A 115,343-nucleotide genomic window follows, 5' to 3' on the forward strand; every position below is an offset into this window, starting at 1 on the left:
ACGGCGCCCCGGAGCACCGCCCCGACGCTTACGCCATTTCGAGGGCGGCTTCGGGCTTCGTGGTCCGTGCCCGCACGATGGCCAGCAGCGACATCACGATGCCGATGACCGCCCAGGCCAGCAGCCCTCCGTAGGCGGCGGCCTGCCCGGTGGTGCCCGCGGCGATCGCTGCGAAGCCGTTCATCGACGGAGTCAGCGGCAGGATCGGCGCCACGAAGTCGAAGAACTGCGGCACCGCTCCGATCGTCCGACCCGCCACGGCCAGCACGACGGCGATGACCGAGAGGAACCTGCCCACTCCCCCGAACCACGCCACGAGGGCGAAGTTCAAGATCATGAACACGATCGCTGAGACGAACGTGAGCACCGCGATGTCGAAGCCTTGGATCGCGTCGATGTCCATCACGGTGACCGCGAGGATCGAGAGCACAAGCGCCTGCAGCACGCCGACGACGAGGCCGGGCAGCAGTCCGCGCGCCCAGACGGCGAACGAGGACTTCGTCGAGAGCAGAGCCCACGCCGGGATCGGCTTGAGCACCGTGTAGGTGACGAGTCCGCCGATCCACAGTGCGAGTATGATCAGCAGCGCGATCGTCGATCCCGCCAGCACATCCGTGACATTGTCCGTGTCAGGGGATTCGATATTCGCCGAGGCGACCTTGGCCAGGCGGTCACGCTCCGGAGTCGTGTAGGACGGCACTTCGTCCGCGCCGTCCTGGACACCGTCGGCGAACTTGCTCACGCCCTTCGCGTACTTGCCTGTGCCCTCATCGAGCTTGTCCAGGCCGGCCGCCAGTTCGGAGGTGCCGGTCGCGGCTTCGGAGACACCGTCGGTGTACTTGCCGACACCGATGCTGTATTCGTCCAGTCCATCACTGAGCTGCCCGGCACCGTCGGAGAGTTCGGAGGAGCCGTCTGCGACCTTGCCGATACCCTTGGACAGGGCCGGCATACCGTCGGCGAGCTGCTGGTTGCCGTCGGCGACTCCGGCGGCTCCGTCGCGCAGTCCCTTCGAGGCCTCGAGCAGCTTCGGAGCATTCTTCGAGATGTCCTCCATGCCCGTCATCAGGTCACCGAGGCCGTCTTCGAGTCCCTTGACGAACTTGGTCACACCGTCGGAAAGCTGCGATGCGCCCTTGGCGAGTTCATCGGAACCGCCGAGGAGGGACTTTCCGGTGTTCGGGTCCTTCTCGTCGAGCCCGTCGGCAGCCTGATTCAGACCGCCCGAGGTGCCGTTGAGCAGTCCCTGAGCGTAGGCCTGTTCAATACCCTTGCAGACCTCGTCCGGAGTGCCGGTCGGGCACATCTCGGCCCGTGCCTGCTCCGCCTCGGCGGCGGTCATGATGCCGGCAGCCACGAGCGCGTCGAGATCCGGCTTCGTCCCGGCCAGCTGATCGGCCTTGTCGGCGCCGTCTTTCAGTCCGTCCTGATACTGGTGCAGTCCATCGGAGAGACCGGACGCACCTGTGGACACGCCCTCGGCGCCCTTCTCGAGCTCCTTGCCTCCCTTCGTGATGTCACCGAGGCCGCCTTCACCCGAGTCACCGGATCCGGCGAAGCCCTTGATGATCTCGTCGATGGACTTCGTGTACTCGTTCACACCGTCGGAGAGCTCACCGGAACCGTCGGCCAACTTCTGCGTGCTCTCGGGCAGCTTCGATGTCTGCTTGTCGAGTTCGTTCAGGCCGCCGGACATCTGCGAGGCGCCCTTGGACAGTTCGCCGGCACCCTTCGACAGCTCCGTGGCTCCGGACTTGAGCTCACCGCCATTGTCGCCGAGCTGCTTCATGCCCTTCGACAGTTCGCCGGCGCCCTCAGCCGACTGGCTGGTGCCTTCCTTGAGGCCTTCGGCGCCCTTGTCGAGCTCCCCGGCAGCGTCGCCGAGGTCCTTCATCTGCTCGCCCATCTTGTTGAAGCCGACGTAGATGTTGTCGAGGTAGGTCTCGGTCATCTGTGTGTTGAAGGTCGTCCGAGCCACCTCGGCGACCGATCGGGAGATCTGCGTATCCAGCGCGGGCGCGGTCCCGGACACGTCGACGTCGAGCTGCGTCTGCGTCGCCGACTTCGCATCGTCGACCGAGGTCACAGCGCGGGAGAAGCCTTCGGGGATCGTCAGCTTCGCGGCGTACCTGCCGTCGGACAGCCCGTTCTGCGCATCCTCCTCGTCGGTGATGACCCAGTGGATGTTGCTCTCGTCTTCGCCGACCAGACCGCTGGTCAGCTGTCGCCCGATCGGCACGGTCTTGCCGTCGACCTTCGCTCCGTCGTCGTTGTTGACGATGGCGGCTTCGATGGTCTCGAGACGGTCGCCGCTCTTCCACGTGGCGAGGATGAATCCGGCCGCCACGATGATCGGGATGAGGACCAGCCCGAGGAGGGAGAGCCAATTCACCGGCTTCTTCGAGTTCGCACGTTCGAGTCTCACGACTGCACACCTTCCATGTTGGTGCTGTCGACGGCGTGGGTGTGTTCGCCGTCTGATTCGCTGTCGGTTCCGCCTCGCTCATCGGGTCGAGCCTCGTCGAGGTCGAGGTGGAAGTAGTTCGTTTCGGGGCTGAAGATCCCGGTCACATCCGCGTCGGGCATGCCGAGGATGACCGTCGTGCCGTCGGCGACGAGCTGCGGCAGGAGGTCGCGCAGGTCCCGTGCCGGTCCGGCCGAGTCCCGTGCTCCTGTCGCGAGCTTCTCCGCTCCGTCGATGACGAGCAGGTCCGGCGCCGAGGCGGCCATCCGAGAGATGTCACGTGGACTGATCGCCTGGTCGGCTTCACTCCGACTGAGGTCGAGATAGGGAACCTGGCGACGGACCCGTCCGGCGTGCTCGGGCAGGACCTGCTGGCCGATCTTCATCTCACCAGCCGTGAGTCCGACACGACCGGAGACGGCCAGCAGGAGGGCCCGACGGGCGGCACCGCTGGCGACGAGGATCTGGCCGGGCAGAAGGGAGATGTCGACGCGGGCGAAGCCGCGGTCGCCGGAGTACACGCCGATGCCGCGACCGTAGACGCGGTAGTCGGAGTTCGGTTCCGGCCAGTCGCGCAGGGCCACCTCGTGGGCGAGGCCCTCGCCTTCGACGTCGAGTCGCGGCAGGATCCTGTCGAGCCTCTTCGGCAGCCACCAGGCCTTGTCGCCGAGCAGCTGCATGATCGCCGGCACCAGCGACATGCGCACGAGGAAGGCGTCGACGAAGATGCCCGACGCCAGGGCGAGCGCGATCGATTTGATGATCGGTTCGCCGGCGGGCACGAAGGCCGCGAAGACGGAGAACATGATGATCGCCGCGGCCGAGACGACGCGGGCCGATGAGGCGAAGCCGGCTCTGATGGCCTCCTTGGCCGAGGCCCCGTGGACATAGGCTTCGCGCATGCCGGAGACAAGGAACACCTCGTAGTCCATGGCCAGGCCGAAGAGGATGCCCATGACGATGATCGGCAGGAAGCTGATGACCGGTCCCGTCCCGTCGATGCCCAAGGGCGCGGCGAAGAGTCCTTCGTGGAAGACGAGGACGACCGTGCCGAAGGAGGCGAATACGGACAGGAGGAAGCCGCCGGTGGCCTTGATCGGCACCGCGACGGATCGGAAGACCATCATGAGCAGGATGATGGAGAGTCCGACGACGAAGATGCCGAAGGGCAGCAGAGCCTTGCCGAGCTGGTCGGAGACGTCGATCTGGATCGCAGTGGCACCGGTGACGGCGGTGTCGAAGTCGAAGTCGTCCTCGATCTCCGTGCTCAGGTCCCGCAGCCGGTCAACCGTGTCGAGGGTCGCCGGGTCGTCGGAGGCGGTGGTCGGAATGATCTGGAAGAGCCCGACGGTGGCATCCCGGTTCGGGGTGGCCATGATGACCTGTTCGACGCCGTCGACCGTCTCGATGCGCTCCTCGATCTCCTCGACGTCACCGAGCGGATCATCGCTGGTCACGATCTGGCTGGTCATGACCAGAGGCCCGTTGTAGCCGGGTCCGAAGTGTTCGTCGATGAGGTCGTAGGTCGCCCGCGCCGGGGTGCCCTGCTCCTGGTCACCCGCGGTGGGCAGGGACAGCTGGAGCTGAGCGGCGGGGATCGCGAAGAGCGCGAGTCCGCCGACGATGACGACGATGGTCAGAAGCGGGATCTTCGTGACGACCTTCAGCCATCCGGCGAAGAACTTGTTCATGATCGTCGGCGGGCACGGATCGCCGCCCTCGGCGCGCGCCTCGTCGGCGATCTTCTCCCGCAGTGCCGGGTCGGTCACCTCGGCGGGGGTGGATGCGGAGCTCTCAACCGCCTCGGTGGAGGTCGATGATCCCGTCGCCGAGGCGGCCGTGCCCGCCGTCGCCCGCTGAGCGGCCGCGGCGTAGGCCTTCCGGTAGCGCTTCGTCGGCTTCGGGGTGATCTTGGACTTCACGAGTCCCAGCAGGGCGGGGACCATCGTCAGGGAGATCAGCACGGCCACGGCGACGGAGCCGGAGGCGCCGATCCCCATGATCGTGAGGAAGGGGATTCCGGCCAGGGAGAGCCCCAACAGGGCGATCATCACGGTCATGCCCGCGAACACGACGGCGGATCCGGCGGTCGCGACGGCGCGTCCGGTCGCCTCGATGGGGTCGTGGCCTTCGGCGAGGAGGTCGCGGGCGCGGGAGACGATGAAGAGCGCATAGTCGATGCCCACGGCGAGGCCGAGCATGAGCGCGAGCATGATCGACGAGGAGTTGATCGTCGCGAATGCGGTGCCGCCGACGATGAGCAGCACGGAGATGCCGACGCCGATGAGCGCGGTGATCAGCGGCATGCCCGCAGCGCGGAAGGACCCGAGGGTGAGCAGGAGGACGATGAAGGCGATGACGACGCCGATGCCTTCGACCCAGGAGATCTCGACACCGGTGATCTGGAAGAGTTCACCGCCGCCTTCGACCTCCGCTCCGGGCAGGGCATCGCGCAGCGGGTCGAGGGCCTCGATGAGGTTGTCGCCGGCGTCCTCTCCGACGTCCTGCTGAGTCCCGTCGTACTGGACGGAGATCATGGCCGCCGTCTCGTCCTTGCTGATGGCGCCTTCGACGAGGTCGGAGTACGGGGAGGTCACCGTGTCGACATGCGGAAGATCCTCGATGCGTTCGATCTCATCTTCGATCGCGTCCTTGTACTTCTCGTCCTCGACCGAATCGCCGTCGTCGGCGACGACGATCACCGAGGCGGAGACACCCGCGGCTTCGGGGAACGTCGACTTCATCGAGTCGAGAGCGGTCTGCGCCTCCGAGCCCGGGAGCGTGAAGTCGTTGTCGAAGTCCTTGGCGAAGGCGGCGACTCCGGCACCGACGAGGACGAAGATCAGCAGCCACGCGGCGATGAATCGCCACGGGGTCCGATACGCACGACGGCCCAGGGCGTAGAGGAAAGTTGACACGAAAACCTCGATACAAAAGTGTATTGGATACAGTATTGTATTGTTGTGCACTGCCCACCATCCATGCAAATGGATCCCAGGATTCGTGCAGATTCTCATAGGATGCTCAGCCGCCGACAGGACCACCGCCGCGAAATGACGATGAACACAGACGAACTCAGCCCACGCAGACGCCAGACCCGATCCACCCTCGTTCAGGCCGGCACCTCGGTCTTCGCCGTCCGCGGCATCGACGGCGCCTCGATCGAGGAGATCTGCGAGGCCGGAGGCCTGACCCCCGGGGCGTTCTATTCGAACTTCTCCAGCCGTGACGATCTGGTGCTCGCAATCATCGAGATGCGCATCTCGGAGAATCTCGATCGCCTCGACGACACGATCCAGCGGTGGTCTGAGCAGCTCATGGCCACTGCCGAGGTGCCGGAGATCAAGGCGCTGATGACACAATTCATCGACGATGTCTTCAATGAGAAGAAGCAGACCGTCGCCGAGACGATCACCGAGCAGGAGATCGAGCTCTACTGCCTGCGGGTGCCGCACCTCCACGCCCGCTATGTCGAGCTCAACGCCACTCAGCTGGACCGGCTGGCCGCCCTGGTGGCCACGGCCCTCGATGTGGCCGGGGCGACGACGAAGCAGCCGATCGGCGATTTCCTCACGGTCATCATCTCCGTGTTCAACCGGATCGCGCTGACTGCAGCGGCGGGGAAGAAGATGGACGACCACGTCGCCATCGATCCGACCCTCATCGTCGAGGCCCTCATGCACCTCATCGACTTCTGCCCCGACAGCGATGGCTGAACGAGTCTGCCCCTATCACGAGGCCTGAACGCGCTCGACGAATCGGTTCGAGGCACTAAGGTGGTGCCCGTGAACGAACTCCAGCGCGAATTCTCTGCTTTCATCAACAATATGGACGTCCGCCTCGGCGCGTTCGTCCTCGCCGACCTCCCCGAGACCTTCGAGAAGGAGGACGGGGAGACCGTGAAGTTCCCGAAGGACTTCGGGCCGAAATCACTGCCGATGCTCGAACTCTTCGTGCTCTCGAAGTTCCCGAACACCGAGGAGATCCTCAAACCGGAGCACCGCCGCTTCTTCGAAGGACTCATCCGCTACCTCGGCGAAACCTATCTGCGTGCGATCGGCGGGGCCTGGGACCACGACGAGTCGACGGGCAACGGGATGCCGTTCATCCGTCCCGACAATGCCGACGGTCCGGCCGCCGGTGAGCCGATCCCGCTGGTGGGCATCGTGCTCGCCGCCGTCGATCAGCGCAGTGCCGAGGTGTTCACCGCAGTGCTTGAGAAAGCCAGGGAGCTCCTCGGCGGGGACGGGCAGCCCAGGCGCAAGTGCACGGGACTCTCGCTCGGCGCGCTCAATGCCGAGAATTCCAGCGAAGAAGAAGTCGAATTCCTCTCCCGCTTCATCGGCACCGTTGAACCGGGCATCGCCGCCTGGACCCAAGAGCAGGCCGATCCGAGCTCATGGGGCTTCGACCGGGAGAGCCTCGCCCGCCTGGGCAAGCAGGTCGCAGTCCGCTATGACGGCCCCGACGACATGATCGCCGAGGACGAGACTCCCTTCACCGCCGGCGCCATGCGATTCATCGGCGAGACGGTGCGCCGCATCGCCTTCGGCCAGTGGCGCTACGGCGCCGGGCTCGAAGCCGATGATCCGCGCAGCAAGCAGCCGTTCATCCGCTTCGTCATCGGCGAGCAGAACCTCGACCTCGTGCCCTGGCGACTCATTCAGGCCGCACTGGAGGACGACGATGCGATCGCCTCCGCCCTCGATGCAGTCATCGAGATGCGTGAGCAGGAAGCCGCCGAGGCGGCCGAGAGCTCCGACTGACCCGACGCGTGGGACCGCCGCGGATTCAGAGTTGGAAGCTTCAGAGTTGGAAGCGGCGGTTTCCGTTCAAGCCTTCGGCCGGCGAGCCGGGAGCGAGGTCGATCTGTTTGCGCGCCGGATCGATGCGCACGCTCACCAGGGTCGCCGAACGATTCCCGTACGCGGCGTCGGGCGCCGGAGTGCAGCACACGGGTGCTTCTCCCGGCCCCGTCGTCAGCAGCTTCGTGAGATCCCCGATCGTCACGGGCGCGTTTCTCTCGCCGTCCGATGCGACTGCGCGTTCGGCTTCGAAGCGCACGACCGCCTCGGCGAGGTGACGATAACGCTCCTGCGAGGTCGAATCGGGGCGCAGTTCGAGCGCCCCGTCGAGCAGATCCGGGTGCAGGAAGTGGTTCGTGTGGAGGAGGAACCCGGACGTCCCCGTCTCCCCGCCGGCCGGGCACGTTGCCCGTGCCCGACGTTCGCGCTTGAGGGCACCGGCGATCTCCACCTGGACGGCCGCCTCGGCGGTGATGACGGTGATGATCGACGACGATGATGTCGGGGCCGAGCCGATGATCTCGAGCGCCTCGGCGAGGGTGCTGGCTTCGGCCAGGATTCGGGCGAGGATCATGTGGATGGGCACTCCCCCGGCCTCGTCACCGGCGTGCTTGAGGATGTTGAGCAGCACCCCGACGCCCGCCTCGTTGAGACCGATCTTGCCGAGCATTCCGAACTCGGCGATGCCCACGTGCCGGTGCTGCCCGGGCACGGAACCGACATCATTGAAGTGCCACAGGGTGGAGAAGTCCGCCGCCCAGTCCCAGTTCTGCGCAGCCACGGAGGCCCCCGGGCTGGTGTGGCTCACTGTCGAACATTCGGTCGGTGCGGTCGCCGCCTGAGTCATGATCTCGGTCCGGGCGACGATCTCCATGAGAACGGTGACGTCGATGCCGGCACCGGCGGCCACGGCTTCGACCTCCTCAGCCCCGGTCGGCCACCATTCCTGCAGCCGCTGCCAACTCGACGCTGCCGCGGACTCCACAGCCGCCTCGGTGATGGACAGGTGCGAGAAATAGCGCCGATACGCGTCCAGGGTCGAAGCGATTCCCGTGCGGAGTTCCTCGCCGCGACGATGACCACGCTCGTGGTGGTCGCTCGCACGGACGGCGAAGGTCGTGGGCCGCACCTCGGCGGCGGGGACGAATTCGGTGCTCATGGTGACTCCTTCTTCCGCCGGCGGCGGCTCAGTCCTTGCCGACGAGCGAGCCGACGCCGATGTCGATACCGAGATAATGCATGTGCGCGGCGGTTTCGGCAAGGGCGGCGAAGAGGTTGAAGTTGTGCAGACTCTCGAAGCCGCGGGACCAGTGCAGGCCCGCCGCGATCGAGTAGACGCTGTGGTCGTCGGTGGCCTCCATGCGGGCGCGGATCTCGCCGAGGCGCTCGTGATGGTGTTCGACGAGTTCGACCTTGCGATCATGGAGTCCGGTGAAGCGGAAGCCGTGGGCCGGCAGCACCGCCACATCCTCGTCGAGCTGTCCGATCTTCTCCAGCGAGCGCAGGTAGTCGCCAAGGCTGTGCGTGATCGCCCCGGAGTCGAGGCCGATGTTCGGGGTGATCGTCGGCAGCACATGGTCGCCGGAGAAGAACAGCTTGTCCTCGTCGCGGACGAATGCCGAGTGTCCGTAGGTGTGTCCTGGTGTCCACAGAGCCGTCACTCGACCCTCGTCGAGCGGGAGTTCGGTGCCGTCGTCGAGGACGTGGATGTTCTCGGGCAGCTGGCTCATCGCCTGTCGGTACAGGTTCATCGAGTCGCCCTTCGCCCCGCCCTTGCTCGATCCGACTTGGAGGCTTTCGACTTCGGCCCAGCGGTCCTCGGGGACTCCGTAGGCACGTGCGATGTTGAGGTTGGGGTCGACTCCGGTGCCGAGGTCGACGGCGTTGGTGTAGAAGCGTTTGATCGAGCGCAGATCCTCGCCGTGCATGGCGACCCAGGCGTCGGGGTTCTTCGCGAGCAGAGCGGGCACGAGCCCGATATGGTCGCGGTGATAGTGGGTGATCGCGATTCCGTGGATATCGGCGACCGTGAAGCCGAGGTCGTTAAGCGCCGAGGTGAGCGCCAGGTACTGGTCCTTGCCGTCCCAGCCCGGGTCGATGAGGACGACGCCGGAGCCGTCGACGAGGGTATAGCAGTAGGTGTAGACGAGAGGGTTGTTGGGGATCGGGACTGGGAGAGCCCAGACACCTTCGGCGACCTGTTCGACCGGCGGCAGGACTCGATCCTTCCATGCCGCCGACTGCTGGGAACTGAGCGTTTCGATCGCCATTCTGCTCTCACACCTCTCGTGGGGCCACATTGTCCGTTGACTGCAATCTACTCTGTTTCGCGTCGGCGCTGACGGTTCGTTCGATAACCGGGCACGGCACCACCCGACCTGACTACCGATATCGTTGCCGATATTGACGGTATTCATCGGAAAGGTCACGATTTCACACTGATACCCGTCCCGATCCTCGGCGATGGTTTCGTTTTCAGTACCTTGGGCGTTAAGATCATGACGCACATCACTTCCGGGCCGGTCATCGATGGCGACGTCGACGGCCCGGCGGGCGGCAAGACTCATTGGGGAGGATTGATATGGCTGCCTCTGGCTCACTGAAGCGCAACCTCGGACTGTGGTCCATCGTCGGACTCGGACTCGGCTATATGACGCCGACGGTCGTCTTCGACACATTCGGAATCGTCTCCGAACAGACGAACGGAGCAGTTCCGGCGGCGTACCTCGTGGCTCTCATCGTCATGATCTTCACGGCCTTCAGCTACGGCAAGATGGTCAGGGTCTTCCCGACCGCGGGGTCGGCCTACACCTATACGCGGGAGACGATGTCACCGGGGCTCGGCTTCCTCGTCGGGTGGACCTCCCTCCTGGACTATCTGCTGCTGCCGATGGTCAACTGCCTCATCATTCGGCTCTACATGGAGTCGATGGTCCCCGATGCGCCCCCGTGGGTGTGGGTCATCGTCTATACGATCGTCATGACCGGCATCGTCCTGTCCTCGATGCGGGGAACGGCGAACATCAACGGCATCCTCCTCGTCTTCGCGGTTGTGCTCGTCGCCACGTTCTGCGTGCTCGCCGTCATGCAGCTCAACGCCGGCGAAGGGGCCGGAGTCGTCTTCAGTCCGGAGCCGTTCATCCATGAGGGCGTCCACCTCGGCGCGGTTCTCACCGGTGCGACCGTCGTGTGCTTCTCGTTCATCGGCTTCGATGCGGTGACGATGTACACGAACGAGGCGAAGCACGTCAGCCTCATGCCGAAGGCGATCATGCTCACCGTTCTCGCCGGCGGTCTCATCTTCCTCGTCGCCGGCTATTTCGCGCAGCTGCTCTTCCCCGACAATTCGCAGTTCACCATCGTCGACGATCCGCTGCCGGAGATCGGCATGATCACCGGCGGCCACGTGTTCCAGCTGTTCTTCGTGGCTGCGGCATTCGCTGCGACCGCCGCCTCGGGGCTGGCTTCGCATGCGTCGGTGTCGCGGATGATGCTCGTAATGGGCCGCAACGGGGTGCTGCCGCGCAAGGCCTTCGGCTACATCAACCCGAAGACGCACACTCCGGTGTTCAATATCGTGCTCGTCGGTGCGGTGTGCCTGCTGGCGATGTCATTCAGCCTTGAGCTCATCTCGGCGCTCATCAACTTCGGTGCGCTCATCGCCTTCACCTTCGTCAACCTCACGGTCATTGCGCACTACGCCTTCCGGACCAAGCAGGTCAAGGACTTCAAGTCGGCGTTCAGCTACGTCGTGATGCCGGCCGTCGGCGCGATCCTCACAGGAGTCCTGTGGGTCAGCCTGCACGGGACCGCGCTCATCGGCGGACTCGTGTGGCTGGCGATCGGCATCATCTACCTGGCCGTGCTGACCCGCGGCTTCCGCCGGTCGGTGCGCAGCTTCGACGACCCCGAGGCTGACGCCGAGATGTCCGAGCCGGAGATGCCTGAGGCAGGCGAGGGTGCTGGGACGCCCGAGGCTCCTCGGACTCCGGGCCCGGAAGCGCCAGTGCGGGATTGAGACTGCGCGACTCGGTCTGAGGCAACGGCTCCACTCGGGCCGTCGTGCAAGCGCTGCATCGCGAGAATCCCGTCGTTCAAGGCGAAGCGCGGTTATCGGTAGGTCTGCCTGGCGAAAAGCGCGCTCAGCCTTGAACGGGCGTAAGCAGAGGCTTTGCCGCGAATGCTGACACGTCGTGCCGAGCGCACGAGAAAACCCCCGAACTCTTCGCTGCCGGCGATGAGTTCGGGGGCTTCACTGTTGAGCGGAAGCGGTGGGATTCGAACCCACGGTGCGGGGTTGCCGCACAACGGTTTTCAAGACCGTCTCCTTCGGCCGCTCGGACACGCTTCCCTTGGTTCGTCCACGCCTATGTCAGAGATGGAACGAACCCGGCCTGCTCGACACGAGGTCGAGCTACCATAGTTTCTCACAACCGCAACAGCATCTGCCAATTGGCCGCTCGGGACTTGGCGGGCGCGGCGACGCGACTCGCGATTGGTGCCGATGTCGTCCACCCTTCAGCGCGGCGCAAGCCGTTCAGCGGACGCAGTCAGTCCTTCTTGTGCTTCTTCATGCGGTTCCGCTTGCGTTCGGTCCCCAGGAGTTCGTCGAAGACGGAACCTTCCGCTGATTTCGAATCCTTGCCGGACTTGTCCGGCGATTCGTCAGGCCGTGCCGCGGCATCATCGCGCCCCTTGTTCGGCCGATCGGCGATCTGTTCGCCGAATGTACCGCGGTCATTGCCGGAATTCTGCGAGCGCTCGCTCCACGTATGCCCGAGCTTCGGTGCTTCCTTCGGCTCAGCCGGCTGCGGTTCGTGCCCGGTGCTGTCCGAGTCCTCCGAGGTAGCACCGCGAGCCGCGAAAGAGGCTGGCACCCGTCGGACCGGAGCTTCCGGCTCTTCCTCTTCGACGAACTCTTCGTCGTCGGCAGCTTGGGCTGGAGCCCGAGCCGTTTCGGGCTCGTCGTCCTGAGGCGGAACCACGGTTGAGTCCTCGACGTCGTCGATGTCGGGATCCGCGACCGCGTCGACGGTGTTCTCCGCGGTATCGGCGACCTCGACCTCATCGGCTTCGGGGGCAGCGGCTTCGGATTCGTCGGTCTCGGAGTCACCGGAGGCGGACTCCACCGCAGGAGCGGCGTCCGCCGCGCGCACTGTTCCGGGCGCTCCAGCCGCTTCGGGCTCTGCCGAGACAGCTTCATCTGCTCCGCTTGGTTCTGCAGGCTCTTCAACAGCTGGTCCCTTGGAACCCGCCTCTTCAGCGTCCGAGTCTTCGTTCGCCGAGGCTTCGGAGGCCTCGGAGTCAGAGTTCGCGATCGCAGCTGCGACGGCGCCGGAGGTTCCGCGGGGTGCGGCAGCGACCGATTCCGAATCGGCGGCAGTCGCTTCGTCGGCAACGGGCGCCACGGCGAACGAGTCGCTCGACCCGGCATCCACGTCCGAGCCCGCCGCATCGGCAACACCAGCTGCACCAGCCACACCGGCAGCATCGCCGGATGCGGGCGATCCCTCGGACGCTTCAGACCCAGCCTCGCTGGATTCGGCCCAGCTGGGACGGGGCTCGGCGGCCTCCTCGGTGCGGGACGGCTTGCCCTTGAGGACGAGGGTGAGCGTGGCCAGCGGAACGGACAGCCAGTTCGGGCGGTTGCGCAGCTCGGCGACGACCTCAACAAGGAGTCGGTCGACGAGCGCCGCACGCAGAACGGGATCGCTCAGCCCGATGCTGTCACCGCGAGCCCGCGAATATCCGGACAGCAGCGAGTTCTGCACCTGCGAAGCCCACAGGTATTCAGGCGAATCGAAGATCGCACGCAGCGCCCCCGGATCATTGCCGAAGCCGCTGACGACCAGCGAGCCGTCCTCGGAGTCCAGGGCATCGGTGCGCTGCAGACGAGCGAAGCCGGCGGCGTAGTCGATGCTGCGCAGCAGGGCCACGAGGTCGAAAGCCGCGGGCTTGGGATCCGAGTTCGTCGAGTCCGTGAACTTCACGACCGAATAGCCATCGGTCGACGAGCTGACCACATGGTCCAACGTCAGCTCGCCGTGGATCTTCTGCAGGGTGCCGATGGTCTGGAGTCCCTGCAGTCGAGCACGGTGACCGCGCAGCTCCGGAACCAGCGAATCCAAGGCAAGAGGTGCCCGACCCAGCGCCCAGTCGATGCGCTCGACCCACTTCTGCACGAGCTGCTTGGTCGGTTCGCCGGCACCTTCGACGACACCGAACTCGGCGGCCATGTCAGTGTGCAGCTCACCGATGCGCCGCCCCATCTCGGCGGCGTGGGCGTTGTAGGCACCGATCGAACCGGAGTCGACAGCGCACACCGTGTTCACGGCCTCCCGCCAGGCGGGCTCGGCGTCGACATCGACGTGGGAGAGCAGCGCCATGGGCGCCTCCATCTCCTGGACCTCGAACATGTCGTACCAGCGACCCGAACCCCAGCCGATGACCTCGGGCACGCTGCGCGACCCCGCCTCGGTGAGGAGGACGGGGATCGTCAGCGATGACGGCATTCCGTTCTCGAGAACGCGGAAGAACGAGAGCTCCATCGGCTCATATTCGTCGTGGATGATCACCGTCGACTTGTGCTGCCCGGAGTCCGAGACCTCGATCGGGCGGATCTCCACGGGCATGACGTCCTCCGCCCCCACCGTGAGGTCACCGATCGATGGCTTCGGCGGGACCGCCTCGGCGGCGGTGTTCGTCGATCCATTCGCCGAGGCGGCATCGCCGTTCGCAGTCACCGGGAACGGCATCGGCGCACGGTCCCGGGCGTCGGTCTTCTCCTGGCTGTGGCGCAGGGATTCGGTGGACAGCTGGCCGCCGTCGAAGATCTTGCGCTTCGTGATCGCATCGGCCATGAGGTTGACGAAGACGGGGTCGGCGGCGCCGTCGTAGACGTAGACGGTACCGAGCGCGAGGTCGTCGACGCGGCCGATGAGGGCGTGGCGGAGGTGCATGTCCTCGGCACCACGCAGGGTCAGGGGGATGTTGAGGCGACGCAGGGTGGGCCCGTCGCCGACGGAGATGACGGTCACGAGACCGGCGAAGCCGCCGAGCTCCTCGGCGGTGTAAGTGAACGCGCGGGCCACCGACATGGGGGTGATGTCGGGGTCGGTCCCGAAATCTGCTGCGTGCTTGGGGAACCACGGCTGTCGAGGTATCCAGCTGGCTAACAGTTGTTCGAGCTCACTGCTGATGGCCATGACGTCTCCTAGAAGGGATTACGGGCATCCTCCATCCAATCATGATATGGGGTATTCGCGGTTCAGGGCGCACCCGAAACCCCGAAGTCGGGAGCCGAATCACGGTGTTCCGGCGGGTGCGCAGCGTCCTCATGTCGATACGAGTTGCCAAATAGCAAGACAAAGGGAGCACAATAGTCTGGTGGTTGAAACAGACATGACTCCCCAGAAGCTCACACTCGCCGGCGAGGTCGAGGCGGCTGCGCTGCGAATTTCCGATTCCGTCATCCTGTCGCCACTTCAGATCTGCGAGCGGTTGACGACCGCAACCGGTTCCACGGTCTACCTCAAGCGCGAGGACCTGCAGATGGTGCGATCCTACAAGATCCGCGGAGCCTTCAACTTCATGCTCCAGCTCGATGCCGACGAACGCGCCCGCGGTGTCGTCTGCGCCTCGGCGGGCAACCACGCCCAGGGCTTCGCTCGCGCCTGCAAGGAACTGGGCATCCAGGGCACTATCTTCGTGCCGAAGACGACGCCGAAGCAGAAGATCGACCGCGTCCGCCACTTCGGCGGGGAGCAGGTGACGATCGAGATCGCCGGCTCCACCTACGACGACGCCTCGGCGCTGGCCTACCGGTTCGCCGAACGCAATGAAGCCCTCCTGGTTTCAGCCTTCGACGATATGCGCACGATCGCCGGTCAGGGCACCGTGGCAGCCGAGATCCACGCTCAACTCGAGACCGACCCGGACTACATCATCGTGCCCGTCGGCGGCGGCGGAGTGCTCGCCGGAGTCGCGGCCTATGTGGCCGAACGGATGCCGAACACGAAGGTCATCGGAGCCGAACCCGCCGGAGCCGCCTCGATGATCGCCGCCCTCAAGGCCGGCCACCCCGTGACCTTGGAGAACATCGACCGCTTCGCCGACGGCACCGCCGTGCGCCGGGCCGGCAACATCACCTACGACGTCATCGCCGAACTCGGCCTCGACATCCGCCCTGTCGCCGAAGGTGCGGTGGCCACCGAGATGCTGGATATGTACCAGGTCGACGGAATCATCGCCGAGCCCTCCGGGGCGCTGGCCTCGGCTGGGATCGGCGGACCGGACTCGGACAAGCCGATCACGATCGAACCCGGATCGACCGTCGTGTGCCTGGTCTCCGGCGGCAACAATGACATCTCCCGCTACCCGGAGATCCTCGAACGCTCGCTCGTCCACGAGGGACTCAAGCACTACTTCATCGTCGACTTCCCGCAGGAGCCCGGCGCCCTGCGCCGGTTCCTCAACGAGGTGCTCGGGCCCGAGGACGATATCGCGATGTTCGAGTACGTCAAACGCTCCGACCGGGAGACCGGACCGGCGTTCGTCGGCATCCAGCTCGGCTATGCCGAAGACCTGCCGAATCTGCTCGAGCGGATGGAAGCCTCATCGATCGAGGTCGAGCGCGTGCACCAGAACTCGCCGATGTTCCGTCTCTTCGCCTGAGGTTGGGTTGCGCAACTTGGCGGCTCGCCGCTGCTGAGTGGCGGATGATCGCCTGAGGAGCGGAAGCCCCTGCCCTCATGCCCACCCAGCTACTAGAGTGGTCGCATGCGCGCTATCACGATCTCCTCCCCCGGTGACCCCGAGGTCCTGCAGGTCACCGACGAACCGACCCCCGAGCTCGCCGCAGATGAGGTCCTCGTCCGCGTCCATGCCGCCGGAGTCAACCGGGCCGACCTGCTGCAGCGTCGCGGATTCTACGATCCCCCGCCCGGGGCCACCCTGATTCCCGGTCTCGAAGTCTCTGGCACGATCGAGAAGCTCGGCGCCGACGTCACCGGCTGGTCCGTCGGCGACCGGGTGGCGGCTCTGCTCTCCGGCGGCGGCTATGCCGAATCCGTACCCGTTCCCGCAGGTCAGCTGCTTCCCGTCCCCGATGACTTCGACCTCACCGAGGCGGCCGCCCTCCCCGAGGTGCTGTCGACCGTATGGTCGAACATCGTCGGCCGCGGACTGGTGAAGGCCGGCGAATGGCTGCTGGTCCACGGTGGCGGGTCCGGCATCGGCACGGCCGCCATCCAGGTTGCGCGCCGCCTCGGCGTGAAGATCGTCGTGACCGTCGGCTCCGAACGGAAAGCCGAATTCTGCCGTGAACTCGGCGCCGATGCCGTCATCAACTATCGCGAAGAGGACTTCGTCGAACGCGTCCGCGAAATCTGCACCCACGACGACGGGTCGACCGGCGCCGATGTCATCCTCGACATCATCGGCGCGAAGTACCTCGAGCGCAATATCAAGGCGCTGAGCACCGACGGCCGTCTCATCATCATCGGTATGCAGGGCGGAACGAAGACCGAGATCAACCTCGGTTGGCTCATGCAGCCGCGCAAGTCCGTATCCGCCACGACCCTGCGGGCGCGGCCGAAGGAACAGAAGATCGCCATAGTCGCCGAGGTAGCCGAGCAGCTGTGGCCGGCCGTGATCTCGGGAGACATCCGCCCCATCATCCACGAAACCATGCCGTTGACTGAGGCCGTCCGTGCCCATCAGACGCTCGAGGACGGGGCGAACATCGGCAAGGTTCTGCTCATCGTCGATGAGGAAGGTGCACAGCCATGACCGAGAACCCCGGCACGGGAGACGGTGTCGAGAACGACGCGACTCCGCCCACCGGCGCAGAGTCGCCGGCCAGTGAATCTGCTCGGGCCGACGGCTTGGCGCGGGCTCAGCAGGATCAGGCGGATGTCTCCTCACCGGCGAAGGTGATGCGCATCGGCACCATGGTCAAGCAGCTGCTCGAGGAGGTCCGCGGCACCGAGCTCGATGAGAAGGGACGCGAACGTCTCGCCGAGATCCACCGCCGCTCCATCGACGAACTCGAAGAAGGACTGTCGAAGGACCTCATCGAAGAGCTCGAACGCCTCGACCTGCCCTTCGATTCGACCGACGGTCCGCCGACGACTTCGGAGCTGCGGATCGCACAGGCTCAGCTCGTCGGCTGGCTCGAAGGTCTCTTCCACGGCATCCAGACGGCGATCATGGCACAGCAGGCTATGGCCCAGCAGATGGGCGGTCGCGGCCAGCTGCCTCCGGGAATGGTTCCACCCGGGATGACACCGGCGGAGGGACAACCCGATGAGAAGGAGTCGGACCGCGACGATCGCGGCACCGGCAACTATCTGTGAAGCGCTTCTTCTCCGGCTTGCGCAAGAAGGCGACGAAGACCGCGGTCAAGGACGATGACCGGTTCGGCACCGGTCTGTGGCGGCACAACCGCGACCGCTTCATCCGCGCCGTCGACCGGTACTACACCACTGCGGTGGCCCTCCACGAGGCACGGGACTCCAACGGCAGCGCCACGTCGGGAACCGCCTCGGCGAACGCGGACGACACATCCGACGGCAAGGCCACGGCCGCCTCGGCGAAGGATCCCGTCGACGTCATCGTCGACGGCACCCACCGGCCCAACGCACTCGTCGATGTCGTCGACGAGCTGACCGCGACCCTCCATGCCCGCTTTCCCGTCACCGGTCAGGTGGTGCCCGGGCCCGCGCGGCAGGCCGTCGGCGATGCACCGGAGCTGCTGACGAAGGCGTCGTCGAAGGTCGGTGAGGCGGTGCTTGCGGCATCGATGGCACGGTCGGAGGTGCCGACGGGACGGTCGATCGACTCGAGCGCCGAGGCCACGGTTCGGTTCATCTCGGACGCCGAGGAGCTGCTGGGGCGGGCGCGGGAGATTCTCGCTAAGGTAGAGGCACCATGAGACCTCCGATCAGCCCCGACATCCTGCCGCCCGATGATTTCGACCTCGGCCTCGTCGCCAGCGATATCGACGGCACTCTGCTGCTGAACTGGAAGCCGATCTCGACGGCCACGATCGATGCGATCCATCGTTGCCAGGATGCGGAGATCCCCTTCGTCCTCGTCACCGGGCGGCCCATGCGGTGGCTGGCGCCGATCGCCGAGCAGATCCCGGACCTCGGTCGCGTCGTGTGCCTCAACGGGGCGGTCGTCTATGACATCGCCTCGCAGTCCGTCGTCGATGCCCACAGCATCGACTCTCAGTCGCTGGCGGAGATCACCGCGGCGGTCCGCGTCGACCATCCCGAGGCCCGGTTCGCCTACGAGACGCTCAACGGCGGTTTCATCGACCGGGAGTTCGTCACCGCCCGACCGCGTGAGGCCCGGATCATCGACGATGTCTCCGAACTCGCCGGCGAAGACGTCGTCAAGGTGCTCGTGCGTCTTGAGACGAGCGACTCGCAGGCGATGCACGACCTCATCGATCCGCTCGTCGACGGCACCTGCCATGCTTCGTTCTCCGAACCAGACAACGGGCTCGTCGAACTCGCACCGTTCGGGATCACGAAGGCGAAGACGCTGGAGGGCTTGTGCGACCACCTCGGCGTGGCGCGGTCGCAGGTGATGGCGTTCGGAGATATGCCCAACGACATCGAGATGCTGTCCTGGGCCGGGCACGGAGTCGCGATGGGCAATGCGCTCGGGTCGGTCAAGGCCATCGCCGCCGCCGTGACCGAGGCCGTCGACGACGATGGAGTCGCCCGCTACCTCGAAGCCGTCTTAGACACCCGCCCCAACTGACCCCTATTGCTACCTGACGGCGGCCCAGCTACCTCGCGCGAGGTTGCTGGGCCGCCGTCAGGTAGTAATTAGGGGCGGGTGTTGGTGGTGCCCTCTGCTTCTAGGAGAGTCGTGTCGAGGTCGAAGTAGTCGACCAGAGCCACGGCGAGGCCGTCGTCGTCGATCGAGTCGGTGACCACGCTCGCGTGCACCTTGAGCTCGTCCTTCGACTGGCCCATGACGATTCCGTGCTCGACCCATTCGATCATCTCGATGTCGTTGAGTCCGTCGCCGGCGCCCACGGTGTGCGCATGTTCGACTCCGAGTTCCTCAGCCACGAGCTCCAGGCCGCTGGCCTTCGAGACCCCGTCCGGAGCGATGTCGAGCCAGTTGCTCCAGCCCACCGAATAGCTGACCTCATGGAGTCCGAGCGAGTCCACGGCGGCCGCGAACTCCTCAGCGGTGCCGTTGACCTCACGCATGACGATGCGGGTGGCCTGCTTCGTCAGCAGCTCTTCGAAATCCACGATGTCGAGCGTGTCTGATTCGGCGAGTTCGCCGACCGGGAACGCCCCGGACGCCCACCGGTGCAGGTCCGGATCCTCGACGAGGAACAGCGCCGTCGGCAGCGCCGCGTGCATCTGCTCGAGCGCATCCTTCGGGTCGAAGGACACCACATGGTGCATCTCCCACCCCAACGGCAGCTCCGGGTCGAGGCGGACGACGACGGACCCGTTCGAGCACACGACGAATCCGTGCTTGAGATCGAGCGCGTGGACGACCTCGAGCGCGCCAGGCAGGGCACGGCCGGTGGAGATCACAAGGTGGTGGCCCTCCTCGGCGAGCCGATCGAGCACCTGCTTCACCGACTCCGACAGGGATCCGTCGTATCCGACGATCGTGCCGTCGACATCGAGTGCGATGAGGTGCGGGGTCAATGTGTCTCCCAACGTATGCGTGATTTCTCTTGTCGTCGTTCCTACCGGCGCCGAGGCGACCGAACCCAACCGAGAAACGCCGGGTTCCGCCGAACGGTCAGTCCCCCGCGTCCCGGCACAGCCTCAGTAACGCGGTCCTTCCGGACCCTGTGCGGTCATCCCGCCGAGGTAGGGCCGCAGTGCCTCGGGCACCGTGACCGAGCCGTCCGCCTGCTGATGGTTCTCGAGGATCGGCACGAGCCAGCGGGTGTTGGCCATGGTTCCGTTGAGGGTGGCCACCGGCCGGGTCGATCCGTCGCGGCGTTCGCGGATCTGCAGGCGGCGGGCCTGGAAGGTCGTGCAGTTCGACGTCGAGGTCAGCTCGCGGTACGTGCCCTGGGTCGGCACCCAGGCTTCGCAGTCGAACTTGCGGGCGGCGGAATCGCCGAGGTCGCCGGCGGCGGTATCGATGACCCGGTAGGGCAGCTCGCACAGGCCGAGCATCTTCTCCTGCAGCGACAGCATCCGCTCGTGTTCGGCTTCGGCGTCCTCGACCGGAACGTAGGCGAACATCTCGACCTTCTGGAACTGGTGGACGCGGATGATTCCGCGGGTGTCCTTGCCGTAGGAGCCGGCCTCGCGGCGGTAGCAGGAGGAGATTCCGGCATAGCGCAGCGGTCCGTCGGTCAGGTCGATGATCTCGTCCATGTGGTATCCGGCCAGGGGCACCTCGGAGGTGCCGACAAGGAACAGGTCATCGGCTTCGAGACGGTAGACCTCATCGGCATGCTCACCGAGGAACCCGGTGCCGCGCATGACCTCGGGGCGGACGAGCGTCGGGGTGATGGTCGGGTTGAACCCGGCCTCCTCGGCGACGTCGCGGGCGAGGTTGAGCAGAGCCATTTCGAGCTTCGCACCGAAACCGGTGAGGTAGTGGAAGCGCGAACCGGAGACCTTTGTGCCGCGGGTGGTGTCGATGGCCTTGAGTTTCTCACCGATCTCGAGGTGATCGAGCGGTTCGAAGCCGTCCGGGGTGAAGTCGCGGGGCTCGCCCACGGTCTTGAGCGTCACGAAGTTCTCTTCGCCGCCGGCAGGGATGCCGTCGATGATGAGGTTCGGGACCTTCGATACGAGCTGGTCGAAGGCGAAGGTGGCTTCTTCGGACTCCGCCGACAGCGACTTCACGGCCTCGGACTTCGCCTTGCCTTCAGCGATGAGTGCCGGCTTGTCCTCCTTCGGCGCTTTTGCGATCTGGGAGGAGAAGGACTTCTGATCCGCACGTGCGTCTTCGAAGGCGGTGATGGCCGCACGACGAGCGGAATCGGCAGCGATGACATCGTCGATGAGCTCGACGGATGCCCCGCGAGCCTCCTGCGATGCCTTGAACAGGGCCGGGTTGTCTCTGAGAAGCGCTAGATCGATCACCCTCTCAGCTTAACGGGCCGGGCCTGTTTTCGATATTCGGCACTCAGCCTGCACACGACTTCGGCACTGTACATTTGGGCCATGATCATCGAGTTGGATCCCCTGATGACCTGGGTCATCGTCATCGGCGCTCTCGCGGTGCTCGTGGCCGCGTTCCTCATCGGCCGCCGCACCGGCGTTCGTCGCGCACTCAACACGATGCGACGCTCCGCCCACCCGGCGAACCTCTCCGACGAGGTGGTCGATGACGCCGCCCGGTACCGTGCCGCGCTCATCGTCAACCCGACGAAGACCGATGTCCACAACCTGGCCTCCACCGCCGAGGCGATCTGCCGTTTCGAGGGATGGAGCCGTCCGCTCGTGCTCGAGACCACCGTCGACGATCCGGGCGCGGGAGCTGCCGTCCGCGCCCTCGACGAGGGGGTCGACGTCGTCATCGCCGCCGGTGGTGATGGGACCATCCGCGCTGTCGCCTCGGCGCTGGCGGGAACATCGACCCCGATGGGGATCGTGCCGCTGGGAACGGGGAACCTGCTCGCCCGCAACATCGACCTCGTCCTCGACAAGACGGAGTGGGCGCTGCGGATCGCACTGTGGGGGCGCAACCGCGAGATCGACGTGGGGAAGGCGAAGACCGACCCGGACGGCGACACCCACGTCTTCACCGTGATGACCGGACTCGGCTTCGACGCCGCGGTCATGGCCGACACCAGCGACGATCTCAAGGCCCGCCTCGGATGGCTCGCCTATGTCGAAGCGGGATCACGGAAGCTCACCGGCAAACCCAGTCATGTGAAGGTCACGTTCGACGACGAATATCGGATCTCGGCGCGGGTGCGTTCGGTCCTCGGCGGCAATTGCGGGAAGCTGCAGGGCGGCATCCAACTGCTGCCGCAGGCGGTCATCGACGACGGCATGCTCGACGTGCTCATCGTCAGCCCGAAGAACCTCGGTCAGTGGCTCGGCGTGCTTGCATCGATCGCCGGCCGTCGGGCCTCGCGCGGGCTGCACACGAACATCCGGAAGTGCCGCAAGGTCGTCATCGAAGCCGGTGACGACGTTGATATTCAGCTCGACGGGGATCCGCTGGGACAGTCGTCGTACCTCGAAATGGAGGTCGACGCCTCGGCCCTGACCGTCCGTGTGCCCACCGTCGAACAGCGCAAGCAGATCCGCGCCGAGGCGTGGCCGGTCTAGAGGTCGGATCCGCTGGATCGGCGCGGCCGACGGCCCCCTTCGCCGAGGCGGCCCTTGCAGTCATTCTTTTACCGATGAGTAGGTCACGAAAGGGTTAAAGGAATTCACCTAAATGTTACCGCATCTAAATCTGAACAAAACGTACAGAAATAGTTTGGAAAACCCTTAGAACCTAGGATGAGTGCCGTATCACACCCCTCGCCACAGAGATTGAAGGCACACCAATGAAGAAGATCATCCTCGCGCCGGCAGTCGCGCTCGCGTTCACCGGGCTTGTCGCGAGCCCGGTCGCCGCCGCGGAATCGACGTCCGCCCAGTCGGCCTCCACGCAGACTGCCGAGCAGAAGAAGGCCGACGCCGAAAAGGCCGAAGCCAAGAAGAAGGAAGAGGCCAAGAAGGCCGCTGCTGAGAAGGCTGAAGCCGAGAAGAAGGCAGCGGCAGAGAAGGCAGCAGCCGAAAAGAAGGCCAAGGAAAAGGCCGAGGCTGCCAAGAAGGCCGCCGAGAAGAAGGCCGCCGAGGACAAGGCAGACAAGAAGGACGAGGCAAAGAAGCCTCCGAAGAAGGTCGACCCGAAGCCCGCTCCTGCCCCCAAGGACGAGGACAAGGACGACAAGGACGAAGACAAGTCCGAGGACAAGACCAACCCGATCAACGCCTCGGTGCAGGTGACCTCCGGTGAGGTCACTGCCGAGGAGCTTCACGAGGATGGCGTGACTGTCAAGGTCTCCGGTCTCGAGGAGGGCGACAAGGTCGCCGCCAAGTCCGGCCTCACCGGCCCCGCGGTCACTGCTCAGGGCTCGACCGCGACGATGAAGCTGCGTTCCTCCTCGGAGGTCACGCAGGAATCAGTCGCTTTCGCCCTCCAGGTGCAGCGGACCGGCACCACTGCCAAGACTGTCGCAGGAGCCGCCGAGGTCGACGTACAAGCAGTCGACCCCACGGTCTCGCTCAACACTGACGAGATCTCGGAAAGCGATTTCGACGAGAACGGAATCAAGGTCACCGGCGAGGGCTTCACCCCCGGCGGCACGGTCAACGTCGTCGGCGGCAACGAAACATCGCCGTTCGCGACCCAGGAAGTCGAAGCCAATTCGGACGGAGAGATCTCCGCAACCCTGAAGTTCGAGGGCGACGATGCGCTTCCAGCCGGCGACTACACCGTCTGGGGCGTCGACCAGGAGTCCAAGACCAACTCCCCGGCCCAGGACTTCACCATCACTGAAGACGATGCTGTCGATGCGATCGACGTCTCGCTCAAGGTAGATCCCAAGGAGATCACCGCCGAGGATCTCGCCAACAAGGACAAGGGCGTCAAGGTCACTGTCACCGGCGTGAAGAAGGGTGACAAGATCACCGATTCCCTCACCGGTGAGACTGAGACAGCAGAGGCCGACGGCGATTACGAGCTCCACCTCTGGTACGAGGGCGACCCCGCGAACCTCGAGGTCGGCAAGGTCCCGTTCACCGTCACCATCGACCGTGAAGGCACCGAGTCGGAAACCCTCAACGGAGACATCAACGTTGTCGCCGAAGACGGTGAGGACGACGGAAACGACGACGCAGACAACGGCAACGATGGCAGTGACGACGGCAATGACGACGGCGAAACCGAAGCTCCCGCCGAGGCGGCCTTCACGGTTTCCCCGAAGACGATCGAAGCCGCGGACTTCGCCAATGACAAGAAGGGCGTCACCCTCGCCGTCGAGAACTGCGAACCCGGCGCGGATGTCCACTTCGAAGTCAACCCGAAGGGCATCAACGTCACCGCATACGAGAACACCGTCACGGCTGACGACGAAGGCAATGCCTCCGTCAACGTCTTCGGCACCTCATCGGATGTCTCGGCCTACGTCGGCGCTTACACCGCGACAGCAACCTGCGGCGATGACACCATGAAGGACTCCTTCACGGTCACCGAAGGCGCAAACGGCGGCGGATCGGGCGGCGGCGACAACGGCAATGCCGGAAACGGCGGCGGAGACGACGGCAGCCAGCTGCCTCGCACCGGTGCCGACCTCGGCGGACTGACGACGGGAGCCCTGCTCCTCCTCGTCGGTGGTGCCGCGATCGCACTGACCGGCCGCAAGAACAAGTTCGGACAGACTCCGACGAGCTTCTGATCCGAGGCAGGCAGTCAGCCTGCATCGAGAAGGAGGGGCGGCCCAGCACACGCTGGGCCGCCCCTCCTTCTGTTCTTCAGCCGGTGACGAATCGACGATTCAGGGTGAATGGAGAATGAACTCTGCGACAGGGGTGAAGCCAGTGCTGAACAAAATGACCACAACTATGTGTGTGGTGAATGTTGCATTACTGTTACATTCGTAATACTTCACACCCAGCTGTAATTTTCTAAGGAAATACATGAAGAAGCTCGCCCTCGCCCCCGCGGTGGCCATCGCCATCACCGGCCTGGCCGCATCCCCAGTCATCGCTGCTCCGGAAGCTCCGGCCTCGACAACTCAGCAGCCCGCCGCGACTCCCGCTCAGCTCCAGAAGGGCGCTGCACAGGGAGTTAAGGCGCAGGCCGGTGAAATCGGAGTGTCTGCTGACAGCGTCACCGTTGACGAGTTCGCAGAGAACGGCGTCGGCATCGGCGGTGCTGGACTCGAAGCAGACACCGAATACAAGCTGACCGTTGAGCCAGCGAGCGGGCAGAACGTCAATGTTTACGAAACCTCTGTCACAACTGATGCAGAGGGCGCTTTCGATCACGCCGTCGCAGGCGTCGGCGAAGCAAACCCAGCATTCGTCGGTGACTACAAGGTCACAGTTACAAACGATTCTGACGAGAACGCCCCGTACAGCACGAGCTTCAAGGTCACTGAGGGCGAGGCAGACGAGCCCGAGGCTCCCGAGGTCGATCCGAAGGTCTCACTCAACACCGACGAGATCTCGGAAAGCGACTTCGACAAGAACGGCATCAAGGTCACCGGCGAGGGCTTCACCCCCGGCGGCACGGTCAATGTCGTCGGCGGCAACGAGACGTCGCCCTTCGCAACCAAGGAAGTCGAAGCCGACGAAGAAGGAAAGATCTCCGCAACCCTGAAGTTCGAGGGCGACGAAGCACTTCCGGCCGGCGACTACGCCGTCTGGGGCGTCGACCAGGAGTCCAAGACCAACTCCCCCGCCCAGGACTTCACCGTCACCGAAGACGAGACCGAAGAGCCCACCACTCCTGCCGAAGAGGCCAAGCTGACCGTCTCCCCCGAGTCGATCACTCCGGCTGACTTCGTCAAGGAAGACAAGGGCGTCACCCTCGCCGTCGAGAACTGCGAGCCCGGTGAAGACGTCCGCTTCCTCGTCACCCCCAAGGGCGAGTCGAGCGTCACCGCCTTCGACAAGACCGTCCAGGCTGACGACGAAGGCAAGGCCAACGTCAACGTCTACGGCACCAGCGCCTCCAACGCCTCGGCCTACGTCGGCGATTACGACGTCACCGTTACCTGTGGCGATGACGAGCTGACCGGTGACTTCTCTGTCGAGGAAGATGCGAACGCCGGTGGCGGCGACGGCGATGAAGACGGCAACGGCGGAAACGACGATGGCGACAACGGAGATGCCGGCAACGGCGGCGACCTGCCTCGCACCGGTACCGAGCTGACCGGCCTCGTCGGCGGCGCCGGCCTCCTCCTCATCGGTGGAGTCGCAGTCGCCCTGACCATGCGCCGCAAGAAGGTCGCCCAGGATCCCGCAGAGATCTGAGAGCGAATCAAGTGAGATCGTGCCAACTCGATTGAGCTGGGCCTGAGACGAAGGGCGCGAACCCAACCGGGTTCGCGCCCTTCTTCGTCTATCTGCAGCGAAGCAGAAGACGGCTCATTCCATGCGGTCGTACCTCGAGCGCAGGGCGAGGAAGACTCCGTAAAGGACCAGGCCGAGGCCCACGGCCAACAGCAGATACGGCCCGAACGGCTGATCTCGCATACCTTTGAGCGCTCCGTCGATGCCGGTGAATTCCTCCGGATCACCGGTCGCAGCGGACACCACGATGAGGATGCCCACCGACAGCAGCGTAACGCCCTTGCCCAGGTAGCCGACGACACCGGTGAATCCGATGAGGAAGCGGGTGATCGCGCTGCGCGGTCGACGCAGCTCCTCTTTCCACTTCCGTCGCAGACCATTGATACAGAACACGATTCCGATGATCGCAATCACGACGCCGACAGCCATGAGGATGTACAGTCCGCCCGGCGCCTTCGCCACACTTGTCGAGGCTTGAGAGCTCGACTGCCCCGAGTCGGCTCCCCCGCCGAAGACGAATTGGGAGAAGGTCGCGGCAACCACCACATAGGCGATGGCGGAACCGACCATGGTGAAGAAGTCGATCCACTGCTTCCGCCCCTGCTTCTTCTGCGGGTCCGTGGTCCCGGCATCACGCAGCGAAGCTGAGCCGAAGAACGCATTGACCAGACACCACAGCGCCATCAGTGCACAGCCGAGGAAGCAGACGACGATCAGCACCATGCCGAAGGGCTGCGACGCGATCTGCCCGACCGCTCCGGCCTGATCGGCTTCTCCGCCGCCCTGCCCCAATCCGACCGTCATCGCAGTTGCGCCGAGGATCGCGTGGACCAATCCGTTGGCGATGAACCCCGCACGGGCCACCCGCTCGAACCAGCGGCTGTCCGCGGCCTCCTGAGCCGCCGAATCGGCGCTGTCGGCGACCTGTCGAACCTTCTCTTTCTCGTTCACAGAGTCAGTGTCGCACAACACGTGTACTTTTCTGCGCCGCAATGAACTGGATTCGTCGAGCAACGCGAAAAGGCGGGGTGCGCACCGAAAGTTCGGTTCGCACTCCGCCTCGGCGCTGTTCTCAGCGTCCCAGTCGGGCCTCGTCAGGATCAGCTGCGGCGGTACCGGTTGTACAGCACCAGGGCTCCCGGTTCAGGGCGACCCTGTGGGCGTCGTCCCCTTGAGATCGAGACGACGTCTCCGCCCACGGTGCCGGCCGCGAAGACGCGCGCATCGCGTTCCTGTGCCGACCTGCGTGCCCGAACTTCGTCCTCGAGTTCTTCATTGCGGCTCCTGAGCGCATCGACCTGATTCTGCAGGTCGATGATCTTCTTGATCCCGACGAGGTTGACTCCCTCGTCCTGCGACAGCTGCTGGATCAGTCGCAGCTTGGCGATGTCCTTCCCGGAATAACGCCGGCCCCGGCCCGCAGTGCGTTCCGGAGAGACGAGACCCAGTCGGTCATACTGCCGCAGCGTCTGCGGGTGCATACCCGCCAGATCCGCGGCCACCGAGATGACATACACCGCCGCACTCGATGAAATGTGCATTGTGATTCACCACCTCAACTGGCCTTGGCTTTGTCCACCAAGCCGGCGCGTGGATCCTCACCTTCAGTGGCGGCCTTGAACGACTCGACCGCTTGCTTGGCTTCCTTGGACAGGTTCTTCGGCACCACGATCTCGACTGTCGCCAGCAGATCGCCGGTGCCCTTCTTCGTCTTCACACCTTTGCCCCGCACGCGCAGGGTCCGTCCCGACGGTGTACCCGGTGCGACCTTGACCTTGACGGGCATTCCACCCAGAGTCGGCACCTTGACCTCGGCGCCGAGGGCCGCCTCGTCGAAACTGATCGGCAGATCCATCCGCAGGTTGTCACCATCGCGGGTGAAGACCGGGTGCGGGCTCACGTGCACGGTGAGGATGACGTCACCGGGCTCGCCGCCGTTGGGGCTGGCCTTGCCCTTGCCGGCCAGGCGGATCTTCTGCCCGTCCTTGACCCCGATCGGCGTCCGCACGGTCAGCGGCTTCCCACCCGGCATGTTCAGTTTCACCGAGGCACCGTTGATCGCTTCGGTGAACGACAGCGTCGTACTCGACTTGATGTCGCCGCCCTTGACCGGAGGCTGGTAGCCGCCGTAACCGCCACCGCCGAACCCTCCGCCGAATCCGCCGAGCAGATCCGCCAGGTCCGGGGGAACGTCTCCCCCACCGCCGTAGGTCGTGCGGGTCCTGGTGCGTCCGCCGCCTCCGAAGAGGTCGGAGAACACATCGTCGAATCCGCCGCCGGCAGCCCCGCCGGGTCCACCGGAACCGGCGCTGAACCTGGCACCGCCGCCCATGGCGCGGACCTGATCGTACTGGGCCCGGGATTCCTTGTCGGAGAGCACCTGGTGGGCCTGGCCGATCTCCTTGAACTTCTCTTCGGCCTTCTCATCACCGGGGTTGGCGTCCGGGTGATACTTGCGCGCGAGCTTGCGATAAGCCTTCTTGATCTCGGTGTCGGAAGCATCCTTGGAGACGCCGAGGGTTTTGTAGAAGTCCTTATCGAACCAATCATTCTGAGGTCCGGTATTCACCTGGCACCTCCTTTCCTTCCAATCAATCCTGTCATCACGGTATTCACTTTTCCTCTCACAATCCGCAGCCCCGGGGCACTGCCCCGAAGATCCGGACCGCCGCCGAGGCGGTTCCCCGGCCCCGTACGTCGGTGAACCGGCGTAAGGGGCGGGCGGCCGCCTCGGCGATCATGGTCGTCGCTCAGTCCTCCGGCTGCTGGACACCGACACGGGCGGCGCGGATGATGCGCTCCCCGATCCGGTAGCCCGGCTGCATGACCAGGAAGAGCGTCGGATTCTCGACCTCATCCGAAGGCTGCTGCATGAGCGCCTCGTGGATGTTCGGGTCGAACTCGTCGCCGACCTCTCCGTACTGTTCGACGCCGATCTTGTTCAGCGATTCGACGAGCTTGTTCACGTGGGTCTCGAAGGGCCCGCTGACATCGCCGTTGTCGCGAGCGAGCTTGACCTCGTCGAGCACGGGGATCAGGGCCTCGACGACCTTGATCGTGCCGCCGAGCGCCGCACGCTCACGTTCGCGGTCGGCGCGCATCCGATACGCCGCATATTCGGCGTTGATGCGCTTGAGGTCGGCCAGGTACCCCGCTGCCTCCGAGCCCGGTTCGGGCTCGGCTTCCGGCTCGATGTCCTCGAGACCCGAGGCATCGGACGGGATGTCCACCCCGAGGTCGCTGGCATCGGCCGCGGCAGCCTGTTCGGCATTCGCGTCCGCGCTCGGCTCCTCGCCGGCCCCGGCCGAGGCCGACTGGGCGTCGGCCTCGGGACGGACCTCACCGCTGTTCGGATCGACCCGGCGCTTGTCGCTGAAGGTGAAGCCTGGCTCCTCGGACGACTTGTCGTTGCCCTCGGCAGTCATTACTTCTTCTCCTCATCCTCATCGTCGACAACTTCGGCGTCGACGACATCGTCGTCTGCGCCTGCATCGGCGGCACCTTCACCGGCAGCTTCGGCGCCTTCGGCACCGCCCTGCTGGCTGTAGATGGCTTCGCCGATCTTCTGCTGGTTCTCCACGAGTTTGTCGTAGGCGCTCTTCACGGCGTCGTCGTCTTCACCCTTGAGGGCTTCCTTGACGGCGTCGACATCGCCCTGCATCTCGGTCTTGAGCTCTTCAGGCAGCTTGTCGGCATTGTCGGTCAGCAGCTTCTCGGTCTGGTAGGCGAGGTTCTCCGCATTGTTGCGGACGTCAGCAGCCTCACGGCGCTTCTTGTCCTCTTCTGCGTGCTCCTCGGCCTCGCGGACCATGCGGTCGATGTCTTCCTTCGGCAGCGCGGAACCGCCGGTGATCGTCATCGACTGCTCGGTGCCGGTGCCCTTGTCGGTGGCAGACACATGGACGATGCCGTTGGCGTCGATGTCGAAGGCGACCTCGATCTGCGGCACACCGCGCGGAGCCGGAGCGATACCGGTCAGCTCGAAGGTGCCGAGGTTCTTGTTGTCGCGAGTGAACTCCCGCTCACCCTGGAAGACCTGGATCGACACGGAGGGCTGGTTGTCCTCTGCGGTGGTGAAGGTCTCCGAACGCTTGGTCGGGATCGGGGTGTTGCGCTCGATGAGCTTCGTCATCACGCCGCCCTTGGTCTCGAGTCCGAGCGAGAGCGGGGTGACGTCGATGAGCAGAACGTCCTTGCGCTCACCCACGAGGACACCGGCCTGCACGGCGGCGCCGATCGCGACGACCTCATCGGGGTTGACACCCTTGTTGGGCTCCTTGCCTCCGGTGAGTTCGGTGACGACCTGGGTCACGCTGGGCATGCGGGTCGATCCGCCGACGAGGACGACGTGGTCGATGTCCTTAACGGATACGCCAGCATCCTTCATCACAGCGTGGAACGGAGCCTTGGTGCGCTCGAGGAGATCCTTGGTCAGGTCCTCGAACTTCGCCCGGGTGAGGGTCTCATCCAGGTGGATGGGTCCGTTCTCACTCATCGACAGGTACTGCAGCGAGATGTTCGTGCTGGTAGCCGAGGACAGTTCCTTCTTGGCCTGCTCTGCGGCTTCCTTGAGGCGCTGCAGAGCGGTGGCATCCTTGGTCAGGTCCACGCCGTAGTTGTTCTTGACCTGCTCGACCAGCCAGTCGACGATGCGCTGATCCCAGTCGTCACCGCCGAGGCGGTTGTCACCGGAGGTCGCACGGACCTGAATGGTGGAGAAGTCGTCTTCGTCCTTGCCGACTTCCAGCAGGGAGACGTCGAAGGTACCGCCACCGAGGTCGAAGACGAGGATGAGCTCGTCTTCTTTGCCGCGCTCGAGGCCGTAGGCAAGAGCGGCAGCAGTAGGTTCGTTGATGATGCGCGAGACGTTGAGGCCGGCGATCTCACCGGCGTCCTTGGTTGCCTGGCGCTCAGCATCGTTGAAGTATGCGGGAACGGTGATCACCGCGTCGGTGACCTTCTCCTGCAGGTACTCTTCGGCGTCGTGCTTGAGCTTCTGGAGGATGCGGGCCGAAACCTCGGGAGCCGTCATCTTCTTGCCGCCGAGTTCGGTGGACCAGTCGGTGCCCATGTGGCGCTTGACCGATGCGACGGTGTTCTTGATGTTCGTGACGGCCTGGCGCTTGGCGATCTCGCCGACGAGTGAGTCGCCGTTCTTGTTGACTGCGACGACGGACGGGGTCGTGCGACCGCCTTCGGCGTTCGCGATGACCTTCGGCTCGCCGCCTTCGAGGACTGCAACGACGGAGTTCGTGGTTCCGAGGTCGATTCCAACTGCACGTGCCATAGTTTTCTCTCCTTACAGATCGTGAGTTCCTGCGACTCGAATGTGTGCGATCGGGCGGCTCCGGTTCTTGAGTCAGAACCACTCGACCGCACACATTGAGCCAACCGGACTCAAGTATTCTCTTCGAGGTTCCGACCGTCAAGTCGACCTCATCAAAGTTGCGTACACTAGGCTCAACTTTGGTGAGGCCGACTTTATTCCGGCGGGAGAGAAATTCTTTTCAGACGGCTGCTGTAGGTTCTCGCTTGAGTTGCCACTTTCTCACTTTCTTGGCCATGGCGTGTCAAATTCCTTACGCACCCGTCAACCGAGGACCATAAGGATATGGCCGTTCGCAACGCAGCGTTCCGATACTGCACCTTGAAGAAGTCGCCACGACGTGAGCACGTGCTCGCGCAGATCTCGTCGTCCAGGGCCACCCCGCACGAATTCCACCGACTTATCGCGAACAGAAGAACTACCCGGGACTATTCTGGTTCTCGACGAACCGCCGACAACTGATTGACGAAAGTATTCTCGAGCTGGATCGACTCTGGTTAGCCGACTTCGACACATCAGTGAATGTAATCTGCACACAACCGTTCCAACTCGCTGAACAATCAGACAATGCGCAGCGAACCCACGGCTCCGATATCTTGCTGACTCACGCCGATCAACGCGTCACTCTCGTCGACGTCAAGCCAAAGCATCTACTTGACGAACCGTCGGTGCGAAAGCAGGTTGAATGGACCAGAGTCCTCTGTGAAGAGAAGGGTTAGCATTACGAGATCTTCTCGGGCGGAGATTCCACAGTACTGAGAAACATCAAGATGACGTCCCTCGGTCGGCGACTAGAACGATTGCTGCCTGGTGTCGTATCGAAAGCCCGCGAGAAGCTGCGTGACCATCCACTTTCCCTGAGCGACATCTTGAACAGCCGGCCACGAAACCTCAACAAGGACGACTGGTATGTCGCTGTCCTTTGCCTAGTCTGGCGCTGCCGGAGTTCCCTCATCTGGTCTGGCGCTGCCGGAATCGATATGGATCGACGATTGAGCACAGAGTCGGTTCTTCAACCTTCGGAACAGGAACAGGTATGAGCACGACAGTTCTAGATGTCTCTGTCGGATCCCGACTCTGGTACCAAGGAACAGCATGGACAGTCGTTGAGCTTAATGGTTTTGCGGTGATACTGCGTTCTGCGGATCAGTCCAAAAGGGCCCGTGCTCCGGCGCTAGCCGCCGCGGACACCGGCGACGAAAGCAGAATGGATGAAAGCCGCTCCGAGTTGATCAAACCCTACAGGCAATACATCTACGTATGATTGGCGCGATCACCGTCTCCCGAGGCTTTCGAGCCTGCGGCGACGCTCACGTTCAGTTCGGTTGTAACATTGCTGAGATTCCGCACGCAGGCACCCACCGCTAACCTTGCATTATGTCGAATCATCCTAGGAATCCAGTACCGTTCCCGTACGAACGCGATCGCGTCGCGGTGGAGCCGAGCCTCGTTTCAACTGGAGACCTCCCTGCGCCGGCCATCGTCGAGAAGATGATGGAGAAGACCCACTCGATGTACGCAGGCCTCGAGGAGGGAAACGTTGCAAGTTACATTCCGAAGCTCGCAGAGGCAGACCCTCGATGGTTCGGCCTCACTTTGGCGTCAACAAATGGCAGCACCTTCAGCGCCGGTGATTCGAGACAAGAGTTCTCCATCCAGTCGATCGCAAAGGCGTTCGTCTATGCGCTCGTGTGCGACTCAGTCGGCCACGATGAGGCCCGTGAGCGGATCGGTGTAAATAACACGGGTCTGCCATTCAACTCCGTCATGGCGATCGAGCTGAATGCGGGCCATACCATGAACCCTATGGTCAATGCCGGGGCTTTGGCGACAACGTCGCTCGTGCCGGGGGAATCATGGGACCAGAAGTGGGAATTCATCCATGCGGGACTGTCCGCCTTCGCTGGGCGTGACCTGGTACTTGATGACGATGTGTATCAGTCGGAAATGGAGACGAATCTGCGCAACCTGAGCATCGCTCGACTGTTGCAGAGCTACGGCCACATCGCCGTGGACCCAGCCTGTGTCACTGAGCTGTACACGCGTCAGTGCTCACTTCGCGTAACGACCGAAGATCTTGCGATCATGGGAGCTACGCTGGCGAACGGTGGCGCCCATCCGGTGACCGGAGCATCAGTAGTCAGTCCCGCTGTCAGCCAAGACGTCCTCTCGGTGATGGCAACCACCGGAATGTACGAAGCGAGTGGGGACTGGCTCTACGAAATCGGCATGCCAGGAAAGAGCGGGGTCGCCGGCGGCATCGTCACAGTCGCACCGGGCAAAGGAAGCCTTGCCATATTCTCTCCGCCCCTCGACGCGGCCGGGAACAGTGTGCGCGGAATACACGCGACTGCCCATCTCTCCCGAAAGCTTGGTCTCAACCTCTTTTCCTCGACACCGCGATAGCGAGGCTGAACAAGGAGAGCCAGCGACGCCCTTGTCATCAGCGAACTCTCACGGCTGCTGACCAGGGCGCAGCCGACAGGAGGCATGTACGAGGTGGTGTCAAATGACACGACTACACAAGCACGAACATTCAGGAAACGATAGTTTCCGCTTCGGAAACGGGATGATGAGAGTCAGCATAGAGGCGAATTCTTCGCCGTCACTGCGAAGTCCCTCGGAGAATCACTCGCCGAGGTGGTCCTCCAGATCGTCGAGGATCTGACCGGCCCCGGTCGGACCGAGTCCGAGGAACCAGACATCGTCATTGACGCGGACGGCTTTGCCGTCCTTGACCGCGTCGAGGCCCTTCCATTGGCTCGATTCGAGTGCCTTCTTCTCCACAGTCGCCTCCGGATCGCCATAGCTGGTGTAGAAGACGTAGTCGCCGGCGGCCTGGTCGAGGTTCTCCGGGGAGATCTCGACGGCGAGTTCGTCGACGTCCTGATTCTTCGGGCGCTTGAACCCGGCATCGTGGAGGATGACGCCGATGAGCGACTGGTTCGCATACAGGCGCAGGCGCTCGGGCATGAAACGCACGAGCGAGATCGTCGGATCGCCGTCGACGGAGTCCTTGAGCTCACCAGCTTCGCGAGCGTACTCCTCAAGTTCCTTCGTCGCCTCGTCTTCCATTCCCATCGCCTCACCGACGAGGCGGAAGTTCTCCTTCCACGGGAAACCGGGACGGATGGAGAACACCGTCGGGGCAATCGAGTCGAGTTCGTCATAGAGCTTGTCGGCGCGCAGCTGGCTGCCGAGAATGAGGTCAGGCTCGAGCGAGGCGATCTTCTCGAGATCGAGCTCCTGAATGGTGCCGACCGTCTCGACTCCCTCGACCTGGTCCTCGAGATAGCTCGGGACCGCACTGGCACCCTCGGTCGTCACCATGCCAACAGGCTTGATGCCCAGCGACAGGACGTCATCGAGCTCACCGGTATCGAGGACGACGACGCGTTCGGGCTTCCTCTCGATCTCCGTGGTGCCATTGGCATGCTTGACCGTTCGCGGGAAGACCCCTGCCTCGTCATCGCTGCCGAGTTTCGCAGTCTCCTCATCAGCAGTGCCGAAGGCCTCGCCTCCAGTCGCAACATCTTTATTGCCGGCATTCCCGTCGGCACCCTTATCGTCCTCGGCGGCACAGCCGGCAGCGAGTAGGGCGATGGTCATTGCGGAGGCCGCCACGGCGACCGCCCGATTCTTCAGCGTCGATTTCACGAAGATGAGCCTACCCTAAGTGCACACTTCGCCGGCACAGCGCTCCGCTGAATCGCACCACGAATGCAGTTTCCCGGGCCTACTTAGGTTAGGCTCATCTTCGCAAGCGAACATTCTCGAAAGGTCCCCTATGTCCCGACGATCAAGGCTTCTTCACGCAGTGGAGCGACGTCGCGAAGGAGAAGGACGTCAAGGCCCTCTACCAGGGCGACCTCGATGTCGAGGCCGTACTCGCCGAGGAACCTGACCTCATCGTGGTCTCGAAGACCGGCCAGGACTCAGCGAACGCCATCTACGATGAGCTCAGCGATATCGCTCCGACCGTGGTCATCGACTACGGCGACAAGGACTGGCAGAAGGTCACCACCAAGCTCGGTGATAACATCGGCCACGAGGATGAGGCGAAGAAGGTCAACGACGAGTTCGATACACGGGCTCAGGAAGTCAGGGATTCGATCGATGCTCCCGCACAGCCGGTCACCGGGATGGTCTTCAATGAGAAGGCCAAGGGCGGAGGATCAGGCGCCAGCGCGAATATCTGGCCGCCGGAATCCGCGCAGGCCAAGCTGCTCGAAGAGGTCGGCTTCGACCTCGCCGAGGTGCCCGAAGGCACGGCAGGTCAGGTCGAGACGGGCAAGCGCGCCGACATCGTCGAAGTCACCGGTGAGAACCTGTCGAAGGCCGTCACGGGCGAATCGGTGTTCCTGTTCAACGCAAATGAGAAGACCGCCGAGTCGTATAAGAAGAATTCCTTGGTTGAGAGCACTCCTGCGGTGAAGAACGATGCAGTCTTCGCGATGGGCCTCGACTCCTTCCGCCTCGATTACTACTCCGCCACGAATGTCCTCGACCGCATCGAGGACGAATTCGGCAAGTGATCACCTGAACCCGAAACGGACGGCCGGCAACGACGATACCTCTCGCTGCCGGCCGTCCGTTCTCTGCCTATGGAGCCATCTGGGCGACCCCGGCGGGGCCGCCTCGGTGATCGGATCGACCTCCGCAGGGCCGCCTCGGCGAATCAGCCCCTGGCCGGGCGGGAGCCGATGATCTCCGCGCGATCGTCACGGTTGAACTGACGCAGCTGGGTCACATGCGTCGGGTTCAGCTCGGAGACGTCGGCGACCTGGAGCAGGCGCATGGTCCGCTCGACCTGCTCGCCGAGGATCTCGATCGTCCGATCCACACCTTCCCGACCGCCGGCCATGAGACCGAAGAGGTAGGCACGGCCGATGAGCGTGAAGTCCGCGCCGAGTGCCAGCGAGGCGACGATGTCGGCGCCGTTGCGGATTCCGGTGTCGATGATGATCTCCACGTCCTTGCCGATCTCACGAGCCACCTCGGGGAGGAGTTCGAAGGGGACGGGGGCACGGTCGAGCTGACGTCCGCCGTGGTTGGACAGGACGATCGAATCGACACCGAGGTCGGCGAGCTTTTTCGCATCCTCGAGCGTCTGCACGCCCTTGACGGAGAACTTGCCGGGCCACATTGCGCGGATTTCGGCGAGGTCGTCGAAGTTGATGGAGGGATCCATTGCCGAGTCGAGGAGCTCGCCGACGGTGCCGCCAGTCTCGGACAGGGAGGCGAACTCGAGCTTCGGAGTGGTCAGGAAGTCCCACCACCACCAGGGACGCGGGATCGCGTTGAGGATCGTCTGCGGGGTCAGCTGCGGTGGAATGGAGAAGCCGTTGCGCGTATCGCGCAGGCGGGCACCGGCGACGGGGGCGTCGACGGTGAAGAACAGGGTGTCGAATCCGGCGTTCTTCGCCCGCTCGACGAGACCGTAGGAGATGTCGCGCTGCTTCATCACGTAGAGCTGGAACCAGTTGCGCCCATGCGGGTTGACCTTCTTCACGTCCTCGATCGAGGTCGTCCCCAGCGTCGAGAGAGTGAACGGAATGCCTGCAGCACCGGCGGCTCCGGCGCCAGCGGTCTCGCCTTCGGTCTGCATGAGCCGAGTGAAGCCGGTGGGCGCGATGCCGAAGGGCATGGCCGAGCTGCCGCCCATGATCTGGGTCGAGGTATCGACGTTCGTGACGTCCTTGAGGATCGAGGGGTGGAACTCGATATCGCGGAAGGACTGGACCGAGCGCTCCATCGAGATCTCGCCCTCGGCGGCCCCATCCGTGTAGTCGAACGCCGCGGCCGGGGTCCGGCGCTTCGCGATCTTGCGCAGGTCCTCGATTGTCAGCGCATTCTCCAAGCGGCGCTTCTTCGGGTCGAGTTCGAACTTCTTGAACTTCATCAGCTCGAAGATCTCGGCCGGCTGAGGAATCTGCCTCTTGACCATGTAAATCGCTCCTTTGGTTAGGCGGGGTTGATGAGCAGTGGGTGGTGGTTGGTGCGGGTGGTGCGGGTGGTGTGACTGCGCGGCGCGGCCTCAGGAGCCGGGGACCATCCAGGACAGCACCGTCGACTGGAGTCCGACGAGCAGACACATGACGACGAGCATGCCCAGGGACCAGCCGATGACGCGGCGGAGGATCGAGGCCTCCCTGCCGAGCAGGCCGACGGCGGTGGCCGCAATGGTGAGGTTCTGCGGGCTGACCATCTTGCCGAGGACGCCGCCGGAGCTATTGGCACCGACGAGCAGCAGCGGGTTGAGCCCCGCCTCGTGTGCGGCGGTCTGCTGCAGGGTCGCGAACAGTGCGTTCGCCGAGGTGTCCGAACCGGTCACGGCAGTGCCCAGCCAGCCGAGGATCGGTGAGAGGAAGGCGAAGAAGGCTCCGGTGCCGGCGATCCAGGTGCCGATAGTGATCGTCTGGCCCGAGAGGTTCATGACATAGGCCAGCGCGAGAACGGAGCCGACGGTGAGGATCGAGAACTTCATCTTCACGACGTTGACGATGAACACATCGACCGCGTCCTTCGCCGACATCTTGTACACGATCGCCACGATGACGCCGGAGATGAGCAGCAGAGTGCCCGGTGAGGACAGCCATTGGAAGTTGTAGACCGTGCTTGTCGAGACTTCGCCGGCGGCGTTGAGGATGGTCCCGTGCAGTCCGGGCCACGGGATCTTCACATCGGTCGATGCCAGCCAGTCGTTCAGCGCCGGCACGAGTTTGGCCACGGAGAAGATGACGATCACGAGCAGGTACGGGAAGAGCGCGAGGAAGACTCGAGACCCGGTCAGCGGCGCGGTCTCCTTCTTCACATCGGTGGCCACGGCGGCGGAGGCACCGCCGGCATCAGGAGCATCGGCACCTTCATGTTCGCGCTCATCGGCCATGCGGTCGAGTGCGTCCTGGCCGCCCTTCGGCTTCCAGAAGCGCAGCATGATGACAACCGCGGCGAGGCCGACGAGGGAGGCGATGATGTCGGTGAGTTCGACGGAGAGGAACGTGGCGGAGACCCACTGGGCGAGGCCGAAGGCGATGCCCACGACGAGGGCCAACGGCCAGATCTGCTTCAGCCCGCGTCGCCCGTCGACGAGCAGAACGAGGAAGAGCGGCACGACCGCGGCGAGGAACGGGGTCTGGTGACCGACCATGGCGCCGATGTCCTGGTAGTCGATTCCCGTCAGAGTGCCGGCGGTGATGATCGGGATGGCGATGGCGCCGAAGGCCACGGGGGCGGTGTTGGCAACGAGGACGACGACGGCGGCACGCATGGCGGTGAAGCCGACGGCGACGAGCATGACACCGGTGATCGCCACCGGGGCGCCGAATCCGGCGAGCGCTTCGAGGAGGCCGCCGAAGCAGAAGGCGACGATGATGGCCTGGATGCGGGGGTCATCGGAGATGACGTTGATGACCAACCGCAGGTCCTCGAAGTGTCCCGAGCGCACGGTGAGTTCGTAGAGCCAGATCGCGGTGATGACGATCCACATGATCGGAAACAGTCCGAAGGCGAACCCCTGTGTCGCTGAGAGCGCGGCGAGTCCGACCGGCATTCCGTAGGCGGCGATCGCGACGATGAGAGCGACGCCGACGGCGGTCAGTCCGGCCCAGTGGGCCTTCCATTTGAGCGCGCCGAGGGTAACGAAGATCGTCAGCAGCGGCAGTATCGCCAGCAGGGACGACCACAGCAGGCTGTCGGCCACCGGTGCGATTTCAGGTGTGTACATGGTTTCTCCAAATCGGCCGGGCCTGCCCACATCGGGTCCGTTCCCCTGTGAACGCGCTCCGAACTCGAATGATCAAAATGTTCAGTATGGCCTTTGTGAGGTCAGACCATTAATCTGAGCATAGGTCGAGGGTGTGATCTGCGTCAAATGTTTTCCGGCGGCGGTTCCGGTCACATCCCCACGGGCAGGACGATGAGCAATGAGAGGCATGACATGATGGCGCGGTGGAGACGACCATGAATGATGATACGAACGAGGTCCGCCCGGATCAGGCAGGCGGCGCCGAGGCGACTGCTGGCCCCGAATGGAAACCCGTGAACCGTGCGAGCACCTATGAGCTCGTCATCGATGCCGTCGAAGAGCAGATCATGGCCGGTTCGCTGGGGGTCGGAGATCCCCTCCCGGCCGAACGCGACCTGGCGACGAAGCTCGGCGTCAGTCGCGCCAGTGTGCGCGAGGCGCTGCGCGTGCTCGACAGCCTCGGCGTCGTCCGGTCTTCGGGCGGGTCCGGCCGCGGTGCCGGCACGTTCATCGCTGCAATGCCCTCGGCAGCGCTCACACGTTTCCTCCGCCTTCACGTCGCGCTCACGAACTTCAGCATCGATGACGTGACGGAGACGCGCATCCAGCTCGAACGCTCCAGTGCGATGCTCGCGGCGACTCGTGCCGATAAGGATGCGCTGGCCGAGGTCAACGCGCAGCTGGCGATGATGGACACTCCCGGGATCAGCCTGGAGACCTTCAACGACGCGGACACCGCCTTCCACGTCGCCATCGCTGAGGCGGCGGGCAATCAGCTGTTCTCCGACCTCACCGGGGCCATCCGCACCTCTCTGCGGAAATCGATCTTCTCCTCATTCAGCCGGGTCGACGACCAGCAGGCGCTGATGGCGAAGCTGCAGTCCCAACACCACGGGATCATGGACGCCATCAGCGCCGGTCGCGCCGAGGAAGCCGCAGCCCTGACCGAGGAGCACATCCGCTTCGCCGCCTCACGCCTACCCGGCCTCTCAGACACCTGACCCTCCCCAATTACTACCTGACGGCGGCCCAGCAACCTCGCGCGAGGTTGCTGGGCCGCCGTCAGGTAGCAAGGGGTGGTCAGTGGCCGTCGGAACGTTGGGCCACCTCGGCGGTTTCCGCTTCGATCCGCGCTTGATTCTCCGCCCGCTTCTTGGCGCGCTTCTCTTCCTTGTGCTCCGCTCGGACCTCTTTGCGTCGTTCGACGAGGAGGTAGAGGGCGGGAACGAGGATCAATGTGAGCACCGTCGACGAGGTGAGCCCGCCGATGACGACGATCGCCAGTGGCTGCGAGATGAACACTCCCCCACCGGTCAGCCCCAGCGACATCGGCACGAGGGCGAAGATCGTCGCGGCCGCGGTCATGAGGATCGGGCGCAGGCGCAGTCGGGTGCCGTGGACGATCGCGTCCATGAGCTCGAGTCCATCCTCACGCAGCTTGTTGATGAGGTCGATGAGCACGATCGCGTTCGTCACGACGATGCCGATGAGCATGAGCAGACCGATGAGCGAGGGAATGCCCAATGGTGTGCCGGTCGCCAGCAGGAGCAGCACGGCTCCGGTCGCGGCGAACGGAATCGACACCAGCAGGATGAGCGGCTGGACGAAGCTGCGGAAGGTCGCGATCATGACGAGGAACACGAGCACGATCGCCACTGCCATCGCCATTCCGAGCTGACCGAATGACTCCGCCTGCTCCTGGCTGGCGCCGCCGACGTCGAAGCTGACTCCGTCGGGCAGATCCATGGTCTCGGTCAGGTCGGTGGCCGCAGCGGTGACCGTTTCGAGCTGGCCGCTGGACGGGGTCGCGAACACGGTGACCTTCCGTTCCCCGTCGGCGCGGTCGATCGTCGCCGGGGTCTCGGTCTTCTTCACCTCCGCGATCTCGTCGACGGTGATCGGCTCACCCTTGATGTCGGGAATGGCGGCCTGCTCATCGGCAAGAGCCTGTTCCTCCTCCTGGGTCTGCTCCTGTTCACGCTGACCGTCGATGAGGTCGTCGATGGCGTCGTTGGCTTCCTTCAGTCCCTTCTCGGCTTGCTCGACACCTTCGCGAGCCTGCTCCACTTGGTCGGCCGCCATATCGCCGGGGCTCGGTGCTGGCGGCGGATTCTCGGCATCGCGCAGGGCCTTGCGGGCCTCTTCGAGCTGGTCGGCGGCATCGTCACGGGCCTCGCGAGCGGATTCGAGCTGCTCGGCCGATTCGTCTGCGGCCTTGCGCTTGGCCTCCTCGGCGCGGGCGTCGGTCTTCTCCTCGACCCGGTCGGTCGCATCCTCCTGTGCGTTCTGCGTCTGCACCTCGGTGACGGGCAGTTCGAGAGCACGGATCTCGTCCGGGGTCGCATCCGGATGAGTCGGGGCGAGGGTGATGTCGCGCTCCTGGCCGTTGAGGGTGATGGTGCCGGCCTCGACGCCGTGGAGTGCGGCGGCGATGGCCTGCCCGACCTCGGCCTGGCTGAATCCAAAGTCGGCGGCTTTCTCCCGATCGACATCGACTTCGATGACCGGCTGGTCGGCGGCGAGGTCGTTGCGGGCGGACTGGACACCGTCGGTGTCCGCCATCTTCTTCGTCACCTCGTCGGCAGCTTTTCGCAGCGCACCGAGGTCGGTGCCCGAGAGGGTGACCTCGACGTCCTCGCTGACGGAGCCGCCGGCGTCCTGGACGTCGATCTCGCCCGCGCCCTTCCCGAGGTCGTCGAGTTGGGTGCGGATGCGGTTCGTCGCGACCTCGGCCTCGGAATCTTCGGCCAGGGTGACGTTGAACTGGTTCTCCGCTCCGGATTCCGGTCCGTTGACCGTCGTCGAGTAAGTGTCGACGTCCGGATCATCGCCGAGCACGGCTTCCACGCGCTTCGCGGCCTTGTCACCGGCTTCGAGAGAGGCGCCCGCCGGCAGGGTCTGGGTGATGTAGAGCGAGTTGGCTCCGGCGGAACCGAGCAGGTCGGTCTTGAGGAAGGTCGCGCCCATCATCGTGACGATGAAGATGACGACGGAGAAGGCGATGGTCCGCCAGGGGTGGTGCAGGGCGGAGAGAATCGCGGGCAGGCTGCGCTGCTGGAGACGGTCGACCCGCCCGGAGGCCTCTCCGTCGCCCGGTGCCGGTGAGACGACGGGTTCGACGGTCGCGTCCGGCAGCAGGTCCTTGCCCTTGGCGCCGCGTTTGGCGTTCTTCTTCTCGATCGTCTTCTGTCGGCGTTCGGCGCGCGCCACGGACCGCCGGTGCTGTTTGGCGGCCCAGAGTTCGAAGCTGCGGTCGGTTGCTGCCTGCCGTTTGGGTGAGAGTGGTTTGGGGCTGCGGCGCAGCACCCAGTAGCTGAAGACCGGGACGATCGTCAGCGCGACGACGAGGGAGGCGAGCAGTGCGAGCGAGACGGTGACGGAGAAGGGGCGGAAGAGCTGCCCGGCGATGCCGTCGACGAAGGCGATGGGCAGGAACACGGCGACAGTGGTCAGGGTCGAGGCGGTGATGGCACCGGCAACCTGTTTGACGCTTGCCACGATGTCCTCGACGCTCAGGTCGGTCGTGCCCTGGCGCCTCCTGATGTTCTCGATGACGACGATGGAGTCGTCGACGACGCGGCCGACGGCGATCGTCAGGGCACCCAAGGTGAGGATGTTGAGGGTGTAGTCGCCGATCTGGAGTCCGATCATCGCGATGAGCAGCGACATCGGGATCGAGATCGCGGCGACGATTGTCGAGCGGAAGGAGCCGAGGAAGGTGAGGATGACGAAGATCGCGAAGATCAGGCCGAGTCCGCCTTCGACGGAGAGGTCGTGGATGGACTTCTCGATCTCCGGGGCCTGGTCGAAGATCGTCGAGAATTCAGTGTCGTCTCCGAGTTTCGGGGCCACCCGGTCAAGGGTGTCTGCGACTTTGTGGGAGACGTCGACGACGTTGGCGTCCTGGTCCTTGGTCACCGATACGGTCACGGAGTCCTTGCCGTCGGCGCGGGACAGGGAGGTCTTCTCGATCGAGTCGAGGTCGACGTCGGCGACGTCACCGAGCAGCACCGTGCCGTCGGCGGTGCGCAGAGGGGTCTTCTCGATCTGGTCGACGGCGTCGACCTCGGTGCCGACCTCGACGGCCATCGAGATCTCTCCCTGGGCGCTGCGGCCGGCCGGGACGACCGCACCGGCGGCCTCGAGCTCTTCGGGGACGGAGGATTCTACGACGTTCTTCTCCGCGACGTCCTCGGGACGGAACGTGATGGTGACCCGCTGTTCGTCCTGGCCGGTGACCTCGACGTTCGAGACTCCGTCGAGGGCGCGGAGTTCGGGCACGAGGTCGGACTCGAGGCGGTCGCCGAGGGTGGTCGGATCCCCGCCGGAGACGGCGAACATCGACACCGGAACGTCATCCATCTGATAGGACAGGACCTCGACCTCGGCGTCATCGGGGCAGGTTCGCCTTCGCCCCGTCCACGGCGGAGCGGATCGAGTCGGTCATCTTCTCGGAGTCCTTGCCGAAGGGCCAGGTGACCTCGGCGGTCATCATTCCCGACGAGGTGGAGGTGGTCACCGATTCGAGTTCGCCGACACCGTCGAGCGCGGTCTCGAGAGGTTTGGTGACGGTCTCCTCGATCACCTCCGGGGAGGCTCCGGGGACGGTGGCCTGCACCGAGGTGCCGGGCAGGTCGACCGAGGGCATCGTCTCCTGGTTGAGTGAGGTGGTCGCGACAATGCCGAAGACGGCGATCACGAGGGTGAGCAATCCGACGATGAGGCGGTTCTTCAGACTCATCCGGGTGATCAGGTGCACGGGGTTCCTCCGGGCTCGGGGGCGTGAGCAGGGCGCTCCAGTCAGTCTTCCAAGCGCAGCGCCTCAGCGGATCGCCCGAAAGTAGTCAACGGTGTCCCCCAAAAGGATGATTCTCACTGCTGTTCCCGGCAGGTCGATCATGCCCGTTCGGCGGATCACGTTTCGACCCTAGAAGCGGTCACAGGTCCCCGGCGCGGGTGTTGACCTCCAGACCACCCTTAGGAAACACGGAGGGAAACCGGAGGATTACCACTCCCCGTACTACCTCACGGCGGCCCAGCAACCTCGCGCGAGGTTGCTGGGCCGCCGTGAGGTAGTAACTACGCGTGGAGGCGGACGTGGTTGAGGAGGCGTTCGGAGCGGTTGCTCCCCTGTGCATTGGCTGTGGCACCGCTGTTGAGGGCGGCGGTGAGCGTGGCTTCGGCTGCCTCAGTGTCGAAGTCCTCGCCGATGACGACGAGGACGCTGTCCGCATCCGGCCCCTCACCGTCTCCCACGTTCGAGGATGGAGCCTTCGGTGCGGGTCGGGTCGCCTCGGCGACGTAGACATTCGGGCCGACCGCCTGCACGACGAAGTCGCGCTGACCGGACCCCACGGCCACGCGCACGGTGCCCTTCACCCGGTACACCCCGGACGGGAGATCCTCGACGAAGTCCATCACCGCGTCCGGATCAGCGAGTCCTGTACCGGTGACGGTCACCGACTGGGCGTGGCGGTGGTGTGCGGATCCATCCTCAACCCCGTCGTCACCGAGCTCTCCGGCGGCCTCGGCGTAGGCCTGACGCAGCAGTTCTCGGATCGGCAGTTCGGGTTGGATGGGGTCCTCGCCTACGTCGAAGCCGCCTCGGCGGGGGTCTCGCTCTCCTTCGCCCGGGTCGAAGATGAGGGTGGGGTCGAGGCGGGCGTGGTGGGTGCCGATGACGAGGACGCGTGGATTGCGTTCATGAACGCGGGCGCGGACGGCGTCGACCGTGGCGTCACGGTCCGCGACAGGCACCTGATCGAGCTTGTTGACCAGCACCAACGTCGTCGCAGCGAAGCGCAGAGGCGGCAGAGAAGAGGTGTCGACGGTATCGAAGTACATGGTTGCGTCGACGACGTCGATGACCCCGCCGAGGTGGAACCGGTGGTGGCCCATGCGGGTGATCATGCGCGCCAGGGTCAGGGGCTCGGCGAATCCGCTGGCTTCGACGATGATCGCATCGAGGCGCAGACCAGGGTTCGTCATCGCCACGAGGGCGTCCTCGAGTTCGGAGTCATCGGTCAGGCAGCACACGCATCCGCCCGAGATCGACAGCGGTTCGTCGACTTGGCCGACGACGAGTCCGGCGTCGATGTTGAGGTCGCCGAAGTCGTTGACGATCACCCCGATGCGGGCGTCGGGGTGGCGCAGGAGGTGATTGAGGAGGCTCGTTTTTCCGGCGCCGAGGTAGCCGGTGAGCAGGATGACCGGGATCGCAGGTCTGCGTTTGGGTCCGCTCATGGTGCCTCCTCGGTGTTCGTGCCAGGCGGTTCGACGGCGCGGACCCTGCTATCAGCACGGGGCCCAGTGCAGCTGTGGGACGAACCGCCCGTTAATGGTAACGTGTTTCATTATTTCTCTCGCATATGCACGTTCATGCATATGCGCCTGCGACCGGGACGAGAAGTTCAACTGGGACGACAAGGGAGGACTCCCCATGGCAGCTCCGCAGAAGAAGACGCGCAGCACCGCGCAGAAGGCCCTCATCCGCTCTGCCCTGGAAACCGAGACCCGCTTCGTCTCTGCCAAGCAGCTCCACCGCCGCCTCGAAGACGAAGGCGCAAGCGTCGGCCTGGCCACCGTCTACCGACAGCTCAATGCGCTCGCACGCAGCGGCGACGCCGATACGATCACGATCGCTGAAACCCAGCTCTTCCGCGCCTGCTCGCAGACCGAGCACCATCATCACCTGGTCTGCGAGCGTTGCGGAACCGCTGTCGAGATCGACCCGCCGAGTGAGGACTGGATGCGTCAGATCGCGGCCTCGAACGGCTTCGAGATCACGCATCACGTCTTCGAGATCTTCGGCTTGTGCGCCGAATGCCGGGCGGCCGGCTGAGAGCCAGTTTCGGTTATCAGCCTGGTCAACCGGCACCAGCCTGGCACAGGAACCGAGCTGTTGCCGGTTCACCAAGCCGATGCTGCGCCATCGAGACGGCTCACCTCACCCTCGGTGCACGGAGTCCCACGCGGGGAACTCGTCGGGATACCCCAACCAGGCCATCGGACCTGCCAGCAGCTCGGCGTCGGTGAGGACGGCCCGGTCGAGCGCTTGGCACAGCCCCGCGTCGTCGAGGTCGAAGCCGATGAATGCGAGATCCTGTCCGAGCGCCAGGAGTTCCGCACCCCCGCCGGGAAGCGGATCGCCAGGTAGTGGATCGGCGGATAGCGGCGAGAGCGTGAGCAGAGTGCCCGCCTGGTCCCAGTGCGCTGTCACATACGGTCGGGAAGCGAGCTTCGCAAAACCCGCAGAACGAACAATGCGTCCCCAGCAGCCCTCGCCGATCGCGGCACCCAGCACTGCCTGCAGTCTCTGCGGATGAAAGGGGCGGGCCTGTTCGAAGCGGCAGGCGCGGACACTTCCCGTTCGGGCCGGGGGCCGAAATTCCGAGTTGAGAATCGCCGTCCACCCCGCAGCTGGTGGTCGGTGCCCAAACTGCCAACACACCGGCTCATGCACCGCGCCTTCGCACAACAGAAAGCGCCTGGCCTCGGGTGCCAGGTGCGCGATCAGCCCGATGGCCCCCTCGATCCCACTCGAGTCGGCAGTGCCCGGCGCCAGCAGAGCCAGGGTCGAGGCGAATTCGATCTGCGCGACGAGGGCTCCGGCGCGTGCCTCCGAGTCGAGATCGCTGTGCAGGCATGCCAGGTCAACCACGCAGACGAGGTCGGTGAGCACGGCTCTGGTGTCGGGAGCACTCAGGGCTCCGATGATCTCGGCGCAGTCTGCGCCGTCCCCGTATTCGAGGACGAACCCGTGCATCCCGGAAGTCATGCCGACCAGATCGACGAGGCGGTCGATCGCCTCGATGCCCTGCTCGGTCTGCTCGGCGGGCACGAAGACATAGCCACGGTCCTTGGCCAAGCTCATCGCGTAGCGTCTGCGCTCGACCGCACAGAGCCCGACGACGGCGATCGCTGCGATTTCGTCGATGACAGACTTCCGGCCGCGCTCGGCTGATTCCCGCATTCGCTTCCCTTCGATCGAGAACATAGTATTGGCCCTAATGATACTCATTCTCATTAAGGAGTCACGCTCATGAAAGTTCGTCGTTCTCTCCGGTCGCTGAAGTCCCAGCCCGGTTCGCAGGTGGTCCGCCGCCGCGGACGCGTCTACGTCATCAACAAGAAGAATCCGCGATTCAAGGCCCGCCAGGGCTGAGTCGGGCGCGAATCGCTTCGAGCTGGGCTGCGGTGTCGAAATCGCTCACCACGTCCGGGCCGACGGCGACCACGGCCGGGTCGAGACCGGCGAAGAGCAGCTTCACCGCCCCGTCCGTCGGGTCGCCGATGCCGGACAGACGGGCACGGAGCAGCTGGGTCGGCCAGGCCGCGCAGAGGAACTGCGTCTTCCCTCGATCGTCGGTGCCCGCGGCCGGACGTCCGGTGGCCCGACAGATGGAGATGAGATCACCGAGGTGGCTCGCCGTGATCATCGGCATGTCCCCAGCCACGACGAGAGTGACATCGGCCGACTCCGCCGGGAACGCCGCCGCTGCGGCCGCGATCCCGGCCAGCGGGCCCGCAAACTCAGGCTCTTCCCGGACGACGCGGACGCCTTCCTGCTCCGAGGAAGAGAGTCCGTCTGCGGGGCCGGCCACCCACACTGCGGCGTCGGCTGCCGCACCACGGATGCTCTCCAGAATCCGGGAGATCGTCGGCCGTCCGTCGACCTCGACACCGGGTTTGTGCTCGCCTCCGAAGCGCCGCGAACGACCGCCGGTGAGAATGATCGCGTTGACCGTCATGCCTCGATCGTACCCATCACGAACACCTCATTCGGCAGCCCGCGGACAACGAAATCCGTAGCCCATCCTCGGCGAATCGACGCTACTCTGGGCAGGAACACACCCACATCGCGCACGCACCGTCGAGTGCCCGGAGGAAGATCATGTCGAAATTCGATGTCGTCGAAGCGTCCATCGCCGATCTGCGAGCCGCACTCGACGACGGTCGCACCACCTCGGTGGAGCTCGTCGAGGCCTATCAGGATCGGATCGCCGCGTACGACGGCCCCGAGACCGACACGAAACTCAACTCGGTGATCGTGGCCAATCCGCAGGCCCTCGCCGAGGCGGCTGCCTCCGACGAACGGCGCGCAGCCGGTAAGACGCTCGGCCCCCTCGACGGGATTCCGTACACCGCGAAAGACAGTTATATGGTCGCGGGCCTCACCGTGGCCTCCGGATCACCGGCCTTCGCCGACCTCATCGCACAGAAGGATGCGTTCACGATCGAACGTCTGCGCGCCGGCGGCGCCATCTGCTTGGGGCTGACGAACATGCCGCCGATGGCCAACGGCGGCATGCAGCGCGGACTCTACGGTCGCGCCGAAAGCCCCTACAACGCCGACTGGCTGACCAGCGCCTTCGCCTCCGGTTCCTCGAACGGTTCGGGCACGGCCACGACGGCGAGCTTCGCAGCCTTCGGCCTCGGCGAGGAGACCTGGTCATCCGGTCGCGCCCCGGCCTCGCACAATGCGCTCATCGCCTACACACCCTCGCGCGGGGTCATCAGCGTGCGCGGAAATTGGCCGCTCGTGCCGACCATGGACGTCGTCGTCCCCCACACGCGCACGATGGCCGACCTCGCCGAGGTCCTCGACGTCATCGTCGCCGACGACGGACAGACCCGGGGAGATTTCTGGCGCGTCCAACCGTGGGTGGACGTCCCGAAAGCCAGCGCCGTGCGCCCGGACTCCTATTCCGCGCTGCTGCCCGGATCGAATGAGGCCGCACGGTCCGTGCTCGCCGGCAAGCGCCTCGGTGTGCCCAGGATGTACATCAACGCCGACGATGAGGCGGGCACGAATCCCGACGGCGGGATCGGCGGACCCACGGGGCAGCCGGTCGTTACCCGCGCCTCGGTGATGGAGGCCTGGGAAGCTGCCCGGGCCGACCTCGAAGCGGCCGGTGCCGAAGTGATCGAGACGGACTTCCCGGTGGTGAGCAACTACGAGAGCGACCGTCCCGGTGCGCCGACGATCGCAACGCGGGGGTTCGTCACCGCCTCCTACCTCGATCGGGAGATCAATGACCTCTCGTCGTGGGGATGGGATGATTTCCTCGCCGCGAACGGCGACCCCAATCTCAACACCCTCGCCGAGGTGGACGGAGCCTTGATCTTCCCCCACCCGCCCGGTGCGCTGCCGGATCGCTACGTCGGGTTCGACGATGACATCGCCACCTATCCTGAGCAGGTGCGCACGAATCGCTACGCCTCGGTCACGGAGATCCCGGAGCTCGAATCCGGTGTGCGTGGGCTCGAGGAGACCCGCCGAGTCGACCTCGAGGAGTGGATGGACGAGCAAGGCCTCGATGCGGTGATCTTCCCGGCGATGGCCGATGTGGGGCCGGCCGATATGGACGTCAACGAAGCGTCTGCCGATCTCGGTTGGCGCAACGGCACATGGGTGGCCAACGGCAACCTCGTGCCCAGACATCTGGGCATTCCCTCGGTGACGGTGCCGATGGGCACCATGTCCGACACCGGGATTCCCGTGGGCCTGACGATCGCCGGACGCGGCTGGGACGATTCCGCGCTGATCGAGATCGCCGCGGCGTTCGAAGCAACCGGTTCCCGCCGGCAGGTGCCGGCGCGGACTCCGAGGCTGTAGAGCTTCAACGCCCGGAGGCGAGTTCGCGTTTTCGCCTGGAGGCGTCGCGCAGCTGCATCCATCCGGCGAGGATGAACCAGATGAGGAACGGGTAGGACGCGGCTCTCTCGACGATGCCTACCGGCAGGTTCCAGATATCGGGAGCGGCCAGGAACAGTGCTCCGGCGAGACCGAAAGCGCCCAGTCCGAGCGTGAGTCCACCGAATGCGACGGGACCGATCCAACGTTTCTCGGGCCAACGGATCAAGGCGATGCCCGCCGCGAGCAGACCGAGATTCTGGATTGCGGATCCGCCGAAACCGAAGACAGCATGCAGAGTCGGATCGATATCGGCGGGGACCATCCCGGTTCCGGCCAACAGCATTCCGCCGGCGGCGAGCAGGAAGGACCCGCACCTGCCCCAGCGACTCGGGGCGATCCAGTCGTGCCAGATGAAGGCGATGATCGCGAGCATCGATCCGGCGATGATGGAGACGCCGTTGACGAAGGGATGAGCCGGTGAGCAGACCTCGATCGGGGTTCCGACGTCTCCCCAGTCCCCGCATCCGGTCATCCCCAGATGGCTGATGGGCTGCTGAGTGAACGAATAGCCGCCTTCGGACATCAGCGCCGCGGGAATCTCGATGAGGATCGTGGCAATGCCGGCAAGCACGGCGAGGAGTGCCCATACCCGCTCGGGTTTGGGCGAAACGCGGATGGTGCCCGAACCGGCCACCTCTGCTCCTCCGTACGGCGACATCGGATGTTGTTCACGCTATCACTGCGTCTGCCTGAAACCTTCTGGTGAACCAGTCCGACCCCTGGCGTGTCGAGGCACAACAGTGGAAAAGTATTGACCATGGTCGATTACACGGTTCTCGCCGAACGCGCTTTCACCCTTCTGCAGGGACATCACCAGGACGAACCTCTCGTGCTGCCGACCGTCTGGGATGCCTGGTCGGCTCGTGCGATGGTCGATGTCGGTTTCAACGCTCTGAGCATCGGATCGCACCCGCTCGCCGATTCGCTCGGCCACGGCGACGGTGAGCAGATGACGCTCGAGCAAGCGCTCGAGGGGATCTCACGGATCACCTCGGCGGTGGATGTTCCCGTCACCGCGGATCTCGAATCCGGATACGACACCCCCGCTCCCGAACTCATCGCCGGCCTCCTCGATGCCGGAGCGGTCGGTGTGAATATCGAGGACACGGTCCACAGTCGGGGCAGTATGCGCAGCCCAGAGGAGCACGCCGAATACATCTGGAGCCTGCGCCAAGCGGCCGAGGCTCAACGGGTCCACGTCGTCATCAACGCCCGCACCGACGTGTTCAAATATCCCGGCGACTTCGAAGACCCCACCGCCGAGGTGGTCCGACGTCTCCGTCTGTGCACCGATGCCGGCGCGGACTCCGTCTACCCCGTCCGTCTGCCCGATGTGGGCACACTCAAGTCGATCCTCGCGCAGATCACTCTGCCGCTCAATGTCACCGCGCATCCGATCAAGGGCGCGGTGCCCGAAGAACTCGACCTCGCCCAGCTCGCTGAGCTCGGGGTCGGGCGCGTGACCTTCGGTCCACTTCTGCAGGCGGCGCTGACCGACTGCTTCGCGGATTTCACGCGCGCCTGGCAGTAGGGTCGTCACCCTGCGGTCGGCAACGACAACTGCAACTCATCTCCACCCCACCAATTGAGGAGAAGCAATGCCTGTCAACCCCCGCGAGGGCCAGCCCATCTGGATCGACTATGTCTGTCAGGACTTCGAGGCCGCCCAGAACTTCTACAATCAGCTCTTCGGCTGGGAATTCACCGACATGGGTGAGGAATTCGGCCACTACCACATGATCACGAAGGACGGAGGCAACGTCGGCGGCGCCATGCGAGCCATGAACATGGACGGCACCCCGAGCCCGGAGATGCCCACGGCCTGGTCGACCTACCTGCACACCGGGGACATCGCCGGAGTCCACCAAGCGGCACTGGACGCCGGGGCCACCGATGTCGTCGGCCCCATGCCTGTCGGTCCGCTCGGACAGATGGCCGTCGTCGTCGATCCGACGGGATCGCCCATCGGCATGTGGCAGCCCGGTGAGTTCTCCGGCTTCGATACACCGCTCGCCCCGGGAACCCCCGTGTGGTTCGAACTCATGACAACGAACTATCAGGCGGCGAACGATTTCTACGGCAAGGTCTTCTCCTTCGACATCACCCCGATGGAGGGCTTCCCGTACTCAACCCATGGTGACGGTGACAACGCTGTGGCCGGAATCTGCGATGCCAGCGAATGGGCACAGAATTCCTACTGGCGCACCTACATCAACGTCGAAGACGCCGATGCCGCGGCCACGAAAGTGACCGAGCTCGGCGGCAAGGTGCTCGCCGGCCCCGAAGACTCCCCGTACGGGCGGATCGTCACGGTCACGGACCCGGAAGGGGCGACGTTCCAGCTGCAGCAGAACCCCTGAGTTGAACCGCCGCGGCGGCGGCGATTCCTCCGCCCAGGGCTCGGGCTCGAGGAATCGCTGCCGTGGTGGTTTTCGCTGTCGTGCTCCGCGATCTCAGGCCCGCAAGGCGAGCGCGTTCAGGCCCGCAGCGCAAGCGCGAATGGCAGCACCGAGGTGGCTCCTGCCCTACGCAGCAGTCGTGCACAGACCGTCATCGTCCACCGGGAGACGACCTCGTCATCGACGAGCAGCACTGACTTCCCGGCCACGACTTTTTCGACCTCAGGCGGGACGACGAAGGCCTCATAGAGGTCTTTGACGCGGAAGGCACTGTTGACGTCCGGCGTGCCATGGTCACCGACCTGAAGCAGCTCACCCCCATCGACAAGTCGGCCGGCCGTTGCGAGATTCGCGGCCAAGGATCGCACCGTCACGGGACGGCGATTGCTCGGGATCGACACGACCACCTCGGGCCGTGTTTTCCAATCCCACTGTGCCAAGACCTCGAGGCACCACTTGCCGATCTGTCCGGGCACCTCGGCATCCGGAGCATCTGGGGCGAGGAACGCCCGAAGGGTCTGCCCTTGTCCGAGGTCGGACAGACGCGCGATCGCACGCCCCTCCTCGGCGAGCTCTTCCGCCGGGATCCGACCCCTGAGCGGAACCCCGATGTTCGCGAGGCCGCTGGGCCAGGTGCTGCGCGGTTCGATCGGCAGGCCGATCTTGTGGAGGTTCCCGGCCGCGACCTGGCGCTGTTCGTCGGAGATCTCGGCGGAGAACCACACACCGGCGCAGTTGTCGCAGCGGCCGCACGGCTGCGGATCGGGATCGTCGAGCTGACGGATGAGGAACTCCATTCGGCACTGCCCGGTCGCCTCATAATCGAGCATGGCCTGGGCCTCTTCCGCTCGGACGGCCGCGACCTTCTCATATCGTTCCCGGTCATAGTTCCACCCGTGCCCGGTCGAGACGTACCCGCCCTTGACCTTCGACACCGCATCTTCGACTTCGAGAGTCTTGAGCAGCAGATTCAGTCGGGATCTCTTGGTTCCGACCAAGGTCTCCAAGCGGGCCACGGACAGGGGGCCGTCCGCCTCGGCGAGGGCCGCGAGCACGGCGTTCGCGTCGTCCTGGTTGGGCATCGACGCGGTCGCGAAGTACTCCCAGATCTGTTCGTCTTCGGCGCCGGGCAGCAGGAGCACATCGGCGGAGTCTGTGGCACGGCCGGCACGACCGACCTGCTGGTAGTAGGCCACGGCCGAGGACGGCGCGCCGATATGGACGACGAATCCGAGGTCGGGTTTGTCGAATCCCATTCCCAGCGCCGAGGTGGCCACGAGCGCCTTGAGGCGGTTGTCCTTGAGCTGCTGTTCGAGTTCGGCGCGTTCCTCGGCATCTGTCCGGCCCGTGTAGGCGCGGACCTCGTAGCCTTGTTCGCGCAGCATCCGGGTGATGTCTTCGGCTGCGGAGACGGTGAGCGTGTAGACGATGCCGGACCCTGTGAAGTCGTTGAGGTGCGAGGACAGCCAGGCGATGCGTGCGCTGGCGTCGAGTCCGCTCAGGACACCGAGGCGCAGGGAGTCGCGGGCGAGTTCACCGCGGACGACGGTGGTGTCGTCGCCGAGCTGTTCGGCGACGTCGGCAACGACGCGGGAGTTCGCTGTCGCGGTCGTCGCGAGCACCGGGGTGTTGCGCGGCAGTTCGGACAGGATGCGTCCGATGCGGCGGTAGTCGGGGCGGAAGTCGTGCCCCCAGTCGGAGATGCAGTGGGCTTCGTCGACGACGATGAGGCCGAGGAAGGCGAGCAGCTGCGGCAGCACTTCGTCGCGGAACTGCGGATTGTTCAGCCGCTCCGGGGAGACGAGGAGAACGTCGAGGTTGCCGGCCTTGAGGTCTTCGAGGACGGAGTCCCATTCGGTGACGTTGGAGGAGTTGAGGCTGGCGGCGCGGACTCCGGCGCGTTCGGCTGCGGCGATCTGGTCGCGCATGAGTGCCAGCAACGGAGAGATGATGAGGCTCGGACCAGTGCCGGAGGCCCGGAGCATGCGGGTGGCGACGAAGTACACGGCCGACTTGCCCCACCCAGTGCGCTGGACAACGAGGACGCGCTTCTTCGCCTGCACGAGGTCGCGGATGGACTCGAGCTGGCCGTCGCGGAACTGCGCATTCGGGCTCGCAGTGAGCTCGACGAGGATGCGCTGTGCCTCGATCGCGAAGTCGTCTGAATTGCTGTGCGAGCCGGCCGCGGGTGGGGATGTCGGGGTGGATTCCGTCATGGGGCCAGTCTAGGTGGAGGGTCTGACACGGCTGGACGGGCCGACGTACCCTCAGCGCAGCGCGAGTTCAATACCCAAGGTGGCGAGCACTCCGAAGAGGACGCCCCAGAGGATGATCGAGATGACCTGCCAGAAGGCCACGACATTGCGGTTCGCACCGAAGCCGACCATCGCGGACGAAGTGATCTGCGAGGGCAGGAGTGTTTGGCCGAGCAGCGAAACTCCCGGCACGCCGAACTTGTCGAACATGCGCTTGAGCCGCTGTCGCTTCGGCTTCTCCTCGACCTCCTTATTCTTCGTCGCCTTGTCGCGGATGGCACCGGCCCCATAGACGAAGGCGAGCATCGAGATGACGTTGCCGATGACGGCTACGAGGATGGCGACGACGGGGTGAAGTCCGATCGCGACGCCGATGACAGCGCCGAAATACGACTCGACGAAGGGGATGGCCGAGACGAGCAGAACGCCCGCCCATTGCAGCCAGTCGGGAAAGTTTCCGGCGAATTCCTGCAGACTGTCGATCATGAGGGCTCTCTCTTCTTCCGTTCGGGTCCTCTGGTCGGGTCAGCACACTGTTCCTGCCGCGCCTTAAACGCTTTGGCACACCGTACTAGTACAACGTACTATACACTGATCGAAAGCATCGTTGTCAATGAAGCGAGGAGCTCGGTTGTCGAAGCGAGACGAGATCATCGCCGCGGCGATTCGCCTGGCGGAGGGGTCGCAGCCGGGGCAGGCGAACCTCAGCGTGCGTGCTGTGGCCAAGGAGGCGGGAGTCGGGGCATCGACGCTGCGCCACTACTTCCCCACCCAGGCGGACCTCCACGAGGCGGTCGCGCTGCGCTCCATCGACACCGTCATCAATGACTTCTCCATCGCCGATTCGAGCCGTGCACCAGCCGATCGTCTCTATGAGTGCTGCGCCCAATTCCTGCCGACTCATGAGCATCGGGATGTGCAGCTCGAAACGTGGTTCTCCATGCACTTGCATGCGCTCGGAGCCGAGAAGCGCGCCGTGTCCCGTCGACTCCTCGAACATGGCCACCGGGTCACTTATGACAGCCTGCATCGGTGGCTGAATCTGCTCGCCGAGGAGGGGCACCTCGACCCCACCGAGGTGGCCCCGACCGCCACAGCGCTCTTCACCACCGTCGACGGCATCGCCCTGCATTCGATCATCTCGCCCGAGACGATGACCGTCGACGCCGCGCATGAGCAGGTGAAGTGGACGATCGACAAGCTCCTCAGCTCCTGGTCGCCCCACAGCACCTCTTAGGTGGTCTTTTTGGTCACGCTCTGCTCGAATTTCTGTGACCATTTCGCCCACCCAGTGCGCCGAGAAGCGGCTCAATAGAAGGCAACCGCACCTCTCGTCACCCGATCACCGCATCGCGGCGGCCGCGCGACGCAGCGCCTCGGTCAGTCGGGAGAGCTTGTCAGAGGCCAACGTCCAGTGGTGCCAGTACAGCGGGACGTCGATATGCGGTTCGGTGCCGATCTCGACAAGGTCGGCGTCGAGACCCTCGAACTGCATGAGCGGCACCATCCCCCAGCCGAGGCCCGCCTCCACTGCGGCCACGAACTCCGCCGATCCCGGCACGACCGACAGCGGCGGCCGCCCATCGACTCCGCACCGGCGGAGGAACTCGAACTGCAGGTCATCGTCCTGCCCGAAGTTCACCATCGGCAGCCTGGACAGATCCGCCTCGGTACCGGTGGAATGCCGATCGAACAGGGAGCGCTCGGCCACGGCGACGTAGCGCATCGTCCCGAGCTCGGCTACGGTCGTCCCGTATCCGCCAGTCGCCGTCGAGGTGATCGTGCCGAGCACCTCGCCCGACGCCAAGAGCGGCAGCGCCTTGTCCTGATCGACCATCTCGATGCGGAGGACGACGTCGTCCCAGCCGGCCGCCTCGGCGAAGATCGGGCGGAACCACGTCGCCATCGAATCGGCATTCACCCCCACCCGGAGCACGGTCGGCTCGCTCCGCCCAGCACCTGATCCGCCCGATCCAGGCGAATCGGCGTCGATTCCGTGCAGCCGGTCGAGCGCCTCGGACTCGAGCAGCTCGACCTGCCGGGCGTAGCGGAGAATCGCCTGCCCCGCCTCGGTGACGGTGATCGGGTTCGTTCGTCGGATGAGCACCTGCCCGACGCGGGACTCGAGTGTGCGGATGCGCTGGCTCGCCGCCGAGGCGGTGATGCCGAGAACGAAGGCCGCCCCCTCGACGGTGCCTTCGTCGACAGCGGCGGCGAGGGCTTTCACGTGATCGATGTTCATGAAGCAATTGTGCATCAGATGCATATTCTGTTGTTTTTCTTCTGACTTGTCGGTCTCTACTGTTGAGTCCGTGCTCACTCATCTCGTCACCGGACTCCTCACCGGCTGGTCGCTCATCATCGCCGTCGGCCCGCAGAACGCACTCCTGCTGCGGCAGGGGATTCGGCGCGAGCACCTCGGCGTCGTCGTCACCATCTGCATCGTCGCCGACGTCCTGCTCATCGGCGCGGGCACGGTGGGAATCGGGGCGATCGTGCTTCTGGCACCGTGGGCACTCGAGATCCTGCGCTGGCTGGGCGTGGCCTACCTCCTCTGGTTCGCGTGGACGAGCCTGAAATCAGCGCGCGAGGCCACCGGGCTGAAGGCGGACACTCATCAGCGGACCCTCAAATCCGTCATCCTCACCACTCTGGCGCTGACGTTCCTCAATCCGGGCGTCTACATCGACACCGTCGTCATGCTCGGCAACCTCGCGAACCAGCAGGGTCCGGGCGGAGTCTGGCCGTTCACGTTCGGGGCCATGCTCGGCTCGATCAGCTGGTTCCTCGTCATCGGCTACGGCGCCCGCGGACTCTCCCGCTACCTCGCTCGACCGCGCGTGTGGCAGGTCCTCGATGTCGTCATCGCGATCGTGCTCGTGGTGCTGGCCGCGCGGCTGGCGCTCGGATAACGGGCTGCGCCGAGGCGGCCGAGGCTCTACGGCCGTGCTCGAGCAGAGAGCTGCGACACGATTGCCCGCATCGCTGAACCCGTTTTCCTGGTCGATCCGCGTCGGTTAGGGCGCGGAAACCACTGCGGATCGACCAGACAATTCAACTTAACGACTGCTATAGGCCCCGCGCCCCGGCCTAGAGCTCCAGACTCGGGTGGAGCTGGGTGAGTGTGACCATGCGCTTGCGGCTGCAGACCATAATCGTGGCGACCAGACAGATCCCAGTCATCAGCAACAACACCACGGCCGCTTGCGCTGCGATGAACATGTCGCCACCGGCAACCAGGGTGCGCAGACCGTTGACCGCATGCGTCATCGGCAGGAACGGCGAGATGATCTGGAAGATCGTCGGCGCCGTCTGCACCGGATAGGTTCCGCCTGCCGAGGCGATCTGCAGCATGAGCAGCACCAGGGCGATCAGCCTGCCGACCCCTCCCAAGGCCGCGACACACAGTTGGTGCACGGAGTGGAAACAGGCCGCCACGAGTATCGAGAACAACAGCGTCCACACCCACGCTCCGGCCGAGAAGTCCAAGGCGAAGGTGAGGATCGCATAGAGGACTGCGACCTGGGCGATGCCGAAGAGCAGCCCCGGAACGTAGCCGGCCCAGGCGATCCGCGACGAGCTGGCCGATGAGAACAACGCCCGGCACGGGATAGCGTTGATCACCATGTAGGTGATCATTCCGCCGATCCACAGGGCCAAGGAGACGAAGAACGCGGACAGTCCCTCGCCATAGGCGTCGACGGCGTTGTCCTTGACCTTGTCCGCGTCAACGGGAACAGCTACGACATCCGAACGATTCTCCCGATCCTTCTTGTCGTAGGTCGGGATCTGCTCGAGTCCCTTCTCCAGACCGTCGGCGAGTTCTCCGGAGCCGTCGTCGAGTTTGCCAGCGCCCTTGTCGAGTTCCTTCGACCCGTCGACGAGCTGAGCCGATCCGTCCTTGAGATCACCGGCTCCGTCCTTGGCCTTCGCCGTGCCGTCCTTGAGCTGGACGGCTCCGTCGTGGAGGTCACCAGCACCCTTGGCAAGCTTTCCTGCACCGGCATCGAGTTTGATCAGCCCGGAGTGGAGGTCATCAGCACCGGTCGCGACCTTCTGAGCGCCGTCGTCGAGCTGACCGATCTTCTTATCGGCCGTGCGGATCTTGTCCATCACTCCGTCGACCGCGTCGGTCAGTTTGTCCTCGAGGCTCTTCGCCTCGTCCTTGGCATCGGAGGCGCGCTTATGCGCGGAATCGAGGTCCTCGCCAAGGCTGTCGGCATCCTCGGCGAGCTTCTTAACGTTCGGGTCGTCCGGATAGTCCTTCTGCAGCCGCTTGATCCGGTCGTCCATGTCCCCGCGCACGGTGGTGCGGGCATCGTCGAAGTCCCCTTCGGCGCGTTCGAGCTTGGGGCGCGCTCCGTCGACGACATCATCGGCCTTGCGTTTGACGTCCTCGGCCTTCTTCGTGGCCTCGTCTGCGGTATCGCGCAGTTCGGAGGTGCCGTCGGCGACCTGCCCGGCGCCGTCGGCGAGTTTCTTCGAGCCGCCCTTCGCCTCAGCTGTGCCCTTCTTCAGATCAGAGGCACCATCGGCCAGGTCGCCGCTGCCCTTCTTCAGCTCACCAGCACCTTTGTCGAGGTCGATGAGACCGGTCTGCAGCGTTCCGACGCCCTTGTCGAGCTTCGTCGTCCCGTCGACGAGCTCTCCGGTGCCGTCGTGGAGCTGACCTGCTCCGTCGTGCAGTTCGGACGCACCGTCCGCGGCCTTCTCCGTCTCAGAGTGGATGTCGTTGAATCCGAGATACACCTGGGTGACGTACTCGGCCGTGGTTGTCTCGCTCAGTCCCGACTTGATCTCGGAGAGGATGGTCCCGGCCAACTGTCCGACGATGAAGTTGTGGGCATCGTCGGTGCGCAGCCGCAGCCCTGCCTGCTCCGGATCGTCACCGCCTGTCGACACGAGCATTTCCGAGAAGTCCGAGGGGACTTCGAGGATCGCGAAGTACTTCCCCTCGGCAAGCCCCTTGTCAGCCTCCTCCTGGCTGGTCTCCTGCCAGTCGAATCCGCCTTCGCCCTTCGGCGTGATCTCGTCGACGAGGTCATCGCCGGCGTTGAGCCTCTCCCCGTCCGAATCGGGCTTCTCCGCGCCCGTATCCTCGTTGACGATGGCCGCCTGCAGTTTGTCGAGGTGGTCGGTCGGGTTCCAGTTCGAGGCCAGGTACAGGCCGCCGTAGATCGACGGGATGACGATGATGACGATCATCGCCAGTCGCGTGATCGTGTGGCGTTTGAACCGTGAGAGTTCTAACCAGGGCAGGGAGAACATTCGGGAATCTCCTCGGATTCGTGTACGTGGGGCAGGAAGTTCAGTGTTTGGACCCGCGATGAGCGGGAGGGTGGGGCGGCAGTTCGAGGTCGACAATCGACGGCTCCGCGCGGGAGCCGAGCGACCTGGTGGCGATGTCGAGTTCGCTCGAGTCTTCGCAGGAGACGATGACCGTGAGCAGGTCCTCGGGATCCCGTGATCTGCGCAGCTGCTGGTAGATGAGGATCCCGGCCCAAGCGCGGGCTCGGTCAGCGGATTCTCGCAGGTAGTCGATGTTGTCGATGACGACGACGGGTGGACGGCTGAGGCTCGCCAGTCCGAACTCGAGGAAGAATTTCTGCAGTTCGCTCAGTTCGGAGACGAATACCTCTCCGTTGTCGTCGATGAGGAAGTCCGCGCGCTGGGCGTCCTGTTTCGAAAAGGTCCCCGGCGGCAGATCATCGATGAGCTCCGTAGCCGTGGTGAAAGCATCCCGGAACAGGCCGATGACCTCGCGTAATGTCGACTTCGACGCCCACGGCTTATACCAGGGCTGCAGCATGATCTGCCGTTCGGCGACGTGCTGCGCGACCGTGAAATCGTCCTCAAGGTCCGTCAGTCCGCCGATGTGTCCGACCGCGACCTGTCCGCGTACCTTGCGGGCCTGTTTGCGGATATCAAGATCGCCGAGGCGGCCCTCCCCTGCCGAGACTTTCATCCTTCCAGCCAGGGACAGGAGGAAAGAGGTTTTGCCGCTGCCGGCAGGTCCGCGGACGACAGCGACGGCACCTGTCGGCACCTCGAGGTCGATATCGGTGAACACATCGCCCTGTTTTCCGGACAGAGACCAACCGCGCAGCGAGACCGCTGGCGCGTCGATGTCGGCGTCCTCGGCGAGAGTGTCCGTTGTGCTCTCCATAGCCATGGCTCCCAATCGTCTGTGCCCGCTTCGATCCGGTGCACGCCGGATATTTCTGCATCGCGCAGGTGACTGCAGAATACGCCACTACCTGCGCACGGGTGTATGGAGCGGGCGACTCCATTCGAAGTTACCCGATGGTAACACCAGTGAATTATCTCATGGATCTGCTGCGAGAGTCAGGTCCGAGTACCGAGATGTCAGGAAACGCACACCGGCCTTCTGGGGAGGGGCCGTCGGGTGGCCATTCGGGCGGGCTGGCCGAGGCCTTTCGGCCGACCTTTCGAGGGCGGCCTCTCGGTCGGCTCTCTAGGTCGGCCGGCCGAAGCCTCCGGGAGTGTATCCGGAGCGCGGATGCAGGGGGTGTAGTCGTAATATCGAAGACGTCGATGTCTCTCGACACACGACGACGAGAATGAGGAGCGGATGAGCGCGGCCGATCGCTGCCTCACCGGACTGCACAGAAGGTGGGGCCTGAGCCCTTCGACACTGGCTCCCGGGTGCTTCGCCTCGGTGATGGCGACCGGGATCGTGTCGATCGGTGCCGAGCTCAAGGGGCTGCATCTGCTGTCCGTCGCTCTGTTCTGGCTTGCCGTCGCACTCTACGTGTTCTTCATCGTGCTCACCGCGGTGCGGCTCGTCCGATATCGCGACGCCGTTCGCGACGACCTGCATGATCCGACCCGGGCGTTCGGCTTCTTCACCGCTGTGGCCGGGACGAATGTCCTGGCGACGGGACTCGTCGGATTCGGCATGATCCCGCTTGCCCTCGTCCTCTTCGGTCTCGGCGCCCTGCTGTGGTTGGTGCTCGGGTACGGGATCCCCTTCACCGCCATCCTCGGCTCAAGCACACGGCCGGTGTCTGCCGGCGTGAACGGCACATGGCTCGTGTGGGCCGTCGCTGCCCAATGCGTGGCCGTGACAGCCCCGAGGTGGTACTAAAGTTGAAATGAACGAAAGGGCAGATGGGGTCGAGGAGCGGATGAGTACAGCGGATCACGGTCGCATACAGCGGCACAGAGCTTGGGGGCTGAGTCCGTCGACTCTTGCGCCCGGGTGCTTCGCCTCGGTGATGGCCACCGGGATCGTTTCGATCGGCGCTCAGCTCAAGGGGCTGCATCTGCTCAACGACGTCCTGTTCTGGCTGGCCGTCGCCCTCTACCTGTTCTTCATCGCCCTGACTCTCATTCGGGCGGTCCGCTGGCGAGACGACGTGCGTGCCGATCTCCATGATCCGCGACGTGCCTTCGGCTTCTTCACCGCTGTCGCAGGCACGAATGTGCTGGCCACAGCACTGATCGGCCGCGGGATGGTGGGACCGGCGCTCGTCCTCTTCGCCATCGGCGCCCTGCTGTGGCTGGCACTCGGATACGGGATTCCCTTCACCGCTGTCCTCGGCTCGAGCGTCCACCCGGTTTCGAAGGCGGTCAACGGCACGTGGCTGGTCTGGGTCGTCGCAGCCCAATCCGTGGCGGTCGTCGCTTCGAGCCTCGCACTCGAGGCAGCGAGCACCGCGTCGGCCTCGGCGGGCTCCATCGTCTTCCTCACTCTGGCTGCTGTGCTCATGTGGGCCGTGGGGGTGGCTCTCTATGCCGTCTGCGCGATCGCGATCGGCGTGCGGGTGCTGCGGCATCGCGTCGGGCCCGACGACCTCGATGCACCGTACTGGGTGACGATGGGCGCCCTGGCGATCACGATCGTTGCGGGTTCGCGGATCCTCGAGCTGGAGAACTCTCCGGTCATCGATGCCACTCGCATCGTCGTCGGCGGATCGTCGACGCTGCTGTGGGCGATCGCCACCTGGCTCATCCCGGCCCTCGTCGCCGCGGGCGTGTGGCGACACTTCGTCCACCGCATCCCGATGGGGTACTCGGCGGGACTGTGGAGCATGGTCTTCCCCGTGGGCATGTACGCGGTGGCGAGCATCCTGCTGGGACGATCCGACGGCCTGCCGACGATCGAGTGGATCGGTCTGCACTGGTTCTGGGTCGGCCTGGTCGTGTGGGCGATCGTCTTCGTCGCGATGGCCTCGTCGTTCGCGCGGACCGTCCGGCGCTCCTGACCCTCCGCACCCCCTCGGTGAGGTGCGCAACGTCGAACCGCAGACACCACACCGCCCCGTTGGCTTCATTTCATACCGTTGCAACGGTGTGAGATGAAGCCAACGGGGCGTGATGGTCGTGCAGCTGTAGGAGCTGTCAGCAGTAGGGCGTGATGCTCCAGCCGTATTCAGGCACCGAACTCAGCGGTCGAAACGCTGCCCTTCGGGCTTCGGCTCCATGACCATCAGGACGATGAAGATGATCACGCCGAAGAAAGGAATCAGCAAGAGAAAATAGAAGGGTCCGGCGAGGTTCGCGTCGTGCAGACGTCGCCAACAGACAGCAATGTACGGAATGATCGTGGCCAAGAAAGTGACCAGCAACAGAATTCCGGCAGTGGCCATGAGGGCCGTCGCGCCGGCCGGAGGGGTTGAGTTGTAGGAGTCCCCCGATGCCGAGAGCGTGGCAATCGTCGACCCTGCGAACCCCAGAAGCATGGGAATGATTCCCACGAGGATCGTGAAGAGGTAAGCGAACCAGAACTCGCTGCGAGAAGCACGTCCTGAGAACTTCACGTAGTTCTTGAAGAAACGCTTGACGGCCTGACCGAAGGTCGCGCCGTAGAGGGGAAGCGAGAGGTCGTCGGGACTGGCGGCACCGCGGGGCGCTCCGCCATACTCGAGCCCGTCATAGCCTTGCCCGCCAGGCATTCCTGGGCCGGGCACGTCGGAGTCGGAGTTGTATGCTGCGTTCGCGTCGTAGGACATGGTGACTTTCATCGGTAGTGATTGCGTACAGAATGGTCGGCCAGCAGATCATCTCATCGGTGTCGATGAAGATGAAAAAGCTGGCCGACCATCAGCAATTCAAAGGCCGAGGAGTCAGACGTCGTAGCGCTGCCCTTCGGGCTTGGGCGGCATGAGGCACAGAATGAGGACGACGAGACCGCCGATACCGGTGAGCCACAGCAGGATGAACAGTGCTGAGAAATTGCCGTCATGGAGTCGACGGCAGATGATGGCGATGAACGGAATGATGGTGGCCAACGCGAAGATGCCCAACAGAATTCCGCCGATAGCCATCAGTGCGACAGCGCCTCCTGAAGGCGTAGCGTTGTAGGGGTCCACCGAGGCCATTGCGGCACCGATGATGGCCAGGATATAGGGAACGAATCCGGCAATCACGAGGAACAGGTAGGACCACCAGAACTCGCTGCGGGAGGCGCGGCCTGAGAACTTCACGTAGTTCTTGAAGAAGCGCTTGACGGCCTGGCCGAACTTCGCACCGTACAGCGGGAGCGAGAGGTCATCGGGGGTGGCGGCACCGCGAGGTGCGCCGCCGAAGCCCTGCCCGCCGTACCCCTGACCACCGGGCATTCCGGCGCCCGGTGCTCCTTGGCCGGGAGCCCCTGAACCTGAGTTGTATGCTGCGTTCGCGTCGTAGGACATGATGGCCTTCGTGATAGGGAGTGGTACAGAATGCTCACTGCTCGTCAGTGATCTCTCATCTGACTAACAGGATTCGCAAGAACAATTGTGCACCAGAATCCGCCCATGTCCCGTATTCTCGCGGTTCCAGATCTGCAACACACCCCCATCATTCACCTCTCCGTCATCGATCCGACACGAATAACGAGGCGTGAATCGACATAGACTCCGGTCACCATCGGCTCCCCCGGTCAGGCACCGCGGGGAACAGAAACGGTGCCCGAGGAACAGTTCCTCAGGCACCGATCCGACACTGCTCCGGTCAGCCGTATTCGCAGGTCAGGCATCCCGTCCCTGGTCAGGCGTCTCTCCCGGTCAAGCATCTCCCCTGATCAGGCATCGCCTCCGGTGAGGGCGTAGGCTTCATCGACAGGCGACTCGTCAATGTGCCCGTCGACCCTGCGAATGGCCTTCCAACCGATCGCGATGACGATGACGGCCAGGACGACGACACCCGCACCGAAGAAGTAGGGCGCACCCGCGCTAATCGACTCGGAAACCGATCCGGCAACGATCGGAGCAACGGCTCCGCCGATGAAACGGACACCCGAATACGTGCCCGAGGCGACTGGGCGGGGCAGATCGCTGACCTCCATGGCCGATTCGGTGAAGACGGTGTTGAGCACGCCGAGGATCATTCCGGCCACGACAATGCAGACGATGATGCCGACGAAGGATTCGACGAGGAAGGCCATCACGAACAGCAGAACGGCCAACGCGATGAGAGTGACGACGAGGCTGCGGCGGCGTCCCAGGCGCTTCGTCAGCAGCGGGGCGACGAAGACCGAGGTGATGGCGACGCAGAGTCCCCAGCCGAAGAAGACCCAGCCGAGTCCCATCGCTCCGAAGTCCTCGATACCCATCTTCGCTGCCGCGGCTTCGACCGGGAACGGACTGTAGGCCAGCAGGATGAAGAAGCCGAAGTTGTACAGCAGCGCGGCCACGCCGAGGACGAGGACACCGGGGCGCGCGAGTGCGCGGAAGGTTGCGCTGAGCCTGATCGGCTCGGGCGAAGTATGCAGTCCGCTGCCGGAGTTCTTCCCGGGCAGCAGAACGATGATGGCGATGAAGCCGATCGCCATGAGCACGGCGGTGCCGAAGAACGGCCCCCGCCACGAAATGCCGCCGAGCAGCCCGCCGAGCAGAGGCCCGGTGGCGATACCCACGCCCAGAGCCGCCTCGTAGAGGATGATCGCCTTCTCCGCGCCGCCGGAAGCAGCACCGACGATCGTCGACAGGGCGGTCGAGATGAAGAGCGCGTTGCCGAGTCCCCAACCAGCACGGAAGCCGATGATCTGGTCGACGGAACCGGAGAATCCGGCAAGAGCGGCGAACGCGACGATGAGGACGAGGCCGATGAGCAACGTGGTCTTCGCGCCGATGCGTGAGGACAGGAAGCTCGTGAAGAACATCATGCCGCCGGTGATGAACAGGTAGCTGGTGAACAGCAGCATCGACTGGGCGGGAGTGGCGTCGAGTTCAGCCGAGATCGCCGGCAGGATCGGGTCGACCAGGCCGATGCCCATGAAGGCGATGACGGCGGCGAAGGCGACTGCCCAGACGGCTCGCGGCTGATGGAGGATGGACGCTCCCGCCCCGGTGTCGCCGGGTGTTTCGTCCCCTGTGTTTTCGTTGTCTGCTGACGCTCGCATCTGCTGGTCGCGTCCCCTTTCGTGTGGTGCGTTCTGTTGTGAAATCTGGCCCGGCCTGACATCTGCTGACGACGCAGGTGAAGACCGCGGTGAGTTCGTCGGCTAGCTCGCAGGCGTGCCAGAGGCCGTATCCGGGCCCCCGGACTCGGCGGAAGGCCCATCCGCGGGCGCCTCGACCGACTCGTCCGCAGGCTCGTCGACACAATCGACCGGATGCCGATCCTTGAGGAAGTCCGAGACCAGCCCGAGCGCCCGATCGACGCTCTGGCGTTCCTCGACGCTCAGAGATTCGAAGTACGGCTGCATCTGGTCGATCATGATCGAACGGTTCTCGGCCAGGCGCGCCCGTCCGGCATCGGTGAGCGAGAACTGCGAGGCGCGCCCATCAGTGGGGCTCGCCTCACGGACGACGAGTCCGGCCTCTTCGAGTTTGGCGAGGAGCTTCGTCGCCGCAGGCTGCGAACTCAGATACCCTTGCGCGAAATGTCCGACCCGCACAGGCTGATACTGTTCGACGACCGCAAGCGCGCGCAGGGCCGCCAGAGAGTTCTCGTTGCCGATCACTCGCCGAAAGGCCCTGGTCAGTCGCGACGAGACGACGACAAGTCGCGATACGAGCTCACCTGAATCCACATCATCCATAACTTATTTATATACCCAGGTTATGCATTTCGACAAACCGGCCCCCTGCCCCGACTCCCCTGCCCCACCCGGTATGGGTCGCTCCGTGACGAACGCCACTCCCGCCTCGGCGAGGGTCATGCTAACCTGGCCTCACATGTTCCGGGGACGGTGAAATTCCGTACCGGCGGTTACAGTCCGCGACCCGCTCGCATTCGTGCAGGCGGTTGATTCGGTGAAATTCCGAAACCGACAGTCAGAGTCTGGATGGGAGGAGCATGGTGGCCTCGGCCGCTGTGTCATGGTGTACCCGCGTACACCGAGATCGGCATCCGACCGCCCTGATGGTTGCACCCGCAATATCCTCCCTCCCGGCTATGGCTCGGGAGGTTTTTTCATGGGCGCGCAGCTCACGGACCCAGCGGAGTTCACCGAACTCGAATCCGCGGCGATGACCGCCGCCCTCAACGCTGCCCGCGAAGGGTTCCGCGGAGCGAATCCGCTGGTGGGCGCCGCGATCCTGACCGACGACGGCACGACCGTCACCGGTCATCACGGCGGTGCCGGCACGCCCCACGCCGAGGTCGACGTCATCACCACCTCCCATGACCTCGGCATCGACCTGAGCACCGCGACCCTGCTGGTCACCCTCGAACCCTGCTCCCACCAGGGACGGACCGGGCCGTGCACCGAAGCCATCCGCGCCGCCGGAATCCCCTCCGTCATCTTCGCCTCCCCCGACCCGAATCCGCTGGCCTCCGGTGGGGGTGAGATCCTCGCCGAGTCGGGGCTCACCGTGCGCTCGGGACTGCACTTGGAGGACTCCCGCGACCTGAACGCCCGGTGGCTGCGCGCGATGAACGACGCCCGTCCTTTCGTCACGGTGAAGATCGCGCAGAGCCTCGACGGAGCCGTCGCCGCCGCCGATGGGACCAGCCAATGGATCACCTCGCAGGAGTCCCGGGCGCACGCGCATGAGATCCGCTCCCGCGTCGACGCCATCCTCGTCGGCACCGGCACGGCACTGTCCGACGATCCGCGGCTCAACGCCCGCGGGTCTGATGGGATGGAGCTTGAGCACCAGCCGCGCCCCGTCGTGCTCGGCACCACCGAGCTGCCAGCCGAATCGTTCCTCGCGCTCAATCCCGACACTCTGCACCTTCGCACCCATGACATCGGCGAGGCCGTGGACCGTCTGTACTCCGAGGGGGCCCGCCACCTCCTCGTCGAGGGCGGGCCACGGGTCCTCGCCGCCTTCTTCGCCGCCGGGTTCGTCGACGAGGTCTTCTGCTATCAGGCTCCGCTGCTCCTCGGGCAGGGCCGGAACAGCGTGGACGGACTCGACATCGGCACCTTGGCCGACGCACTGCGTCTGAGCCTCGACGACACCGAGGTTCCTGCCGTCTCCCGGCTCGGCCCCGACGTCCTGCTCCACTTCGTCACCGCGACCTAGCCGAACGCGCACCGCACGGCGGCCCACCTCGGGGGCATCGCTCAAACCCACACACTCAGCCATCACCGACTCAGCACCACCGACTCAGCACCAGCTGCTCAGCACTTTGGAGGCACATGTTCACCGGAATCATCGAAGGACTCGGCACCGTCGAGACCATCGACTACACGAACGATTCGGCCACGATCACCATCGACGCCGGGGCACTCGTCGCCGATCTCGAACTCGGCGGCTCTCTGGCCGTCAACGGAGTCTGCCTGACGTCCACGAGACGCCCCGCCGAGCAGGCGCCGGGACTCTTCACCGCTGAGGTGATGGGCGAGACTCTGCGCCTGACAGGTCTCGGCACCCTGGGCACCGGCGACCGGGTCAACCTGGAACGCTGCACTCCCGCCTCGGGGCGTTTCGACGGCCACGTCGTGCAAGGTCACGTCGACGGCCGCGGCGAACTCATCGACCGCACCGACAGGGCAGACTGGTCGACCCTGCGCATCGCGATTCCGGCCGACCTCGCTCCGCTGACTGCGGTGAAGGGGTCCATCGCGGTCAACGGGGTGTCGCTGACGCTGACCGCCGTCTCGGAGCCGACCGGTCCTGCCTCCTGGGTCGAGGTCGGACTCATCCCGGCCACCCTCTCGCACACGACCTTCGGCGAACTCGAGGTCGGCGCGGCGGTGAACATCGAGGTCGACGTGCTCGCGAAGTACACCGCCCGCCTCCTGTCCTTCTCACCATCTCAGACGCACAACAGCACTCAGCAAGGAGTCGATCATGACTGAATCAGTCGCTCACGAAAGCCGCCTCGATTCGATCGCGGACGCCATCGCCGCCGTCGTCGCCGCTGGCCGCCCCGTCCTCGTCGTCGACGACGAGGACCGGGAGAACGAAGGCGACCTCATCATGGCAGCCGAATACGCTGATGCCGCGACGATGGGCTTCTTCGTCCGACACACCTCGGGCGTGATCTGCGCGCCGATGACCGCCGAGCGTGCCGCGGCCCTCAAGCTGCCGCCGATGGTCACAGACAACGAAGACCCGAAGGGCACCGCCTACACGATCAGCTGCGATGCCGTGGGGGTGACCACGGGAATCAGTGCCGCCGAACGTGCTGAGACCGGCCGAGTCCTCGCCGCCGCCGACCCCGACCCAGCGGCGATCTCGCGACCCGGCCACGTCTTCCCGCTGATTGCGAAGGGCGGCGGAGTCCGCGAGCGCCCGGGCCACACCGAGGCGGGCGTCGAATTCGCGCAGCTGGCCGGGGCGCAGCCGGTGGCGATGATCGCCGAGGTGGTCCATGACGATGGTTCGATGATGCGTTTCGACGCAGTCCGTGACTTCGCGGACGCCCATGACCTCGTCATGGTCTCGATCGAACAGCTCATCGCTTACCTCGATGAACGGGATGCGGGCGAATCGTCAGTGCAGTCCACCGCGGAGGTGCCGCTGCCGACGGAGCACGGGAGTCTGCGGGCCCGCGCATTCACCATCGACGGGCACGACCACCTCGGCGTGTTCGCGGGGTCGATCGACGCTGCTGACGATGGTCCGGCTCCGCTCGTGCGGGTGCATTCCGAGTGCCTGACCGGGGATGTCTTCGGCTCGCACCGGTGTGACTGCGGGGAGCAGCTCGATCGGGCGCTCGACCTCATCGGCGAACAGGGCGGGGCGGTGCTCTACCTGACCGGGCACGAAGGGCGCGGGATCGGGCTGAGCAACAAGCTTCGCGCGTACGCGCTGCAGGATCAGGGGTGGGACACCGTGGATGCGAACCGGGAGCTCGGATTCACCGATGACGCACGCGACTATCGTGCCGCGGCGCTGATTCTGCGCTCGCTCGGGCTCACCCGCATCCGGCTGCTGACGAACAACCCGGCGAAGACCGCAGCGCTGGAGGAACTGGGCGTCACGGTCGAGTCCGTCGTGCCGCTCGAGATCGCCGCGCGTCCGGAGAACACTCACTACCTGGCCACGAAACGGCAGCGGATGCACCATGCACTCACTCTGCCCGAGGTCACCGGAACCGCTCACGACGGGGCTGGTTCCGCCGGGGCAGTCGCCAGCTGAACCGGCGGCTCCGGCCGCTGGCACCCCATCACAGCGTTCGCACCAGAATTCATTTCGGCTCTTCGGAGCCCTGACCAAAGGACATGCCCATGGCTCATTCCGGAGCACCTGAACTCACCGTCGACGCCGCCGAACTGCGCGTCGCGATCGTCGCCGCCTCGTGGCACACACAGATCATGGACGGCCTCGTCGACGGGGCCCAACGCGCCGCAGCCGAGGCCGGTGCCGAGGCGACACTCATCCGCGTGCCCGGCAGCTTCGAACTGCCGGTGGCCGCAGCCCGACTGGCCCCGCACTTCGATGCGGTCGTCGCGCTCGGCATCGTCATCCGCGGCGGCACACCTCACTTCGACTATGTCTGCCAGGCCGCCACCGACGGTCTGAACCGCGTGGCCATCGACTCCCGCAAACCTGTGGGCTTCGGCGTGCTCACCTGCGACACCGAACAGCAGGGGCTTGACCGCGCCGGGCTCGAGGGCTCGCAGGAGGACAAGGGACACGAGGCGATGACCGCAGCCCTGGTCACCGCCCAGGCGCTGGCGCCGTACCCGCTGGGCTGAGCGGGTCCCCAGCCGGAGAGGCACTCAGGCTTGTGCCCTTCCCAAGGCTGCGCAGCTCTGCGGACCGCGCTGAGCCCAGGCTGCGCAGCCGATCGTGCTCTTCTCCAGACAGTGGTCGCAAACGGACATCTGCACCAAAACATAGGTCGCTATCGGACATTTCTGCGCGGCAGAAATGTCCGATAGCGACCATTCTTTGGATCCTGATGCGCTCCCGACCTGGGAACCAGCTCAGAACAGCTGGCGGAGGTTCGTTCGCGCCAGGTCGATGAGTTCGTCGCCCTTGCCCGAGAGCACCGTGCGGATGGCGTAGAGCGCGAAGCCCTTCGCCTGCTCGACGGTGATCGACGGCGGCATCGACAGCTCCTGGCGTTCGGTGACGACGTCGAGGACCGCGGGCCCGTCGTAGGCCAGGAACTCCTTGACGACCTTCGGCAGGTCCTTGGACTTCTCGACGCGGAAGCCCTTGATCCCCAGCGCCTCGCCGATGGTGGAGAAGTTCGGATTCTCGAGCTCCGTGCCGAACGTGACGAATCCGGCCGCTTTCATCTCGAGCTCGACGAAGTTGAGCGACGAGTTGTTGTACACGACCGTCTTCACCGGCAGCTTGTTCTGGGTGAGCGTGATGAGCTCACCGAGCAGCATCGAGAGTCCGCCGTCGCCGGCGAGCGCGATGGTCTGCCGGTCTTCGAACGCCGACTGCACACCGACGCTCTGGGACAGGGCATTGGCCATCGATCCGTGGCTGAAGGAACCGATGAGGCGGCGCTTGCCATTCATCGTCAGGTAACGGGCCGCCCACACCACCGGTGATCCGACGTCGGGAACGAAGACCGCGTCGTCATCGGCCATCTCGTCGATGAGCCGGGTGAGGTACTGCGGATGGATCGTCCGCTTCGACGGTGTGGCCAGTTCATCGAGATCCTTGCGGGTCTTCTGATAGTGCTTGGTCAGGGACTTCAGATGCGTGCTGCTGCGGTTGGCCTTGATCTTCGGCAGCAGCGCCTCGATGGTGTCGGCGACCGTTCCGACCAGCGGAATGTCGACCTTCGTGCGTCGCCCGATCTGGGAGCCGCGCACATCGACCTGGATGACGGTCGCGTCTTCTGGGTAGAACTGCTGGTAGGGCAGGTCGGTGCCGAGCATGAGCAGGGAATCGCAGTCCTTCAGCGCCGCGTAGCCGGAGGAGAACCCGAGCAGACCGGTCATACCCACGTCATAGGGGTTGTCGTATTCGACGAACTCCTTGCCGCGCAGCGAATGGACGATCGGAGCCTGAAGCTTCTCGGCGATGGCGAGCAGCTCGTCGTGCGCACCTTCGGTGCCGGCACCGGCGAGGATCGTCGTCTTCTTGCCCTTGTTGAGTGCCTTGGCAGCAGCTTCGATCTGGGAAGCGGCGGGAATCGTGTGCGACGGGTAGGACCTGACCTCCTCGGCGGCGGCATCGATGTCGGCCAGGCCGACGTCGCCGGGAATGACGAGGACGGCCACGCCGCGCTTCTCGATGGCTTCGCGCATGGCGATGCGCAGCAGGCGGGGCATCTGTTCGGCCGAGGAGACGTTCTCAACGTAGACGCTGCAGTCGCGGAACAGCTCGGTCGGATGGGTCTCCTGGAAGTAGTTCGAGCCGATCTCGTCGCTGGGGATCTGTGCGGCGATGGCCAGCACGGGGACCCGCGAGCGCTGGGCGTCGAAGAGCCCGTTGATGAGGTGGAGGTTGCCGGGTCCGCAGCTGCCCGCGCAGACCGCGAGTTCACCGGTCAGGGCGGCCTCGCCGCTGGCGGCGAAGGAGGCGGCTTCCTCGTGGCGGACGTGAACCCATTCGAGTTGCGGGTTGACGCGCAGCGCATCGGTGAATCCGTTGAGCGAGTCACCCGGGATTCCGTAGACGCGCTTGACTCCGCTGGCTACGAGGGTATCGACGATGTTTCTGGCGACGGTGGGCATTGACTTCCTTCCGTTGAAACATGGCGCCGGGGCGCTGTCGCGAACCCCGGCAGGTCTGCCCCACAGGTGGGGCATTGACCGCGCTTTCAGTCTAGCCCCGGTCTCTCCCGGTGCCGCTGTCCGATTCCTCACCCTCTGTGACAGAGATTTCCTCGCCGAGGCGGCTCTGAGGGAATGCGCGAATGTGCAGACTCCCACGTCGAGGCGGCCCTGATACCTGCACCCCTCACGTCCGCGCGGACAGCACGGTCGCCAGGCTGAGCAGCCCGGCCATGGCCACTGCCATCATCGGATACCCGCCGAGCACCCCGGCCAAGGCGGGCCCGGCGACCGGTGCCAGTGCCGTGCCGGCGGTGACCGGGGCGACGAAGACCCCGTTGATCGCACCGAAGTTCTTCGTCCCCCACCGGTCGGAGACCGCTGTGGCCTGGAACAATGTCATGCAGCCGCGGACGCCGCCGGTGATCATGGCTATGCCGATGAGCAGCCAGAGCGGGCCCGGCACGAAGGCGAGCAGCCACAGACCGACCGCTCCTGATGCGAAGAGGATGACGGTGCGTGCCCGAGCCGTGGTGTGCCGTTCCAACCACGGATATCCGAACCGTCCGGCCACCTGACCGAAGCCGACGAGTCCGAGCGCGACCGCAGCCAGACTGTAGGCGGCACCGCGTTCGATGATGAGCGGGATGATGTTGATCGTCACCGCGAAGAGAGTGAATGTGGCGATCGCAACCGCGATCTGCAGGGTGATGAACCGCGGGTGGCGGGTGACCTCGCGCAGCTCGGCCCGGCTCGGTTTCACCGTGGACGCGGCCGCTTCGTCGGTCCATGTCCGGTTGAGGAAGAACAGGTGCATCGGCAGCGCCAAGACTGCGAGCAGGCCGGCGAGCACACCGTAGGTTCCCCGCCAGCCGAGTTCGTCGATGAGCCAGGCGATGATCGGCGCGAACACCGTCGAGGCGGGTCCGCCGACGAGGGTGATCGTCGTCAGCGGCTTCGTCCGCTCGGCCCCGTACCAGCGGGTGACGACGGCGAACGCCGGCGGGTAGAGGGTCGCGGCCTGAGCGAATCCGGCGAGGATCCATGCACCGAAGAACACCCACAGGTTCGGGGCGACCGCGACCAGCCCAAGAGCGACCACCCCGATGGCTGTGCCCGCGCCCATGATCAGCTTCGGTCCGCGGACGTCGAGCATCCGCCCGACGCTCGGCCCCATGAGCGCGGAGACGATAAGCCCGACCGTCAGCGCCGCCGTCACCGCCGTATGGCTCCACCCCATGTCCGCCGAGATCGGGGTGACAGCCACCGGCAGCGAGTAGTAGAGCAATCCCCAGCAGACGAGTTCGGCGACGCACAGGGCGACCAATCCCCCGCGCGGCTTATCGGTCGTCATCATCGCCCTCACCGAGGCGGCTCTGTCCTTCCGTGGAACGTGCGGTTCCTGCAACGGTTCCTTCGCCGAAGTGATCCTGCGGCACCTCCCCGACCGCGGTGCGCAGCCGGTTCAGTGCCGCATCCCAGGGGATGCGCTCCTGTTCGAGACGGACGTTTCCTTCAGCGCGGATCCGGTCGAGGACGCGCCTTTCAGTGCCCGCGAGGTGTGCGAAGGCACCGGTGCTCGGTTTCGGTTCGTCGACCCAGAGGTCGCGGTGCTTGAGCAGCGTCGTTTCGTCCATGAGCACGGATTCGACTTCCGGCAGGTGACTGCGCAGTCGGTTGAGGATCGCGAAACCATGCGAGTCGAGGTCGCCCCAATAGATCACGCGGGCATCCCGAACCCACTGCAGGCGTGCCACTCCGTCGACGGCGTATCCGGATCCGTGCACGGCGACAGCTCCGGTCCAAGAAGGCATGGCGAGAACGGATTCGAGGTTTTCGAAGACGAAGACGATCCTCGGCGCCAGGGGCAGGCCGCTGAGCTGAGAGATCGGTGCGGTGATGTCGTCGAGGGCGGGAACGCCGTTTAAAGCAGGAGCCCCAGCTGTTCCGGAATTCGCCGTGGAGATCAGTGCCGGGTCGAGGATGCGCAGGCGCAGGCGTGGTTCCGCGTCGAGCACACTCACGGCATCGGCGTGCCCGATTCCGCCGAGCAGAGCGGTGACGAGACTGCGGTGGGTTTCGAACCATTTCGAGTCGACTCCGCGAATCGGCAGCTGCCTGGGGCGCAGCGAACCGACCGGGTGCGTGCGCAGCCAGTCGACGACGTCGATGACGATAACGAAAGCATCGTCTGTCAGGGAGAGGACCCGATTCGCCTGGGATCGCACTGCCGCAGCAAGAGAGTCGCCGTCGGAACCGTTCGCATCGACGTCGCCGGTCGATGCCGATTCGCTCGCCACGGGCCCGAGCCGATCGCGGATCTGGCGGGCCCGATCGCGCAGCTTCCGCCAGTCACGTGCGGTGTCCCCGCCGACGAAGGCGGCCACCTCATCGGAGATGGTCAGGCGCAGTCGGATGGGCACCCGCTGGCGACCGACCCGAGCCCAGCTGCGATCTTCCCAGTCGATCTCCAGCCCCGAGGCGGCTCCTGCCCTGTCCTCGACGGCCCGCCAGTCACCGGCCCAGTCGACGGCGGCAGACTGATCCGTGAGCACCTGCTTCTCCGTCGGCGCGTGGAGTGCGATCTCGACACGCACCTCGTCAACGGACTCCGCCGCCCACACGGCCATGGACGAGGTGAGACGCTTGCGCGCCTTCACTCGGGCCTCGGCGACGGAGAGCATGGTCATCGGCCGTCGGACTCCCCAGCCTGCTCCGCCGCTCCACGATCTGCCTGTCCTCGGTCCGCCTCGGCGCTCGGCTCATCCCCGAATTCGAGCTCGACCTCCCCGGCGACCCATGTCGGCCGATCCGATTCGACTACGTCAGCCTCACGCTCGGCTCCGGCCTCACCTGACTCCATGTCGTCGGACCCGGCAGCGTCACCAGCACCGTCACTATCAACCGCACCGCTCCCGTCACCGGCACCGTCGGTTTCGTCCCACACCATCGTCGAGGTCAGGGTCTTCTGCCGGCTCGGATTCTCGATCGAGGTCGCCGCACCCACATAGGGTTCGATCGTCTGCAGCAGCTTCTGCGGTGTCGCCAGCACCATGTGGAACCCGAACTCGATGAAGATGTCCAGAGCCATTCGGGTATAGCGGGTGTCGGCCTTGTCGAAGGCCTCATCGAGGATGATCGTGCCGTACTTCGAGATCGCCTCGTCCGGATCTGCGAGCTGATAGCGCAGCGCTGCCGCCAGGCAGAAGATCACGAGCTTCTGCTGCTGACCACCGGACATCGCCGCACCCGAATCGTAGGTGGCATGTGCGCGACCGTGATCGTCGATCTCCTCGGCGAGGAAGCTCACGTGCAGTCGTGTGTCCAGACATTGGGTCTTCCAGACCTTGTCGACGTGCTCACTGGAGGCGAATCGGCGCATCACCTCGGCGAGAGTGTCGTACTTCTTCTCCGCAGTCTCCATATCGTCCTCACCCCAGCTGCCGCTCGCCACCAGGCGGAGATCGGCGATGAAGGCGTTGACGGTCTCGGACCGGCGGGTCTTGACCTTCAGCCGCAGGTACCGGTCTTCGTCGAACTGCGAGCGCAGCAAGGAGGAATTGATGGGCGCGACTCGATCCTCGATCTCACGCGGAGCGGCATGGATCTCGTTGAGGAGTTCGCCGATGAGGTCTCGGGACCGTTGCTGCAGCAGCTCCCGGAACCGGTTCTCATGATCGGGCAGTCCGTGCGCGAGGATCTCATCGAGCATCGACAAGTAGGCGCGACGATCATCGACTTCTGCTGTGAGCTGGGACGAAACCGACGGCCATGCGGCCTTGAACTCCGCGGCCAAGCGTGTCACGGACTGACCGGCACGGCTGGCATCCGCCTGCGCCCGGTCCTTCTCCTCCTGCAGGACCTGCGAGACCTGCTGGCCCACCTCGGCGAGGTTCTCCCGCTTGATGCTGCGTTGGATCTTCCGGAACCGATCATCCAACTCCTCGCCGAGGTGGTCCTCCACCTCCGCGATGCGACCGGCGTTGACGTCGTCCTCGATCCGGGTGATGTTCGAGCGCAACCCCGTCGATTCTTCGTTCGCACGGCGTAGAGCGTAGTCGGCGTCGTTCCTCGCCTTCTCGGCTTCGTCCTTGACCGCCTTGGCTTCGCGTTCGGCTCCGATCGCCTGCTGCAGGTCCCCGTCGGCGTCTTCGAGTTCGGCCAGCTGCCGCTCGAGAGTCGCGACCTTTTCGGCCGCGCCGTCTCGGTCGACGTCGCGCCAGGACTGTTCACGGATGCCGGCGAGGATGCCGCGGCGCCGGTGTGCGGCAGCGGTTTCGGCATCAGCAGCCGCGACCACCTGTTCGGCCGCGGCCAGTTCCGACTGAGCATCCTTGAGGGATTCGACGAGGGCTTCGAGTTTCGCGTCGCGGTCGCCGAGGACCCATTGGCTGCGATCGTCGATGGCCCGCCGGTCGTCCTTCTCGTACCGGGTGCGTGAGGTTTTGACCTGGCCCTTGACGGTGACGGCGCGCGGATGGTCGTCGAGTTCGTCCGGGTGGTCGACACAGGCGAAGTCGAAGCGTTCGGACAAGGTGGTCCGGACCCAGTCGCCGAAGCCGGTATCGCTGACATTCACCTTGTTGACCAGCGACTTCTCACTGCCCACGGGGCGGGGGCTCGGCACTGAGCGCGGGATCTCCTCGAAGACGAGCCGGCCGCGGATGCGGTGGGAATCCACCCAGGTGCGCACCGCCGAGAGGTTCTCAGAACGGACGAGGACGGTCAGCGCCATGGGCCGCAGCACCCTCTCGATGGCACCCGTCCACCGGGACTCGTCGGGGTCGACTTCGATGAGTTCGGCCGCGAACGGCAGCGCTTTCTCGCTCAGTCCGGTGCCGGCGGCGAGCTCGGACCTGATCGTCATGAGGTTGTTCGGCACGGTCGATCCGGACCGCCGCAGGGATTCGATCTCACCTTCGAGTTCGCGCACCTTTGCCCGCGCCTGGGAGAACCGGTCGTGGTCGGCGTGGCTGGGTCCGGCGACCTGCGTGTCGTCGTCGAGGCTGGAGGCGATCTGAGCCTGCAGTTCGGCGAACTCGGCGGCTGTGGTCGGGGCGTGCTCGATGCCGGCCTGCTCGAGCTGACGAGCCAGCCCAGACCAACGTTCGGCGATGGCGCGGCGTTCGGTCTCGGCGGTGTCGATGCGCTGCTGAAGGTGTTCGGCCTCGGAACCACCGAGCTCCAAAGTGGCCCGTCGGGCCCAGTCGTATTCGTCGACTGCGGCGTCGAAGTCACGCCCCACACGGTCGGCGGTGACTTCGAGTTCGACGATCTGCCTGGTCAGCGCCGAAAGGTCGGCGCGGAGGATATCGAGCTCGCGCCGCTTCTGGTACGGCAGCAGAGCTTCGCTGAGCGCGATCGACTTCGCGGCGATGTCGTTGGCGGTCTCGAAACGGGAGGCGGCTTCGCGCAGCTGCAGCAGATGATCGCGCTGTTTGCGCAGTTCGACGACATGGTCATGAGCGTCCTTGAGGTCACCGAACTGGGCGACGGCGGTCTCGGCGAGGTCGAAGGTCACCGGGCTTTCGAGCATATGTTCTCGGAAGAGCCGGTCGAGGCTGTCCAGGCTCTTCGCCGACTGTGTCTTGTGCAGAAGTTGGAGCGCGGACTCGTCGGCCATGCCGAAGGTCTTGCGCAGCCGTGCATAGAACTTCCCGTGGTGGCCGTTCGAGGTGACCACGGCATCAGGATGGTCGGCCTTGAGTTTGCGGGTTTCGAGTCCGGACCGGGCGTAGTGCTGCAGGTCGGAGAGGTCGAGATCGGCACGCTCGAGGACACAGGCGTCGGAGAGATCCGTCGTTTTCGTGCCCGAACCCTTGATGAAGAAGAGTCGGGCCAACGACAGGGGCTTGTCGCTGCCGTTGTCGTAGCGGAGGATGATTCCGCTCCAGGTGGCGCGCGGACGCAGATATTTGCTGACGACCCGGTCCTCTTCGGAATCCGCGGTGCGAGTCCAGGCCCCGCGGACGTAGCTGACGAGGCTGCGCTGGTCGAGGCGAGCGCCCGCGGTCTGAGCGGCGACGTTGAAGCGCAGCCACTTGTCCGGGGTGAGCACGGCGGCGATTCCGTCGAGGAGGGAGGACTTGCCCGAACCGGAGGGCCCGGTGATGAGGTGGCCTTTGTGGGAGACGGGGATGCGATGGATGTCGGCGTCGAAGGTACCCCAGTTCGCGATCTGGATCTCGCTCAGCCGCCACTGGCTGCCGACGTCGGGACGGTTCGCTCCGCGGGCGCGCGCCTGATCGGCGACGAAGGCCGCGTCGAGCGGGAAGAGTGCCTCGGTCACGCGTCGTCCTCCTCGGTGTCGATGTCGTTGACGGTGTCCTCACCGGCATCGACTTCGCCGGCGGCGATGCGCTCGTAGACGGCGATGAGCTCGCGCACGCGGTCCTCGTCGATGAGGAACTTCACCATCGGTGAGATCTCGAAGCGGTCTTCACCGGCTTTGTGGAGCACGCGCAGCCGATTGCTCATCCGCGACCATGCACCGTTGAGGTTGCGTTGGAAGGTCGATTCGTCACCGGTGCGGTAGATCGCAAGGCGTTCATAGACCTCTTCGCGGTCGACGATGACGCGCTTCTCCCCCGGCGCGGCCAACAGCAGCTGCCGGAGCACGAGCAGCATCGCCGTATCGAGGAAGGTGAGTCGTTCGCTGCGCACCGCCGCGGGTGCGTCGATCTCGTCGGTGACGATCTTGCGGGTGAACGCGAATTCGTCGACCCGATCGATGACGAGGTCGAGGAACAGGTCATGCAGGCGCGAACGGACGAGACCTTCGTCGGCGACGAGGGCAGCCCACAGCTGCGGACTCTGCGTCCCCGACACGTACGGTCCCTTGAGCAGTTCGAGCAGCACTCGGCGGGTTCGCTCTCCCAGCGTTCCGGTGTCGCCGGACCACAGACCGCTGGGGTTGTGGCTCAGGTCGTCCGCCCAATCGGTGGATTCCCTCGCCGAGGCGGCCCCCACCTCGGCGGGGACTGTGTCGTTGTCGTGGTCGGTGGGGCTCATAGGGTGATGCCTTCGGTGAAGTAGTGGCGGCGGATCGCGGCGGTGCGGGCGATGCCGTCGACGCCGGTCCAGGTGAGGATTTCGCGGTTGCCGACGTCGACGTGGCCATAGGTGCTGGCCAGCGACAACAGGCCGACGACGCTGGCGAGGCCCTGTGTGGCGGGGTAGGTGTCGAGCACTTCCGCGACGGAGGCCTCGTGGGCGGAGGTGACGACGGAGTTGATGTTCTCGGTGAGTTCGGCGAAGTCGATTTCGGATTCGCGGGCGACAGCGATGAGTTCGGCGAAGTCGGTCTCGGAGTCCGTGGCCTCGCCGAGTTCCGCTCCCGCGTCGAACTCCTCGGGGTCGTGGAGGACGACCTCGCCGACGCTGCCCAGTGAGACGCTGGAGAGTTCGAGGTCGATGCCGATCTCGTCGTAGGGTTTGAGCTCCTGCGAAACGGGCGAGGCCGCGGCGAGACCCTCCTGGAGGAGAGTGCGCATGACGCGGTCACGTTGGAATTCGTGGGAGTGGACGTAGCGGCGCAGGCCACGGGCGAACTCGGTGAGGATGTCCGAAACCTCGTGAGACCCGTCCTTCATCTGGCGCATCAGGGTGCGCAGGGAACGGCGGGTGGCCAGAGAGAGGGTGGCGGAGAAGTCCCGGTCGAGGATGGCGGCGATGTCGTCGTCGAAGGCCGCGGACTGTTCGGGGTCGCGGACGAGGGCGGAGAACGCCGAGAACGTCCGACCTTCGTCAGAGGACTCGATGAGGTCGACGCCGCGGAACACTTCGTCGAGCACTTGGGACTGGGAGTCCTCGGCGGCGAGGATCGAGACCCGCAGTTCCTGGTTGAGTTCTTCGAAGCGGGCGCGCACGCGGGCGAAGTCGGCGGGCAGCCCCTGCGCCTGCTGGAGGATGTCGGAGACGCGTTCGTTCGCGCGGCGCCTGTCGAGGACGACTGAGCGCGGATCGCCGCGGCGCACGCGAGCGATCTCGGCGTCGATGCGGTCGCGTTCGGCACGCAAGGAGGCGAGGCGGCGAGAGCTGTCCGGGTCGGTGTCGATGGCCAGCTGTCGCACGGATTGGGCGAGGCTGACCAGCCGGGATTCGGTGGCGGTCTGTGGTGGGGTGCGCAGCTGCTCGAGCATGCGGATGGCATCGAAGCCGGCGGCGGAGAGTTCGTAGGTTTCGCCTCTGGCGGCGGTGGCGGGACGACGGACGAGGATTTCGGCGCGACGCCAGTCATCGCAGTACGCCTTCGCTGTCCGCAGCGAGAGGTCGAAGTGGTCGCGGAGCTCTTCGAGGTCAGCGTCGATGCTTTCGTGCAGATCCTCGGTGTTCATCCTGGTGCCGGGCTTGCCGAGATGAGCGTCGAGGGTTCCGGCCATGACAGCGAGGTTGTCGGCCCGGAGCATGCGCAGGGTGGCATTCGATTCGAGCAGTCGCCGGTAGGCGAGCGCGGATGACAGGGCGGACATAGGAACTATTCTCTGTGCCTTGGCGGGTGCGCGCCAGTTCGCACCACGGTGTCGGCAGCTCCGCGAGCCGAAGCCGGCAAGATTGTGAACTAGCGCCAGCGCATCCGCAGCACCGAGGTCATCCCCCAGGGGTCGCCTCCGCGCACGGCCGCAAGGAGGCCGGCACCGTCGGGATTGCGGGTGTAGATCGGTTCGCCTCCTCCGATCCAGGTGTCCCACGCGGCGGCGAAGGCCACCGCACGTTCCTTCTTCGACCCCAGAACGGTGGGCACACCGACCCAGATCGGGTCGGTCTTCTGCGCGGTGCCGGTCCCCCACCTCATTCGCGTCCACCAGCTGCGCACCCCGTGGGCGCGACTCGGCAGGCGCCAGCACGGCAGCAGGTACCGCGGGTCGCCTATGGGCGACACCGCTTCGTCGAAAGCGAGCGCGAAGACCTCCGCCGAGCCGGGATCCGCATCGAGGTGGCACCGTAAGTCACCGCGTGCGTCGATTGCCATCCGCACTGCGTCGGCATCGACGCTGCTCAGTCCGACGGTGTGCAGCGCCTCGGCGACGGCACCGGCGATCTGCGCGACGGCCGGGGAGGCCCCGTACAGGCGCTGCCGGCGACCGCCGGCAACGGCGAGGACGACCGGCAGGCTCAGCAGCAGCCCGACGGCGATGACGCCGAGGATCCACATCGCGGCCCCGCCGCTCAGCACGGCTGCCACAGCTGTAAGGAGACCCACCGTCGCCCAGACGATGACTGTCGGCGCGCGAAGCGAGAAGGGAAGAATCTTTCCGGGGTCGCCGTCGCGGTGGCGCGGCATCGGGATGATGCCATCGGGGTCTTCATCGTCTCCCGCGGTGTCGGAAACGGAGGCGTTATCGCCGCGATCGGCGCCGGCTTCTGCCGGTGCGGAACCGAGCACGGCCTGGTCGGGGTCGGCGGCGACGATGCGCACCGAACGCAGCTCTTCGTCGCGGTAGTCTGCGCCGACATTCCACCGTTCGGCCACCTCGGCGCGAGACTGGGAGCGAATGGTCATCCGGGCATTGATGGCGTCGATATCGTCCTCGGGCGGGTAGAAAGCGGAGAACGCGGGGTCGATGTGAGCGACGCCGTCGACGATCTCACCTTCGGCATCGGCGCCGAAGAATCCGTCGTGTTTGCGCACGAGCCGGTTCCAGTCCTGGCCCCCGCGCGGGTGATCCGGGCTGATGCAGACGACTGTCCAGTTCAAGGCCACCTTGTCCGTCCAGTCCGGGTCTTCGCGCAGCGCCCGACCGCGGGTCTGGGTCACTGCGGTCGGGGTGGTCGCGCTCGTGAGATCGATGAGTCCGGTCACGGCCGGTGCGTCCCAGCCTTCGCCGAGCAGCGCCCGGGTGCCGATGAGCACCTGCGCGGACCCAGAGGTGAAGAAGGCGGTTACGTACGGCACCCAGTCGCGGCTGGTCCAGCTCCCGTCGAGGCGGCTGACCCCGGACTCAGGGTCGGTGACTTCCAGCCGGGCGGCCAGTTCTTCGTCGTCGGTCGCGATGTGCTCGCGCAATTCGGTCAGGATGTGCGGGGGTCCGGCGACCGTGCGCCCGGACACGAGGAGCGGGCACAGGCGCGCGGTCCGGGGGTCGGCGAGCAGCGTTTCGAGGACGAGCAGGGCCGAACCGGAGCATTCATTGAGGACGGTGCGGACATCGGCGGAGAGGGTCGCGGTGGCGGATTCGAAGTCACAGAGGACGAGCATCCGCAGGTGGTCGCCCAGAGTGGCGGCCTCGGCGGAGACAACGTCGACGCAGGCTCGCGGCTTCGCCGCCGAGTGGGAGAGGACACGGTCGACCGGCGACCGTCCGGCGGCGATTCCGTGGCGGGTCCAGCGGTATCCGATCGAGGGCAGTCGACGGCGGATCGCCTCGGCGAGTTCCTGGTCGGACGCGGCATCGGAGGCGAGCAGGTGGTGGCGCATCCAATCTTCGATGAGGCGGGCCCAGTCGTCCGGGTCGGGGTCGCGACGGTGCTGTTCGCCGGGTCGGGCTCCGGGCGGCAGGTGCAGCAGACCAGCGTGGTGGAGGCGCAGGGCCGCATCGCAGAGTTCGGGACGCTGTCGGCTCATGGTCTGCCAATCCACCGATTCGGCACGGTCGCCGAGGAACCGTCGATCCACCCATTCGAGCAGCCCGATCGTGCCCTGGCCGGGGTCGAGAACGCCGGTGATGAACTCTGTGTGCCGTTCGGCTTGTGCCGCCAGCCAGTCCTGTTCCTCTCGGGTGGGTTCGGTCACCCAGACGAGATCCGCGAAGGGCACGAGGTCGCCTTCTTTGACGAGCGCCGGAATGGACGCGGAATAGCGGATGGAGGTGAAGAGGTCGGAGACGAGTTCGCGTTGTCGGGTCGACATCGTCGCCGGCGGGGTGGCCGTGAGTCCGAGCACCCACACGTCCGGCAGCAGGGCCAACAGGTCGGCCAGCAGCCGACCCCAGACCTCGAGCAGGTGATGGCATTCGTCGAGGATGAGCAGCGTCGGACCGGCTGCGACGAGGTTGTCGACGAGCGCCCGGCCGCCGGGTGCCAGGGAGTCGAGCAGGCTGCCGCCTGGTTCGGAGGCAACGGCGTCGTCTGCATGGCCTTCGCAGTCCCGGTCAGTGTTGCCCGTGCTTTCTTCGCGGTCGACGGTCTCTCGGTCCGAGTCGAAGACGGCCAGGGACTGGTAGGTCAGGGCGGTGAAGGTCTGGGTGAGTTCACGTGTGCCTCCGGCGGGATGACGACCCTCGCCGAGGCGGTTCCATTCCTTGGCCCATTGACCTTGGATCGCCGTATTCGGGCCGAAGGCCACGATTCGTTCGATGAGATTGTGATTGAGCAGGTGAGTCGCATAGTCGATCCCGACGCGGGTCTTTCCCGCCCCTGGCGGCAGGACGATCCACGACCGACGTTCATCGGCCGCGGTACCGTCATGCAGAGTCGAGAGGGCTTCAACCTGGTGACGGCGCAACGGCGGCCCGGTCGCGGCCACTTCCCGAACGTCTTCAGTCATCCCCACGCCCACCGAAAGTTTCAGGGTCGACCGGCCGGACCTTCTTGGACATTTTGGCAACGACGAGACAATAGGACTCGAGCACGAGGTCGTGGAGTAGGTCGGGGTCGAGGCGATCGCCAGCCGCATCCGACCCATCACCGTCTCCAGCGCCGGCCCCCTCCCCGGCGACGGTGATCCAGTGCTTCTTGTTCATGTGATAGCCGGGTGAGATCTCCGTATAGGCGTCTCGCAGCACCTCGCCATCGAGGGGATCGATTTTGAGGTTGAGGCTGGGGATCCCGCGCAGCTCGAAGGCCATCATGAACATCTTCCCGCGCACTTTGTATACGGCATTGTCCGGTCCGAACGGGTGGTCGAGCTCGACCGAAGGGTACTGCATGGCTTGGTCGTGGGACAGGCGGAGCACGGTGGCGGGGTCCATGCGTGGAGACTAGCAAAGGCCACTGACACGGAACTGACGTTAGACTCGAATCATGCCTGAGACCTCACCCCGTACCGCCCCTCACCTGCTCTTGGCCGCTCTCGGCGGGACCATTGCATCGACCGCCAATGCATCAGGTGGGGTTGCTCCAGCACTCAGTGGGGCAGAGATCGCTGCGGCCGCGGGTCTCGATCAGGTGTGGCCGAATCTGCAGGCCGATTTCACTCAGGTCGCTCAGGTCTCGAGCGCCAATGTCACCCTCGAGATGCTCTTCGATGTAGTCGAGCTCGCCCGCTCAACCGAGGTCGACGGCATCGTCCTCACCCAAGGCACCGACACTCTCGAGGAGTCCGCGTTCGGGCTCTGGCTGCTCAATGACTCGGACACCCATATCTCTGCCACCGGGGCCATGCGCAACCCGACCTTGCCCGGCGCCGACGGACCGGCCAACGTCCGTTCTGCCGCGCTCACTGCTCTGTCCGACAAGGTCAGCGATCTGCCGGCGTCATTGGTCTTCAACGACGAAGTCCACGATCCGAGGTTCGTGACGAAGTCGCACACGACCTCGACGGCCGCGTTCTCCTCCGGGCCCATCCTCGGCGCGATCGGCTGGTTGAGCGAGGACGACCTCCACCTCCCCCACCCGCCCCAGGCTCCGAAATCCCCGTTCGCCGGACTTCCCCGTCCGTCTCAGCTGAGCAAGATTGCCCTCGCCGAGGTGGGGATGGGCGAACCGGAAGAGACCCTTGATCTCATCGCCGGGTCCGGATTCTCCGGAGCCGTCCTCTCCGCAGTCGGCGGAGGTCACGTCCCCGAGGATCTGCTGCCTGCCGTGTCCCGACTGGCCGAGAGGATGCCCGTGGTGCTGGCCTCACGTACCGGTTCGGGTGTGAGCTTGCACCGCACCTACGGCTACCCCGGCGGCGAGATCGGCCTGCTTGATTCCGGGCTCATCTCCGCCGAAATCCTCGACGCGCGCAAGGCCCGCATCGTGCTCAACCTGGCGCTGAGCTTCGGCCTCGATCCCGCCGAGGTATTTGGTCACTTCGCGTGAGCCCGGCTCACACCGGCCTGGTCGACCCCCGCACCACGAGTTCCGGGGTGAACCGTCGGTCGTGATGCTCGCCTGAGGCCGATGCGTTCTCCTGCAGAAGCGTCTCCACCGCCGTGCGTCCGAGCAGTTCCGCCGGCTGCCGCACGGAGGTCAAGGGCACGATCGTTGAGAACGCATAGTCGATATCGTCGTAGCCGACGATCGCGATGTCCTCGGGGATTCGCAGATCGCTGAACATGATGACAGCCTGCATGAATCCGACCGCCAGCAGATCGTTGGCACAGAAGACCGCGTCGGGCCGCTGGTCGTCGGGCAGACCAACGACCTTTTCACCCACATCCCGTCCCGCCAGGATCGTCAGTTCCGGGGCGCTGAACACCGGCAGATCGAGTCCGGACTCGCGTGCACTATCTGCGGCTCCGGCCAAGCGATCGGCGACCTGCGGCAATGACTGCGGCCCCCCGATGAAGGCCGGGCGTCTGCAGCCTCCCGCAATGATGTGGTCGAGCGCCATCCGGCCTCCGGCGATATTGTCTACGGTCACCGACGATAGGGCGTAGCCGTTCGAGTCACGGTCGACGAGCATGACGGGAGTGCCCCGAGACGCGATCGCTTCCAGCCGCGACAGATCCGAGCCGGTCGGAGTCACGAGCAGACCATTGACTCGCTGTTCGGCGAAGAGGTCGAGGTACTTCCCCTCACGCTGTTCGTCAGTACCTGAGTCCCCGATAAGCAGAGCCAATCCGGCCTCATCACAAGCCTGCCTGGCCCCGTGCGCGACAGACGCAAAGAACGGGTTCGAGGTGTCGAGGACGACGAGGCCCAAACTGCTGCTGTGCCCAGATCGCAGCTGCCTGGCCGCAGCATTGCGCACGAACCCAAGCTCCGCGATTGCGGCGTTGACCTTCGCTGCCGTCACCTCGGCGACCTTCGACGATCCATTGACGACATGGGAGACCGTGCCGACCGAGACTCCTGCGCGGTCCGCGACCTCGCGCATGCTCACTTTCGCCATGAGTCTCCCTCTGCCATCCGTTGCACTTACGTCACCTGCGATGTGCCGTCCGCTATCCGTGCCGCAGCACTCCGCAATTTCGCGGGCAGGCATGTCTCATTGTGCCTGACGCACCGTCACTCCGGCCGCCGCTCCAACCTCGACCTCCACAACCGCCAACGACCGTCTTGATGTGATCCGGACGACATGCTAGTATTCCGAGCAACAAGATTGAAACGTTTCAATCCTCTCATCTCACCCGTCGGTTTCGCGAAGTCGCGATCACCGAGCCATCCTGGAGGAACCTATGAAGGACACAACGACGTCGTCCAAATGGAAGGCCACGGTCGCCGTGGCTATGTCGAACTACATCGAAGCCGGTTCGATCATCGCAATCGCCACGAGCATCAGCCTGTGGCAGACCGAATTCGGCCTCGACAGCATGGCCGTCGGCCTGCTGTCCGCCTTGAGCGCCAACGCCTTCGGTGCCGCGATCGGTGCGGCGATCGGCGGTCCGCTCTGTGACCGCTATGGTCGGAAGTTCATCTACACCTACGACCTGCTCCTGTACATGTTCGGCACGCTGTTCGCGATCTTCGCGTTCAACTTCGCCTCCCTGCTGATCGGCTTCGTCCTCACCGGCATCGCCGTCGGTGCCGGCGTCACCGCCGCTTGGACCTATATCGCCGAGGAGGCCCCAGACGGCCGTCGCGCCGGCCACGTCGGAGTGGCCCAGTTGGCTTGGTCGATCGGACCGATGATCGGCTTCCTCCTCGCCGCACTGCTCGAACCTATGGGCCTGCTCGGCTCCCGCATCATCTTCGCCCACCTCTTCGTCATCGCCTTCATCACCTGGTGGGTCCGCCGCGGACTGAGCGAATCGCGTCGCTGGACCGAGAAGCAGGCCAACCCGAACACCGTGGGCACCTACCGCGGAATCTTCGAGATGTTCACCAAGAAGAAGAACATCACCGCACTCCTCTTCCTCATCGGCGTCTACGGCCTGTGGAACACGGTGGCCGGTCAGGCCGGAATCTTCCAGCCCCGCATCTACGAAGCCACCGGACTCACCGACGCTCGCTCCCAGTACCTGCTGCAGGTCCTCGTCTGGGGTCTGACCAGCGCCGCGACGTTCTTCGGCTTCATGCGCTACGGCGATAAGGTCTCCCGTCGCTGGCTCTACGGCTTCGGCGCCGGCCTCGGCGTCATCGCTTGGGCCGTGCTCATCTGGGGACCGGCAGGTTGGTTCTCTCTGCTCGTCTTCGCCATCGGCTGGGGTATCTCGTCCGGCCTGGGCGCTCAGGCCTTCTACGGACTGTGGGCCGCCGAGCTCTTCGCCACCCGCTACCGCGCCTCTGCTCAGGGCTTCATGTTCATGATCGTGCGCGTCATGGTCGGCGTCCTGTCCCTGTGGTTCCCGCTCATGCTGGAGAAGACCGGCATCCACGGAGTCGGCTTCCTCATTGTCGGACTCCTCGTCGCCGCCCTGCTCATCGGCATGATCTGGGCACCGAACACCCAGAACAAGACCCTCGAGGAGATCGAGATCGAACGCTACGGTCGACTCCTCGATGCCGATCACGCCACCGAGGTGGCCGCGGGCAATATCCGCACCGACGGATCCGCGGCGTCCGGTTCGACCGATTCCACCGCAGTCAGGGAACGCTGAGATGGAGCGGGTGTGTTTCCGCATGCAGGTCGATCCTGCGCGCCTCGATGAGTACGTCGCGGCCCACCGGGCCGTATGGCCGGACATGCTCGAGGCCCTCGAATCCACCGGCTGGCGCAACTACTCCCTGTTCGCGGATCCGACCGGCATGGTCATCGGCTATCTCGAAACGGACGACTACGAAGCAGCCCAGAAGGGTATGGAGCTCACCGAGATCAACGCCGCCTGGCAGAAGTCGATGTCTCCGTTCTTCGCCGAAGGCGGCTCGTTCGACGCGGGCCCCGAACGGCTGCGCGAGGTATTCCACCTCGAGGACCAGCTGGCCCAGCTCTCTGCCCCACATTCAGCACCACCGCAACAGTAAGGAACACCGACTCCCATGAGCACTCGCCCCACCTTCGCCGACATCACCGACCAGCTCGCCGCACAGGAGATCGAATTGCCGTCCTGGGCGTTCGGCAACTCCGGCACCCGGTTCAAGGTCTTCGGCACCCCGGGCACTCCGCGTGATCCATTCGAGAAGATCGCCGATGCCGCGAAGGTCCACGAACTCACCGGACTCGCCCCACAGGTGGCGCTGCACATTCCGTGGGACCTCTGCGATTTCGACGAGTTGACTGCCCATGCCGCCGGCCTCGGAGTGCGGCTGGGCACCGTCAACTCGAACACCTTCCAGGACGATGACTATAAGTTCGGTGCCCTCACCCACGAGGACGAGCGCATCCGCACCAAGGCCATCGACGCTCATCTCGAATGCATCGACGTCATGGACCGCACGGGATCCAGGGACCTCAAGATCTGGCTGGCCGAAGGATCGAACTATCCGGGTCAGGCGGATATGCGGGGGCGTCAGGACCGACTCCACGATTCGCTGTCGAAGATCTACGACCGCCTCGGCGAGGGACAGCGGATGGTGCTCGAATACAAGTTCTTCGAGCCCTCGTTCTACCACACGGACGTCCCCGACTGGGGCACGAGCTACACCCAGGTCGCAGCCCTCGGCGATAAGGCACTAGTCTGCCTCGACACCGGCCACCATGCCCCAGGCACGAACATCGAGTTCATCGTCATGCAGCTGCTGCGCCTCGGCAAGCTCGGGTCCTTCGACTTCAACTCCCGGTTCTACGCCGATGACGACCTCATGGTCGGTGCTGCCGATCCGTTCCAGCTCTTCCGGATCATCCACGAAGTGATCCGCGGAGGCGGTCTCAACAGCCCCGATATCGCGTTCATGCTCGACCAGTGCCACAACGTCGAGAACAAGATCGAAGGTCAGATCCGGTCGGTGCTCAATGTGCAGGAGATGACCGCCCGGGCTCTCCTCATCGACACCGAAGCGCTCACCAAGGCGCAGCGCGCAGGCGATGTCATCACCGCCAACGACATCTTTATGGATGCGTTCTACACCGACGTCCGCGGCGACCTCGCTGAGTGGCGGGCCTCCCGCGGACTGCCGGCCGATCCCATCCGCGCCTTCCGCGAATCCGGCTACCAGGAGCAGATCGCAGCCGACCGTGTCGGCGGCACCCAGGCCGGCTGGGGCGCCTGAGCCCGGAATCGGTGGGTGCCCCGACACCACAACACCCACGGTCCCTGCCCGCCCCACGGCATCACGCACTTCGAGACCCGCACAATCCTTTTCGAGGAGAACCATGACCAACCCGACTGTCAACGACCTCATCACCCGCTCGAATTCGCTCGGCGCCGACCGTCGCAATACGAACTATGCCGGCGGCAACACCTCGGCCAAAGGCACCGACATCGACCCGGTGACCGGCGAAGACGTCGAACTCATGTGGGTCAAAGGCTCCGGCGGAGACCTCGGAACACTGACTCCCGAGGGACTCGCGGTCCTCCGCCTCGACCGGCTGCGGGCGATGGAGAACACCTACCCCGGTGTCGAACGCGAAGACGAGATGGTGGCTGCTTTCGACTACACCCTGCACGGCAAGGGCGGTGCAGCACCTTCGATCGACACCGCCATGCACGGACTCGTCGATGCCGCCCACGTCGACCACCTCCACCCGGATTCCGGAATCGCCATCGCCACCGCGACCGACGGTGAGGAACTGACGAAGACGATCTTCGACGGCTTGGTCGTCTGGGTGCCGTGGCGTCGCCCCGGTTTCCAGCTCGGCCTCGACATCGCAGCGATCAAGGCGGAGAACCCGCAGGCCATCGGCACCATCCTCGGTGGTCACGGGATCACGGCATGGGGAGCCACCTCGGCGGAGTCCGAAGCCAACTCACGGTGGATCATCGACACCGCGGCGGACTATATTGCCGAGCACGGTCGCCCAGATCCATTCGGAGCCGAGCGTGCGGAATACGCGGCGCTGCCTCCCGATGAACGTCGAGCCAAGGCCGCAGCTCTGGCTCCGCACCTGCGCGGACTCGCTTCGGCGGACAAGACGATGGTCGGGCACTTCACCGATGAACCTGCAGTGCTCGAATTCCTCGCCGGGGAGAAGCTCAACGCTCTGGCCGAACTCGGCACGAGCTGCCCGGATCATTTCCTCCGCACGAAGGTGAAGCCGCTGGTCATCGACCTGCCGGCGGCCGCCTCGGTGGAGGAGGTCATCGCCGCGCTCCCGGCACTGCACGAGGCCTACCGAGCCGATTATGCGGCCTATTACGACCGCCACGCCGATGCTGAATCACCCGCCATGCGCGGGGCTGATCCGGCGATCATCCTCGTTCCGGGGGTGGGCATGTTCTCCTATGGCGCGGACAAGCAGACGGCGCGGGTGGCCGGTGAGTTCTACGTCAATGCCATCAACGTCATGCGCGGAGCCGAAGCGCTGTCGACCTACGCTCCCATCAGCGAGGCGGAGAAGTTCCGCATCGAATACTGGGCGCTCGAGGAAGCCAAGCTGCAGCGCAGGCCTGCACCAAAGCCACTGGCCGGTCGCATCGCGTTCGTCACCGGTGCCGCTTCGGGGATCGGCAAGGCGATCGCCACTCGCCTCGTCGCCGAGGGGGCCTGCGTCGTCATCGCCGATCTCGACCGGGCCAAAGCGCAGGAGGTTGCGACCGAGCTCGGCTCGACCGATGTCGCCATCGGTGTCGCCGCCGATGTCTCCGATGAGGCCGGAGTGCAGGCGGCCTTGAATGAGGCGGTGCTCGCTTTCGGCGGTCTCGATCTCATCGTCAACAATGCCGGGCTGTCCCTGTCGAAGTCGCTGTTCGACACGACCGAGGCCGATTGGGACCTCCAGCACAATGTCATGGCCAAGGGATCGTTCCTCGTGTCGAAGAATGCCGCCCGGATCCTCGTCGACCAAGGGCTCGGCGGTGACATCGTCTACATCTCCTCGAAGAACTCCGTCTTCGCCGGACCGAACAATATCGCCTACTCGGCGACGAAAGCCGATCAAGCTCATCAGGTGCGTCTGCTCGCGGCTGAACTCGGCGAACACGGAATCCGTGTCAACGGCATCAACCCCGACGGCGTTGTGCGCGGTTCGGGAATCTTCGCCGGCGGTTGGGGTGCGCAGCGCGCGAAGACCTATGGGGTGGAGGAAAAGGACCTGGGCAAGTTCTATGCTCAGCGGACCATCCTCGGCCGTGAAGTCGTCCCGGAGAATGTGGCCAACGCCGTCTATGCGCTGTGCACTTCCGACTTCTCGCATACGACCGGCCTGCACGTACCCGTCGACGCCGGTGTCGCCGCAGCGTTCCTGCGCTAAGCCGCACGCAAACGGAGATCCTCATACATATGGACACCACTGAATCTGCTGCCGGTCTCACTCTCGCCGCGGTCGACCTGGGCGCCACGAGCGGACGAGTCATCCTCGGTGGAGTGAGCGATGGTGTGCTGCGGATGAAGCCCGTGGCGCGGTTTGCCAATGTGCCTCAGTTCCTAGGCGGAAGCATGCATTGGAACATCCAGTCGCTCTTCGCCGATCTGAGTGCGGGCCTCCGAGAAGCCATCCACAGAAGTCCGGGGCTCGTGAGCATCGGCATCGACTCATGGGCCGTTGACTATGGGCTGCTCCGCGACGGAGACCTGCTCGGGATTCCGCATCATTACCGGGACGGGCGGAATCTGCGTGGAGTTGAGCTCGTCCACGAGCTCGTCGCCCCCGATGAGCTTTTCACCCACAATGGTCTGCAGCACCTCGACTTCAACACCGTCTTCCAATTCGCGGTCGAAGCCGAGTCCGGGTTCCTCGATCTGGCCGACCGGGCGCTGCTCATTCCCGATCTCATCGCTTTCTGGCTGACCGGGCAGATGCGCACCGAGCTGACGAATGCTTCGACGACCGGCCTGCTCTCGGTCCGCGACGGGCACTGGGACGTCGGCCTTAAGGAGCGCCTCGGACTGCCGAGCGATCTGCTGCCTGCGCTCGTCTCTCCCGGCGAACGCATCGGAGAACTCAGCGCACCGGTCACTGGGCGTCTCGGAACGACTGAGCCGACCCAGGTCACGGCCGTGGGCAGCCATGACACCGCCTCGGCGGTGGTGGCCGTGCCGATGGACGGGCCGAACTGCGCCTATATCTCCAGCGGCACCTGGTCCTTGGTCGGACTCGAGATCGACGCCCCCGTCGTCACCGAAGAAGCACGCCAGGCGAACTTCACCAACGAAGGCGGAGTCGACGGGACGATCCGGTTCCTCAAGAACGTCTCAGGACTGTGGCTGCTGAGCGAATCGATGCGGCAGTGGGAACACGACGCCACCGACGCCCAGCGCAGCTCGGATCTTGAGACCCTGCTCGCCGAGGCGGCGGCGATCGAAGCGCCCGTCGCAGTGTTCGATCCGTCCGATGACCGGTTCACTCCGCCCGGGGATATGCCCACCCGTATACGTGATTGGTGCCGTGAGCACGGCGTCGAACCTCCGCACACCCGCGCCGAGGTGGTCCGGTCCATCCTCGAATCCCTCGCTGCCGCTTACGCCAAGACCCTTGCGGCGGCCGAGAAGCTGACGGGAAGGAGTGTGGAGACGATCCACATCGTCGGCGGTGGTTCGCAGAACACGCTGCTCTGCCAGCTCACCGCGAATCACTCCGGCCTCAGAGTGCTCGCCGGCCCTGTCGAGGCGACGGCTATCGGCAATCTGCTCGTCCAGGCTCGGGCCGCGGGACAGGTCGATGAGAATTCGAGTCTGAGCGATCTGCGTCAGATTGTGAGAGCTTCGTTCCCAGTCACCGAGTACCTGCCCGGCTAACCAGCAATACCGACCTCACTCACAAAAAGAGGCGGCGACGACCAGAACTGGCCGACGCCGCCTCCTCGTTTCCGATTCAGTGACTAATCGGAAGCCTCAGCTCTCGGCGCCCACGGCGACGACCATCTTGCCGAAGTTACCACCGGTGAGCAGATCGTTGAAGTACTCGGGAGCCTTGTCGAGACCGGGACGGATGTCCTCGCGGAAACGGACCTTGCCCTCCTTGAGCCAGCCGCTCATGTCCTCGAGGAACTGCGGGGTCAGACGCTCGGCGAACTCAGTCTGGATGAATCCGCGGACCAACAGCGACTTCGTCAGGATCTGCCCCATGAGCGCACCCGAACGGTCCGGGCCCTCCGGCAGCGAAGTGAGGTTGTAGTTCGCCACGAGTCCGCAGACGGGCACGCGACCGAAGGTGTTCAGACGCGGCAGGACCGCGTTGAACACGTCTCCGCCGACGTTCTCGAAATAGACGTCGATTCCCTGTGGGACCGCCTCGGCGAGTTCATTCTTGAGGTTCCCGCTCCGGTGGTCGAGTGCCACGTCGAAACCGAGCTCTCGCAGGTGAGCGACCTTGTCGGGGCCGCCAGCGATGCCGACGGCTGTCGCTCCCTTGATCTTCGCGATCTGCCCGACGACGGATCCGACGGGGCCGGTCGCAGCGGCCACGGCCACGGTCTCACCCTCCTTGGGCTGACCGATCTCGAGCAGACCCGCGTACGCAGTGAACCCGGGCATTCCGAGCACACCGAGGTGGGTGGAGATCGGCGCGAGCTCCGGGTCGATCTTGCGCAGGTGTCCGGTCGACTCGACCGAATACTCCTGCCAACCGCCGTAGCCGAGCACGATCTCACCGGCGGCGAAGCCCTCGGCATTGGATTCGACGACCTCGGACACGGTGGCGCCGACCATGACATCGCCGACCTCGACGGGCTTGGCGTAGGACTTCGCGTCCGACATCCGCCCGCGCATGTACGGATCGAGCGAGAGATAGAGGGTGCGCAGCAGCACCTGCCCCTCGCCCGGGGTCGGCACAGGTACCTCGTCGAACAGGTAGTTCTCTGCAGTGGGAGCGCCCACAGGGCGCGAGTTCAGGCGAATCCGATGGTTGGTCGTCATGGAGACGGTTCCTTTCAGCAGCAGATCATTCTTCACTTGTGTGCTTCAGTGGGGCGACAGGTGCATCCGCGACGATCACCGATGCTGTCGGTCATAACAACCATTCGGGATCGCCCGATGTTCCTGATCGAACGATTTTTCTGACACCGAGGCAGCACCCAGTCGAGCCCTCCCCACCAGATCACGAGCCGCCGTCTCCCAGTCGGGATCGAAGGCCCACCCGAAATCGCCGAGGTGGTCGAGCAGGTGGCTGCCATTGTCCCGGATGATCTCCGACCACTCCCTCGGCCACGCCCCGAAGTTCGCCGCCGCGGCGAGCTCGTCGACGTCCTTGAACACTGCGCCTGTCGGATCGAGCCGACCGTCCTCGGCATGCAGAGGCATAGACGCGACCGGGAAGGTGATATCGAGGATGTGATCGCTGGTGAACAGCGCATCATCGGTGCGTTGGTGCGTGGACTCAAGATTGATGTACCACTCGACCCGCACGCCGCCGATCTCCGGACGATCGACACCGTCCCCAGCATCTTTGAGCAGCACCCACACGGAGAACGGAACCTGCGGCGGAACGATCTTGAGCACCCCGCGGCCCCGCCACGTGCCCTCGACATTGATCCTGGTGGGCGCCTCGGCCAGAGGTCGGAACCGGGCCTTCAACGGCACGTCGTGGGCGTTCGTCTCCTCCCACCCGACGATCCGGGTCTCCTGCGTCGGCGTACCCCCGGCCAACCACAGGACGGCACCGTCGGGTCCATCCGCGATGACACGCATCGGGCGGGCCACCTCGGCGCGGTCACGGTCGAAGTCGAAACGCCGGAACGTCCAGGTCACGGTCTGCCCAGGAGTCCAGAACGGCGCCTGTCCCACGGGTCTGACCTGGGACGGGGTAGGGATCGTAAACGGATCGCGCAGCCTCATGCGGGCAGTCTATGCGCCGGGCATGGACGAGCGCTGAGGACCGACCGCCGCCCGTGTCGGCAAACATCGCATCAGTCGGGCCGAACTCCGGACCGTCCCCTGAGTCGGCGGCGGCGAGGTCATAGAGTGGGGCCATGAACGACTCCGATGATGCAGCGACTCAGACCCCATCACCCGCCCGAGCGACCGCGAATCCCGCTCCGGAGACGACGATCGGTCGCGCTTTCGAGGTCCCCGACACGATGACCGCTCCCCCGCGCACCGATGCCGAGGTCCCCAACTATGTCCGCACCCTCGGCCTGCCGGGACTCGCCGACATCCACGTCCACTTCCTTCCGCAGAACGTGCTCGACAAGGTGTGGGAGTACTTCGACAACGCCGCGGACAACTACGGCCGCGACTGGCCGATCAACTACCGCTTCGACGAGGGCACCCGCCTCAACATCGTCCGCGAACTCGGCCTGCGCGCCGTCCCGGCCCTGACCTACCCGCACAAGCCCGGCATGGCCGCGTGGCTGAATGAGTGGAACGCCGAATTCGCCGCCGCCCACGACGACGTCATCCACTGCGGCACGCTCTATGCCGAACCCGAAGCCGCCGACTACGTGCCGAAGGCGCTGGCCGCCGGGGCGAAGCTGTTCAAGGTCCACGTCCAGGTCGGCGTGTTCTCCCCCGACGATGCGGTCCTCAACCCCGCGTGGAAAGCGCTCGAAGAAGCCCGCGTGCCCATCGTCATCCACGCCGGATCCGCTCCACTTGTCGGCAAGTACACCGGCCCGCAGGCGGTGGCGAACGTCCTCGAGCGGTTCCCGCAGCTTGAGTTCGTCATCGCGCACATGGGCATGCCCGAGTACGACGAATTCGCCGATCTCGCCGAGAAGTTCGACAACGTCTTCCTTGATACGACGATGTTCGCCTCCGGGTACTTCTCCTCCCCCACCGAGGTGACCCCCGCCTACCGCGAACGCCTGGCCAGACTTGAGGACAAGATCATCCTCGGCTCGGATTTCCCCAACATCCCCTACCCGTACGTCGACCAGATCTCGGGCCTCGCGGCCCTGGGACTCGGCGATGACTGGATGCGCTCGGTGCTGTGGACCAACGGCGCACGGGTGCTCGGGCTCGACTGATCCGTGATGCGGGGCCTGTCGACGGTGGCTGGGCGGGACAGCCGGGTGCGCCTCGGCTGAGCCTCAGCCGTCGCGGGGCACCCGGTCTGCGCCGACGATGCCGGTGAGCATCTCATCGGAGATCGGGGCACCACGCCGGATGACGCTGATCTGACCCGTCGATTCGAGGATCGCGCACGCCACCTCACCACGGTTGCGGATACCAGCTGACCGCAGCTTCGCGATGAGTTCGTCGTGGTCGACGTGGCTCCGCGACAGATTGTCCGCGAGGATCTCACCACCGGCCATGAGCACCACGGCCGGAGAGTTGACGACTCTGCGGACGAATCCGAAGCGCCGCCCGACTCCGCTGAGCGCCTGCAGGATCAGCAGGGTCGCCAGACCCAAGATGCCGGCCGCAAGAGTCGGGGTATCACCGAGGATGGACCGCCCGATGATCGCTCCGATGGCGATGATCGCGGCCACATCGAAGCTCGACAGGCTCGCCAGAGTGCGCTGACCGAAGATGCGCAGGAGCAGAATGATCCCGAAGTAGAAGACCACGCACGAGACGACGATCCTGACCGCGTCGGTCCCGTTGAGCCCGTATTCCATCCAATCCATTTCAACCTCCGGAACGGATGTTACGCCTTGCTCAGGGTTCGAACTCGACCCGATGTGCGGTACTCAGCGCATCGGTCGGGGCTCAGACCGATCGCAGCCATTCGTCGACGGTCACGTCGGACATCCTCGGTGACGGTGGGATGAGGCCGTCGCGGGCCATCGGGCCGGGCAACGGAATGCCGACGATCTTCGGCGGTTTCGTCCCTGCTTTCTCGGCTCGCGCGGTGGTCAGTCTGCGGGCGATCTCGGCGAAATCGCTGATCTCGGGGCCGGCGACTTCGATGGTGCCGGTCTCGCGTGCGTCGATGGCCTCGGCCATCATGCGTGCCGCCTCGGCGACGGCCAGGGCCTGCACGCGCATCTTCGGCACGAAACGCAGCGGCCCGGCCTTGATCGTCATCGTGTCGACGAGTTCGAACCATTGGGCGGACCGGAACATCAGCAGCTGCTCGTCCGGGATGAGCCGGCGGAAGATGCGCTCCTGCATCGCCTTGCCCTGGTAGTAGCCCATCAGCCGCGACTCGGCGGTCTCCGGACGAAACGCGATCGACAGGACGGCCACGGAAGTACCGGGCTGCCGGGCAGCGGCTTCGGCGATCGAGCGTGAGCTGCGGGAGAAGAAGTCGATGGCTTTGTCGGCATTGATCGTCAGCTGGTTGACGCAGTCGACGAGGACATCGCTGCCCTCGGCCGCCTCGGCGACTCCCTGGCCGGTCACCGTGTCGACCCCGTTGCTGCGATGGGCGGCGATGACTGTGTGGCCGCGTTCGCGCAGCTGGGGAGCCAGCTGCCTGCCGAAGGTTCCGGTGGCTCCAAAGACGGTGATCTGCATGGTCGTCGACCCCTCAGACGCCGCACGGGCGGGCCCGAATTCGAGCCCGCCCGTGCGCCGGTCGTTTCTCAGTTCTGGTTGACTGTGACGGTACCAGTGTCGGCTGTGGCCGAGATCGGAACGAGGGTCTTGCCCTTGGCTTCCTTCGGGTCCTCCGCCACGTCGTACTTCTTCAGGTCGGAGGCGAGGTCGACGGTGCCGTCATTGGACTTCGCGTTGATCCGATAGAAGAAGTCCTCATCCAGCTCTTCTGACGTGAGCTCGAGATTCGGCACCCGCAGGTCGATCGAGCCTTCTTCGGTCTTCGCGATGATTCCGCCGGTGGGCATCGCCTGGTTGGTGAAGTCGAGGTCCACGGTTCCCGTCGAACTGACCACGTCGATGCGGTCGCTGACGGTGAGGTTCTCTCCTTCGATGGCGCCGACCCCGGTCTTGGCCGACACCGATCCGAAGTCACCGTCGAAGTAGGTCGCACCCCAATCGCTGGAGGTCCGCACCTTCTTCGCCGAACCGGTCACGCTCGCGGTTCCACCGCCGGTGTCGGCGTTGATCTCCGCAAAGTCACCGGTGACGTCGAACCGGCCGTAGTTGCCGTCGAAGTCGAGGGCGAGGTCCTTCGCCACACTGGTCGGGATGGTGACGGTCAACCGGGTGTTCTCCAGTTTCCCGCCGTTCTTCAGGTCCACCTCGGCGGTATCGGCTCTGCTGTCGACCTCGAGGTTCGCGGAGCTGTCGCGGGGACCGGTGCCGGTGAGCTTGACGGTCGCCTCGGCGACGTCGGCGGTCTTGATGTCGACGGCACCGCCGGAGTCGAGGCCGATCTTGGGTTCCTTCATCGCCTTCGGCAGCGGTTCGCTCGCTTCGATCCGCCCGTAGTCGAGGCGGGAGGCGCCCTGGGCGGTGCTGACGATGACAGGGATGAGGAGGACGACGGCGGCGAGGATGATCAGGACCGCGCGCAGACCGACGCGGGCGGATTCGCTGATGCGCACTGTGCTGGGCATTCTAGGCTCCGAGGAATGTGAGGACGGCGAGGACTCGGCGGTTGTCCGAGGTGTCGGCGGTGAGGCCGAACTTCGTGAACACCGAGGAGATGTGCTTTTCTACGGCACCGGCACTGAGGTAGAGAGTGCGGGCGATGGCGGCGTTGGATTTGCCTTCGGCCATGAGCTGGAGGACTTCGATTTCGCGTGGGCTCAGGGTCGACAGTCCGTCCTTCTTGCGCGTGCGCACGAGGATCTGGGACACGACCTCCGGGTCGAGCACGGTGCCGCCTCCGGCGACCTCATCGACGGCGGCGAGGAAGTCCTCGACATCGGCGACGCGGTCTTTGAGCAGGTAGCCGAAGCCGCCGGTGTTCTCGGCGATGAGTTCGGACGCGTACTGCTCTTCCACGTACTGGCTGAACACGAGAACCTTGACGTCCGGGTTCTGCTTGCGGATGAGGACGGCGGCGCGGATGCCCTCATCGGTGAACGTCGGAGGCATGCGCACGTCGATGACGGCGAGGTCCGGCGGATCGTTGTGGACGACGGCGAGGAGTTCGTTGGCGTCGGGCACGGCAGCGATGACCTCATGTCCGGCGTCGGCGAGCAGCCGTTCGAGTCCGGCCCGCAGGACGGCAGAGTCTTCAGCGATTACGATGCGCATGGCACCTCCACAACTACAGTCGTTGGCCCACCTGCGGGGCTGGTCAGGTTCAGTGTGCCACGAGCGGCTTCGACCCGGTCGATGAGACCGGCTATTCCGGTGTGACGCCCGGAGCGGTCGACGCGTGCTCCGCCGTGGCCGTTGTCGGTGACGACGATCTGCACACCGAACTCGGTCGGGGCGATGAACACGCTGGCGTGAGTCGCACCCGAATGCTTGGTGATGTTCGTCAGGCATTCGGCGACGACGAAGTAGGACACGGCTTCGGCTTCGCGCCCGATCCGGCCCTCGAGTCGAACATCGACATCGACGGGGATCGTCGCACGACCTGCCAGAGCGGAGACGGCGGCGTCGAGTCCGCGGTCGGTGAGGACGGCGGGGTGGATGCCGCGGGCGAGCTGACGGAGTTCGGTGACGATGCCCTTCGCCTCGGCGTGGGCTTCGGACACGAGTTCCTTCGCCCGTTCCGGGTCGGAGTCGATCTTCGTCTTCGCCATTCCCAGGGTCATGGTCAGCGCGACGAGGCGGGGCTGGGCTCCGTCGTGGAGGTCGCGTTCGATGCGCAGGCGTTCGGCGGCGGCCGCCTCGATGCCGGCCATGCGGGCCCGGTCGAGTTCGGTGACCTCTGCCTGCAGCGCCACAGTGCGGGCCGGTGAGAGCAGCGCCCGATCGAGGGCACGGTCGAGCAACGGGGCGAACCAGAGGATGGCCAGCGAGCTGGCGAGGACGATGACGGCGCCGATGGCCACACCGATACGGGCCGGTCCGTCGATGGATTCACCGATGAAGAAGGTGTTGACTCCGTGGGGGTTGATGGCCGCGAAGATGCCGAAGATGGACCCGCAGATCGCTGCGATGGTGCCGGCGACGACGATCAGGCCGAGGAGCATCTTGATGTAGTGGTGGGCGGTCGAGCGCCAGAAGGCACCGGATTTCACCTGCAGCCAGCGGTTGTGGAGGAAGCGGCCCATGCCGGGATCGCGATTGCTGCTTTCGATCTTCGGGACGGGGATCTTATCGGAGTAGATGAGTTCGGCTCGGTAGCGTTCGGCGTTGTTCGCGCCCTGCTGGACGAGAACCCAGACGAGGAGGGCGAGGACGCCGAGACCGAGGGCGAAGATTCCGCCGATGCCGGTGAACAGCAGTCCGAGCGGTATCCACGCCCAGATCAGGCCGAGGAGGGCGGAGAGCACGAGGTTCGCGACGCCGATGATTCCGGTGGGGCGCTTGGGCCAGGTGATGGGGCCGTCGGCGGGGATCTCCGTGACGTCTTCACGGCTGAGCGGCAGCGAACCGGTGACCGGTGCGTATGCGACGGGTTCGCGTCGCGGCTTCATTCGCCGAGGCGGCCGTTGACGTGGCATCGGCTGTGCAGCTGGCATCGGCTGCGCGTTCGGGGCGGGCCGACCGAACTGCGCGGCGGGGTGCGGTCCGGGCTGAGGGGCGTGGCCGGGCGGTGCGGGGTAGTTCGGGGTGTTCGAAGGGGCGTACCCGGATGGTGCGGCCTGAGCCGAGGGATGGGTGTGGGTGCCCGGCTGGGCAGGAGCCATCGGGGTCGTGTGGGTGACTGGCCGGGTGGGGTTCATCGGCGGGTAGTCAGGTCGCTGAGCCTGGTCGCCTGATCCCATCACTCGGGTCGACCCCGCTGCAAAGGGAACATCGAGGTCGACGGGCTTCGTCCGGAACTCGCCGGCTTCGCGAGCGGTCGGTTCGTCGACTTCGGTCGCGTCCACCTCGGTGGTCGGCGGAGCGTTGACGATGGCTTCGGCGCTGATGGACTCTTCGCGCTCGATCGTGCCGGGGGCAGATTCCGCGGTGCCGTGATCGTCCGCGGACTCGCCGGGATCCACCTCGGGGGTCTGAGTCTCCTGCGGATCGGGGCCGAACGGCTCCTGATCCTGCGGGTTCTCGGGGGTCTTCTCACTCATAGCAATAACGCTACGGGAGCCGTGGGCGCGCGAACAGCACGAAGACCTCCGACCCCACGTCGGGTTTTCCCGACACCCTGTGACCACGGACACGGGATCCTCGGTGGACTCTGGATCCCCGCGCGCTCCTCACGCCGTGCCGTACCTGAGCATCCCTCACCCTTCGCGGCGAATTACCCCGGTGCAAGGAGGTGTTTCGCCACAATGAGTGAGGGATGCCGAAGCACCGGGAGGACGTGCCACTCGGGGTGGGATGTGACGCTGCCGGTGCGTGATGGCTGCCGGCTATGCGAGGACCGAGACTCCGATAACCGAGGCATCCGGGTCGGCAATACGGCTTGAGTCAAGGTCAGATGGCGCCACGGCCGATCCCTCCGCCGTGGCATCCAAGGCCTGGGCGAGGTCAGCGAGGATGTCATCGATGTCCTCGATGCCGACGGACAGGCGGATGAACCTGCCGGAAACGCTGACCTCGCTGCCTGCCACGGACAGATGCGTCATCGTCGCCGGGTGGTCGATGAGTGACTCAACTCCTCCGAGCGACTCGGCCAGAGTGATGAGCTTCGTGTTCGCCACCAGGGACAACGCCCGCTCCTCGGTGTCGGTGCGCAGGGACACCACTCCCCCGAACCCGCTCATCTGCCGCTTCGCCACCTCATGCCCCGGGTGCGACGGCAGGCCCGGGTAGATCACATCGGCCACCTCATCGCGAGTCTCGAGCCATTCGGCCACCGCCTGCGCATTGGCGCAGTGCGCCTTCATCCGCACCGGCAGGGTTTTGATCCCGCGCCTGGTCAGCCAGGCGTCGAACGGGGAGATACCCAGCCCGACGGACGCGAGGTGGTTCTCGAGACGGTCGACCACCTCGGCGGCTCGGGGACAGGTCGTCCCATCACCGGTGAGGACGGCACCGCCGATGACATCGGAGTGACCGTTGATGAATTTCGTCGTCGAGTGGACGACGATATCGGCACCGAGCTCCAGCGGACGCTGCAGCACCGGGGTCGCGAAGGTCGAGTCCACGGCCAGGAGTGCATTCGCGCGGTGGGCGAGCCGGGCCGCCTCGGCGATGTCGATGATGTCGAGACCGGGATTGCTCGGTGTCTCGACCCAGATGATCGCGGTGTTCTCATTGATGGCGGCGGCGAGCGCCGCGGTGTCGGTGAGGTCGACGGTGCGGATGGCCACGCCCCAGCGCACGTACTCGTTCTGCAGGAGCCGGAAGGTCCCGCCGTAGACGTCGCGGGGCAGGATGACCTCGTCACCGGGACGCAGCAGCGCGGAGAACACGGCCACCTCGGCCGACGTTCCCGAGTTCACGGCCGCCGCGAACGACGCCCCTTCCAATTCGCACAGAGCCTGTTCGAGGTCGCTGCGATTCGGGGTGCCCGTGCGCGCGTAGTCGAAACCGGCGCGAGTCTGCCCCGGGGTATCCATCATGAAGGTTGAGGTCTGGAAGATCGGGGCCACGACCGCACCGGTGTGTGTTTCGGGCATAGCTCCCGAGTGCACCGATCGGGTCGAGATTCCGGCGGGTGTGGTGGGTTCGAAACGGGGTGAACTCACGGCGGATCCTTTCCTTCACTGATGGGCACCGCTGCATCTGCGGTGAGCTTCAGTGTGAGTGGCCGATTCCCGTTCGTGCATGCCCGGTGACGCGCATTGTCACTGCATGTCATATGTCGTCGATGATTGTCATTTTTCGACGCGTTTATCCTCGGTTTCCTCTTCCGCACTAGGCCAAAAGGGTGTAATGCTTAGCCTCATGGCTAAGCATCAGATTCATTCGGATGAGCTCGACGCGATGTTTGCGGCTCTGGCAGATCCCACTCGACGCAGGGTCATCGCGCGTCTCGGCGTGGGTCCGGCCAGCGTCGGGGAGCTGGCGAGCCCGCTGTCGATTTCGCTGCCGTCCTTTATGAAGCATATGCGCAGCCTCGAATCGTGCGGACTGATCACGACCGAGAAGTCCGGGCGAGTACGCACCTGCGTGCTCAATCACAATCGCTTCCACCTGCTTACGGGCTGGTTGGAGGAACAGCGGCGGATCTGGGAAGAGAGCACCGATCGGCTCGAGCAGTTCGTCACCCAGGAGGAATCATGACCGCCCATCTCTCTCGCACCCGGAATCAGAATCCAGACCTCGACCTCAGCATCCACCGCGTCATCCGCGCCCCGAAGCAGGCTCTGTGGGATGCCTGGACGACACCGGATCGACTTGCCCAGTGGTGGATTCCGGCACCGCTGCAGCTGCGCGTCGACTCCCTCGAACTCGCCCCGGGCGGCGCCTTCGTCACCCAGATGAGCGAGGACGGAACCGAATGGCATCCTCATGTCGACGCCGTGTTCCTCGTCATCGAAGAGGGCAGCCGACTCGTATTCACGAATGCGGTCAGCAGCTCCTGGCATCCGGCCCTACCGGACCCAGTCGCGATGACCACGGAGATCATCCTCGGTGACCATCCCGACGGCGCCGACTACCAAGCCATCGTCCGACACGGCAGCCCCGAACAGCGGGCCTGCCACGAAGAACTCGGCTTCTTCGACGGGTGGGGAACCGTCACCGACCAGTTGGCCGCCGCGGTGGAGTGACTCGCGCGTCCCATCTGTGCCAGGCTCGCCACGCGGGCCGGGCACAGCTGCCGGATCAGCCCTGCGCGGTCACCTCCGCGGAGTCAGCCCAGCTGAAATGGTGAGCGAGGCGATGAGCAGACTGAACGCGACAAACGTCCAGATCAACGGGGCGATCCCGACGAGCAGCGCAACGGCGATGCCGGCTGTGGCGGCACCGACCGCGATGGCGGCCCGCAGCCGCGGGTGACCGAGAGTCGGGGTCACGTCGTCGGCTCCTGCACGGGGAGCAGCTGGGGCGACCTCGTCGGCGTCAACGTGGGAAGCCGCCGAACCCTGCCCGCGCATCTCGCGAGCGATCTCGGCGATCGTTCGACCGACTGCGGCGAGTCGCTGTTCCGATGGAAACGGAATCCGCTCGGCGGCCATCGCCACAAGGCCGGACAACACCATCACGACGATCAGCCAGGGCAGACGCGTGGCCCACCACCATGACGAACCGATCTCCGGAAGGACGAGCCCGGAGGCACCCGGCACGAGAGACACCGCCTGGGCAAGAGTGCCCAGCCCGCCGATGAGGATGATGACGATGCTCATATGCCACAGGTAGACGTGCATCCCATACCGATTACCCCAGACGATGAGCCAACCCCAGATCTGCGCCCGGAGGACTCGAGGGTCAAGAGCCGCCTCGCCGGTGGAGGTGGTCGTGTTCTCGTCCGCGGCGTTGAGCATTCGGCTCAACCGAGCGTGGCCGAAGCGCAGGCCACACATCTGGACCACCCCGAGCAGGACAAGGGCACCGGTCGGTGGATTGAGGTTGACGAGCATGTTCGGGCTGTACACGCCGGTCGCGACGAGTCCGACCAGGGACAGCAGCGCGGCCACCAGCACGAACCAGGTGATGGGCCTGCGCACGGGGCGATCGAGCGCATCGGCGTAGAAGAACCCAAGCTGCTGAACCAAAGGCCACACAAACAGGAAGTTCAAGTAGCCGAGCCCGGTCATACCCGTGACCGCGACCAGACCATCGACGACGATGACGGCACCGGAGAGGGCTGCGAGCGACCGCCTCGGCGCGGTTTCGTGGAAATGCACGGCAATCGGCACCACAGCGGAGAGGCCGACGTAGACGGCGAGGAACCACAGCGGCTGGCCGATGCGCAGGCTGGCCTCACCGAGGAGGTCGGCCGAAACTCCGAGCTCGCCGGCCACGGACAGCCCGATACCGGCGAGGCCGATGAGCACGGCGACGGGCACAGCGAGCCTGCGCAGGCGAGCACGCAGATAATCGGTCCAGGTGCCGCCACGGGCACGAGCGCGGCGCCAGCCGGTGATGCCTGCGTATCCGCCGATGATGAAGAACAGCGGCATGATCTGGAAGAACCACGATGCGGCAGCGAATCCTGGAGTGCCGGACAGCGCGACGGTCGGCTCCACAGCACCATCGGGGCCGACCACCGCCGCGCTCATCATCGAGTGGAGGATGACCACGACGACGAGGCAGCCGAAGCGAAGGAGATCGATGGCCCGGTCGCGGTGGGGCTTGGTCGGGCTGCTGCTGCGCTCGACTTTGTCGTTGCGAGGGTTGGCATGACCGTGAAGCGGAGCGGGCGCTGAGTTCGGGGCGATTCTCGCAGCGAGCAGCGGCACGTCATCGTGGTCATCGGACGGCAGCGGGTCGTTGAGTGCCAGTGTCATATCGGTTCCTCGTCAGAGTCGTTCAGTGTCAGGGTCATTCAGTGCCGATCACGTGCGACCGGATGCATTGACACCAAAGTTAGGAACCCCATCTGCCCTTCCACATCACGCCGGAGAGCCGACCTCTCCCCCGCCGACCGATACTTCCGAGGGATACCGTCGACCGAACGAGTCATACTCGCTTCGCTCGACCGTGTGAGAATGGCGATGAGCATCCCCGACCAAGCGGCCGCCGGGCTCGGCGACAGACACCGAGCCCGGTTCCGGCCGAGAGCAAGGAGAGAACCGTGACGATCGCCTTCGCGAAGACCCCGCTGCCCATTATCGGCGCGCCCATGGCCGGTGGGACGACGACGCCCGAACTCACCGAGGCGGTTGCTCGGGCCGGTGGATTCCCCTTCGTCGCGGGCGGCTATCTCACCGCCGAGGCCCTCGCTCCGCTTATCACACGGATGCGAGAGACGACCTCGAACTTCGGCGTCAACCTCTTCGCCCCGAATCCCGTCCCCGTCGACCGCATGGCCTTCGACGACTTCGTCACCGCGCTCGAACCGGCCGCTGCCGCACGCGGGATCACGCTCGATCCCGAACCGGTCGAGGACGACGATCACTTCGACGCCAAGCTCGATTGGCTCACCGAGCACCCCGTCCCCCTAGTCTCGCTGACGTTCAATCTGCCCACCGCCGAGACGGTCGACCGCCTCCATGCCGTCGGCACTCAGGTCGTCGCCACGGTGACCTCGGTTCCCGAGGCTCGTGCAGCCGCCGAAGTCGGGGTCGATGGGCTCATCGTCCAAGGTCCGCGCGCCGGCGGGCATTCGGGAACCGCCGATCCGACGCGGATCATCGAAGACCGTGCCACCGTCGATCTCGTCCGCGACATCCTCGCCGAGTTGGCCCTGCCCGTGGCCGCGGGCGGCGGAGTCGACGGTGAGGCCATGGTGGGCGACCTCCTCGGCGCGGGGGCGAGCTCAGTCGTCGTCGGCACTCTGCTGCTGCGCTCCGACGAGGCGGGGACAGCTTCGACGCATCGGGCCGCACTCGCCGCCGATGAGTTCACCGACACCCAGCTGACCAGGGCATTCACGGGTCGGCCTGCACGAGCACTGGTCAATGACTTCGTGCGGAAGTTCGACCCGGTCGCCGTCGACGCCTACCCTGCTGTGCACCATCTGACGAAGGAGTTCCGGGTCGCGGCGAAGAAGGCTGATGACCCGCACGGTCTTCATCTGTGGGCGGGCACCGGCTACCGCAGCGCTCAGGACGGATCGGCCGAAACGATCGTCAAAGACCTCGGCGCCCGCTTCGCCCGCGAGTAGTCAGGCAGTCACCGGGCGGGCAGACCGGCGGACCGCACTTTCCTCAATCTGCGATGCGCTCAGGTGGGCGAAATGGTCACAGAAAACCGAGCACGGCGTGACCATTTTGACCACCTAAGCAGGCGTTCCCAGCCCGAAGCCCGCAACAGAACGCCCTCAGCTCCCGGCGACGACCAGCCCGGACTCGTAGGCGGCGACGACGATCTGGGTGCGGTCGCGCAGACCCAGCTTCGACAGGATCCTCGACACGTGGGTCTTCACGGTCTGTTCGGCGAGAAAGAGCTGCTCGGCCACCTCGGCGTTGGCGTGCCCCTTCGCCACCAGGGTCATCACGTCGATCTCCCGGTCGGTGAGCTGGCCGAGCACGGCGGTGTCCTTGGCCACGGTGGGCCCGGCGACGTATTCGGCGATGAGCCGGCGGGTCACCGAGGGCGCGAGCAGCGATTCCCCTCCGGCGACGACGCGGACCGCGGTGATCATGTCCTCGGCGGTGGCGTCCTTGAGGAGGAATCCGCTGGCACCGGCCCGCAGCGCGGAGAACACATATTCGTCGGCGTCGAACGTGGTGAGCATGATGACCCGCGGGTGGGCTCCGGGCATGTTGAAGATCGCTCGGGTGGCGTCGAGCCCGTTGAGGGTCGGCATCCGAATGTCCATGAGGATGACATCGGGGCTCGTCTGGCGCACGAGGTCGACGACGGCGGATCCGTCATCGGCGCTGCCGACGACCTGCATGTCCGACTGTGCGTCGAGCAGTGCCCCGAACCCCTGCCGCACCATCGCCTGATCGTCGACGATGGCGACCCTGATCGTCGTCTCCGACGGAGGCGGCACACTCGCCGAGGCGGCTCCCCCGTCCCCGCCCAGCGCATCCTCAATTCCCGGCATGGTTCCAACCTACCGGACAGTGTGGTCACGGAACCCGCGCAATCCCCGAGAATCCGCCGACCGTGCCCGGTTTCGACCGAATTTCATCCTCATGGGTGATACGTGCGGCACCCATTTCACTCCTGCGTATGATGTGCCGGCGCATACCGCCTCCCTAATGTTCGAGTCATGATCATCACCGCCGTCATCCTCGCCACCGCCGCAGCGTTCTGCCTGGCCTTGGGAACCCACTTCCAGCAGCATGCCGTGGCCACCATGGCCCCCGGCCTGCGCCGTCGCGCCACCTGGGTCACCGGGCTCGGCCTCATGGGGCTGGTCACGGTGCTCAACGTCATCGCACTCGGACTCGGTCCGGTCTCCATCGTCCAACCCATCGGCGCGGTCTCGCTCGTCTTCGCCGTCCTCATCGGCCGGCGGTACTTCGGTCTCCGCCTCGGTGCTCCGCTGCTCATCAGCATCGCGGTCACGCTCTTCGGGATCTTCTCCTTCGTGGCCACCTCGGCGAGGTTCGCCCACGATATCTCCGTGAACGCACAGTCGGTGACCTGGCTGCTCGCCGTGCTCATCGCCCTCACCCTCTTCGCCGGACTGTTCTCGTTCAGCTCCGCCGGCCACATCCCTAGGGTCGTCATGACCGGGATCGTCTTCGGCACGGTCGCTGCGGCCACGCACGTCCTGGCCCGGTCGGTCGTCATGTCGGGTCTGCCCGGACTCGACACATTCGGTCTGCGCTGGTGGGCGCTGCTGGCCGCGGTCGGGCTGGCCTCGGCAGCGGGATTCTGGCTCGTCCAGACCGCGTATGCCTGCGGCCCCGCCGAGACGGTGCTGGCCGGTCTCACGGTCATCGACCCGATCGTTGCCGTCATCATCGGTGCCGCGTTCTTCGGCGAATACACGGGACTGACGCCGCCGGCTGTCATCGGTCTGCTCGTCTCCGCGGCCGTCGGCATCGGCGGGGTGTGGATGCTCTCGCGCTTCCACCCGAAAGTCCTCGAATCTCGCGGCACTGCCCCCGCCGCCCCTGCGCCGGCCGCCTCGCAGACAGCTCAGGAAGGAATCACGCTGTGAACCACTCCCCCGATCTCACCTCCCTCGCCCCCGCCGACACGTACGCTGGAGACGTGCCCCGCCCAGCAGAGCCTCCGCAGATCGGCCCGAACGCAACGTCGGCCGCCGACTCTCCGGCCCCTCGCGAACCGCGTTCGCGGTGGGCCAGGCTGTGGCGCAATCTCGGCCGCGATTCCGTTCTCATCGCCCCGAGCCTGCTCATCTCGCTCATTGCGTTCCCGGTGCTCATCACCCTGTTCTCCATCTCGATCGCCACGGTCATCGTCTGGGTCGGTGTGATCCTCCTGCCGCTGACGCTCACCGTCGCCCGCGCGTTCGGCAACCTCTCCCGGGGCCGTGCCCGCGCGTGGGGCGCGCCCATCACCGAGGCGGCTCCCCGTCCCCGTGGACGCGGACTCCGCTGGTGGTTGGCTCCGCTGTCCGATGCCCGCGCGTGGTTGGACCTGCTCTTCGAAACCGTGTTCGCCCTGCCGATCCGGCTCTTCACGTTCTCCGTCTGCCTGGCCTGGTTCGCCGGCGGTCTGGGCGGGATCACGCATTTCTTCTGGGGCGCGTTCGTCCCCGACGGAGGCGGAAACACCGTCGACTTCGTCGTCGCGTGGGTGACGAACTCCCCGGTCACTGATCTCGGGTTCGCAGCCGAGGCCACCTTCCAGTTCATCGTCGGGATCATCCTGCTGCTGACGTTCCCCTTCGTTCTCCATGCCATGGCGCTGCTCGAGATCGTCGCGATTCGTGCGGCCCTGTCCCACGATGTCGAAGGGGCAGGTGCTGCACAGAGCCGGAACGATCGTAGGAACGCTCCGTCCGTCGCGGTTCCGGCCACGCAAGCACAGTCACAGTCGTCAGGTGCGCCCACCGTACCGTCGGCGACTCCCGCAGCGTCACCGAAGCCGTCGAGGTTCCAGGCGATCACCGGCGGTGAGGGGTGGTTCTGGCTGATCTCCGTGTTCGTCGGTGCCGTTCTCGTGGCGATCTCATGGCCGGTGACGACGGTTCTCTACGACGTTCCGACGGTCTTCGCCATGCTCATAGCGCTTGCCCAGAGCGCCGCCCTCGTCCTTGCCGTGCGCTGGCCGATTCCGGCGATCGGTCTCGGACTCGTCGGTCAGCTGGCGGGAATCCTCCTCACCGCGGACATCTCGGGAGCGGTCCGACCGTTCACGGTCACCTCGCTGCTGGCTCTCGTGTTCCTCCACCTCATCATCGGACTGAGCCACCGCTGGATCCACCTCGTCGCACTGTGGGCGGGCAGTGCGCTCATCGGTGTGCTTTCCCTGTTCCTGCCGCATGCCGGCGAGCTGCCCGGGGCGCTGTCGAACGTCATCACCACTGTGTCGATCGCCGCCGGCGCCGGGATCATCGGCGTCATCGGCAACCTGCTCATCAAAGGTCGCCGGCAGCTCGAATCCGAACGCGAACTCAGTGCCGCGGAGCTGGCGAAGCGCCAGGAGCTGGAGGAGCGCAACCGGATCGCTCAGGAACTCCACGATGTCGTCGCGCACAGCATGTCGGTCATCAGTGTGCAGGCGACCACGGCGAAGTACCGGCTGCCCGGACTTGATGAGCGCAGCCTCGGTGAGTTCGATTCGATGGCCTCATCGGCCAGGCAGGCGCTGACGGAGATGCGGGGACTGCTCGCAATCCTCCGTGGGGGCCGAGATGCGGACCTGGCTCCGCAGCCGACCGTCGAGGACATTCCCGCATTGGTCGATGTCACCCGCAGCTCCGGCGCCGTCGTCGAACTCGACTTTCCGGCTGAGCCCCTGCCGCTGCCGCCGACGACGAGTCTCACGGCGTTCCGCGTGGTGCAGGAGAGCCTGTCGAATGCGCTGCGACATGCCGCCGGAACTGCGGTGGGCGTCACCGTCACGGTCATCGGCACCCGGCTTGAGATCTCCGTGCTCAACGGGTTGCCCGACGGTGGGACGGATGCGGGTGGGCACAGCCACCTCGGCGGAGGTTTCGGCATCAAGGGGATGCGCGAACGCGTCGAAGCTTTGGGTGGGAGCCTGCAGGTTGGGCCGACTCAACACCGTGGTTTCGAGGTCAGGGCGTCGCTACCGATGGAGTGAGGGTCCGAGGAAAGCGCTGAGCCGGCGTGGATCCGCACCGTCTCAGGCACGTGTCGAGTATCCGGTGCCATACTGGAAGTCCCCTCCTGCTTTCCCTTTTGGAAGGACTGTTTCCCCATGTCACAGCCGACTCCCTCCCCTTCTGTTCCTCGGCCCTCGGCGGCGACTGCCTCGGTATCGGATCCGAATGCGCCGAGACGATCGGTGCGGATTCTGCGCCGCACGATCGTCATCGTCATCGTCGTCACCTTCAGCCTTGCAGCGGCAGGTGGGATCATCGTCCTGCTCGGAGATGTTGAGTCCGAAGCGACCTTCAAGGTCATCGGCACGACGGCTCTGACCGGAGCGGTCAGCGTCGCAGCGTTCTGCGGAGCCACACTCATCGGCCGTCGGGTCCAGTGGTTCGGAATTGTCACGATCGGGCTGGCCGTGGTCACTTTGGGCCTGGCATTGTGGTTCCTCTGGGGTGACCCATTTGGAGGACCAGACAACTATGAATTCTGGGACTTTCTTTTCAAGGCCCTGTCCTCTTTCGCCCTCCTCACCGCTGTCGCCTCTGTCAGCTCGCTCATCCTGCTGCTGACCGTTCGGACGCAGGTGGTGCGCATCGGACTGCCGATCACTCTCGGCCTGCTGGCTGCCGGCACATGCCTTACCCTCGTGACGACCTGGGTGGAATCAGCTTGGGAGCTTGAATGGCTGAACCGTATCAACGGCATCGTGTGGATCCTCGCCGCACTCGGGGTCGTCGTCGTGCCGCTGACCTCGCTGCTGCTCAAAGCCGGGACGAAGCCAGCAGAGGCGTCGCCGACTCTGTCTCCTGCCATGCTCGAACGCGTCGACGCCGCGGCTCGCGCCGAGGGCATCACGGCAGACGCTCTCATCGATCGGCTGCTGACCGCGGAGTCTCGAACCCCTTCGGCAGACGAGTGTCGATGAAACCTGCGGCGAAGGCGCCGATGACGAGCAGGACGAGGAGCGCGATCATGCCGGCGAAGTTCGACAGCACGGGGTTCATGAAGTCGAACAGTCCCGGCCAGAGGGCGTAGACGACCACACAGCACATCCCCACGACCCCGAACCCGTTGAGCGTCGCCTGCCCTGTGGACCGTGCGCGCTTCCCGCTGTGATTTGCGGCCGCCTCTTCGGGGGTGCCGAACTCGGCTTCGGGTGTCATCCCTGCCGTCTCAGCTGTGTCTTTGACCTCGTCGAGAACGGTGAGGACCTGGTCTTCTTCACACCCGCGCTTGCGCAGGTTCTGGGCGAGTTCGCTGTAGTAGCTCATCACCGACTCGATTCCATTGCAGTGTCGGCATTCGCATCCCCGGCCGCACCTGCGTCCGAATTCTCGGGACGATCCCCGCGGGGACTCATCAGTTCCCGATCGGTCGGGCCGCCTCGGCGAGAGGACTGGCCGCCTCGGCGAAAGGACGACCCGCCTCGGCGACGCTCGTCGAGAACGACGATGACGGCGAAGACGATCGGGGCCGCGATCGACATGACGACCTCGATCGTCGGAGCGCTCGTCGCATTGAGGTCGGCGCCGGCAAGCACGCCCAGACCGAATGCGAAGACGTTGTTGACGATGTGGAAGGCGATTCCGACTTCGAGACCGCCGGTGATGATGGTCAGCGTGCCGACGATGACCGCGAAGATGCCGACGTCGATGAGTCCCGGCAGGTCGTAGACGTGGCCGGCAACGAAGAACGGCACGGGGATGAGCACGGCCCACGCGGGGTGGCGCAGCCACGAGCCGATGATGTTCATGGCCAGTCCGCGGAAGACGATCTCCTCGGCCGTCGCCTGGAAGGGCACGAGGAGGACGACCGCGATGAGCATGGCGAGCACTTGGCTGTTCCACACGATTCCCGAGGTCAGGTCGCCCATCCCACCGTCGGAGAAGAGAACCATGACGACCGCACAGACGACCCACACGGCCGTGCCGACCAGCAGATATCGGCCGAGGCGACGCCGACGCATTCCTCCGCGCAGCGAAATCATCGAGGAGAACCAGCGCCGGTGGATGCACAAGGTCGCGAGTTCCGCCGCCGGCCACATGACGATGACGCTGACGAGCCCGAAGAGCATGCCTGCGGTGGTGTTCATGTTGATGAGACGTTCCGACCACGCGTCGATGTCGCCGTCGGCGCCGAGGGCGATCAGCGCCCAAACGAAGAAGCTTACGAACAAGGCGATGATCGCGATCAGGTAGAACACCAAGGTCAGAAGGGCCACGAGGATCGGCTTGAACCACCGGTTGTTCGGCAGTGCGGCAAATTGCCGATGATAGCGCCGAGGCGGCTCGACGGAACCGTGGATGTGAGGGTTGGGGTCCGGCTGGGGTGGCAGGGACACAGCCGACTGGGTTGCGGTGGGTGTGGGTGATTGGGGCGCGGTGGGCGTTGGTGACGATGTGCGGCGAGGAAGGTTTCTCATGATTACACCCTCTCGAATCTGCAGGCCCTCCACCATCGGTCAAGGGCATGATGCGTGTCATCCGATCGGGTGAATGCGCACGTCAGAACGCTTCCGTCCGGGCTCCTGCGTCCACAGTTCCCGCCAGAACTCATCCCTTCGGACGACAGCCTCACAGCCCTCGCCCCGGTAGGCTCGAAGGGTGACATCTCGCCCCGCCCGCCGCCCGCTCGCGCGAGCCCTCCTCTGGACCGGCATCTCCGCTGTCACCGGTGTGCTCCTGCTCTTCATCGTCGTCGGAATCGAATGGCCGGATCTTGAGAGCGCAGAAGCCCAAGATGACGCGCTCTTCTTCGAATTCCTCGTCCATCTCGCCTTTGGGTTCGTCGGTCTCGTCTGCCTGCCCATCGTCCTCGCGTTCGACGGACGCCGAGTTCCGCGCACTCAGCTGAGACCGAAGGTCCTGGCCGCAGAGAAGCTGCGCGAGTTCCTCACTGTCTCCGGCCGCGGCGGTGAGGAATACCTCGCCGCTGACGGATCCGTCGAATCGCTCCAGCGCCGTCCGGGCGGCTGGATTCCCGTCACCGTCGGAATCATCGGCATCCTCATCGGCACAGTCAGCACCCTCGGTGCCATCGCGGCCTCGATCATGCTCGTCTCCCTGTCGGCCCGGCGCAGCTGGGCACTCGACTTCGGCGCACTCGCCGCCACGCTGGCATCCTTCTCAGCCACCTATATCCTCACCCCGCAGGCGGCGGGAGCCTTCGACCTTCCCGTGTTCGTCTTCGGCGGCACGATGTACGCCGTCCTCGTCATCATCGGCGTCATCCGCGGCTCCCGCGAGCAGGGCTTCATCGACTCCGCCGCGCAGACCCTGCTGCGCGAACGCTCACGGCAGGACCGTGCCATCGCCGAGGTGCGCCGCGGTATCGCCCGTGACATGCACGATTCCCTGTCCCACCACCTGTCCGTCATCGCGATGTACTCCGGTGCGCTGTCCGTGCGGCAGGACCTCGACCCCGATGAGGTCCGCGAAAGCGCCCGCCTCATCGCCGATGCGGCCCGCCGCTCCGGTGTCGAACTCCGCGAAGTGCTGACAATGCTGCGCAGCGACGATCAGGGCACGGTCATCGACCCCGACATCGACCGCCTCGTCGCGGCCAGAGGCGACACCGCCGAACTGCGCTACCTCGAACCGGTGACTGCCGAAGCTCTCCACCGGTGCGGGGCACTCGAACAGACGACGATCTATCGCTTCGTCCAGGAGGCGATCACGAACGCCGTCAAACACGCTCCCGGCCAGAAAGTGACGATCAATGTCGGCTTCGACGAGGCCGACGGCCACCTCGAACTCGTCGCCAGCAATCCGCACACCGGGCTGGCCCCGGCCTTCCGCGCCGGCGCGCAGCAGCTCGTCACCGGATCCGGGTTGGGACTGCTCGGACTGCGGGAGAGGATGGAGGCGATGGGCGGCGATCTCACGGTGACGACGACCCCGGAGTTCACCCTCCGCGCCCGCATCCCCATCGACTCAGCCGTCCTCACAGACGACGATTCAGAGGGCGCCGCC

91 protein-coding genes, 1 tRNA gene, 1 pseudogene and 1 riboswitch (1 of these 94 running past the window's edge) are annotated in these 115,343 nt (G+C 65.2%); of the genes and pseudogenes, 41 read left to right on the top strand and 52 right to left on the bottom strand.

Annotated features, from left to right (window positions below; translation table 11 throughout):
* Positions 1-28: 28 nt before the first annotated feature.
* A complete protein-coding gene (locus GUY30_RS15735; RefSeq protein ID WP_167199618.1) occupies positions 29-2,425 on the bottom strand; it encodes a YhgE/Pip family protein in 2,397 nt (798 codons plus the stop codon).
* Positions 2,422-5,382 (bottom strand): MMPL family transporter, encoded by a 2,961-nt coding sequence (locus GUY30_RS15740; RefSeq protein ID WP_167199621.1) that lies wholly within the window; start codon positions 5,380-5,382, stop codon positions 2,422-2,424. The genes GUY30_RS15735 and GUY30_RS15740 overlap by 4 nt, the downstream gene beginning before the upstream one ends.
* A gap of 135 nt (positions 5,383-5,517) precedes the next feature.
* Between GUY30_RS15740 and GUY30_RS15745 the strand changes: the two genes are divergently transcribed.
* Together GUY30_RS15745 and GUY30_RS15750 are read left to right on the top strand one after the other, a co-directional pair.
* Positions 5,518-6,180 (top strand): TetR/AcrR family transcriptional regulator, encoded by a 663-nt coding sequence (locus GUY30_RS15745; protein WP_228281453.1) that lies wholly within the window; start codon positions 5,518-5,520, stop codon positions 6,178-6,180.
* Between the two features lie 69 nt (positions 6,181-6,249).
* Positions 6,250-7,230, top strand: a complete 981-nt coding sequence (locus GUY30_RS15750; protein ID WP_167199624.1) for a hypothetical protein — start codon at positions 6,250-6,252, stop codon at positions 7,228-7,230.
* A gap of 40 nt (positions 7,231-7,270) precedes the next feature.
* Here the strand turns inward: GUY30_RS15750 and GUY30_RS15755 are convergent, their stop codons facing one another.
* A complete protein-coding gene (locus tag GUY30_RS15755) occupies positions 7,271-8,428 on the bottom strand; it encodes a C45 family autoproteolytic acyltransferase/hydrolase (protein ID WP_167199627.1) in 1,158 nt (385 codons plus the stop codon).
* Positions 8,429-8,456: 28 nt separating this feature from the next.
* The gene (locus GUY30_RS15760; protein WP_167199630.1) at positions 8,457-9,539 is read right to left on the bottom strand and encodes an MBL fold metallo-hydrolase; all 1,083 of its coding nucleotides are present in this window, start codon (positions 9,537-9,539) and stop codon (positions 8,457-8,459) included.
* 311 nt (positions 9,540-9,850) lie between these two features.
* On the opposite strand from GUY30_RS15760, the gene GUY30_RS15765 reads away from it, so the two are divergent.
* Positions 9,851-11,287: an APC family permease gene (locus tag GUY30_RS15765; protein WP_167199633.1), complete on the top strand. Its 1,437-nt coding sequence runs from the start codon at positions 9,851-9,853 to the stop codon at positions 11,285-11,287.
* A gap of 245 nt (positions 11,288-11,532) precedes the next feature.
* Here the strand turns inward: GUY30_RS15765 and GUY30_RS15770 are convergent.
* A tRNA-Ser gene (locus GUY30_RS15770) sits at positions 11,533-11,620 on the bottom strand.
* 199 nt (positions 11,621-11,819) lie between these two features.
* On the bottom strand, positions 11,820-14,474 hold the full coding sequence (locus tag GUY30_RS15775; RefSeq protein WP_167199636.1) for a maltokinase N-terminal cap-like domain-containing protein: 2,655 nt from the start codon (positions 14,472-14,474) through the stop codon (positions 11,820-11,822).
* Positions 14,475-14,670: 196 nt separating this feature from the next.
* Between GUY30_RS15775 and ilvA the strand changes: the two genes are divergently transcribed.
* The 5 genes from ilvA (at position 14,671) to GUY30_RS15800 (ending at position 19,041) form a co-directional block, all read left to right on the top strand.
* Positions 14,671-15,942, top strand: a complete 1,272-nt coding sequence (ilvA, locus tag GUY30_RS15780; protein ID WP_167201143.1) for a threonine ammonia-lyase IlvA — start codon at positions 14,671-14,673, stop codon at positions 15,940-15,942.
* A gap of 105 nt (positions 15,943-16,047) precedes the next feature.
* Entirely contained in the window at positions 16,048-17,058 is a 1,011-nt protein-coding gene (locus GUY30_RS15785) for an NAD(P)H-quinone oxidoreductase (protein WP_167199639.1), read from the top strand.
* The gene (locus GUY30_RS15790; protein WP_167199642.1) at positions 17,055-17,624 is read left to right on the top strand and encodes a proteasome activator; all 570 of its coding nucleotides are present in this window, start codon (positions 17,055-17,057) and stop codon (positions 17,622-17,624) included. The genes GUY30_RS15785 and GUY30_RS15790 overlap by 4 nt, the downstream gene beginning before the upstream one ends.
* Entirely contained in the window at positions 17,621-18,202 is a 582-nt protein-coding gene (locus tag GUY30_RS15795) for a hypothetical protein (RefSeq protein ID WP_228281459.1), read from the top strand. The genes GUY30_RS15790 and GUY30_RS15795 overlap by 4 nt, the downstream gene beginning before the upstream one ends.
* Positions 18,199-19,041, top strand: a complete 843-nt coding sequence (locus tag GUY30_RS15800) for an HAD family hydrolase (RefSeq protein ID WP_167199645.1) — start codon at positions 18,199-18,201, stop codon at positions 19,039-19,041. Before GUY30_RS15795 ends, GUY30_RS15800 begins: the two co-directional genes overlap by 4 nt.
* Positions 19,042-19,109: 68 nt before the next feature.
* On the opposite strand, the gene GUY30_RS15805 is transcribed toward GUY30_RS15800, so the two are convergent.
* The gene (locus GUY30_RS15805; protein WP_228281466.1) at positions 19,110-19,970 is read right to left on the bottom strand and encodes an HAD family hydrolase; all 861 of its coding nucleotides are present in this window, start codon (positions 19,968-19,970) and stop codon (positions 19,110-19,112) included.
* A 111-nt stretch (positions 19,971-20,081) separates the two neighbouring features.
* A complete protein-coding gene (serS, locus tag GUY30_RS15810) occupies positions 20,082-21,362 on the bottom strand; it encodes a serine--tRNA ligase (RefSeq protein WP_167199648.1) in 1,281 nt (426 codons plus the stop codon).
* Positions 21,363-21,443: 81 nt separating this feature from the next.
* Here serS and GUY30_RS15815 point away from each other — a divergent pair, with 81 nt between their 5' ends.
* The 3 genes from GUY30_RS15815 (at position 21,444) to GUY30_RS15825 (ending at position 26,261) form a co-directional block, all read left to right on the top strand.
* Positions 21,444-22,559, top strand: a complete 1,116-nt coding sequence (locus tag GUY30_RS15815; RefSeq protein ID WP_228281468.1) for a diacylglycerol/lipid kinase family protein — start codon at positions 21,444-21,446, stop codon at positions 22,557-22,559.
* Between the two features lie 224 nt (positions 22,560-22,783).
* Positions 22,784-24,679, top strand: coding sequence for a hypothetical protein (locus GUY30_RS15820; protein WP_167199651.1), 1,896 nt, complete (start codon positions 22,784-22,786; stop codon positions 24,677-24,679).
* A 241-nt stretch (positions 24,680-24,920) separates the two neighbouring features.
* Positions 24,921-26,261: an LPXTG cell wall anchor domain-containing protein gene (locus GUY30_RS15825; RefSeq protein ID WP_167199654.1), complete on the top strand. Its 1,341-nt coding sequence runs from the start codon at positions 24,921-24,923 to the stop codon at positions 26,259-26,261.
* A 114-nt stretch (positions 26,262-26,375) separates the two neighbouring features.
* On the opposite strand, the gene GUY30_RS15830 is transcribed toward GUY30_RS15825, so the two are convergent.
* The 5 genes from GUY30_RS15830 to dnaK form a co-directional block, all read right to left on the bottom strand.
* A complete protein-coding gene (locus GUY30_RS15830; RefSeq protein ID WP_167199657.1) occupies positions 26,376-27,251 on the bottom strand; it encodes a DUF1206 domain-containing protein in 876 nt (291 codons plus the stop codon).
* 149 nt (positions 27,252-27,400) lie between these two features.
* Positions 27,401-27,841 carry a heat shock protein transcriptional repressor HspR gene (locus GUY30_RS15835; RefSeq protein WP_062862504.1) on the bottom strand — a complete coding sequence of 147 codons (441 nt, stop codon included), beginning with the start codon at positions 27,839-27,841 and terminating at the stop codon, positions 27,401-27,403.
* A 14-nt stretch (positions 27,842-27,855) separates the two neighbouring features.
* Positions 27,856-28,869, bottom strand: coding sequence for a DnaJ C-terminal domain-containing protein (locus GUY30_RS15840; protein WP_167199660.1), 1,014 nt, complete (start codon positions 28,867-28,869; stop codon positions 27,856-27,858).
* A gap of 181 nt (positions 28,870-29,050) precedes the next feature.
* Positions 29,051-29,725, bottom strand: coding sequence for a nucleotide exchange factor GrpE (locus GUY30_RS15845; protein WP_167199663.1), 675 nt, complete (start codon positions 29,723-29,725; stop codon positions 29,051-29,053).
* Positions 29,725-31,587: a molecular chaperone DnaK gene (gene dnaK, locus GUY30_RS15850; RefSeq protein ID WP_167199666.1), complete on the bottom strand. Its 1,863-nt coding sequence runs from the start codon at positions 31,585-31,587 to the stop codon at positions 29,725-29,727. Before dnaK ends, GUY30_RS15845 begins: the two co-directional genes overlap by 1 nt.
* Before the next feature lie 1,416 nt (positions 31,588-33,003).
* Here dnaK and glsA point away from each other — a divergent pair.
* Positions 33,004-34,032 (top strand): glutaminase A, encoded by a 1,029-nt coding sequence (glsA, locus tag GUY30_RS15855; protein ID WP_167199669.1) that lies wholly within the window; start codon positions 33,004-33,006, stop codon positions 34,030-34,032.
* A 222-nt stretch (positions 34,033-34,254) separates the two neighbouring features.
* Here the strand turns inward: glsA and GUY30_RS15860 are convergent, their stop codons facing one another.
* Positions 34,255-35,283: an ABC transporter substrate-binding protein gene (locus GUY30_RS15860; protein ID WP_456061981.1), complete on the bottom strand. Its 1,029-nt coding sequence runs from the start codon at positions 35,281-35,283 to the stop codon at positions 34,255-34,257.
* Between the two features lie 146 nt (positions 35,284-35,429).
* Here GUY30_RS15860 and fepB point away from each other — a divergent pair.
* Positions 35,430-36,161: pseudogene (fepB, locus tag GUY30_RS15865) on the top strand (Fe2+-enterobactin ABC transporter substrate-binding protein); the annotation flags it as partial.
* A 143-nt stretch (positions 36,162-36,304) separates the two neighbouring features.
* On the opposite strand, the gene GUY30_RS15870 reads toward fepB, so the two are convergent.
* Together GUY30_RS15870 and GUY30_RS15875 are read right to left on the bottom strand one after the other, a co-directional pair.
* Positions 36,305-37,573, bottom strand: coding sequence for an alpha-hydroxy acid oxidase (locus GUY30_RS15870; RefSeq protein WP_167199672.1), 1,269 nt, complete (start codon positions 37,571-37,573; stop codon positions 36,305-36,307).
* Positions 37,574-37,663: 90 nt separating this feature from the next.
* Entirely contained in the window at positions 37,664-39,352 is a 1,689-nt protein-coding gene (locus GUY30_RS15875; protein WP_167199675.1) for an L-lactate permease, read from the bottom strand.
* A gap of 236 nt (positions 39,353-39,588) precedes the next feature.
* Here GUY30_RS15875 and GUY30_RS15880 point away from each other — a divergent pair, with 236 nt between their 5' ends.
* Positions 39,589-40,374 (top strand): FadR/GntR family transcriptional regulator, encoded by a 786-nt coding sequence (locus GUY30_RS15880; RefSeq protein WP_167199678.1) that lies wholly within the window; start codon positions 39,589-39,591, stop codon positions 40,372-40,374.
* A gap of 79 nt (positions 40,375-40,453) precedes the next feature.
* Here GUY30_RS15880 and GUY30_RS15885 read toward each other — a convergent pair whose 3' ends face one another.
* The 3 genes from GUY30_RS15885 to GUY30_RS15890 all read right to left on the bottom strand — a co-directional run bounded on the left by GUY30_RS15885 (position 40,454) and on the right by GUY30_RS15890 (position 45,616).
* Entirely contained in the window at positions 40,454-43,735 is a 3,282-nt protein-coding gene (locus GUY30_RS15885; RefSeq protein ID WP_266096031.1) for an efflux RND transporter permease subunit, read from the bottom strand.
* Positions 43,736-43,763: 28 nt separating this feature from the next.
* On the bottom strand, positions 43,764-44,132 hold the full coding sequence (locus GUY30_RS18070; RefSeq protein WP_266096032.1) for an efflux RND transporter permease subunit: 369 nt from the start codon (positions 44,130-44,132) through the stop codon (positions 43,764-43,766).
* A gap of 320 nt (positions 44,133-44,452) precedes the next feature.
* Entirely contained in the window at positions 44,453-45,616 is a 1,164-nt protein-coding gene (locus GUY30_RS15890; RefSeq protein ID WP_167199681.1) for a CobW family GTP-binding protein, read from the bottom strand.
* A gap of 196 nt (positions 45,617-45,812) precedes the next feature.
* On the opposite strand from GUY30_RS15890, the gene GUY30_RS15895 reads away from it, so the two are divergent.
* Positions 45,813-46,214: a Fur family transcriptional regulator gene (locus GUY30_RS15895; RefSeq protein WP_167199684.1), complete on the top strand. Its 402-nt coding sequence runs from the start codon at positions 45,813-45,815 to the stop codon at positions 46,212-46,214.
* 105 nt (positions 46,215-46,319) lie between these two features.
* Here the strand turns inward: GUY30_RS15895 and GUY30_RS15900 are convergent, their stop codons facing one another.
* Complete coding sequence (locus GUY30_RS15900) at positions 46,320-47,345, bottom strand: GTP-binding protein (RefSeq protein ID WP_167199687.1); 1,026 nt, start codon at positions 47,343-47,345, stop codon at positions 46,320-46,322.
* 69 nt (positions 47,346-47,414) lie between these two features.
* Between GUY30_RS15900 and ykgO the strand changes: the two genes are divergently transcribed.
* Entirely contained in the window at positions 47,415-47,537 is a 123-nt protein-coding gene (gene ykgO, locus GUY30_RS15905; protein ID WP_039212194.1) for a type B 50S ribosomal protein L36, read from the top strand.
* Here the strand turns inward: ykgO and mobA are convergent.
* The gene (gene mobA, locus GUY30_RS15910) at positions 47,518-48,123 is read right to left on the bottom strand and encodes a molybdenum cofactor guanylyltransferase (protein WP_167199690.1); all 606 of its coding nucleotides are present in this window, start codon (positions 48,121-48,123) and stop codon (positions 47,518-47,520) included. The two genes, ykgO and mobA, sit on opposite strands and share 20 nt — an antisense overlap.
* Before the next feature lie 143 nt (positions 48,124-48,266).
* On the opposite strand from mobA, the gene GUY30_RS15915 reads away from it, so the two are divergent.
* Positions 48,267-49,991 (top strand): amidase, encoded by a 1,725-nt coding sequence (locus tag GUY30_RS15915; RefSeq protein WP_167199693.1) that lies wholly within the window; start codon positions 48,267-48,269, stop codon positions 49,989-49,991.
* A gap of 4 nt (positions 49,992-49,995) precedes the next feature.
* Here GUY30_RS15915 and GUY30_RS15920 read toward each other — a convergent pair whose 3' ends face one another.
* Complete coding sequence (locus GUY30_RS15920) at positions 49,996-50,730, bottom strand: DUF998 domain-containing protein (protein ID WP_167199695.1); 735 nt, start codon at positions 50,728-50,730, stop codon at positions 49,996-49,998.
* Between the two features lie 99 nt (positions 50,731-50,829).
* Here GUY30_RS15920 and GUY30_RS15925 point away from each other — a divergent pair, with 99 nt between their 5' ends.
* The gene (locus tag GUY30_RS15925; protein ID WP_167199698.1) at positions 50,830-51,603 is read left to right on the top strand and encodes an isocitrate lyase/PEP mutase family protein; all 774 of its coding nucleotides are present in this window, start codon (positions 50,830-50,832) and stop codon (positions 51,601-51,603) included.
* Between the two features lie 67 nt (positions 51,604-51,670).
* The gene (locus GUY30_RS15930) at positions 51,671-52,432 is read left to right on the top strand and encodes a VOC family protein (RefSeq protein WP_167199701.1); all 762 of its coding nucleotides are present in this window, start codon (positions 51,671-51,673) and stop codon (positions 52,430-52,432) included.
* Between the two features lie 116 nt (positions 52,433-52,548).
* On the opposite strand, the gene GUY30_RS15935 is transcribed toward GUY30_RS15930, so the two are convergent.
* Positions 52,549-54,687: a RecQ family ATP-dependent DNA helicase gene (locus GUY30_RS15935; RefSeq protein ID WP_167199704.1), complete on the bottom strand. Its 2,139-nt coding sequence runs from the start codon at positions 54,685-54,687 to the stop codon at positions 52,549-52,551.
* Between the two features lie 51 nt (positions 54,688-54,738).
* Entirely contained in the window at positions 54,739-55,212 is a 474-nt protein-coding gene (locus tag GUY30_RS15940) for a membrane protein (protein ID WP_039212163.1), read from the bottom strand.
* A 145-nt stretch (positions 55,213-55,357) separates the two neighbouring features.
* On the opposite strand from GUY30_RS15940, the gene GUY30_RS15945 reads away from it, so the two are divergent.
* Complete coding sequence (locus GUY30_RS15945; RefSeq protein ID WP_062241002.1) at positions 55,358-55,963, top strand: TetR/AcrR family transcriptional regulator; 606 nt, start codon at positions 55,358-55,360, stop codon at positions 55,961-55,963.
* 105 nt (positions 55,964-56,068) lie between these two features.
* On the opposite strand, the gene GUY30_RS15950 is transcribed toward GUY30_RS15945, so the two are convergent.
* Positions 56,069-56,968, bottom strand: coding sequence for an ArgP/LysG family DNA-binding transcriptional regulator (locus GUY30_RS15950; RefSeq protein WP_228281470.1), 900 nt, complete (start codon positions 56,966-56,968; stop codon positions 56,069-56,071).
* 70 nt (positions 56,969-57,038) lie between these two features.
* On the opposite strand from GUY30_RS15950, the gene GUY30_RS15955 reads away from it, so the two are divergent.
* Positions 57,039-57,638, top strand: coding sequence for a LysE/ArgO family amino acid transporter (locus GUY30_RS15955; RefSeq protein ID WP_228281472.1), 600 nt, complete (start codon positions 57,039-57,041; stop codon positions 57,636-57,638).
* 178 nt (positions 57,639-57,816) lie between these two features.
* On the opposite strand, the gene GUY30_RS15960 is transcribed toward GUY30_RS15955, so the two are convergent.
* Together GUY30_RS15960 and GUY30_RS15965 are read right to left on the bottom strand one after the other, a co-directional pair.
* Positions 57,817-59,994, bottom strand: a complete 2,178-nt coding sequence (locus GUY30_RS15960) for a YhgE/Pip domain-containing protein (RefSeq protein ID WP_167199710.1) — start codon at positions 59,992-59,994, stop codon at positions 57,817-57,819.
* Between the two features lie 40 nt (positions 59,995-60,034).
* Positions 60,035-60,892, bottom strand: coding sequence for an ATP-binding cassette domain-containing protein (locus GUY30_RS15965; RefSeq protein ID WP_167199713.1), 858 nt, complete (start codon positions 60,890-60,892; stop codon positions 60,035-60,037).
* Positions 60,893-61,318: 426 nt separating this feature from the next.
* Here GUY30_RS15965 and GUY30_RS15970 point away from each other — a divergent pair, with 426 nt between their 5' ends.
* Positions 61,319-61,834: an SLAC1 family transporter gene (locus GUY30_RS15970; protein WP_167199716.1), complete on the top strand. Its 516-nt coding sequence runs from the start codon at positions 61,319-61,321 to the stop codon at positions 61,832-61,834.
* Between the two features lie 40 nt (positions 61,835-61,874).
* Positions 61,875-62,954, top strand: coding sequence for a tellurite resistance/C4-dicarboxylate transporter family protein (locus GUY30_RS15975; RefSeq protein ID WP_167199721.1), 1,080 nt, complete (start codon positions 61,875-61,877; stop codon positions 62,952-62,954).
* A gap of 180 nt (positions 62,955-63,134) precedes the next feature.
* On the opposite strand, the gene GUY30_RS15980 is transcribed toward GUY30_RS15975, so the two are convergent.
* From GUY30_RS15980 to GUY30_RS15995, 4 genes are all read right to left on the bottom strand, one after another.
* Positions 63,135-63,713: a DUF805 domain-containing protein gene (locus tag GUY30_RS15980; protein WP_152609701.1), complete on the bottom strand. Its 579-nt coding sequence runs from the start codon at positions 63,711-63,713 to the stop codon at positions 63,135-63,137.
* A 102-nt stretch (positions 63,714-63,815) separates the two neighbouring features.
* Complete coding sequence (locus tag GUY30_RS15985; protein ID WP_228281473.1) at positions 63,816-64,382, bottom strand: DUF805 domain-containing protein; 567 nt, start codon at positions 64,380-64,382, stop codon at positions 63,816-63,818.
* A 371-nt stretch (positions 64,383-64,753) separates the two neighbouring features.
* Complete coding sequence (locus GUY30_RS15990) at positions 64,754-66,073, bottom strand: MFS transporter (RefSeq protein ID WP_167199724.1); 1,320 nt, start codon at positions 66,071-66,073, stop codon at positions 64,754-64,756.
* Between the two features lie 102 nt (positions 66,074-66,175).
* Positions 66,176-66,715 carry a MarR family winged helix-turn-helix transcriptional regulator gene (locus tag GUY30_RS15995; RefSeq protein WP_082019106.1) on the bottom strand — a complete coding sequence of 180 codons (540 nt, stop codon included), beginning with the start codon at positions 66,713-66,715 and terminating at the stop codon, positions 66,176-66,178.
* A gap of 133 nt (positions 66,716-66,848) precedes the next feature.
* A riboswitch (FMN riboswitch) is annotated at positions 66,849-66,977 on the top strand.
* A gap of 114 nt (positions 66,978-67,091) precedes the next feature.
* Here GUY30_RS15995 and ribD point away from each other — a divergent pair.
* The 4 genes from ribD to ribH all read left to right on the top strand — a co-directional run bounded on the left by ribD (position 67,092) and on the right by ribH (position 70,771).
* Entirely contained in the window at positions 67,092-68,147 is a 1,056-nt protein-coding gene (gene ribD / locus GUY30_RS16000) for a bifunctional diaminohydroxyphosphoribosylaminopyrimidine deaminase/5-amino-6-(5-phosphoribosylamino)uracil reductase RibD (RefSeq protein WP_228281475.1), read from the top strand.
* Between the two features lie 116 nt (positions 68,148-68,263).
* Positions 68,264-68,926, top strand: a complete 663-nt coding sequence (locus GUY30_RS16005) for a riboflavin synthase (RefSeq protein WP_167199727.1) — start codon at positions 68,264-68,266, stop codon at positions 68,924-68,926.
* The gene (ribA, locus tag GUY30_RS16010) at positions 68,919-70,211 is read left to right on the top strand and encodes a GTP cyclohydrolase II (protein WP_167199730.1); all 1,293 of its coding nucleotides are present in this window, start codon (positions 68,919-68,921) and stop codon (positions 70,209-70,211) included. The genes GUY30_RS16005 and ribA overlap by 8 nt, the downstream gene beginning before the upstream one ends.
* 89 nt (positions 70,212-70,300) lie before the next feature.
* On the top strand, positions 70,301-70,771 hold the full coding sequence (gene ribH, locus GUY30_RS16015; RefSeq protein WP_167199733.1) for a 6,7-dimethyl-8-ribityllumazine synthase: 471 nt from the start codon (positions 70,301-70,303) through the stop codon (positions 70,769-70,771).
* A 231-nt stretch (positions 70,772-71,002) separates the two neighbouring features.
* Here ribH and poxB read toward each other — a convergent pair whose 3' ends face one another.
* The 8 genes from poxB to GUY30_RS16055 all read right to left on the bottom strand — a co-directional run bounded on the left by poxB (position 71,003) and on the right by GUY30_RS16055 (position 84,666).
* Positions 71,003-72,718, bottom strand: a complete 1,716-nt coding sequence (gene poxB, locus GUY30_RS16020; RefSeq protein WP_167199737.1) for a ubiquinone-dependent pyruvate dehydrogenase — start codon at positions 72,716-72,718, stop codon at positions 71,003-71,005.
* Positions 72,719-72,944: 226 nt separating this feature from the next.
* Complete coding sequence (locus GUY30_RS16025) at positions 72,945-74,111, bottom strand: MFS transporter (protein ID WP_167199741.1); 1,167 nt, start codon at positions 74,109-74,111, stop codon at positions 72,945-72,947.
* Entirely contained in the window at positions 74,098-75,447 is a 1,350-nt protein-coding gene (locus tag GUY30_RS16030; RefSeq protein WP_167199744.1) for a Wadjet anti-phage system protein JetD domain-containing protein, read from the bottom strand. The genes GUY30_RS16025 and GUY30_RS16030 overlap by 14 nt, the downstream gene beginning before the upstream one ends.
* The gene (locus GUY30_RS16035; RefSeq protein ID WP_228281476.1) at positions 75,444-79,046 is read right to left on the bottom strand and encodes an ATP-binding protein; all 3,603 of its coding nucleotides are present in this window, start codon (positions 79,044-79,046) and stop codon (positions 75,444-75,446) included. The genes GUY30_RS16030 and GUY30_RS16035 overlap by 4 nt, the downstream gene beginning before the upstream one ends.
* A complete protein-coding gene (locus GUY30_RS16040) occupies positions 79,043-79,768 on the bottom strand; it encodes a DUF4194 domain-containing protein (protein ID WP_167199747.1) in 726 nt (241 codons plus the stop codon). The genes GUY30_RS16035 and GUY30_RS16040 overlap by 4 nt, the downstream gene beginning before the upstream one ends.
* Complete coding sequence (locus GUY30_RS16045; protein ID WP_167199750.1) at positions 79,765-81,228, bottom strand: DUF3375 domain-containing protein; 1,464 nt, start codon at positions 81,226-81,228, stop codon at positions 79,765-79,767. The genes GUY30_RS16040 and GUY30_RS16045 overlap by 4 nt, the downstream gene beginning before the upstream one ends.
* A gap of 89 nt (positions 81,229-81,317) precedes the next feature.
* Positions 81,318-84,242, bottom strand: a complete 2,925-nt coding sequence (locus GUY30_RS16050) for a DEAD/DEAH box helicase family protein (protein WP_167199754.1) — start codon at positions 84,240-84,242, stop codon at positions 81,318-81,320.
* The gene (locus tag GUY30_RS16055; protein WP_167199755.1) at positions 84,235-84,666 is read right to left on the bottom strand and encodes an MmcQ/YjbR family DNA-binding protein; all 432 of its coding nucleotides are present in this window, start codon (positions 84,664-84,666) and stop codon (positions 84,235-84,237) included. The genes GUY30_RS16050 and GUY30_RS16055 overlap by 8 nt, the downstream gene beginning before the upstream one ends.
* A gap of 52 nt (positions 84,667-84,718) precedes the next feature.
* Between GUY30_RS16055 and GUY30_RS16060 the strand changes: the two genes are divergently transcribed.
* A complete protein-coding gene (locus GUY30_RS16060) occupies positions 84,719-85,720 on the top strand; it encodes an asparaginase (protein ID WP_167199757.1) in 1,002 nt (333 codons plus the stop codon).
* Positions 85,721-85,727: 7 nt separating this feature from the next.
* Here the strand turns inward: GUY30_RS16060 and GUY30_RS16065 are convergent, their stop codons facing one another.
* Positions 85,728-86,735 carry a LacI family DNA-binding transcriptional regulator gene (locus tag GUY30_RS16065; protein WP_167199759.1) on the bottom strand — a complete coding sequence of 336 codons (1,008 nt, stop codon included), beginning with the start codon at positions 86,733-86,735 and terminating at the stop codon, positions 85,728-85,730.
* 286 nt (positions 86,736-87,021) lie between these two features.
* Here GUY30_RS16065 and GUY30_RS16070 point away from each other — a divergent pair, with 286 nt between their 5' ends.
* The 5 genes from GUY30_RS16070 (at position 87,022) to GUY30_RS16090 (ending at position 93,556) form a co-directional block, all read left to right on the top strand.
* Positions 87,022-88,383, top strand: a complete 1,362-nt coding sequence (locus tag GUY30_RS16070; RefSeq protein WP_208091441.1) for an MFS transporter — start codon at positions 87,022-87,024, stop codon at positions 88,381-88,383.
* A gap of 1 nt (position 88,384) precedes the next feature.
* On the top strand, positions 88,385-88,747 hold the full coding sequence (locus GUY30_RS16075) for an L-rhamnose mutarotase (protein WP_167199761.1): 363 nt from the start codon (positions 88,385-88,387) through the stop codon (positions 88,745-88,747).
* A 15-nt stretch (positions 88,748-88,762) separates the two neighbouring features.
* On the top strand, positions 88,763-89,932 hold the full coding sequence (gene rhaI, locus GUY30_RS16080; protein ID WP_167199765.1) for an L-rhamnose isomerase: 1,170 nt from the start codon (positions 88,763-88,765) through the stop codon (positions 89,930-89,932).
* A gap of 103 nt (positions 89,933-90,035) precedes the next feature.
* Entirely contained in the window at positions 90,036-92,072 is a 2,037-nt protein-coding gene (locus tag GUY30_RS16085) for a bifunctional aldolase/short-chain dehydrogenase (protein ID WP_167199769.1), read from the top strand.
* Positions 92,073-92,101: 29 nt separating this feature from the next.
* Positions 92,102-93,556 (top strand): rhamnulokinase, encoded by a 1,455-nt coding sequence (locus GUY30_RS16090; RefSeq protein WP_167199772.1) that lies wholly within the window; start codon positions 92,102-92,104, stop codon positions 93,554-93,556.
* Between the two features lie 96 nt (positions 93,557-93,652).
* Here GUY30_RS16090 and GUY30_RS16095 read toward each other — a convergent pair whose 3' ends face one another.
* Positions 93,653-94,675 (bottom strand): NADPH-dependent curcumin/dihydrocurcumin reductase, encoded by a 1,023-nt coding sequence (locus GUY30_RS16095; protein WP_167199775.1) that lies wholly within the window; start codon positions 94,673-94,675, stop codon positions 93,653-93,655.
* A gap of 75 nt (positions 94,676-94,750) precedes the next feature.
* Positions 94,751-95,593, bottom strand: coding sequence for a ribonuclease FAU-1 family protein (locus GUY30_RS16100; protein WP_167199778.1), 843 nt, complete (start codon positions 95,591-95,593; stop codon positions 94,751-94,753).
* 134 nt (positions 95,594-95,727) lie between these two features.
* On the opposite strand from GUY30_RS16100, the gene GUY30_RS16105 reads away from it, so the two are divergent.
* The gene (locus tag GUY30_RS16105) at positions 95,728-96,723 is read left to right on the top strand and encodes an amidohydrolase family protein (protein WP_323127759.1); all 996 of its coding nucleotides are present in this window, start codon (positions 95,728-95,730) and stop codon (positions 96,721-96,723) included.
* 63 nt (positions 96,724-96,786) lie between these two features.
* On the opposite strand, the gene GUY30_RS16110 is transcribed toward GUY30_RS16105, so the two are convergent.
* The 6 genes from GUY30_RS16110 to GUY30_RS16135 form a co-directional block, all read right to left on the bottom strand.
* Complete coding sequence (locus tag GUY30_RS16110; protein WP_167199781.1) at positions 96,787-97,326, bottom strand: DUF421 domain-containing protein; 540 nt, start codon at positions 97,324-97,326, stop codon at positions 96,787-96,789.
* An 82-nt stretch (positions 97,327-97,408) separates the two neighbouring features.
* The gene (locus GUY30_RS16115) at positions 97,409-98,158 is read right to left on the bottom strand and encodes an SDR family oxidoreductase (RefSeq protein WP_167199784.1); all 750 of its coding nucleotides are present in this window, start codon (positions 98,156-98,158) and stop codon (positions 97,409-97,411) included.
* A 68-nt stretch (positions 98,159-98,226) separates the two neighbouring features.
* Positions 98,227-99,162: a DUF4097 family beta strand repeat-containing protein gene (locus tag GUY30_RS16120; RefSeq protein ID WP_167199788.1), complete on the bottom strand. Its 936-nt coding sequence runs from the start codon at positions 99,160-99,162 to the stop codon at positions 98,227-98,229.
* Position 99,163: 1 nt separating this feature from the next.
* Positions 99,164-99,808, bottom strand: coding sequence for a response regulator transcription factor (locus tag GUY30_RS16125; RefSeq protein WP_062240961.1), 645 nt, complete (start codon positions 99,806-99,808; stop codon positions 99,164-99,166).
* The gene (locus GUY30_RS16130; RefSeq protein WP_167199791.1) at positions 99,796-101,736 is read right to left on the bottom strand and encodes a sensor histidine kinase; all 1,941 of its coding nucleotides are present in this window, start codon (positions 101,734-101,736) and stop codon (positions 99,796-99,798) included. Before GUY30_RS16130 ends, GUY30_RS16125 begins: the two co-directional genes overlap by 13 nt.
* Positions 101,737-102,021: 285 nt before the next feature.
* Positions 102,022-103,302, bottom strand: coding sequence for a cystathionine gamma-synthase (locus GUY30_RS16135; RefSeq protein ID WP_228281479.1), 1,281 nt, complete (start codon positions 103,300-103,302; stop codon positions 102,022-102,024).
* A 106-nt stretch (positions 103,303-103,408) separates the two neighbouring features.
* Between GUY30_RS16135 and GUY30_RS16140 the strand changes: the two genes are divergently transcribed.
* A complete protein-coding gene (locus GUY30_RS16140; protein WP_228281481.1) occupies positions 103,409-103,840 on the top strand; it encodes an ArsR/SmtB family transcription factor in 432 nt (143 codons plus the stop codon).
* Positions 103,837-104,328, top strand: coding sequence for an SRPBCC domain-containing protein (locus GUY30_RS16145; protein WP_167199794.1), 492 nt, complete (start codon positions 103,837-103,839; stop codon positions 104,326-104,328). Before GUY30_RS16140 ends, GUY30_RS16145 begins: the two co-directional genes overlap by 4 nt.
* Positions 104,329-104,397: 69 nt before the next feature.
* Here GUY30_RS16145 and GUY30_RS16150 read toward each other — a convergent pair whose 3' ends face one another.
* Positions 104,398-106,008 carry an acyltransferase family protein gene (locus GUY30_RS16150; RefSeq protein WP_167199797.1) on the bottom strand — a complete coding sequence of 537 codons (1,611 nt, stop codon included), beginning with the start codon at positions 106,006-106,008 and terminating at the stop codon, positions 104,398-104,400.
* Between the two features lie 287 nt (positions 106,009-106,295).
* On the opposite strand from GUY30_RS16150, the gene GUY30_RS16155 reads away from it, so the two are divergent.
* A complete protein-coding gene (locus tag GUY30_RS16155; RefSeq protein ID WP_167199800.1) occupies positions 106,296-107,327 on the top strand; it encodes an NAD(P)H-dependent flavin oxidoreductase in 1,032 nt (343 codons plus the stop codon).
* Positions 107,328-107,483: 156 nt separating this feature from the next.
* Here GUY30_RS16155 and GUY30_RS16160 read toward each other — a convergent pair whose 3' ends face one another.
* Complete coding sequence (locus GUY30_RS16160; RefSeq protein WP_162835632.1) at positions 107,484-108,215, bottom strand: response regulator; 732 nt, start codon at positions 108,213-108,215, stop codon at positions 107,484-107,486.
* Between the two features lie 168 nt (positions 108,216-108,383).
* Between GUY30_RS16160 and GUY30_RS16165 the strand changes: the two genes are divergently transcribed.
* The 3 genes from GUY30_RS16165 (at position 108,384) to GUY30_RS16175 (ending at position 112,297) form a co-directional block, all read left to right on the top strand.
* Complete coding sequence (locus tag GUY30_RS16165; RefSeq protein ID WP_052240199.1) at positions 108,384-109,283, top strand: DMT family protein; 900 nt, start codon at positions 108,384-108,386, stop codon at positions 109,281-109,283.
* Positions 109,280-111,358 carry a sensor histidine kinase gene (locus tag GUY30_RS16170; protein ID WP_167199803.1) on the top strand — a complete coding sequence of 693 codons (2,079 nt, stop codon included), beginning with the start codon at positions 109,280-109,282 and terminating at the stop codon, positions 111,356-111,358. The genes GUY30_RS16165 and GUY30_RS16170 overlap by 4 nt, the downstream gene beginning before the upstream one ends.
* 117 nt (positions 111,359-111,475) lie before the next feature.
* The gene (locus GUY30_RS16175; protein WP_167199807.1) at positions 111,476-112,297 is read left to right on the top strand and encodes a hypothetical protein; all 822 of its coding nucleotides are present in this window, start codon (positions 111,476-111,478) and stop codon (positions 112,295-112,297) included.
* Here GUY30_RS16175 and GUY30_RS16180 read toward each other — a convergent pair.
* Positions 112,239-112,643 (bottom strand): hypothetical protein, encoded by a 405-nt coding sequence (locus GUY30_RS16180; RefSeq protein ID WP_167199810.1) that lies wholly within the window; start codon positions 112,641-112,643, stop codon positions 112,239-112,241. The two genes, GUY30_RS16175 and GUY30_RS16180, sit on opposite strands and share 59 nt — an antisense overlap.
* A complete protein-coding gene (locus GUY30_RS16185; protein ID WP_167199813.1) occupies positions 112,643-113,713 on the bottom strand; it encodes a CPBP family intramembrane glutamic endopeptidase in 1,071 nt (356 codons plus the stop codon). The genes GUY30_RS16180 and GUY30_RS16185 overlap by 1 nt, the downstream gene beginning before the upstream one ends.
* A 262-nt stretch (positions 113,714-113,975) precedes the next feature.
* On the opposite strand from GUY30_RS16185, the gene GUY30_RS16190 reads away from it, so the two are divergent.
* Positions 113,976-115,343, top strand: partial view of a sensor histidine kinase gene (locus GUY30_RS16190; protein ID WP_167199816.1) — the 5' portion only. 39 nt of this gene lie beyond the right edge of the window; 1,368 of the gene's 1,407 nt are visible here — the first part of the coding sequence; its start codon is at positions 113,976-113,978; its stop codon lies beyond the right edge, outside the window.

Source organism: Brevibacterium pigmentatum (assembly GCF_011617465.1).
Taxonomy (GTDB): domain Bacteria; phylum Actinomycetota; class Actinomycetes; order Actinomycetales; family Brevibacteriaceae; genus Brevibacterium; species Brevibacterium pigmentatum.

Bases quoted from the DNA above. Each gene is read 5' to 3' on its own strand.
- dnaK (WP_167199666.1), bottom strand. From the start codon at position 31,587: ATGGCACGTGCAGTTGGAATCGACCTCGGAACCACGAACTCCGTCGTT.
- GUY30_RS16180 (WP_167199810.1), bottom strand. From the start codon at position 112,643: ATGAGCTACTACAGCGAACTCGCCCAGAACCTGCGCAAGCGCGGGTGT.
- GUY30_RS15835 (WP_062862504.1), bottom strand. From the start codon at position 27,841: ATGCACATTTCATCGAGTGCGGCGGTGTATGTCATCTCGGTGGCCGCG.
- GUY30_RS16030 (WP_167199744.1), bottom strand. From the start codon at position 75,447: ATGACCATGCTCTCCGTCGCCGAGGCCCGAGTGAAGGCGCGCAAGCGT.
- ribA (WP_167199730.1), top strand. From the start codon at position 68,919: ATGACTGAATCAGTCGCTCACGAAAGCCGCCTCGATTCGATCGCGGAC.
- GUY30_RS15785 (WP_167199639.1), top strand. From the start codon at position 16,048: ATGCGCGCTATCACGATCTCCTCCCCCGGTGACCCCGAGGTCCTGCAG.
- GUY30_RS16070 (WP_208091441.1), top strand. From the start codon at position 87,022: ATGAAGGACACAACGACGTCGTCCAAATGGAAGGCCACGGTCGCCGTG.
- GUY30_RS16130 (WP_167199791.1), bottom strand. From the start codon at position 101,736: ATGAGTGAGAAGACCCCCGAGAACCCGCAGGATCAGGAGCCGTTCGGC.
- GUY30_RS16065 (WP_167199759.1), bottom strand. From the start codon at position 86,735: ATGGCGAAAGTGAGCATGCGCGAGGTCGCGGACCGCGCAGGAGTCTCG.
- GUY30_RS15790 (WP_167199642.1), top strand. From the start codon at position 17,055: ATGACCGAGAACCCCGGCACGGGAGACGGTGTCGAGAACGACGCGACT.
- GUY30_RS15895 (WP_167199684.1), top strand. From the start codon at position 45,813: ATGGCAGCTCCGCAGAAGAAGACGCGCAGCACCGCGCAGAAGGCCCTC.
- GUY30_RS16025 (WP_167199741.1), bottom strand. From the start codon at position 74,111: ATGACGACCGATAAGCCGCGCGGGGGATTGGTCGCCCTGTGCGTCGCC.
- GUY30_RS15815 (WP_228281468.1), top strand. From the start codon at position 21,444: ATGATCATCGAGTTGGATCCCCTGATGACCTGGGTCATCGTCATCGGC.
- GUY30_RS15900 (WP_167199687.1), bottom strand. From the start codon at position 47,345: ATGCGGGAATCAGCCGAGCGCGGCCGGAAGTCTGTCATCGACGAAATC.
- GUY30_RS15925 (WP_167199698.1), top strand. From the start codon at position 50,830: ATGGTCGATTACACGGTTCTCGCCGAACGCGCTTTCACCCTTCTGCAG.
- GUY30_RS16105 (WP_323127759.1), top strand. From the start codon at position 95,728: ATGAACGACTCCGATGATGCAGCGACTCAGACCCCATCACCCGCCCGA.
- GUY30_RS16075 (WP_167199761.1), top strand. From the start codon at position 88,385: ATGGAGCGGGTGTGTTTCCGCATGCAGGTCGATCCTGCGCGCCTCGAT.
- GUY30_RS15970 (WP_167199716.1), top strand. From the start codon at position 61,319: ATGAGCGCGGCCGATCGCTGCCTCACCGGACTGCACAGAAGGTGGGGC.
- GUY30_RS15880 (WP_167199678.1), top strand. From the start codon at position 39,589: ATGAATGATGATACGAACGAGGTCCGCCCGGATCAGGCAGGCGGCGCC.
- GUY30_RS15960 (WP_167199710.1), bottom strand. From the start codon at position 59,994: ATGTTCTCCCTGCCCTGGTTAGAACTCTCACGGTTCAAACGCCACACG.
- GUY30_RS15915 (WP_167199693.1), top strand. From the start codon at position 48,267: ATGTCGAAATTCGATGTCGTCGAAGCGTCCATCGCCGATCTGCGAGCC.
- mobA (WP_167199690.1), bottom strand. From the start codon at position 48,123: ATGACGGTCAACGCGATCATTCTCACCGGCGGTCGTTCGCGGCGCTTC.
- GUY30_RS15875 (WP_167199675.1), bottom strand. From the start codon at position 39,352: ATGTACACACCTGAAATCGCACCGGTGGCCGACAGCCTGCTGTGGTCG.
- GUY30_RS16145 (WP_167199794.1), top strand. From the start codon at position 103,837: ATGACCGCCCATCTCTCTCGCACCCGGAATCAGAATCCAGACCTCGAC.
- GUY30_RS15745 (WP_228281453.1), top strand. From the start codon at position 5,518: ATGACGATGAACACAGACGAACTCAGCCCACGCAGACGCCAGACCCGA.
- GUY30_RS16055 (WP_167199755.1), bottom strand. From the start codon at position 84,666: ATGGACCCCGCCACCGTGCTCCGCCTGTCCCACGACCAAGCCATGCAG.
- GUY30_RS15975 (WP_167199721.1), top strand. From the start codon at position 61,875: ATGAGTACAGCGGATCACGGTCGCATACAGCGGCACAGAGCTTGGGGG.
- GUY30_RS16050 (WP_167199754.1), bottom strand. From the start codon at position 84,242: ATGACTGAAGACGTTCGGGAAGTGGCCGCGACCGGGCCGCCGTTGCGC.
- GUY30_RS15980 (WP_152609701.1), bottom strand. From the start codon at position 63,713: ATGAAAGTCACCATGTCCTACGACGCGAACGCAGCATACAACTCCGAC.
- GUY30_RS15755 (WP_167199627.1), bottom strand. From the start codon at position 8,428: ATGAGCACCGAATTCGTCCCCGCCGCCGAGGTGCGGCCCACGACCTTC.
- ribD (WP_228281475.1), top strand. From the start codon at position 67,092: ATGGGCGCGCAGCTCACGGACCCAGCGGAGTTCACCGAACTCGAATCC.
- ilvA (WP_167201143.1), top strand. From the start codon at position 14,671: ATGACTCCCCAGAAGCTCACACTCGCCGGCGAGGTCGAGGCGGCTGCG.
- GUY30_RS16165 (WP_052240199.1), top strand. From the start codon at position 108,384: ATGATCATCACCGCCGTCATCCTCGCCACCGCCGCAGCGTTCTGCCTG.
- GUY30_RS15765 (WP_167199633.1), top strand. From the start codon at position 9,851: ATGGCTGCCTCTGGCTCACTGAAGCGCAACCTCGGACTGTGGTCCATC.
- GUY30_RS16040 (WP_167199747.1), bottom strand. From the start codon at position 79,768: ATGAGCCCCACCGACCACGACAACGACACAGTCCCCGCCGAGGTGGGG.
- GUY30_RS15825 (WP_167199654.1), top strand. From the start codon at position 24,921: ATGAAGAAGCTCGCCCTCGCCCCCGCGGTGGCCATCGCCATCACCGGC.
- GUY30_RS15870 (WP_167199672.1), bottom strand. From the start codon at position 37,573: ATGGTCAAGAGGCAGATTCCTCAGCCGGCCGAGATCTTCGAGCTGATG.
- GUY30_RS15820 (WP_167199651.1), top strand. From the start codon at position 22,784: ATGAAGAAGATCATCCTCGCGCCGGCAGTCGCGCTCGCGTTCACCGGG.
- GUY30_RS15995 (WP_082019106.1), bottom strand. From the start codon at position 66,715: ATGGATGATGTGGATTCAGGTGAGCTCGTATCGCGACTTGTCGTCGTC.
- GUY30_RS16120 (WP_167199788.1), bottom strand. From the start codon at position 99,162: ATGCCCAGCACAGTGCGCATCAGCGAATCCGCCCGCGTCGGTCTGCGC.
- GUY30_RS16085 (WP_167199769.1), top strand. From the start codon at position 90,036: ATGACCAACCCGACTGTCAACGACCTCATCACCCGCTCGAATTCGCTC.
- GUY30_RS15920 (WP_167199695.1), bottom strand. From the start codon at position 50,730: ATGTCGCCGTACGGAGGAGCAGAGGTGGCCGGTTCGGGCACCATCCGC.
- GUY30_RS15845 (WP_167199663.1), bottom strand. From the start codon at position 29,725: ATGACTGCCGAGGGCAACGACAAGTCGTCCGAGGAGCCAGGCTTCACC.
- GUY30_RS15990 (WP_167199724.1), bottom strand. From the start codon at position 66,073: ATGCGAGCGTCAGCAGACAACGAAAACACAGGGGACGAAACACCCGGC.
- GUY30_RS16100 (WP_167199778.1), bottom strand. From the start codon at position 95,593: ATGAGGCTGCGCGATCCGTTTACGATCCCTACCCCGTCCCAGGTCAGA.
- GUY30_RS16090 (WP_167199772.1), top strand. From the start codon at position 92,102: ATGGACACCACTGAATCTGCTGCCGGTCTCACTCTCGCCGCGGTCGAC.
- GUY30_RS15760 (WP_167199630.1), bottom strand. From the start codon at position 9,539: ATGGCGATCGAAACGCTCAGTTCCCAGCAGTCGGCGGCATGGAAGGAT.
- GUY30_RS15935 (WP_167199704.1), bottom strand. From the start codon at position 54,687: ATGACGGAATCCACCCCGACATCCCCACCCGCGGCCGGCTCGCACAGC.
- GUY30_RS15985 (WP_228281473.1), bottom strand. From the start codon at position 64,382: ATGTCCTACGACGCGAACGCAGCATACAACTCAGGTTCAGGGGCTCCC.
- GUY30_RS15930 (WP_167199701.1), top strand. From the start codon at position 51,671: ATGCCTGTCAACCCCCGCGAGGGCCAGCCCATCTGGATCGACTATGTC.
- GUY30_RS15885 (WP_266096031.1), bottom strand. From the start codon at position 43,735: ATGGATGACGTTCCGGTGTCGATGTTCGCCGTCTCCGGCGGGGATCCG.
- GUY30_RS16110 (WP_167199781.1), bottom strand. From the start codon at position 97,326: ATGGATTGGATGGAATACGGGCTCAACGGGACCGACGCGGTCAGGATC.
- GUY30_RS15890 (WP_167199681.1), bottom strand. From the start codon at position 45,616: ATGAGCGGACCCAAACGCAGACCTGCGATCCCGGTCATCCTGCTCACC.
- GUY30_RS16125 (WP_062240961.1), bottom strand. From the start codon at position 99,808: ATGCGCATCGTAATCGCTGAAGACTCTGCCGTCCTGCGGGCCGGACTC.
- GUY30_RS16140 (WP_228281481.1), top strand. From the start codon at position 103,409: ATGTCATATGTCGTCGATGATTGTCATTTTTCGACGCGTTTATCCTCG.
- rhaI (WP_167199765.1), top strand. From the start codon at position 88,763: ATGAGCACTCGCCCCACCTTCGCCGACATCACCGACCAGCTCGCCGCA.
- GUY30_RS16005 (WP_167199727.1), top strand. From the start codon at position 68,264: ATGTTCACCGGAATCATCGAAGGACTCGGCACCGTCGAGACCATCGAC.
- GUY30_RS15775 (WP_167199636.1), bottom strand. From the start codon at position 14,474: ATGGCCATCAGCAGTGAGCTCGAACAACTGTTAGCCAGCTGGATACCT.
- GUY30_RS15940 (WP_039212163.1), bottom strand. From the start codon at position 55,212: ATGATCGACAGTCTGCAGGAATTCGCCGGAAACTTTCCCGACTGGCTG.
- ykgO (WP_039212194.1), top strand. From the start codon at position 47,415: ATGAAAGTTCGTCGTTCTCTCCGGTCGCTGAAGTCCCAGCCCGGTTCG.
- glsA (WP_167199669.1), top strand. From the start codon at position 33,004: ATGTCGAATCATCCTAGGAATCCAGTACCGTTCCCGTACGAACGCGAT.
- GUY30_RS15950 (WP_228281470.1), bottom strand. From the start codon at position 56,968: ATGAACATCGATCACGTGAAAGCCCTCGCCGCCGCTGTCGACGAAGGC.
- GUY30_RS16175 (WP_167199807.1), top strand. From the start codon at position 111,476: ATGTCACAGCCGACTCCCTCCCCTTCTGTTCCTCGGCCCTCGGCGGCG.
- GUY30_RS15965 (WP_167199713.1), bottom strand. From the start codon at position 60,892: ATGGAGAGCACAACGGACACTCTCGCCGAGGACGCCGACATCGACGCG.
- ribH (WP_167199733.1), top strand. From the start codon at position 70,301: ATGGCTCATTCCGGAGCACCTGAACTCACCGTCGACGCCGCCGAACTG.
- GUY30_RS16160 (WP_162835632.1), bottom strand. From the start codon at position 108,215: ATGCCGGGAATTGAGGATGCGCTGGGCGGGGACGGGGGAGCCGCCTCG.
- GUY30_RS15800 (WP_167199645.1), top strand. From the start codon at position 18,199: ATGAGACCTCCGATCAGCCCCGACATCCTGCCGCCCGATGATTTCGAC.
- GUY30_RS16045 (WP_167199750.1), bottom strand. From the start codon at position 81,228: ATGTCCGCCCTGTCATCCGCGCTCGCCTACCGGCGACTGCTCGAATCG.
- GUY30_RS16115 (WP_167199784.1), bottom strand. From the start codon at position 98,158: ATGCAGATCACCGTCTTTGGAGCCACCGGAACCTTCGGCAGGCAGCTG.
- GUY30_RS16150 (WP_167199797.1), bottom strand. From the start codon at position 106,008: ATGACACTGGCACTCAACGACCCGCTGCCGTCCGATGACCACGATGAC.
- GUY30_RS16060 (WP_167199757.1), top strand. From the start codon at position 84,719: ATGCCTGAGACCTCACCCCGTACCGCCCCTCACCTGCTCTTGGCCGCT.
- GUY30_RS16095 (WP_167199775.1), bottom strand. From the start codon at position 94,675: ATGACGACCAACCATCGGATTCGCCTGAACTCGCGCCCTGTGGGCGCT.
- poxB (WP_167199737.1), bottom strand. From the start codon at position 72,718: ATGCCCACCGTCGCCAGAAACATCGTCGATACCCTCGTAGCCAGCGGA.